Here is a 115,343-nt window from a genome sequence, read left to right on the forward strand (position 1 = left end):
TAACGACAAGGTGTTTGTTAAGCATAGCTGCTAACAAATTTTGCTAATCTCTCACAAAACTATTCATCAGAGTTAGCTTCAGCATTTTGATACGCTTGTAGGAGCCTAGCATGATCGAGAGTAAATCCTACTTGCATCGCTATCTGTGCAAATAAATCAATCTCAGATTGTTGCCAATCACGGGGTTCGGAACATTGGTGTGCAATTAACAAGCCAAATAGCTGCTCATCTTTGATAATTGGTGCTACTAAATTTGCTTTCACACCAAAAGATTCGAGCAGGTTAATGTGACAATCAGCCAAACTAGACTCATAAATGTTGTTGATTGCGACAACGCGACCAGACTGATACTTTTCTACATAGCCTTGAGTGAAACAGGGGTCATGGATTTTAGACCGCAAAACTTTGGGATAACCTGGAAGCACTGATTCAGCAATAATAATTCCAAACCAATTAGCGTAAAAGCTATAAACTAACACTCGGTCAGTATTTAGTGCTTTGCGAACCTCTTCCACTGTGGTTTTGATGACATCCTCTTCCTTGAGAGATTGGCGAATTTTGCAGATAATATCCACCAATAAATGACTTCGCATACTTTCAGCTTCGATTCGTTGCAGCAGTCTTGCATGGTCGAGAGCAAATCCTACTTGCATCGCTATCTGGGCAAATAAATCAATCTCAGATTGTTGCCAATCACGGGGTTTGGAGCACTGATGTGCAATTAACAAGCCAAATAGCTGCTTATCTTTAATAATGGGGGCTACTAAATTTGCTTTCACAGCAAAGGATTCGAGCAGTTTAATGTGACAATCAGCTAAACCGACTTCATAAATGTTGTTTATGGCTAGAACGCGACCAGACTGATACTGTTCTACATAGCCTTGACCAAAACATGGGTCTCGGATTTCAGCTTGCAAAACTTTTGGGTAGGTGAGAACAACTGATTCGGCAATCACAATTCCAGACCAATCAGCGTTAAAACTATAAACCAGTATTCGGTCAGTACTCAGTACTTTACGAACCTCTTCTACGGTGGTTTTCAGAACATCCTCTTCGTTGAGCGATTGGCGAATGCTGCCAATCGTATCCGCCAGCAACCGACTTTGCACACCTTCAGCATCGATTCGTTGCAGGAGTCTTGCATGGTCGAGAGCAAATCCCACTTGTATGGCTATCTGGGCAAATAAATCAATCTCAGGCTTTTGCCAATCACGGGGTCTGGAGCATTGATGTGCAATTAACAAGCCAAATAATTGTTCATCTTTGAGAATGGGGGCAACCAGATTTGCTTTCACGGCAAAGGATTCGAGCAGGCTAATGTGACAATCTGTCAAATCAGCTTCATGAATGTTATTTGTGGCTTGAACGCGACCAGACTGATACTTTTCTATATAGCCCTGAGTGAAACATGGGTCTTGAATTTCAGCTCGCAAAACTTTTGGATAACCTGGAACCACTGATTCGGCAATTACAGTTCCAACCCAATTAGCGTTAAAGCTATAAACCAGCACTCGGTCAGTACTCAGTACTTTGCGAACTTCTTCTACGGTGGTTTTGAGGACATCCTCTTCGTTGATCGATTGGCGAATGCTGCGGGTAGTTTTTATAAATACCTGAGCTCGATCTGCCTTTGAATCTACCTGTTCTAGAAGCTTGGCGTAGTCAAGAGCAAATCCCACTTGCATGGCTATGTGAGCGAATAAATTAATCTCAGACTGCTGCCAAAAGCGAAGTCTAGAACACTGATGTGCAATTAATAAACCAAATAGCTGCTTGCCTTTGAGAATCGGCGCTATTAAATTAGATTTGACAGCAAATTGCTCTAACAGCTCAATATCACCATCACTGAGATTGGCTTGATAGATATCATCAATAGCACGGATGCAACCATTCTGATATTTTTCTATATATCCTGCCTCAAACCCAGTGTTAGAGACTAGAATCCCTAACATTTTCGGTAAACCAGGTGCTACTGATTCGGCAATAAAGGTTCCATTACAGTTGGAGTTGAAGCAAAAGATGGTTACGCGATCGATGCTTAAAGCTTTACGAATTTCTTCTGAGGTAGTTTTGAGAACATCTTCTTCATTGAATGATTCTCGAACCCAGCGGGTAATTTTTATCGATAGCTGGGAGTAATCAGCTTCGGCTTCTTTTTGTTGTAGCAAACCCGAAAGCATCTCTGTAAATAAGTTTATGTTGCTCTCTAACATCACTAATTCATCTTGGCTAGCCATGAAAGATTGAGTAAACTCACTGTCTGGACGTAGCTTATTTTTGATAATATTAGAAGTTGTAGCAGCCTTGTGGATCCGACTAATAAATCGATTCATCACAAAAACAGCGATCGCACCTGCTAAAATTGCTGTCACTCCCATACTAGTTAACAAGAGTGACAATTGTCTTTGTAGAGCAAGTTCTGTTTCTGTTGAACTTTTTGCACTTTCTTGTCTTACTTGCGGAATTTGTGTATTAATTAAATTAGTGCCATAGTTGTAAGTAGCTGTTCCAATTGCAACTACAGGAAGCACACTGATACTTAGTGCCCAAACTATTGCTTTAGTCTTTAAACTCCATTTTTGTTGCCAGAGTCTCTGTTGGCGATTTCGTCTTGCTTGGTTTTGAGAAAAAGACTGACTCATAAATGAAACCTGGATTGCTGCAATTGAGAATCAAGTAAATAACCTCACCACCAAATTCTATACAAACCTTATTAAACAAAAACTAGCTTTGAGGAGTATTTTGAGGCACTAATCTTCTAGGTCATGTTTCATAATGTTTTTATTTGCTTTCAACTCGAAAAAATTGGGTTTGATAATAGGCTTGTTAACAATCAAATGGCGATCGCTTGGTTAGAATGTCTTATTTTCTCATTAGGAGTTCTGGTTTTCTAACAAGACAGCCAAACAATCTTTATTTTTTAACGACAGTTTTATAGACTTCCACAGTTACTCTTACCCGTAGTATAGGACTCATATTTGATTTCTGAAATACACGTAGGGTGCGTTAGCCTTTGGCGTAACGCACCAGTTAACGATTTAGGTGCGTTAGGCTACGCCATAACACAACGCCAGTCCGCTCAAGTCGGGAAACCCGCCCACGCGGCTGGCTCCCCTACAGATACTTAGATTTTTTCATAAATCAAATCGGATTCCTATATCATCTTTGCTTGATTATCTAGTATTTTTCAAGTAGATGAGATGAAGAGTGCTGTTAGCGGATAGCTAAGGTTTAGCCCGTCCTGGGTTGCAAGATCGCCCACAAGGGGCCTTGCTCAAACCCAAGTACATAAGTAAGTACTGAGTAATTCTTAATTCACTCGCTTGCCGAGGCACTCACTACTCAGCACTGAGTAGGGTAAAAAATCCAGGATTTAAAATCAGACACAAAGAGTTTCTCCTGCCCTCTGCCCTCTGCCCCCTGCCTCCTGCCTCCTGCCCCCTGCCCCCTGCCTCCATAGCCTAATCTGCAATTAACTCTACTGCATCTCGTCCATCAGAATTTTGTAAGTAAACTTTGACAATTTCTTCTTTAGCTGTAGGCAACTTCTTGCCAATAAAATCTGGATGAATTGGTAATTCTCGATGACCTCTGTCTACTAACACAGCTAAACGAATCACCTCTGGCCTACCGTAATCGTTGACTGCGTTCAAAGCAGCGCGAATCGTCCGTCCTTTGAAAATCACATCATCCACGAGTACAACCGTTTTCCCGGTAAGGTCAAAAGGAATTTCGCTTTTCGTTGGAGTCCGCAATCCAATTTTGTCAAGGTCATCTCGATAAAATGTAATGTCCAAAGCACCGACTGAGACTGTTACATCTTCGAGCGTCTCAATTTGACGCGCCAATAATTCGGCTAATAACGCACCTCTGGTATAAATACCAAGAAGCACCAGTTGAGACAAATCACGTGTCCTTTCGACAATTTGAGAGGCAAGGCGAGTCAAGGTACGACGGATTTCTTCAGATGAGAGAATTTCAACTACTTTGGCAGACATAGCGAGTCATAAGTTAGGAGTGAGAAGTTAAGAGTTAGGAGTTTTTATTCTTAACTCCTGTACAGACAAGGGTTAATCGCGTCTCTAACTTTATATAGCGGTTTGCAGTTGAGTCCAATACAGACCTAACCCCCAACCCCTTCCCTAGCAGGGAAGGGGAGTAAGATTCAAAGCCTCTCTCCTCTTAGGAGAGAGGAATGGAAGTGAGGTCAAAACTGTACTGCACTCAAACGAGAACCGCCATATTTACAATTACCTATTTGCGAGCATTAAGAATATAGCGATCGCTATCCCTAACCATAGCAAAAAACAATATCGAGTCAGCTGTAAAGCATTCTGAATAGAACTTGCAGTAATGGCATAAATAGCATCTCCTAGTAGTGGTTTGTATTTAGCTACCCCCCGATACCAATTTTTACCCCCCATCTGCACACCCAAAAAAGCCGCATAGGCGCACTCACTCCAGCCAGAATTGGGACTAGGATCGTTAATTGCATCCCGACGACAAATTTGCCAAATATGTATCGGTTTACCAGATAGCAGCGCCAGAGTCACAACTGTTAACCGACAAGGTAGCCAAGTCAAGCAATCTTCTAACCGCGCACAGAACCATCCTAAATAAGTATAGGGTGCTTCCCGATAGCCCACCATTGAATCGAGGGTACTGCTAGCTTTATATGCTAAAGCCAAGGGAGTTGGCCCCACAACTGGGATAAAGACACCAACAATTGCATAAAAAAGTGGAGCCATTACCCCATCGGTGGCATTTTCTGCAACCGTTTCTAAAACGGCTCGGGAAATTTCTGCTTGTGAGAGGTTTTGGGTATCTCGACCAACGTAATTACTTAAAATCTTCCGAGCCTTCTTTAAATCTCCGAGTGTTAAAGGTTGTAAAACAGCCTCTGCTGCTGCTCGCAGACTTCTGCCAGCAAAACAACTAGCCAAAAGAATGCTATCTATTGCAATTCCTAAGAGTGGATGAACCCATCTGGCAATTTGAATAATCAAAAAGCCAACAAGACCGCTACCAATTATTAAGATAATACCTAGTACAATTCCAGCTAGGCGTTGTGTTAGAGAATTTTGACACAAGTGGAGAAAAAATTTGGTTAGGCGAGAAATTATCCACCCCATAACTTGCACTGGATGAGGCCAATCCCAAGGATCGCCAATTAAGTAATCTAAAAATGTTGCAATTATTAAGATATAGATATTATTAGTCATAAGTTACAAGTCAAGGGTTAAAAGTCAAGAGTCAATATTTCGACTATTGACTGGAGGCGGAGCGTCTTTGGCTCCGCTCTTGACTAAACCACAAAACTAGCTTCTTCTCCAAGGGAAGCTTGCCGACTCCGAGCATCGTAATAAAGGTCTGCCAGAGTAATACTATACAAAGCTTCTTTGAGCTTTTGGTTGACTCTCTGCCAGAGGCTAAACGTTACCCAGTCTTCAGCTTGTGTAGGTGCTGAGGTCTGATGAGGTAAATGGCTAGTCTCGCCAACAGCTTCTAAAATTTGTCCTATAGATATCTGTGCAGGCTCTCTGGCCAATTGGTATCCGCCAATGCTACCACGAATTGATTTAACTATTGACGCACGACGCATTTCTATTAGTAGTTTTTCGAGGTAAGGAGCTGGAATATCTTGGCGTTTAGCGATCGCTCTCACAGATACAGGCCCATATCTTGGTTGTAAACTTAAATCTAGCAACGCCTTCACACTATAGTGTCCTCTGGTAGTTAATTTCATTTTGGCAAGTTTTGTTGTTTGTTCTTTGTTTTCGTTGGCACTGCATCTCCCTGAAAAGAAATTCTGATGGTCGGCTTCTGACTCTTAGACTTCTTTAGTTTGTGATTTGTAAATAACCAATGACTAATTACCAATGACCAATGATTAAGGATCAGTTTTGCTTATCATTCTGTGACTCAGTTCTCATCCTTAAGAAATAGACAACCTTTAGAGCGTTAGTTTAGAAAACTTAAAACTTATATAGTCTAGCAGTAATTCACAAACTATATATATAGTTATCAGCATTGCCAGCATTCTCTAAAATAAATTGTCTTGGCAATATTGTTAATGGCATAACAATTGTGCAACTGAGTGTAATATACTTGGCTAGGTTGAGATAAAAACTAAAGGATTACGTTCCTGTTAGCTCAACCTCAGCTAAAATAAAATCGATTCAAACACTTCAAACATTCATTTTCGACCTAAGTTGATGCCTAAACAGAAAAAAATTGAACCCTTACTCGGTGAAGAACTGCTCAAAAAAGTCAAAGAGCTAGAGAACGAGAGCAAAGAAGATAAAGCCAAGAAATGCGGCTACTATACCGTTACCAAAAATGGTATAGAGCGTGTCAATATGATGAAGTTCTTAAATGCCCTAATTGATGCTGAAGGCATTCAGTTAGACAGTACACCTAGTGCTAATGGGCGTGGTGGACGTAGTGCTAGCTATAGAATTAGCGTGCAATCGAATGGTAACTTACTTATAGGTTCAGCTTATACAAAACAGATGAATCTTAAACCAGGAGATGAGTTTGCGATCACTTTAGGCAAAAAGCACATTCGTCTGAGACAGGTAGATCCAGAAGATCGCGAAGATGGTGAAGCCATAGAAGCCACGGCTTAATAAATATAAATGGTCATTAGTCAATTGTCATTTGTCCTTTGTGAAAACCAATGACCAATGACCAATGACCAATGACTAATGACCAATGACTAATGACTAATATGCTAAATAGTGGCGAAGTGCCTTGCGCGTAACTGCTAAATTACAGGTTAATGTAATTTGCTCTTTTTCTAATAAACCCAAAATGCGATCGGGTTTGTCTCGTGCTACCACTGGTAATTGATGTAAACCTCGAAGACTCATCCGGTCTAAAGCCTCAGATAAAAGTTCATCTTGCCATGCATAGAGAATTTCAGTAGTACAAATGTCTATGAGGGTTTGACTGGATAAATTATCTGGAATTTCAGTTAGGGGATTTGGGTATGTTTGCCAAATAGCAAGGGCACGGTTAATATCTTCCAAAGAAAGTATACCAACTAATTGCTCTGCTTGATCAAATACTAAAGCACTACGAACGCGATCGCGGGTCATTTCCACAGCGGCATCTAATACTCCCAAAGTTGCAGGTAACTTTTTGGGACAGGGATACATGGCATCTTCTACCAAAATTTGCTGCACAATTTCTGCTTGTTCATCTTTCAATTCCGAAAGACCAATTTGTTGTAAATTAGAGTTAGAGTTAAAAGTCGGTTTAATCCTTTCTACTAGCCAAACACTCAAACCCACAGCTGCCATCAACGGTAAAACAATTCGATAGTCGCGGGTTAATTCAAACAGCATTAAAATAGCCGTTAACGGCGCTCTCACACTAGCAGCCAGTACTGCTGCCATTCCCACCATTGCGTAAGCTGGGGGAGCCGCCATTTGATCGCAAATTGTCGGGAATGCTACAGCCAACATTTTGGCATAAGCCGATCCAAAAGAAGCACCTAAAAACATTGCTGGTGCGAACAAACCACCGATGAAACCACTACCTGCACTAATTGCAGTCATCAATAACTTCACCACCAACAACATCACCAATAAGTAGAGTGGAAACTCTACATCTTGAAGCATTGCTTCTACAGTTTCATAACCGACGCCCAGAATTTGCGGGAACTGCAAAGCAACAGCGCCAATTATCACACCGCCAATAATTGGATGAATCGGCTGAGGAATTCGTCCGAAAAATGCAAAACCTGGAACCTTCCCAGCAAAGCAGGCTTTTGCTCCCCGAATTGATTGAGTATAAGCCAGAGAAACTAGGCTGGCCCCTAAACCCAAACCAAGATAAAGAGGTAATTCCAAAGGACTGCGAACCTGGTAAACAGGTAAATCAAAAGCAGGTTGGGCCCCCAAACCAATTTGGGCAATTAATGCTGCTACCACCGCCGCTAGCAGCACCACACTGACAGCAGAAGTAGCAAAAGATGTAGCTCCCATCACTACCTCTAAAGCAAAAAATACTCCAGCGATGGGAGCATTAAATCCCGCCGCAAGTCCAGCCGCCGCGCCAGCACCCAACAGCAAACGCTGTCTTTCTTGAGATACCTTGAGGATCACAGACAACAACATCCCAAAATTTGCGCCAATTTCGACACTCGGCCCCTCTGGTCCCAAAGAAGCACCGCTCCCTAAAGAAACAGATGCAGCCAGCATTTTGGTAACTGGTCGTAGTGGTCGCCTAATCTCTGTTCCCTGAGAGGCGGCGATCAGAGATGAAAGTCCAGGGCCAAAATCTTGAGTGCGCCAACGCATCAAGCCAACAATTAATCCGCCAAGGGTGGGAACGCAAGCTAAAGTCCAAGCACCCCAGGCGCCAATTTGACCCATTAAATTTTCCAGCATCAGCTGGTGAACCAACTGGATTAAATAGTGAAAGGTGACTATACCCATACCAGTACCACCGCCAATAAGCATGGCTAAAAACAGCACAACTGTTTCTGGGGATGGTTGAAAACGATTAATTAGGTGAGCTAAACGAGCGGAAGGTGTAGGAAAGGCAGGTTGTTCCGTTACCTTCCTCAGTTGAGTGGGAGGCAAGAGAGTCATTGAGAGGCAGGGTAAATGTAAGAAAAAATTTAAATTTTTATCTGTTACTTATCATTGTGAGCCATTATTTAGCAACCGGACAAGTAGACTTTATTTGCTTAACTTCCAAAGCTTTCGCTAAAAATGTCATTGTGCAAAATTTGTGTGGGGAGAATGGTTAAATGAGAGAGAATTATTATTTAAGGGTTAGCGATGCCTAAGTTGGGTGTAGCTGTGGCTAGTGGGGCGGGAGCTACGCCCAACGCTATTTTTTCTAGAGACAACAAAGTTTTTTCGGCTGGGTGGACGCACCCGTAAACATTAACCATGAGTCATCCTTGCTTAAATCTAGCTATACTCGTGTTGCGACCATTGAGCCATCCTTGGTAGTAATAGAATGTATGTATGGTTGATGCCCGATCTTAGACCATACATTGATCCCAATTCAATATAGCTATTGTTATAGAGCGAGTAAATGGACTAGGCGGACGAGGTAAATGAATATACACACTTTTGATAATCATTATGTTACTTGCCCAATTTGCCAAAGAAATGCCACGCCAAAACCAGTTAAAACGCGCATGGGCTTGTTTTGCTGTCCCTATTGCCAGGAAAGGCTAGTAGTTTGCCAAAGTGGTCATTATGTCCGCGATCCGTTTACTTGGAGACAATTGATGATGTCTTCGTCCCTACGTCGTCAAAGCCGACCTTTAGCGAGGATTCTCAGAGATTTTGTCTTACTCAAGCGTCCTATGGTAGCTTTGGCTGTAGGAAGTGCCATTTTCTTTGGTGCGATCGCTTTGACCCAAGAAAAGACAAGCTATGATAGCCAAATTCTTCCCACAACAGAGAAAGTTAATGACGCAGGAAACAAATCTCAGTAAATGGATTACTTTTGTATAAATCCTAAATTCCTAAATTTGGAACTTACAGCAGGGCGATCGCGAGAATCTTGGCTCTAGACTTTGGATCGCAATTTCTCTGCATCCTCATACCAATAGTTACCCCGACATTACCGAATAATCAAACACATACCAGAGGTATTTATATATCAGATAGTTTAGATTTTGGTGGCATCAAGCTGCCTCCCCAAAATATTGAAGCCGAAGAAGCAGTCTTGGCTGGCATCCTGTTAGACCCTGAAGTGATAGGAAGGGTCGTAGTGGTGCTTCTTCAGATACCCTCGAACCAACTAAATGACCAATAAAAGCACCAACTATTCCACCAAGCAATCCTCCCAAAAATGAGTAGAAAAATAACTTGAGAGTTACTTGAATATTTTGACTATACAGTAGATAAATTATTGCCCAGAGCAATCCTATGATTGCTGAGATTACTACTGGTACTATTATATAAAAAACTATCCCTTTCATCACTTTTTTTGCGGTCTTAGCTATGGGTAAATATATAAGGTTCGCTAAGGGCGAACAATCAGCCTTAGTGTTATAGCCCTCACAATTCTAATGCGCGAATTAATAATGTACGAATTTTGAAGTGATTTGACTATTGCTATTTGGGCATGAAAAAATAAGTACTACTAGCGTACTCTCTCTCAAAGAACCTTCTAATAATGTCCATCCCAAACCTGATACTTTAATAAAGTATCGACTTAAATAAAATACCAATAATTAGACCAACTATTCCAGCAATCAAACCGGCACAAAAGAAGTAGAAAAACAATTCAAAACTTGCTTGAATATTTTGGGTATATCTGAAATAAAATATTGCCCAAATGGCTCCAAGCATTCCTAAAATTACTGTTGGAATCGTTACGATTGCTATAACACTTTGAGTTTCCATTTATATATATATAGTATTATGAGCCGTAAAAGTTTCTAGTTAAACACATAACATAAAAGACCGGAATTCGGCAAGAAATCAAAAAATATGCACGAATAGGAACTATAAACACGTACTTATCCAGAACGGATTATGAATAAAATCTGATGAAAATCAATCCTCCTAAAACTGCTCCCACAATAATGCCTATAATCCAGAAAATTGAAATCCAAACAAGCCAGCTGGCGCTTTCAGAGCTAAAAATGAAATCACCTGGAAATTCCTTAGATACCGTCGAACCAACTAAATGACCAATAAAAGCACCAACTATTCCACCAAGCAATCCTCCTAAAAATGAGTAGAAAAATAACTTGAGAGTTACTTGAATATTTTGGCTATACAGTAGATAAATTATTGCCCAGAGCGATCCTATGATTGCTGAGATTACTACTGGTACTACTATATAAAAAATTATCCCTCTCATCACTTTTTCGCGGTCTTAGCTATGGGTAAACATATAAAGTTCAGACTTAATAGTAACATGACAAAAAATATCGCCATAAAACGGGAGCATCCCAATTTTGCAAAAAGAGGGGAAAAAATCCAGATTATTAGCGAACAACAAAACCCTGTAGAATATATCTGGTTGCAAGCAAAAAGTTTAATTCGAGAATTTTATTTTTTCTGCCATTCTTTTTCCATCGTCAAGGGATTATTTGAATTGTTGATTCCTTGTCAAATTTTTGACTTTCCTAAACTTCATGAATATGGTGTTTTCTGATGAATCATTTAGGATTGCTATATTGTTTCTTTATGCTTATCTAATTATCATTATATTAATTTGAAAATCGGGACACCACAGCATCTACAATTTACTGTCTGGCAATACTTGGGGTGAAAAGATTGCCTGTAACGACTCATAGTAAGCGAGAAAATAAGCAGTCTGTTCTGGTTCCAAACGAGAGCAGATTTCAGTACCGAGTAAGTGAATTAATTATTGCCGCACCAATTCCCAGCGCACCTTTAATCGAGGAGACAACATAACACACAGCGGAAATAGCTCTTGTTGTATGGCACTAATATTGTTCTCCAAAACACAGACCTATAGATATACCTGGAACATCTCTATATCACGGACACTTGAAATGTTAATGTTAGCGTCATTTAAACGACTCAAGCATAGAGAAATCAATCTCATCAGGCAAACCGCAAAATTACGCAGTTTATCATTTATTCAAACTGAGTTGCAGGTTTTTTACACTTTTTGGAAGAAGGCGATCGCCACACGATTATCATTTATCTTTTAGGCGATAATCTGATTTTTTCCTGGTCGCTTATTTTGTGGCAGTAAAAATTACTACAAAAATGTCAAATAATTCCGAATATATTAAGTATTAATTTTCATAAGATAAAATAAAACTTCAGATAAATTACTTAATTTGTTGTAGTTTTAAAAGTAGTTTTGTTTAAGGCAAAAAAACTATGTTCAACAAAATATTAGCAACAAGTGTCGTAACAGTCGGATTAATGATGACTGTTTCAATTTCTGCGGCTCAAGCCAACCCTAAAGCAATGACCTGGAAAGTGTTCGGAAAACCTTTAGTGGTTAACTCCAAAACCTATGTTTTGTTCGGTTCGGATAATGAACAACCCGATGGTACTAATCCTTATGAAGGCGACACTAATATCAACGAATATCGTTCACTTCTCTGTATTAAAAAGACAAATGCTTTAGCACCAGTAGGTCTGCCTCCGTCGTCGATAACACCTGGCGGTGCGACTAAGAACTCTTGGTCTGGCGGTACAGTATTGGTGATTCCCAATATCCAAGGAAAGCAATTAACGTCTCAAGCAGTTGCAGACAATATATGCAATCAGGTAGGACAAATTGTTCGTGGTGTCTCTGGATATCGGATGGCAGAATTCCATGATGGTACTGGTATTTACGCTGGATGGAGTTTCTGGGCGCAAGCTTATGGTGATATAAACGGTTTAGCACGGTGTTCGCGCTATTGGGTTAACATTAACGATCAACCTGCGACTCCTTGGTAAGGTGAGTATTTGTAAACGCAGGAGACAGGAGGGACAAGGGGACAAAGAGATAAACAAAACTCAGCACTGACTCAACCCTAGCTATCCGCTAACAGAATTCTTTTGCCCCATGCCCCATACCCCATATTTATAGCCGATTAGTATCTTTTGTAACTAACTTCCAACCTTCAGCTTGGTCAATTAGCTTCATCGACTCTAGTTGAAGATTGTTGAAAGCAGATGCATGAAGTAGGAAGTAGGGTTGACCGTTGTAGTGCCAATAATATTCTAGTTCACCAACAGAAGCAGGAATGATGGTGCGATCGCTATAATAATCCAACGAGGGACGATGGTAGGGAAAAGATGTGTAAATCTTCCTTGTCGCTGGATTTGCTCGTACAATCATGGCGGCGACTGGTTTAACTGGATAGGCTTCAGATAATTCCCAAACCCAGTAGTTAGATTTCATTAACAGCAGCAGCGAAATATAACTTCCCCAAAACAAAATCTTCAGAAATTGTCCGTCACCTCGTTCTGCCAAAATAGCTGCTAAGGTCATAGTTAAAGCTACGGCGGCAAAAATCAGTTGTAAGTCTGTTTTTGGTGTTGTACCCGAACTGAAATAAATGCTACCAGCAGAAGCAGCCACAGCAAGTATTGCTAAACCAGCGACCCAAGCACGGGGATAAGATGAGAGTAAAGGCGAATTTTCTGTATCTGATAACTGGATACCAAAGGCTAAAGCTAAACTAGGGTAAATCGGGAATAGATACCAGGGAACTTTGGTAATCATGAAGGAAATTACCAGCAGATAAACCCCACTCCATGCCATTACTAATTTTGCCCAGCTAAGGTTGCGATTTTCCCAGGTTAAACGGACAGTTTGTGGTAAGAACAATAACCACGGCCATGTGTATTTGAGAAGTTCAATCACATAGTACCAAGGTGGTTCAGAATTACTTTCTACAACTGAACCAATTCGGCCTAGTGATGGGTTTGCAATACCAATTTGGGCGAAAGTATAACCATAGTGAATTAGTTGGGCACCATACCAACCAGCTACAGGTAGAATGCCAATTAAGATTGCTATCCAGAGATAGTAACAAGTGAGCAGTCGTGGCGTATCCCAAAACAGAAATACAAGTGCGATCGCACCGAGTAATACGCCTAGCAGCCCTTGAGTTAAACAAATAAACCCAAAGCTGATGCCAACACCAAGACAATAACGTAAATCCCGGCGCGATCGCAACACACACAACATCATCACCATCAAAAAACTTACCATCGCCCCATCCAACATTGCCAGCCGCCCATGACGCACTACAGGTAGCATTGTTAGATAAATCAAGGCGCTATAAATAGCAGCCCAACGTTGGCGAAATATCTCTCGAGCAATGCAATACAGTAAAGGTACAGATGTTGCTGTTAAAATTGCTCCAGGTAAGCGCGTTGTCAACTCATTTTCGCCTCCTAGAGAATAAGCCCAAGCTATTAGCAAATGCATCAAAGGCGGCTTGTCATGATATGGTTCGCCTCCTAACGTTGGGTAAAGCCAAGGCATTGAACCTGATGGGGCGTGCCAAATTTCACGAGCAACCTGTGCCACAGTACCTTCATCCCAATCTCGCAGCGGCAACCCTCCCAGATTGATGCTAAACAGTAATACTGCTGCCAACAGCAATACTATTAGCCATACCCAATCAATCCATTTTCCAACCGTGCGATGCTGTTTTTCCAGATGACTCCAAATAAAGCTTCCTTCTTGCATATTCTCTGGTAATCATTTTACTTGCTGGTTTGATTACATAGAGACATCTAGCGAATCTCCAATGTTGCCACCCAGTAACAACGTATGTTTTTAACAATTGCTAGTTTCCAAGATTAACTCAATTTTTTCTAATTAGCGCTATTTTTTGAAAAAATTATATTGGTTATTTAAATAACATTTAGTCCAAAAAATGATAAAAATAATACAAGCGATCGATAATTTATTACCTGTTAGATAGTCCGTAAATAAACTTGTACTTTATTTTGTATGTGATGCTTGGTTTCAATTTTATCTACTTAGTTTTTATCTAGTTAATTTCAAAAAATTAGTAAGCGATCGCTACACTAATTCAATAGTGTACTGAATAATTTAATGAACTATATAATATTTTTAAGAAAGTTTTTACAAAAATAATAATTATTTATTGCTTACAAAGCTATTTAATCATTAATAATCAAAAATCCTTGTTGAATAAAATTATCTAAATCAGAAAATTTTATATTTTAAATTTAATTAAGTAGATATTGAATTACAATATCTATGATATACAATTTTTTAAGCACTTTTGATAACAATAAACAGCTAAAAAATTATTGGAGATTGTCAATGAATTTACCTGTAGTTGTAGATATTACTCTTGGCTTAGTTTTTATTTACTTGATTTTGAGCTTGCTAGCTTCGGAAATCCAGGAACTAATTGCCACATTATTACAATGGAGAGCTAAACATTTAAGAACTTCGATTGAATTACTTTTATCAGGTGGTAGTGAAAGTGAAAAATCAGATATTATTAATGCAATCCAGTTGGTACAGAAACTTTATAACGATCCTTTGGTTAATACATTGAATCACCAAGCCAAGGGTAAACTAGAAAAGCATTTCCAGGAAATTACCAAAAACCCTGATAAACTAGTACTAGAAAAACAAAGCGGCCCTTCCTATCTTCCTTCTGAAACATTTGCAACTACTTTATTAGATACCTTAAAAATTTCCCAGCTAATTAATCATGTTAAGCATCCTAGTGAAGAAGGAAAAACCAACTTGCACATGATATTAGCCTCATATAAAGAACTTAAAAAAGGTATAAACGAGCCAACGAGTGCAAGTTACACAAAAATTAAAGAAATTTATGGAGAAATTGACCAAAAATTTATAGATTTTGTTAATAATGAGTTACCTGATGAAGTCCCTAATAATTTAATCAAGAGCCTTTGTGTAATTGCTCAACGTACCAGAATAAAAGTTGGCGATCTCACAGAGGAAGCGGATCAATTTAAAAATGAAGTAGAAACATGGTTTGATCGCTCTATGGATCGAGCAAGCGGTGTCTATAAGCGCAATGCCAAAGGAGTTGCTATTTTAATTGGAATATCAGTTGCCTTTTTAACCAATACTGATACATTTCACTTGGTTAAAAGACTATCAGAGGATTCGGTTATCCGCTCTACCATTACTCAAAGTGCAAGTCAACGAATCGATTATATCAATGATGAAGCAGCCAGAAGAGATATTGAGAAACTATTAGGAAATGCTTCTATACCGATTGGATGGCAAAATATTAATCAACAGTTTGAATTATTAGATACGACGAAATCGAATAGAGTTTATATCAGAATTTCACAGGTTTTTAAATTAATTTGTGGTTGGATAGTGAGTGGTTTTGCTATTGCTATGGGTGCACCTTTCTGGTTTGACATCCTCAATAAATTTATCAATGTGCGGAATGCAGGACCAAAACCTGCTGCTTATACTAAGGATCAACCATCTCAAAAATAGCGTTTCAATTAAATCAAAAAATAAAAATAACTTGGAGTTTTAATTCTTTATTCTGAAGAGTAATGTCAATTTGCCTGATAAATTCTCGAAAGTAAAATCGCCGTTCTGTTTCCGACAAATCTAACCAAAATTGTGGTAGAGAAACAGCTTGAGCAACAGAACGCAAGTTAACTGGGGGAAGAGTTGCTAGCTTTGCTTCGAGTGCAGAAATTTCTGTGCGGAGTTTGTAAGCCCTTAACTTTGCTGTTTCGGCATCTAAAATTCCAGTTTCAATTAAAGCGGGTAACTGAGCAAGTATTTCTTGCTGACGAGCGATCGCTTGTCCTAAACTATTCTTGACTGCATCCAACTGGGGAAAATTCATTCCTGCTACCGCCAGAGGTAAATCACGGCAAACCGTTTCAATTGTATGTTCTAAAACCTCTTGGTAGGAAACAGCCTTACACTTAGGGCTTTGGGGACAGCTAGTAGAACGTAAATAAAGATACTCTTTATCTTGGTTGCGTTGGGTAACACGGGTAACTGTTAGATGTGACTGACACTCAGCACAGACAACCAACCCAGCTAAAGAACGCGGTGCGCTAGCAGTTCGGGATGGTAAACGGCTGTTACGGCGTAAAAGTCGGTCAACTTGAGCTGCTTCTTCCTTAGAAATTATCGGAATATGGGTATTGGAGATAATTTCACCATTTTGATAGGCTGTATTGCCGCGATAGACTGGATTAGTCAGCCAGCGTCTTCCTGTGGTGACAGAGATTTTCTTGCCGTATTTTTTCGCCAAGTAACGCACTGAACCCCGCAAGGAACCATAAAGTAAAAAATGTTCAAAAAAATCTTTGACTACTGGTGAAGTACTGCGGTCAATGGTATATTTTCCCTTACCTCTGCGATAGCCGTAGGGAACTTTGCCGGGTGGCGGTGCAACCTCAAGACGATTACGGGCGTGTCCTTGGCGGATGCGACGACTACGTTGCTGTCGTTGGATTGCGTGTAGCAAATTCAGCAAGTCAGCGCCCAGAGGGTAATTTTCGGAAGTGTAGGGTTGTTCAGTGGCGATTACTGCGATTCCCATGACTTCAAGTTGATTGAGGCGCTCGCTAATTTCCTCTACAGTATCTCCCAATTCTTCCAACCGACGAATCAGGAGATAATCTGCTGGTTCAGTTTGGCAATCAGTAAATAATTGTTGTAATTGCGATCGTTCAGAAGAGTCTGGCTTGCCCAAATCTTCATAAACCCGATCCACCTCCCATCCCCAATCGGCTCGATCGGGAGAAGATTCTAATAGCGGATCGGTGTAAGAGTAAGCAATTATTTTCAAAGGTTTAGCGCAGCATCACAAAGAAATGATATCAGTTGTAACTACTAGCTTGACGACAAAACATTAAGTCATACTGTCCGCCACAGGTCGGCGGAAATAAACATACCATTCAAAACAGCCAGAAAGCCCAAAATTAAAACATGAGTGACTTTTGACTTTTGACTTTTGACTTCCGCCTTGCGGTACTAGTCCAGAATTCAAAGAAACCTTTAATTTTTGACTCTATCAAAGATCAATTCACAATTTACTTAGGGTTGCTATAAATACATTTTTTGCAATTTATTTATTCCAATCAGATGTTAGTTCAATAGTGCGAGCGCGTATTTTTAAATCAAAACCTTCTCGACGACAAATAATGTCATAGTAAACTACAGATTTAATAGATTGCCAAAAAGGCATCAATATTATGCCATTGATTAAATTTAAAATCATTAGTAGTAATGCACTGATAAACATTTTATTTTCATTAGCCCAATCTCCAGATAACAATAGGGAGATTAGTTGTATTAAAAGGTTGAATCCTCTACTATAAATCAACCATCCTAAAATTTGTATAGGTAAAGTAATTACAAATGATATGAATATAATGGCAATAATTCGCCATGTTAAACCCTTGCTTAATTCTCTACTTCTCTTAATTGCACCAATGAAGTTAGTATCATCTTCTATTGCTAGAGGTAAATCAGTAATGAAGAAACGCGAGTAAAACCACAGAGGGCTGAAATAAATACCTATAGCTGTTGGAATAATGATGATTCTAAATATAATATTGTCAAAGGGATTTGCTTGATTGATTGGTTGAGATATGGCACTAAAAATTCTTGGTAATATTACATATATTATTCCCGCAGTTATTGAAATTCCAATGTAAAAAATAAAAAATTGTAATAAACATATTAATATAACTAGAATTGCAGTTATGAGAAACTGCCAAAATCTTTTTTTAATCTGAATTTTGGCAACTTTTGAGCTTTCAGGCTGACCACTAATTTCACTAAACGCTAAACGGGAAATTAAACCAGCGAACGCATAAAATTTTGCCCATCCATAAATCGGGACTATTAGCCATAAATGGGCAAATAATGACAAGCGAGAAAATTTTTTGAAATTTGAACGATATAGATAGCTAGCAAGGCTAACAATATTACCAATATTAAACTGCTGCGTAAGATTTGGAAGCATAGGAATTAGGGACTAGGGATTAGAAACTAAAAGGATGTTTTAAAAGTTGGAACCAGTCAAAAATCATGCAAGTCGTCTGACCATAATACAATACGGTTCAGTTAAGGCTAAAAAGCTTATTAGTGATGTTAAATCTCGGAGCTTCGACTCGTTGTCCAGTACCTATGTGTTTTGGCTTTTTGGAAGGAAACTTGCAGGTATAGCTATCTCAATCGCTTTTAGCAAATCGCTACTTTGTATCGTTGGAGACAATAGTTAAAAATCTTTCAGATGTACCACAGTCAATTTCCAGGCTTGGAAATAATCCTTAATTTACCTGACTTTGCGGCTTAACTGAACCGTATTGCCTTTTAGAGGTATGGCAAAGCGTCAGAAGCCTTACTAAGTTAAATCACTGCAACCTAGTTATTGTAGTTACAATTTTTAGTCATTTACGGTACAAGGATTAACAGCGCTTCACAATTAGCAGTAGTTGGTTCGTAATAACCTCTAACAAAAATAAAACCAATTAGCCCGGTATAACAATATCATTTTTGCGTTTCAGTTGGTAATATGATTGATTGTCTGTAAAAAGACACTTATACAGTTGATGGGTTAAACACAGAGGAAAAAAGTAATTGATTCAGCCTTTATTTATATTTATTATCTATAAGTGGTGACACCCACGAAATAAAGTCAAGTTTGCGATCGTCAAAAGCCGGGGATTCTACTGTTATGGCAAAACTCACTCTTCCGAAGCTGGAACGTCACTTATTTGCGGCGGCTGATATTTTACGCGGCAAAATGGACGCTTCTGAATATAAGGAATTTATCTTTGGGATGTTGTTTTTAAAGCGGGCTGCTGATGTGTTTGAGGTGCGCTATCAGCAAATTGTTAAGGAATTTATGGGTAAAGGGGAGAGTGAAGAAGCCGCTAAGGAAAGGGCCAACAACCCTAACCGCTACGTTCCAACTAATACAGAAGCTTATACGTTATTTGTACCACCACAATCTCGTTGGAGTACTATAGTTAACACCTTTCATCAACAAATAGGTAATAAACTTAATACTGCCTTACACAGTCTTGCTGATGCTAATCTGGCGGTGTTGCAGAATGTTTTTGAGCATATTGATTTTAATCGGCAGGTGGGTGGCAAAAGTACGTTAAGCGATTTGCAATTACGTCAAATGATAGAACATTTTGACAAGCGATCGCTACGGAATGAAGATTTAGAATTTCCCGATTTATTGGGTGCAGCCTATGAGTATTTAATTTATTTTTTTGCTGACTCTGCTGGTAAAAAGGGCGGTGAATTTTATACTCCCCGTGGAGTGGTGAAGTTAATGGTGCGAATTGTCAACCCCCAAGAAAGGATGGAGGTTTATGACCCCTGTGTGGGTTCGGGGGGAATGTTAATTTTATCTAAGCAGCACATAGAAGAACACGGTGGAAATTCCCGCGATTTGAGACTCTACGGACAAGACAATAATGGGGGAGTTTGGGCTATCTGCAAGATGAATTTATTACTGCATGGAATCCCCAATGCTGTGCTTCAGAACGATGATACCTTGATGGTGCCGATTAAAGAGGGGGGAAATTTAAAGCATTATGACCGAATACTGAGTAATCCACCGTTTTCGCAAAACTACAGCCGGGGTAATAAAGATAACCCGATGGAGTTTCTTGACAGATTCCGCGTTTTTTGCCCTACAAGTGGAAAAGCTGATTTGATGTTTGCCCAGCACATGCTAGCGGTGTTAAAGCAAGATGGGATTATGGCGACAGTTATGCCTCACGGGGTACTATTTCGCGGTGGAGAAGAAAAGAAAATCCGCCAGTTATTTATTGAAGAGGATAATTTAGAGGCGGTGATTGGCTTACCACCACAATTATTTTATGGGACAGGGATTCCGGCGTGTATTTTGGTGATGCGTCCCAGAGGTGCCAAACCAAAAGCGACTCAAGGTAAGGTGTTATTTATCAACGCTGATGCGGAATTTCAGGCTGGACGCGCTCAAAATTCATTGCGTCCTGAACATATAGAAAAAATTGTCTCGGCTTATGAAGATTTTACAACCAATGCTGATTATCCTGGGATTGCTGGTTATGCGGCGGTAGTAACGCAACAACAATTGGCTGACTACGAATACAACTGCAATATTCGCCGCTATGCTGATAATACCCCACCGCCAGAACCTCAAGATGTGCGATCGCATCTTTTGGGCGGTGTACCCAAGTCTGAGGTGGATGCAAAGCAAGAATTGTTTACTAGTCACGGTTTTGACCCGATGACTTTGTTGCAACGGCGCTAGGGGTAAACGTGGAAAAACGATTGTACCCCCACCCCGCCAAAGCTACGCTTTGTTTCCCTTCTCCGCAGGCATACGGTGTACACACAAATGCGATCGCAAAAGCAGCAAATGCGAACGCCAAAGTAACAAATGCGATCGCAAAAGCAGCAAATGCGATCGCCAAAGCAGCAAATGCGTTCGCCAAAGCAACAAATGCGATCGCCAAAGTAACAAATGCGAACGCCAAAGCAACAAATGCGAACGCCAAAGCAACAAATGAGTTCGCAAAAGTAACAAATGCGATCGCCAAAGCAACAAATGCGTTCGCAAAAGTAACAAATGTGTTCGCAAAAGTAACAAATGTGTTCGCAAAAGTAACAAATGCGTAGGCGTAGCCCGCTGCAGGCATCATTGTTATTGCAATACTGCAAATCTTTGGTGATAAGGTTTTTCGCGTCAGTTTTACCCCACCCTAACCCTCACGCCACATGCTTAAAGTCGGCAGAGCCGCCCAACGCAGTGGCTCCCCTTAGAAAGGGGAGGGAACTGTATTTCTGGTTTCCCCCCTTTCTAAGGGGGGATTAAGGGGGGTAATTTGACTTGTGTATACACCGTAGGCAAGCGGTAAGAGGTTGGGGGTGGGGTTCTTGAAGTTAAATAAGCAATCAAGTAGACATGATATAACAAGCTGATACGAATTAATAAATATGGAAGAATATTTAGATTTTCAGCCAACGTTAACGGAACGCGCCCAAATTAAGCAGCGCATTGAAACAGATGCCGGGATTGGACAACAGGAGGAGAAACTACGGCAAGTTACTCTCAATTGGTGGCAGCAACATCAACAGCGTTTAATTGATTTGCCTAAAAACAAGCAGTTGATGAAGCTACGGGCAGAATTTTTACAGACCTTTGAAGCGGCGGTGCGTCCCATTGGTTTGTTAGATAGGTTTAAGACTATGGGAGTCATTGCTAGCTGGTGGGAAGATGCTTATGAGGTTTCTGCTGATTTGAAACGTTTAGCGAATTTGGGTTTTAAAGGTTTGATTGATTCTTGGGTGGATACAATTCGGGATGCTTTGGAAGATACGGAAAGTAAGCAATCTGGTAATAAGTTTGACGCTTTGAGTCACAAAATTGTCCCGGCGCTGGTTCCGCAGTATTTGCAACAGTTGGAAGATGCTGAGGCGGAAGTTGCGACGTTGGAACAGGAGAAAGAAGCCTTTGAACAAGGGGAGGAAGGGGAAGCGTCGGAAGAGGGGGAAGCTGTTAATTTTGTCAAGCAATTAGAAGAACAACTGAAGGAATTGAAATATTCAATTAAGGATGGTCAAAAACGGCTGAAGGAATTGCTGGGAACTGACCGTAAGAAGGGGTCGATTAAGTACGAGAAAAAGCAGGGTAATGATGCGACTGTTTTAGAAGAGGAATTGGGTAATCTGCAATCAATGGTGATTCCAAAAGAGCAGGAAATTGCTGAGATTGAGGTGCAGTTACAACCCTACAAGGAGATTTTGGAAAGGTTGAAGGAAGCACGTAAGTCTGTGCGGGAGTTGAAAGGGTTGCTTGTAAAAGAGTTGGAAGCAGCGAGTGCAGGTTTGAGTGAGGAGAAAGCGCAGGGGTTGGTGTTGGATTTGTTTAAGGCGGATTTGTTGATGCAGTTGGAGAGATATGTGAGTGAACACCGTCAGATGGTGATTGCTGCGGTAGAGAATTGGTGGGATAAGTATAAGGTGACGTTGGGGGAAATTGAGAAGGAGGAGGAGGAGGTTAATCAAAAGTTGAGTGAGTTGTTGAAAGGGTTGGGATATGCGTAAGGCTCAGGAATCTCAACATTACTGGAAAGAAGTGGCAATAGGCTCTGTTGCTGATGTCGAGGTTGGAGGCACACCCAGCACCGCAGTCCCAAGCTTTTGGGGCGGAAATATTCCTTGGATGTCTTCAGGAGAAGTAAACCAATATCGTATTAGTAATGTACAAGGCCGCATCACAGAATCAGGTTTACGCTCTTCCAATGCAAAATTTATTAACCCACCAGCAGTTGCACTTGCTTTAGCAGGGCAAGGCAAGACAAGAGGAACTGTTGCCTTAACCCTCATTTCATTATGTACAAACCAGTCTGTAGCTCTCATAAAAGGGCGTGATGAGTTGCTCGATACAGTGTTTCTTTTCCACGCTCTTGATGCTCGTTATGACGAACTTCGTACCAGATCCGCAGGAGGAGGTCGTGCTGGATTATCAAAGTCAATTATTGAAGCTATTCCAATAGCGTTACCTGAGTTAATTGAACAGCAAAAAATTGTTGAAATTCTCGACGCGATTGATAAAGCGATCGCACTCACCGACACCCACATCTCAAAACTCAAAAAAGCTAAAGCCGGACTGCTGCACGACCTCCTGACACGCGGTATTGACGAGCATGGCGAACTGAGAGATTATACACGTAACCCTGAATTGTTTAAGCGATCGGCACTGCGTAAAATTCCGAAATATTGGAGTGTTGAGTTAGTTGGTGAAGTATTTGATATGCAGCTTGGCAAGATGCTGAGTAAAGCTTCAAAAAAAGGACACAACCCTTATCCTTATTTGGCAAACCGTCATATCCAGTGGGAAAGGATTGATATAACAAATCTTGAATGGATGGATTTCAACAGTCAGGAACGCGAAAAGTTTGTATTATTATCAGGCGATTTATTGGTTTGTGAAGGTGGAGAATCAGGGAGAACTGCTATATGGAAAGGGGAGCTAGAAAATTGTTATTTCCAGAAAGCAATACATAGATTACGACCTAAAGATTATCGTATTATTCCTGAGTATATGCTCAGATTTATGCGTTGGGCTTATGACTATGCATTGCTTACAGAGCTAACTTCAAAAACTAGTATTACTCATTTAACAAGTGAAAAATTTGCAATTCTGCCAATTTCGTTACCTCCTACAGAAGAACAGCAAAGAATTATCCAAGTTTTTGAAAGGCACGAAGAACGAATTATCAATAAAGAAACACGATTAGAAAAACTCAAACTATTAAAAAAAGGCTTAATGTCAGACCTCTTAACCGGACGAGTGCGCGTCAAAATTTAATCAAAAAAGCAGAAAACTGACAAGAATATAAAACAATACAGTTCAGTTAAGCATTTCTTTCTTCTCTTCCTTTGCGTTCTTTGCGTCCTTGGCGGTTCGTTAAAAAAATTGACTTTGACAAAGAGTTAAAGTCTTTCAATTCCCTAAACTGATTGTTGAAGTTCTTTCTACCGGAACTGAAGCCTACGACCGAGGTGCTAAATTTGCCCAATATCGCCGTCTAGAAAGTTTGCAGGAATACGTACTAATTAATTCCGAAAGCATTGGTGTAGAAATCTTCCGCCTCAACGATCGCAGCAAATGGGAACTAACTTCTTATACCAACGGTGACGAAATTGAGTTAGTTTGTATTGAGTTTAAATTTCCTATAGAACTGCTGTACGAAGACGTAGAATTTCCGCCACAGGGGGCGCAAAATGACGGGACTTGAATACACATATACAGAATTACCCACAATAGAACAACTCCAAAAAATGCAACAACTTCCCGGCGGTTTGGGCTGGGAACATATCGAAGCAAACTATTTAGCAGCAATCCCCGAACAACGGGACGATTACCACGAAGTTCTCCTAATTCCCCGACTCCAGCGCCAACTCCGAGAAATCAACCTCGACGACAACGGACAACCCTGGCTAGACCAACGCCGCATCAACCAAGCCATCAGCCAACTGCAAAACCTCGGCTCCGGTAAACTGATGGAGAAAAACGAAACCCTGACAAAACTCCTCCTCACAGGCGTGAAAGTTGAAGGACTCACAGGAAAACAAATTACCATCAACCTGATAGACTTCGACCACCCCGAACGTAACGACTTCCTCGCCATCAGCCAATTCCGCATCGACCCACCGGGAGTAAAAGGCCCGAATGGTCACTATCGCCCCGATATCATTTTATTTGTCAACGGTATCCCCCTTGTCGTCATCGAATGCAAAGCCCCAGGTGCAGATATGCTCAAATCTGGGATTCAAGACTTGCTCAAATACTCCAACCAACGCCACAGCCCGCTACCAGAAGGAATTGAGCGCCTTTTTCACTACAACCAATTGATGATTTCTTGCACCTCCGGGCGGGCTGTTGTGGGTACGGTAGGGAGTCAACCCAAGCATTATCTGGAATGGAAAGACACCAGCCCTTTTGATTCCAACTTAATCGCCCAGGTTTTAGAGATCACAAACCCTACCCTTCCCGAAGAGGAATTAATCTCAAGTGCATCTAATTACTTATTACCTGAAGACAAGTCTGATAGATGTTGTCCTACAGCGTTTAGATCCCCCCTAACCCCCCTTAAAAAGGGGGGAACCGGAATCAAAGTCCCCCTTTTTAAGGGGGATTTAGGGGGATCTAACGACGTTTTGTATCCTGTACAAAAATCCGGGGAGACTTTAACAGCAGTCAAAAGCGGCGAAAAGTTAGAAGATTTAATTGATACATCCAAACTTAACCGCCGCCAGCAACTCATCGCCGGAATGCTTCACCCCGCCAACTTGCTGGATATCCTGCGCCACTACATTCTGTTTACAACCAAACACAACCGTCGAATCAAAATAGTCCCGCGCTATCAACAATTTCGTGGCGTATCCAAAGCCGTTGACCGCTTGCTACACAGTAAAACTAAAACACAACACGGTAGCGAAGACCAGCGTGGCGGTATTATCTGGCACTACCAAGGCTCTGGTAAAAGCTTGGATATGGTGTTTATCCTCCGCAAACTGCGGACAATTCCCCAACTTCAACAGTTTAAAGCTGTCATCGTTACCGATCGCACAGATTTAGAAGAACAACTTCAACAAACAGCAACCCTTTCTGGTCAAACTCTGCAAGTAGCAACAAGCATCAAAGATTTAGCGAAGAAACTGCGACAAACAGGGCCGGGTATTGTTTTTGGAATGGTTCAGAAATTCAACAAAATTAATCAACGCAAAGACCTCTCCCACCCAGCCTCCCTCTCCTACGAGGAGAGGGAGGAGCATGAAAATCAAGATTTAAAGCCTCTCTCCGCTTCGGGGAGAGGTTTGGAGAGGGGTCTTAATATCGAAGAATACGCTGATATTGATAAGCTAAACAATGCTCTCAATCCCTCGGAAAACATTTTACTATTAATTGACGAAGCTCACCGTTCCCACAGCAACACCCTTCACGCTTACCTTTCCAAAGCCTTACCCAATTGCGCCAAAATTGGTTTTACAGGAACTCCCATCATCTCAGCAAAGAAAAAGAAAACAAAAGATATCTTTGCTAATGACGAAAATCCTTATATTGATATCTACAGTATCCGCGATTCCCAAAAAGATAATGTCACCGTTCCCATTTTCTACGAAGGGCTGGAAACAATGGGAGCAGTCAAAGGAGCCAACACCCTAGACCAACTTTTTGAGGTGCTATTTCAAGACTATACCGCAGAAGAACGCGCAGCAATTAAATCCAAATACGTTGGTAAGAAAAACGTCCTCAACTCCAAAGAACTGATGAAGGACAAGGCTAGGCATATCTTACGGCACTATGTCACCCGGATCATGCAGGGTAAATTTAAAGCTCAGGTAGCAGCAAGCGATCGCCAAGCTTGCGTTTTGTACCAGCAATATCTTACCGCAGCCAAAGACGAACTGATTCAAGAATTAGAATCAAATGCCGTTATTCTGCAAAGTCTGAAATTAGAATCAGCACCTCCCGAATACCGCACCCTTGTACAAGCTTATCCTTACCTCGATACCATCAAGCGTTTAGAATTTGCGGCGATTATCTCCGCTAACAGCAAACAAGACCCGCAAGCCTGGAAACAATGGACGGATGAAAATAACCATACCATCTACAAAAACCGTTTCTGGAAAAGCTTAGATGAAGATGGTTTAGCTTTTTTAATTGTGAATAATAAACTCTTGGTGGGCTTCGACGCACCTTTAGAACAAGTGCTATATGTAGACCGCAGCTTAGTAGAACATGATTTATTACAAGCGATCGCTCGTACCAATCGCACCGCCGAAGGTAAAGACTACGGTTTAATTGTAGACTATTACGGTATCGACATCGCCGCCGCCATGAGTGTCTACGACCAAGAAGATGTTGCTGGTGCTTGGTTTGATATCCAAGAAGAACTACCCAAACTAGATGAAGCTTACCACCGGGTAATGAACTTTTGGCAAGAACGCAACTTAAATATTTACGATGACAAAGAAGCTTGTGTAAATATCCTAAATCATGATGAGCGAGCGCGTGCAGAATTCTATCAACTGCTGCGGGAATTTCTGCAAGCAATGGATGCCTTTTTACCTCGTCCCCAAGCTTTGCGCTACCTGAAGGATGCGAAAAAATTGGGAGAATTAAAGAAATTAGTCGATGATATTTTCCGAGATGAACGCCCAGAAGATGCTAAAGAAAAAGTTCAAGCGCTGATAGACCAACACATTCAATCTCAGGGGATTAACCTGAAAGTTTCACCAGTAAATATCCTTGACTTAGACTTTGAGCAACGGGTACAACAAAGACGTTCCGTGCAAACTCGTGCGGCCCAAATGGAACACGCCATCCGTTACCACATCCGCACCCACCTAGACGATGACCCAGTTTATTATCGCAACCTCAGCGACAAACTAGAAGAAATTTTACAACGTTTGGGTGCAGATTGGAATGCGATCGCTACAGAATTTTTAAACCTAGCGCAAAAAGTCCGAGCCGAACAAACCGAAGTCAGCGAAAATCAACCATCAGCCCGAATTCGCCCTTTCTTCAATGCTCTCATAGATACCCTGGAGTCATCAACACCCGAAATTGCCACCCAACTACAAACCTTTACCACCGAACTGGTAAACTTTATCTACAACCAAAGTTATGTAATTGGTTTCTGGAACGACTTGGTAGCCAGAGAAAACCTCTGCAAAAATATCTGGCTGAAATTAGAAGATTTAAATGTCTTCCCAGATAGTAAACTGGATGGTTTAGCAGACCAAATCACCCAATTAGCTGAACGACACGATGCAAATCGAGGGCGATGAAAACCATTAATGTTGGAGAACTTTCTTTTGAACTGCGCGAAAGTCCCCGTCGTCGCACAGTTGAAATTACCATCGAACGCGACGGTCAACTAATCATCACAACACCACCTCAAGTCCCTGTAGAAAAACTAGGACAAATTATCGAACAACGCCGCTTCTGGATTTACAGCAAACTTCTCAAAAAAGAAGCGATAAAACCGCCATCTGCACAAAAAACTTATTTACCTGGCGAAGGCTTCCACTATTTAGGACGCAGCTATCGCCTCAAATTAGTAGACACCGCAGACAACCCCCTGAGACTTTACCAAGGACGCTTTGAACTTTTGCGATCGCATCAAGACCAAGGTCGAGATTTATTTATTCAGTGGTATCGCGGTCATATTCAACAGTATTTAGAATCAATCATTACATCTCTTACTAACAGAATCAGCAAAGCACCGACTTCGATGCAAGTCCGCGAACTCAGTAATCGTTGGGGTTCATGTAATCCAAAAGGTGATATTTATTTCCACTGGCGGGTTGCTTTGCTTCCTACTTCCATGATTGAATATGTAGTCGTTCATGAAATGGTTCACTTAGTTCAACCCAACCACAATAGAGATTTCTGGGACAGGGTAGAGCGAATCTTACCTGACTGCGTGGATAGAAAAGAGTGGTTGGCGAAAAATGGCGCAACTTTCAGTTTATAAACAAATGGAGAATAACGGATTTGAACCGATGGCCTCTGCGGTGCGATCGCAGCACTCTACCAACTGAGCTAATTCCCCTTAATCGGTGCTAAGTCAAGAGTAATATCACTCATTAACTCAATACATTATCACCATATAGTATTCTAACATTCAGTTACCGATGGTTGAGGCTGTTTTTGGGAATAAATCTTCTGCACCCGTTCGAGTTCCAACTCACTGAGATAATCAACAGTCCAGTTACAGCAGCGCTGGAGCATGTGGAATGGGTAAGTATTCGCTACACCAACAACTTGCATTTGCGATCGCTTCGCCGCTTCGATACCTGCTGGAGTATCTTCAATTGCTAGACACTCCTGTGGTTGAAGATTCAATTCGGGATATTCTTTATTCAGGCGTTTTACTGCCAGTAGATAACCATCAGGTTCTGGTTTACTGGTGGTGATGTCATCACCCGCGACGATAATTTTAAAATGTTGGGCTAGTTTAGCGCGATTGAGTACCAATTCTATTTCTTTGCGAATAGCGCCACTGACTAATCCTAGTTTTAGATGACGCGATCGCACCTGAAATATTAAGTCTTCTATACCTGGATATAAAGGCAGTTTCTCTATTTTTTTTAGTTCCACCACATAGGCTTGGGCTTTGCGGTACAGCAACTGAGTTAAATAGTTTTCGTCATTTACTCTACCACGATTAGCGAGTAGTTGCTGAAAACAAGCGCGATCGCTGCGTCCTAAAGAAGCTTGACGCTCACTCACTTTTTGGGGTTGGAGATTTTCTTCAATGAGAATCTCATCGATCAGTTGCAGGTGGATTGGCTCATCGTTAATGATGACACCATTAAAATCAAAGAGAACTGCCTTTAAACTCATGCCTTTATGCCAAACGCTGGAGAACCAAGTCCCTCCAAATCATTATTATCTACTGATGTGGCAGTATACTGGCGGACATTTTTAGTTGCTATTGGTTTAATGCCGCTAGTTACCTGATTTATCCACCATACATCCTGCGATCGCACTGCTTCAAATCCGGCTGCACCCATATTCGCATCAATACTGCTAGCAGCATATTCACGAATATATGGCTCCTCAAAAAGGTCATTGAGCCATTCTAACTGACGCAGAGTCTTCTGATTCCCATCTAGAATTAACACTTGCCCTCCAGTTACCAGCAACCGGAAGCTTTCTTTTAGAATTGCTAGGGACACCGCATCTGGTATTTCGTGAAATAGCAAAGAAGCTGTCACCAAGTCAAATGTTGCATCCCTCAAACCAGTTTTTTCAGCATTCCCCTGTCGCCAGACTATATCTAAACCAGCAGTTCTAGCTTTATCTTCTGCCCTTACCAGCATATACGGTGATAAGTCCAAACCAATAACTTCCGCTTGGGGGAAAGCTTGCTTTAACATTAAAGTAGTGGAACCTGTGCCACAGCCTAAGTCAAGTATGCGTCGTGGTTTCACCTTGACGGCATCAACTAAAGCTTGACGAACAATACTTTCATTAGGCGGTAGAACGTATTGAGTAATCGGATCGTAAGTAACTGCTGCATCGTAAGTCAGATATCCGCCAATAATACCGTGAAAGTTTTGATTACTGTAGTACCACGGAATTATCACATCATCTCGTCGATAGCGATCGCACTCTTTCTCCCAGTCAATACTATCAGCGTAACGCCGTAATCCGTCTTCATCAATTAAAAGACGTACTACAGGGGATAAAAAACGTTCCCAGATTGTATCTTGACGCACTGCCATATTGTGTCAGAACTTTAAGGAGCTATTTAAACAAAGTGATTTTCTTTACAAATTTTAATACATTTGGGAAGCATCTGCTTTCTTCCTGTGGTGATATGTTGACGATTTTAATTTATTGTATTATTAATGTAGTATATAAATGTAACTCCTAAAAGTAGTTCTTCAGCTTCACGAAAATTCAGAGAGCCAAATCAAAGACAATACAACATTTATATTGCTACAACTAACTAAGTAATGGGTTATAAGTCATACCGATAATTATCACTACCATATACTCAATCGAAAATCTCAAATTTAAAATCCAAAATAGAAAAAATTATGCCCTACGAAAAATTAGAAATTACCACACCAGCACCCGTCTTATCTTGGGCAAATCACTCTTTGGGGTCAGAAGAAACCAAGATGGCCAAGAATGTGGCATCATTACCATTTGTATTTAAGCACGTGGCATTAATGCCAGATGTTCACTTAGGAAAAGGTGCCTTAGTGGGTTCTGTAATTGCAACTAAAGAGGCAATTATTCCAGCTGCTGTCGGTGTGGATATTGGTTGCGGTATGAGCGCGATCAAAACATCATTTACTGCTGAACAACTAGAAGGTAAACTAAAGAAAATCCGCCTGGATATTGAAGCAGCAATTCCGACTGGATTCAACGAAAATAAAGACGTTGAAAAATCCGTCAGCAATTGGCAACACTGGGATGATTTTAAAGACTTGCATCGCGGTGTGCAAGACCTACAAAGTAAAGCAATGAAACAAATGGGTTCTCTCGGTGGAGGAAATCACTTTATTGAAGTGTGCCTCGATACAGAGAATCAAGTTTGGTTGATGCTGCATTCTGGTTCGCGTAACATCGGTAATAAACTAGCCCAGTGTCATATTCACACAGCTAGAGAATTAGCAAAGATGGCAGGTAATAAATTACCTGACCCTGATTTGGCTCACTTTGTCGCTGGTACGCCAGAATTCCAAGCATACTGGCACGATTTGCAATGGTCACAAAACTATGCGCGTGTCAACCGCGATGTGATGATGGCGCGTTTTAAACATATTGTCGAGAAGCATTTAGCAGGTGGGAAAGCAACTAAACCTTTATTGCAGGTTAATTGTCATCACAATTACGCCGAAAAAGAAGTGCATTTTGACGAGGATGTATACGTTACTCGTAAGGGTGCAGTCCGCGCCCAGACTGAAGACTATGGGATTATTCCTGGTTCGATGGGGGCAAAGTCTTTCATCGTTAAGGGTAAAGGTAATGCCCACAGCTTCTGTTCTTGTTCCCACGGTGCAGGGCGTTTGCTGTCTAGAAATAAGGCAAAAAATGTCTACACACTTGATGATTTGATTGAGCAAACTAATGGTGTTGAATGCCGCAAAGATGAGGGCGTATTAGATGAGATTCCTGGTGCTTATAAGCCGATAGAACAAGTTATGGAAAATCAAGCAGATTTGGTTGAAGTTGTAGCAACGCTTAAGCAAGTTCTTTGTGTTAAGGGATAAATTTTTCGGGTGGGTAATGCCCACCTTTTTAGTTTTTTAAACGCAGAGGCACGCTGAGGTAAGCGCAGAGGTACGCTGAGGAATAAATGATTGTTTTAAGTGAATCGACTGAACAAATAGAGGCATCTGCTAGCGCTAGCGAAAATAAATTAATGGCAGAATTAAAAGAAGAGTATCGTCAAAAAATTGAAGCAGAAGCAATCGAACAAGGAGCTTGGTACGAAAATCTGACTTTTTTTGTAACTGGTCGAAAGGCTTGAAGCAAACTCTAACTTTCTATTATATTTAGCCAATTCATCAAATCAGCCTCACTGGCAAAATCTAGTAATACTTCACCCAAGTTTTCTAACTGAGCCAAGGACAACTCTTGCAACCGAGATTGTAACTGAGAGTTAATTGAACCGAGCCGACGAGTTAATAGACGCATAACTAACCTTAGTTCGGATTGTCTTCCTTGTTCAATGCCTTGTTCAATACCTTGTTCTCTCCCTTCTTGAAGTCCTTCTTGGAGGATTTCTTGATAAATGGCAGACTCTCTCATATCTTCTCTCCTCAAAAACTGACGAATTATTTCTGGCTCAAATACTAACCCTGCTAAAAGTTGGGTACATACCGAGATACTCTGCTTGGTGGCTGCTTCTTCAATCATACTCACCTGAACTGCTACCTGTTGAAGTAAGTTTTGAGGAGAATCTGTTCGCGCCAAAGTTGCCAAAGGTAATAAACCAGGAGATAACAGTAAGGGTTCTGGATCTTGTTCCCAAATTCGGATGATGCGGTAACGGTGGGTAGTATTGCGGGCAGTAAATTGATCTATAAAGACAGCTTCTGAAGTTGTGGGTTTAAGAAAAATCACTACCTGCTCGATATCACAATTATATTGTCGATATAGCCGCACCCAATAGTCCAACATCCGCAGTGGCAAGGGTGGAGTCGATGCTGGTAAAGTTTGAAACTCTAAATGCAGTATTTGATTGGCAGTTTGCAAAAAAGTTACAGAATCGGCACGGATTGGTTCTTGGTTTAATTCTGTTTTGAGAATCTGGATATCCGTTGCCTCAGATGCGAGTAAGTAGCGGATAAAATCTTCTGGATACTGCTCAACCAAATATTTCAGGGTGTTGTCGTATGTCACTTTGATATCAGTTTGGACATAAACTCATGTAGATAGGTGATATCGCTACATAGTTTGTCCATAAAAAATTTAGATGCAGGTATTGTTTATTGTTAGCGCTACTCTACGAGAAACTGCTGCTCGCCGATCGCGCTAACATTTAAATTTGGCGTTTTTGCTAAACTACAGTGTCAAAGAATGAGCATTTGTCTCAATCAACTTAGCTAAATCTTGCAAGAACGCCGCAGCATGGGCACCATAAATAATCCGATGGTCAGAAGTAATATTGACTTGCATTTGTTGCCGCACGCCAAATAAACCGTCGGGTGTTGCTACCACTTGCGGACGGGATGCCCCGATCGCTAAAATTGAACCTTGTCCAGGCGGTAAAATTGCATCAAATTTATCTACGCCAAACATCCCCAAATTCGACAGGGTAAAAGTACCACTGTTGTATTCTTGGGGTTGTAATTGTTTTGCCCTGGCACGTTCTACCAAAGACTTCCAAGTACGCGACAGAGAATATATATCCACTGCGTCTGCATTTTGCAGCACAGGTGTAATCAATCCGCCATCATCCATCGCTACTGCTACGGAAATGTTGATATCAGAATGATAGACAATACCCTGGTCTGAGTAGCTAGCATTTAACAATGGGTGTTTTTGCAATGTTACCGCTACTGCTTTCGCCAGTAGCGCTGTCATTGTCACGCCTTTGGATTTAATTTGTTTATAAAGTTTGTCTAATCCGTCAGTAGTAATTGTATAACCGACACGGAAGACGGGCACGGATATGGTGGCTACCATGTTCCGCACTACGGCATTTTGGAAGGTAGTTAGAGGAACGGTTTGACCAGGAACAGCCGCTACCGCTGGCGTGGGTGCTGGTGTCCGAGGTGCTGGGGGTGCAACTGGGGCGCTGGTTGGTACAGGTGCTGGTGGGGCAACTGGGGCAGTGGCGGGTTGTTTGCCCTTATTAGACAATGCTTCTACATCCTCGGCGACAATGCGACCGTGGGGGCCACTACCTTGGAGTGTAGTTAAATCAACTTTGAGTTCTTTGGCTAACTTGCGGGCACGGGGTGAAACTACAAGCCTTCCTTCTTTGTGGTTAGAACCGTTTTGAGACGCTAAGGCAGGTGTGGCGGCTGAGGCTGTGGCGGCAACTGGTTCAGGGGAAGAGGTAGGAGTAGCAGCTGCGCCGCCAGAATTGGCAAGAGATTTGGCAGTTTCAATTTCAGCTTCAGTTTCGGCGATGAAGGCGATCGCAGATCCTACCGGGGCAGTTTCACCAGCTTCAACTATGATATGGGCAAGAAATCCCTCATAAAAGGTTTCTACATCCATATCTGCCTTATCTGACTCTACAACCACCACTGTTTCGCCTTTTTCCACTTTGTCCCCTGGTGATTTCACCCAAGAGACGATTTTGCCTTCCGTCATGGTGGAACTCAGCGCCGGCATAAATACTTCGTGAATGCTCATAGGGTGGTTTGGAAATCAATGGTTTATGGACTTTAACAGCTTTTGTCAGATCGAATTGTATCTTGATGGGAGAGTTTTAGACTGTTTATATTTTAGGTTGAGGATTGGGGATTGGGCATTGGGCACTTGTACTGAGCGAACGCGAGTGCGTCTCGTAGAGAAGCCGTAAAGCCTGCGGCATAGCTTCGCTTAGGGCACAGCCTCTCCAAGAGTTGTATTGGGCTTGGGGCATTGGGAACTAATAACTGTTGACAAATGACAAATGACAAATGACAAATGACAAATGACAAATGACAAATAACTTAGGAACCTAAATATAGCTTAGAGGTCTATAATACAGAGCTATCCTCTATGGTTAGCCAATATCTCGATCTCGTTTTAGTCATTGACTTGCAAAAACCACCACGAGTTTCTCACAGATTAAATGGGATTGCTATTTAATATTCCTCATAACCACTACTTAAAATACAAGAGCTTCTCACGGATAGAGGATATAGGATGTAGTTCAATCTAGAATTCAAAACTGGTAATAAACCTATTTGAAATTCCTGTTTACTTTTATGTCGGCAAAGCTGAAATTCTTTTTGATTGTGATATTAAGTATCTCTGCCACGGCTGGTGCTGGAGTTTATATTATTCAGCACCAGCAATCTGCACCGATTGTTGAGACTAGTGATGAGCAAACCCAGCAGATGGGAGCAATACACCAGTCTCAGGAAGTTGCAGCATTCTCAGAGCGTTCCGATTATCAAACTATACCTTTAGAAAAGCTCAACTCATCTCTCCAAGGCAGTAATCCTACTACCCTCGCCCTGAATGCCTTTGAGGATATAGCAGTGGGAGGAACGCGAAAGATAGATGTAGTTTATCCGCAACCAAATCAGGCGTTAGTAACGATTACGCAAATCAAACGGGGTGATAATTCAGTTGGTACAGTTAAATATCGAGCAGAGATGACAACCTTTGGGCGATCGCTTTTTATTAGCTCACCTCCAGTGTGGGAAATTGTTTGGGCTGGCTCTCAGACAGAATGTTGGTCTGGGAGCCGTCACACTAAGTTAAATCCCATCTGTCATTAGTCATTGGTCATTGGTCATTGGTCACAAAATAAATGACAAAGGACAAAGGACAAATGACAAATGACTAATTTAAATGTCGCCGCGAATTTCTTCTACAACGCCATCGCGCAGAACGATTTCGACTTGCATTTTGCTAATCAGGTTATCACCAGTTTCTACCCGGAAAAAACCTTCCATTTGGAATTGATTGACTTCCTGATCTTGCTGGAGAAATTGCACTTGCTGGAGGTTTTGCAGCAACTGATTTTTCTGCTCTAAAAATTCACTTTTCTTTTGATTGACTTGGAGTTGGATATTGTCAATTTGTTGGAGGGTCTGGGGGCCAGGTGGTTGCAGACTCTGCTTTTGAATTGCCGCGATCGCTCTTTGTCCTTCAACGTCTAGCTGTTGCAGTTGCTGATCGAGTTGATTGATCTGGGTTTGTAGCTGCTGTTGTACTTCCTCTTTCCAGAGGGGAGTAACAATAACTTTGACGTTGACGACGCGTTTGAGAAGCAAATTAGATTTGGAGACATCCATAAATATTTCACGTTCACTCTTTACAGTTAGCAGGTGGAATCATCAGGCAAACATGCCGTCAATAATATCGCGATAGCGTTCCGTGACGATGTGTCGTCGAACTTTCAGTGTTTGTGTCATCAAACCATTTTCGATTGAAAACGGTTCCAGAATGAGTTTAAACGTTCCGATGCGGTCATCCGGTCGATAACCTGGACGATTTTGCACTTCCCGATTTAATTCTTGCCGAAATAAATCCTGGATCATTCTACTCTCGAAGTCAATTTTTTGACTATCTGAGGAAGTCACCCGATCGTTGGGCGTATCTAGCGTTAGATTCTGACTTGCTGCCCATTTTTCTAAGGCTTCGACATTAGGGACAATTAAGGCTCCCAGGGTGCGCCGATCTTGACCAATGAGCATAATTTGATCGATGTATGGCGATCGCAAACACGCATCTTCGATCGGCTGTGGCTCGATGTTTTCCCCGTTAGTCAATACAATCGTATCCTTGGCCCTGCCAGTCAGCACTAAATCATCTTGTGGTGTCAGCCAACCCAAATCGCCACTATCAAACCAACCTTCAGCGTCAATTGCTTTCGCTGTCGCTTCAAGATTTTGGTAATAGCCTTGCATAATCTGCGGGCCCCTCAACAATACTAAGCCTCGCTTTTCTATTGGTAAAGGCGCTTTTGTTTCAGGCTCGACGATTTTAGCTTCTGTTGCCGGAAGTGGTTGCCCTGATGCGCCAATCAAATTTCGCCAAGGACGCCGCACATGGGTAACAGGAGAAGTTTCTGTCAAGCCATAGCCTTGCAAAATCTGCACACCAATAATTTCAAAGAAATTATCTATGTGTCTGGGAAGCGCACCACCACCGCTAATCATCTGCTTAACTTCTCCTCCTGTGGCTTCCCGAACTTTGGCGTAAACCAGTCGTTCTCCCAAGGCATGAAGGGGTAATAAAGCTGATGTTTGTATCCTAGCTGTTAATCGTTCGCTACCTGAAGCATGAAGATTATTTAAGCTCAACCCTTGAGCAACTCGCCGCGCTTTGATATATTTTTCGCTAATGCCCAATAAAAAGTTAATTAGGCGTTGCTTATTCGCTGGTTGTTCGCGGAACTGCTTTTGCACTCCTTCATAAATCGATTCCCACAGGCGGGGTACACCCACCATGTAGTTAGGTTTAAATTGTCTCAAATCCCCTTTTACTGAGCGTAAATTAGTATAAACTTGGGTGCAACCTTGAGATAGTAGGTAATATTCAACAGTTCGTTCGTAACTGTGCCACGAAGGTAGGATACTGAGAACGATATCGCCAGCATTTGGTTGCAATACTGTCCCAAAGGTTGTTACTTGGTGCATCAAATTGTTATAAGACAGCATTACACCCTTGGGTTTACCTGTAGTGCCAGAGGTATAAATTAGGGTTGCCAAAGCGTCACGATTTTGTTTAACTGGCACAAAATTATGATTTTTCCCTATTTCAAGCAACTGTGTAAAGTTCAGCACCTTTAGGGTTTTGTTTGTTGGTGGTGCTTCATCAGAAAGTAAGATTACCACTTGAATTGGTAAATCTTTGAGGCGGTCTTGTAGTTTTTTAAGTGTTTTTAAATCTTCAACGACGATCGCTGTACTGCCGCTATTAGTGATAATAAACAGCAATTCTTCTTTTTCGGCTTGGGAACTACGCACCGCATCAACGCCTCCAGCAGTCATTATGCCTTGATCGGCAATAAACCACCGAGGACTATTGTCAGCAATTAGGGAAATGCGATCGCCTACCTTTACTCCCAACACTTGTAACCCAGCAGCAAATAGTTGCATTTGCTCTGCCAGCTGGGTATAAGTAATCACTACTTCTGGTAAGAAGTGAGGATTGCGGAGAGCGACAACATCACCAAATCGTTGAGCTGCCAAAGGCCAAATTTCTGGTAGCGATTCCACATTTGTGTAATCTACCAACCGCTTTAATGCCTGCCGTTCTCGCTCACTGATGTTAGATAAAAAAGAAGACACGGTTTGGGTTTTTGACATAACACCTTACCTAAATATTTTTAACCGATCGTTTTCCAGCTTATTTTGTTATTAGGCTACAATAACCGTCCTTATTATCCACATTCCCTCCTGTGTATGATAATTCCAGGAATTCCACGTTTATATTTACAAAAGTTTATGTTAAAGTTAATTTACATAGACTGCAAGCAATGATTGGGTTTGCATCTAAGAACAGCGATGTCTACGACGGGCTACGCCTACGCCTATTTTTCACAGGAGATGATTACCTATGAATTTCATAGACGCCATACTGCTAACGCTTCTCAATATTGCTGCTTGCATGGTGTTACCTAAGCTTTTAGCTATCCTTCTGGCTGATAAAACCAAACTTACTGAAACGTTAGTGAATGGTTCCAAATTACAAGCAGCCAAAATTCAACTTACCAGTTTTCCTTATTGTACAGCTTACCAATTGACAGGTAGCCAATACTGCAAATTCAGTCCTGATTTTTGTGCTAACTGTTCTCCAAATTGATCGATTATTCGCCAGGAAAAATTCCTTGGTACTTTCGACAACCAGTAATTCAATTAACTCTTCAACACATTCATTCTAATTTTGACAGTTTGAAATCCCCAACTTCTTCAAGAGGTCAGGGATATTTTTGTTCGTAACTCCTGCAAGGATTACTAAATTGGGATAAAAGTAGCAAAGCTGTCACTAGCCGCCACGCGACGGCTGAAACGTTTACTCAGAGTTGATTACATCAAAAATTTTGGAATTTTTACGCCACATCAAGCTCCAATTGCTTGCTCATATCCGCGGCAATGCCGTACAGCACGCCCTTGATGTCCACGTCGATCATCCGGTTCCATTCGTCAATCTTGAAGCGCTCAACGACCGGTCATTTGCTCCAGCTTTTCGGGATACCGAGCTCCTTGCACCGCGATCTTGGAGGCCGCATCATCGATGTCATGCAGATCGTCGGGCGTGAGTTCGACTGAGACTGCCCCGATGTTTTCGTCCAAGCGATGCAGCTTCGTGGTGCCTGGGATCGGAACAATCCACGGCTTCTGGGCAAGCAGCCAGGCGATCGCGATCTGAGCAGGTGTCGCCTGCTTCCGTTCTGCGATGCTGCCAAGCAGATTAATCAAGGCTTGATTCGCCTTGAGAGCCTCTGGTGTAAAGCGAGGCAGGGTGCTGCGGAAGTCGGAGCTGTCGAAAGTCGCTTTTTCGTCGATCTTACCAGTGAGAAAGCCCTTACCCAGGGGGCTGTACGGGACAAAGCCGATTCCGAGTTCCTCAAGGGTCGGTATCACTTCTTTCTCAGGAGTCCTCGTCCACAGCGAGTATTCGCTCTGGAGAGCAGTGACCGGCTGAACGGCGTGCGCGCGACGGATCGTTTGCACTCCTGCTTCAGAGAGTCCAAAGTGCTTAACCTTACCTGCCTGAATCAGTTCCTTCACCGCTCCTGCCACATCTTCGATCGGCACATTCGGGTCAACCCGGTGCTGATAGAGCAGGTCGATTGTCTCGACCTTGAGTCGCTTGAGTGAACCCTCCACGGCTTCCTTAATATGCTCCGGTCGGCTATTCAGTCCTGGTGAACCCTTCATCCCACGGGGATCGAAATTAGGACTCACGTCGAACCCGAATTTGGTGGCGATGACCACTTGCCCGCGGAAGGGAGCGAGGGCTTCGCCCACAAGCTCTTCGTTGGTGAACGGGCCGTAGACCTCGGCGGTGTCAAAGAATGTAACGCCGCGATCGACGGCGGCTTGAAGGAGAGCAGTCATCTCCTGCGTGTCTTTGGGTGGGCCATAGGAAAAGCTCATTCCCATGCAGCCCAGCCCGATCGCCGATACTTCTAGATTGCTATTTCCAAGTTTGCGTTTTTGCATGATTTCTCCTGTAAGGGCAGTGAAAAGCCCTGTTATAGTTCGTTGTTAAATTGCTGTCTGAGCCAAATTAAACGGGAGTGCAGTGGTCTTAGGTATTGCGTTTTGCAGTGCCTAGCATTTTCACCACTTCCGGATTGCGCTGGTCGAAGAAGAGGCTTTGCTTCATATCCAGCGTCACAATGGCATCCATATCTTCATCGCTTAATTCAAAATCGAAGATGTCGAAGTTTTCGATGATTCTTTCTTTGCGAACCGATTTTGGAATCACTACGACTCCTCTTTGGGTTAGCCAACGCAGAATGACCTGAGCAACAGTTTTCTTGCACTTTTGGGCGATCGCAAGCAGCAGTTCATTCTCGAAAATGTTGTTCTTGCCTTCAGCAAACGGTCCCCAGGATTCAATCTGAACCTTGTTCTCCTGTAAAAACTTCTGGGTTTCAATTTGCTGATGGAAGGGATGGGTTTCGATTTGATTGACCGCAGGAACCACTTTGTTATGAACCATCAGATCCATCAAGCGATCGGGTTGGAAGTTACTCACACCGATGGCTCTAATCCGACCTTCCCGATACAATTCTTCCATCGCTCGCCAAGAGCCATAGACATCGCCATAGGGTTGATGAATCAGATAGAGATCCAGATAATCCAGTTGCAATCTCTTGAGCGATCGTTCAAACGCCTTCTTTGTGCTTTCGTAGCCCGCATCCTGAATCCAAAGCTTCGTGGTGACAAAAATCTCTTCTCTTGCCACACCACTTTTTTCAATGGCTTTGCCAACGGCTTCTTCGTTTTCATAAGCAGCGGCTGTATCAATCAAACGATAGCCAGCACGTATGGCTTCATATACGCTTCTTTCACACTCCTCAAGGTCAGTTACCTGGTAGACACCGAACCCTAAAATGGGCATCTCGACACCGTTATTCAATACAACCTTTTGCATCGTTTCCCTCCAAGATTTTCGAGTTTGCATTGTTTTTCTCCGTTGAAGTGGAACTGAGATTGTTTGTTGTCGATCGATCCCGCTGTTGTCAGTCGCCTTCGCTGCGATCCCTGCTCGTAGTAGGGTCGCCGATGTGGGACGCGGCGCTCTCGTGACTCCGGCGAGGCCAGATATAGAAGACGTTGAGGAGGATGAAGAGCAGCAGCGCCAGCCAGGGCACGACCAGCGCGACTACGGCGGTGATCGCGTAAGCGATCGGACCAATGAGGAACTGCCGTTCGATCTGCCGTGCCTTTTTCGCCGTCAGGTGGGTGTCGAGCAGCCGATACCCGCGAGCTGCGTACCGCCACATAGAGGTGACGAAGATACCGATTACAGTATGGATCCCACCGTAGAATGCAGCAGCAACTGGCTCGTCCGTTCCGCGGTGAAACGCTTCGGCGAGTACGGCGGTTGGGAACGGCAGGAATGCGATGAGCATCAGGAGGAGGACGTTAAGCAGCAACAGCGTTCCATCCACGCGGACAATGTGCTGGAACATGCCGTGGTGGTTGATCCAGATTGTGCCGATCGCCAGGAAGCTCACCACGTAGGCGAGGTAGGACGGCCAGAGATGGAGGAGTTCTGCCCCGAGCGCCGTATTGGGTGGCGGCACTTTGATTTCGAGCACCAGCAGGGTGATGGCGATCGCGAAAACACCGTCGCTAAATGCCTCCAAGCGGGTGGTATCCACGCTCACCTCCTCCCAAGCGGTCATGTTTGTGCGTTTGCATTGGACTCCTTCGAGGATTCACATCGGTTATTCAGATTTGAGTGATGCCATATCGATCGAGAAGCGGTATTTCACATCGGACTTGAGCAACCGTTCGTAAGCTTCGTTGACCTTCTGAATCGGGATGACTTCGACATCGGCGGTAATGTTATGTTCCCCGCAAAAGTCGAGCATTTCCTGAGTTTCGGCAATACCACCGATATTCGAGCCAGAGAGATTGTGGCGACCCATGATCAGGCTGAATGCCGCGATTTCTAGAGGCTTTGGGGATGCACCAACTAGGGTGAGGTTGCCGTCAGGACGGAGCAGATTGAGATAGGCGTTAATGTCGTGATTGGCAGAGACGGTATCGAGGATGAAGTCGAAGCTACCCGTGTGTTTCTGCATCTCGTCGGGATTACGCGAGACGACGACTTCATCAGCACCGAGACGAAGCGCGTCTTCTTTCTTGCCGGGTGAAGTGGTGAAGACCACGACATCGGCACCGAGCGCATGAGCAAACTTCACGCCCATGTGCCCTAATCCGCCAAGACCGACCACGCCCACTTTCTTGCCTTTGGTCACGCCGTGGTAGTACAGGGGCGAGTAGGTTGTGATGCCAGCACAAAGGAGTGGCGCGACTCCAGCAAGATCGAGATTCGAGGGAACGCGCAGCACGAAGCGTTGATCGACGACGATGCGATCGCAATAGCCGCCATAAGTAACCCCGCCAAGGTGCTTGTCCGGGGAATTGTAGGTGTAGGTCAGGTTCGAGCAGAACTGCTCAAGATCCGCTTTGCACTCTTGGCACGTGCCGTCCGAGTCCACAAGGCAGCCGACTCCCGCGAGGTCACCTGGCTTAAACCGAGTCACTGCCGAGCCGACTTGGGTGACACGACCAACGATTTCATGACCGGGAACAATCGGGTAGACCGTGTTGCTCCACTCGTTTCGCACTGCATGGAGATCGGAGTGGCAGATGCCGCAGAAGAGGATTTCGATCTGTACGTCGTGTTCGGTTAAATCGCGTCGCTCGATCGTATCGGAAGCCAGCGGTGAGGTCGCACTAGCAGCGGAATAAGCTTTCGCGTTGTACATAATAATATTGATGCTCCTATTTGTTTACTTTTGCTACCTGGTATTGTTCGTCGCTGACCTGTTCCATCCAGTCCACAGTTTTGCCGTCGAGCTGTTCCTGAATGGCGATATGCGTCATAGCCGTGGTTGCAGTGGCACCATGCCAATGCTTCTCACCCGGCGAGAACCAAATCACGTCACCCGGTCGTATTTCCTCCCTTGGATCACCCCATCGCTGCACCCAGCCGCAACCTGCCGTAACGATCAGGGTCTGCCCCAACGGATGGGTGTGCCATGCTGTCCGAGCGCCAGGCTCGAACGTGACACTGGCACCAGCAGTGCGTGCTGGATCGTGCGCCTCGAACAGGGGGTCAATGCGTACAGTGCCAGTAAAATACTCGGCCGACCCTTTGGCGGAAGGCTGTGAGCCACTTCTTTTGATGTCCATTTGCTTAATTCCTTCACTTGATGCCATTTGGGTTGCTAGCTCAATCATAGAGATTGAGTACTTATGCCTGCTCTATCTGTAGGGATGGATTTTTTTAAGTAACAAGGTTAGCCTTGATCACATTTTGGTTGTCAGTAGGCGAGTCTCTTACCCAATAAAAACTGAGTTTTCTCTTAAACAAAAATCCAGAATGCTTACAAGAAGCCGGAATCATTTTTAATTGCTTTGCTTCATTCTAAGGATTCTAAAGGGCAAGCAATATGACGATCGTCTAAGATCGTTGTACAATTCTGCAAACTTAGAAATGAACGCTGTCAAATCGAGTGAAAAGTCCGATCTCGTCCTTGTATAGCAATTATGACACTCATCGAAAACTGAGCTTGTTGTTAACTACTGCTAGCAAGTCTGGCAGGACTGATTTCCTTTACGACCCAAATTTCTCCATTGCTAAACAAACCCCAATATGGATTTAATGAACGACCCGCAGGCAAAGCGCGAGGCTTCCAGAGCGCAAGCGAACACAGACGAACTGACTGAGCGCATCTCACAGGCTATCCGTAATGATGGAACGATTGAGTCACTGAAAGGATTGCACCTCAACCGCTCCTCCTCGCCTTCAGAATGCGTTCATGGTGTCTCTGTCCCTGCCTTTTGCGTAATTGCTCAGGGCAGCAAAGAAGTCCTTCTGGGCAACAACCGCTATCAGTACGACCCGATGCATTATCTCCTTGCTACGGTCGAACTGCCGATTGTCAGCCAAATTCTTGAAGCGTCCAAGGAGCAACCATACCTTAGCCTTCGCCTCGATCTCGACCCCACCCTTGTCGGTTCAGTGATGATCGAGGCTGGGCATTCCTCATCGCACAGCCGTGCTGATGTGAAAGCAATTGACGTAAGTCCGTTGGATGCAAATCTGTTGGACGCTGTGCTGCGGCTCGTCAGGCTTCTAGATTCCCCTGCTGAAGCTCATGTTCTTGCACCACTGATTAAGCGGGAAATCATTTACCGACTCCTGATAGGAGAACAAGGTAGCCGGCTCCGTCAGATTGCAGTTCTGGGAGGCTACACCCACCACATCGCTAAAGCCGTCGCGCGACTTCATAAAGACTTTAAGGAGCCGCTTCGGATTGAAAACATCGCCCGAGATTTTGGAATGAGTGTCTCAGGCTTCCATCATCACTTCAAGTCTGTCACTGCAATGAGTCCCTTGCAGTTCCAGAAGCAACTGCGGCTTCAGGAGGCTCGCCGTCTGATGCTGGGGGAAAACCTTGACGCTACCAGTGCTGCCTACCGAGTGGGTTATGACGATGCCTCGCACTTCAACCGGGAGTACAAACGGCTTTTTGGTGCACCACCGATGCGCGATGTGGAGCGGCTGCGAGAAGCTGCTAGGGAGACTGCTTAGTTCAATAATGTATCTCCTCAATAGGCCCTAATTTTGCCATAAATTGCTAAAACCTAGACACAAAAAGCTTTTCCAAACTATCTTGTCGAAAATTACGAGTATCTCGGCTCAATACCCAATAACAGTCTTGGTAGCTCAATCAGCCACTTTTTTTTGAAATGTTCTCTAGATAAGCTTTTCAGCCTTTACGTGGCGGCTGGTGATAGCTTCGCTTAACTAATGACTTTTGACTAATGACAACCCTCGCAAGTAAATATACAACTTAAATGCGTAACAGTTTAACTTGAATTTTTCAGATTTTGGTAGATATACAGCGAAGAAATTGTATTTAAATCTACTTCTTTAGGCTCAAATTTATCCTCATTAGTATTTTTAAATAGGACTGTAAATGCACCAGCACCTAACCTATCTTGAGGAAATATCCGATAACAAGGCATCGTAGTTAAATGCGATTGATATTTGGCTAAATTACTAACTTCTATCGCTTTAAAATAGGAAAACCGTTCCAAAAACCATTCGCAAACTTGCTCATTTTCTTCAGGAGAATATGTGCAAGTCATATAAGCAAGATAGCCTTGCGGTAAAACAATTTTAGCAGAGTTAGCTATAATACGCTTTTGCCGATTTGCACTCTTATTAATAGCAGTTGGGTGAAAACATCCAGGTGCTTTTTCACCTTTAGCAAGTAACGATTGTCCAGTACACGGAGCATCTACTATTACTAGATTGCTAGAGCCAGGAAACATTTCGACAAATATGCTCGAATCTCGATTAACCACTGCACTAGGGCTAACCTGGCAACGCTTCAAATTAGAAATTAGCATTCCCAGACGTTTGCCAATTACTTCATTACTGATGAGCAATTCAGGTTTTAAAGCTTTCCAAGCGAAGATACTTTTCCCTCCTGGTGCGGCACACATATCAAAAACTAAACGCACTGACTGAGGAATAGCTAACAAAGTAGTAGCTGCAAACACCGAAGAAAAATCTAAACAATAGAAATATCCTTTTTCATGCAAGGGATGCTTACCAGGTTTTTCTCCCAGACATAAGCGGTCTATAAATTGTGGTTGCCAAGAAGTTGGTGTTTCCACTGCCAAAGATGAAATATCTGGCTTTTCTTGACACCAAAGAATACTAGGTGAAAAAGGCTGAGGATTCATTAAAGCCTCAATAAATTTTTCTTGTTCATCTAGATTAATGAACAAACGCCGCGAGACTTTAAGTAATAAATTAGAAGGTTTTTCCATGTAAATTATGAATTATGAATTAATAGAAGTACGTTGTATCTAAATCAAAATCAAACTGTTACACAAGAACAATGTAATTAAGGCTTTTGGCTTCATACTCAAAATATAATGACCGCCATTGGGATCGCAATGGCCAAGCTACCCCACTGCACCGGAGAAGGTCATGTTCTTAGATAGTTTTCCGCAAAAATTACGCAAAGAAGCACACTTATGGAGGGATGAAGGATTAATTAGTTCTTCGCAGTATGAGCAGATAGCAGAACGTTATCAATTTAAAAACCTGGAAGCTGCTGCACGCGATCGCAATAAAGCGATCGCAATCGCAATCGGCAGCATCCTTTTATGCTTAGGCATAATTACCTTTGTATCAGGAAACTGGCAGGGAGGATCGCGAGAAATCAAAATTATTCTGATGATGAGTTTGTTTTTTGCGATCGCGATCGCTGGTTTTTACACCTGGAGACCACCTGAAGGAAAGAAGCCAGAACGAAGCAAACGCCTACTAGGAGAGGGATTGCTAATTTTAAGCGCCTTCATCTTCGGTGCAAATTTACTGTTGATGGCCCAGATGTTCAATATCATCGGTTCAGTTTCCCAACTGTTTCTCGCCTGGGGATTCGGTGTTGTGGTCATGGCCTTCAGTTTGTCCTTAAATTCTTTAGGAATTTTATCAATTGTCCTTGTGGAAATCGGCTACTGGACTGGACTAGAAGACTTATGGTACGCAACAGGAGAGTTAACTTGGTCGCGGCTAGTAGTACAGCATCTGCCTTTATTGGCATGGCTGGTATTTGTACCCTTAGCCTACTTCTGTCGATCCCGTTGGATTTTTGGTCTAGCAGCCTTTGTTTTTGCTAGTTCCTTACAAGCCAACCTTAATCCTCTGCCACTGTTGAATTATGCTGATATAGCCCCTTGGGTGGCATCTTTTGCTTTTGCACTCCCACCTGCATTATTCTGGAGTTATGATGATTTACTGTTTCCAACCATAAATTACAGGTTGTTTCAATATCTAGCCCGTAATTTAGCGTTAGTAAGCTTCGGCGTTGTCTTTTACGTTCTGTCTTTTCGTTGGGTCTGGGAATCTCCAGATTATAGTTATAATCAGCCAACGAATTTGACAAACTTATTCGAGTCTCTGCCAATTATCGATTTGGGGATTCTCAGCGGCTTGGCGGTATTACAATGGTTGTTTCTACTGCGCCAAAGAAATAACCCTCCGCGCCGCGAAGTGATTTTCACAACTGCTGTCATTAGTACATTTCTTGTCTTTATTGCAATAGTACCTTTTTGGCATCAAACTATCAGCCGGATTGATGAACTTGGCATTTTTATTTTCAATGTACTTCTTGCAACATTAGCCTGGGGACTAATTCAAGAAGGATTGAAATTAAGCAACAGAAGTTCCTTTTGGGGCGGTATGCTGTTAGTAACACTGCAAATTATCAGTCGCGTGCAGGAGTACGACACCGATTTACTTTTTAAGTCGCTAGTCTATGTCCTGTGCGGTTCTGCTTTAATTAGCGCTGGACTCTGGTTTGAACGCCGCCTACCTGGTGGTAGCTCTACAAGTAAAAAGTAGTGCAAATTCAAAATTCAGAAATCTGCCCATCATCAAAATCTCTGTGCGTCAAAATTTTTAAAGTTTCTCTGCGTCAGTCCTAATCTCGTTACTTTTAACCTCCTCAAGACCTCTGCTTTTTAGGACTACGCTCATGACTAATACCTCTTCTGAATCTAAGAATAAACCCTTGTCTCCCGAAGCCGAATTTTCCAATAAGGTGACTTTTCGGGATTACTTGATTGCTACTGAACAAAAATCGAATAAGCCCTTACCTTTTTGGCGGTTACTTGCTCCGCTGGCGCTGCAAACAGGGCTAATTATGGCAGTACCAGCCCAAGCAGTTTATACAGATGTCACAGGTAAGACGGTGATTTTACAAACCGTACCTGTAGACCCTAACAATGCGATCGAAGGTAACACCTTAGCCTTAGATTACAACATATCCCGTACCTCAAATTTGAGCAGACTACCTGGCTGGCAAACATTAGTCAGCAGAGGTCGTGGAAGTGGCAGAAGATTGCCTGAAGGAACCAATATTTACGTGACTTTGCAAGAGCAATTCTCTACTGGTCGCGGTGTTCCAAGAGCTTGGAGACCGTTACGAGTAAGTAGCGATCGCCCCACAACTCTTAGAGCTAATCAAGTAGCCTTAAAAGGTGTTTATCAGGATGGTTCTGTTAACTACGGTTTAGAAACATATTACATCCCAGAAAACCAACGGCAGCAGATTCGGAACGACTTACAAGCCCAACGCGCTCGCAGAGGACAAGTACCACCCATTGTGGTAAAAGCGAAAGTAGATCCCCAAGGTAAAGCAGTGCCACTTAGTATGTGGGTGCGCGATCGCAACTATCGTTTTTAAGCTGTTAGGTAAAGCGTGTAAACATGCAAGGTTTGTCTCTAAAGTTCTGAGCGCTGGAAGTCAGCGCTCAGAATTTTCTGTTTGTTATTTGTATTTACGAATGACAAATAAAGAAATTGATTTTAATACTTGAAATTGAGTTAACCCTCTTAGTATTGAGTTAACTCTAAGTTATGGTTGCACTTAAATAACTATCAACTTTTCATGTACAATCACCTGAGTCGAGAGTTACAAAGCATCCAGAATTTTATAACCTGCAAATTAGGTTGTTATGCGATCGTTAAAATATAAAGAATACGTAAATAACACTACTTTTATATAAATTTTTCAACAAAAACATGAAAACAATGTAAAGATTTTTATTAAATTAGAGAAATCTAAGTAAATTTTCGCTATGTAAGTACTATCAGGTTATAATTTGGTTTCTATTTTCAAATATCGAATAAAAGATTATCAAACAGAATACATGCGTCAGTCGCCAGAATTCAGAATTGAATTCTGTGCGACTGATGGATGAATAAACGGGTTTAAAACCCCCTCCAAATCGTAGATTTGGTGGTCAACAAGACCTGCGCCGATCTGAAATCCCCGACTGTAAGCGTTGCCTTAGCGAGTCCACGTTCGCGCTAGCGTCTCGTAGAGAGCGTCTTGATTCTGACCGGAGGCGGAGCGTCTCCGGCTCCGCTCCTGAATTCTGACTTCTGAATTCTTCTTCAATTTTTGTCATTAACAATCTTAGAGGATGTTTGAAAAGTCGCAAAGTATGCTGTAAACCCCTCTCCAAACCTCTCCCCGATAGGTCGAGAGGCTTTGAAAGTCCCATTCCCTTGTAGGGAAGGGGGTTAGGTTTGGGAGGTTTTGGTGTTAGCAATAATACTTTTCAAACATCCTCTTAGAGGTTGTTCAGATTCTGACAAAAAATTCGTTAATTAATGCTTGTTAAGTCTACAACTTTCTAGTTCTGACTCTGTGAATTTTTGATCGAATAAAGCCCGAGCTTCAGAGTTATCTGTGAATTCTGACTTAAAGAATTCTTATTCAAAGAGCAAGACTTTCAGGGATTAAAACTTTATCGCACTCAATTGAGGAAAGTTATATTATGCCCAGGCTAATTGTTTCTTTACCCGCACTCATAGGCACCTCTGGTTCCGATCTAGTGGTGGGCCAAGAGGATAATGCATTCCCAGCAATTGGAATTGAGGTTCAAAAAAATGGAGTCATTAATACTCAAGCAGGCAAGGACACTATCAAGGGTAGTGCCACAGGTGGTGACGACTTTGACAATGCAGGCATTGGCACAGGCATTGCTAACAGTGGCATCATCAATGCAGGGATAGGAGATGATACGATCTCTGGCACAGGCACTGGTGGTTATGAGTATCGATCCTATGTAGCTGGTATAGGTATCTCCAACACTCAGGGTGGCTACATTAATGGAGGAGATGGAAAAGATTCGATCTTCGGTTTGGGGACATCCGGTGGTACAGGCATCCAAAACAGTAAGGATAGCCGTATTGATGGAGGAAAGGGGGACGACTCTATCTTCGGAACTGGAATTGGAAAATTTAACGGGTTTGCTATAGGAATCTCTAACACTGAGAGCAGCGATATTAATGGAGGAGAAGGGAACGATTCTATCTCCGGAACTGGAACTGGTGGAACTGCTTTCAATGGAGGAGATGGTACAGGCATCTTCAACAGTGGTGGCAGCGAGATTAATGGAGGAAACGGAAACGATTTTATTACTGGTATCGGCGAGGGCAGTGATGCAGAAGCAGATCCGTCCAGAAGTTACTATCCGGGTAAGGGTACAGGCATCTCCAACGGTCAGGGTAGCACGATCAGTGGAGGGAAGGGAAACGACTTCCTCTCTGGCACAGGCACAGGCGGTGCAGGACTCTCCGATAACCCTTTTGACACGATCGCACCTAGTATAGGTATAGGTATTGTTAACAGTGGCACGATCAGTTTAGGCGATGGCAACGATAGCATCATCGGTACTGGCATTAATAAAGGCATAGGTATTGATAATACTAATGGCATTATCTATGGAGGAGTAGGAAATGATACCCTTACTGGGTATGGCACTAACACTGGCATCCAAGGTGGCACAATTGATGGCGAAGACGGTAACGATTACTTCAAAGCCCGTCGAATTGATGCTAGCGGTAATGCCGTTTCCAACCAAGGGGGCGCGATCGCCAATGTCTTGATTAAGGGTGGAGCTGGAGCCGACATATTTGATGTTGGTTACGGTAATGCCACCATTGATGGCGGATCTGGATCGGACAAGCTAATTCTGCCTGGTTTCAAAAGTAATTACATTATTCTAGGCAACTCTAACAATTACACTATTAAACGTGATGAGTTCACCCTTAATGTCTTGAATGTTGAGCAAATCGCCTTTTTTGGCGCTTCCTCTACATTAGGCTCTGCTTTGATTTCCTAATCGGATAAGGGAGAGCCATCTAGAACACAAAACCTTTAATAGGTATACAGACGAATGGCACTAAGAAAAGTGTAAATCCTTAATCTGGCTGACTTTTAGGTGTAAGGGTGTAAGGGTTGTACGGTCAGGAATTCAAAACAAAATAATACTTACAAATCAACTACTTTTTCTACATCCCCACTGCCAGAATAAGCAAAGGTTTCACCTTTTCTGCGTGACATTCGTCTTTTTCTCCTCTTTTTTAATTAGCGATCGCACTACAAATTTACTAGTATTGAGCAACACACTGCTAAGGCACAATCAGCACTGGGCAAGGTGAAAGGTTAATCACACGAGTGGTAACACTATCATCCGCTCCCTCTTCAGTCAAGCCTAGCCCCCGACAGCCCATGATAATTAAATCTGCCCCGATTTCATCAGCAACATCGCAGATCGTAAAAGCTGGTTTGCCTCGCCTTTCCAGGGTTTCAGATTGAATTCCTTGCCCAGAAAATAAAGATTGGGCATTTTCCAACAGTTTAGCAACTACCTCTGGCGACACCATCGGATCGTCTGCACTAGCCGCATCTGGAGGCGGTTCTTCTACCACAGACAGCAGCACTAAGCGACTGCTGTATTTTTTAACTACGTTGGTTACAACATCAGCAGCTTCCCGCGTTTCCCGGCTTTGATCGATAGGAAATAATACTGTCTTAAATATATCTGTCACTTGGGTACCCCTGACTCCGGTAAAATCTTGATGGTTCTACTTTCAAAACAATAACAAAAAGGCAATCAGGAGAGTTTGGTGTGTCCAAAAAAAGTTTAGCAAGTTTATCTTCGGCTGATATCTCTGGGAAACGTGCCTTAGTGCGGGTTGACTTTAATGTGCCGGTGGACGATCGAGGCAACATTACCGACGATACTCGGATTCGCGCCGCTCTACCAACCATCCAAGATTTGACGCAGAAGGGAGCTAAGGTCATTCTCGCCAGCCATTTTGGCCGTCCCAAGGGTGTGGATGACAAATTACGCCTAACTCCCGTTGCCAAGCGTCTGTCTGAGTTACTGGGGCAAGAAGTGATTAAAACTGATGATTCCATTGGCGATGAAGTTGCAGCGAAAGTTGGCGCCCTGCAAAATGGCCAAGTGCTGTTACTCGAAAATGTGCGTTTTTACCCAGAAGAAGAGAAAAATGACCCAGAATTTGCGAAAAAATTGGCAGCTAATGCTGATTTTTATGTAAATGATGCTTTTGGTACTGCACACCGCGCCCATGCTTCTACTGAAGGCGTGACCAAATTCCTCAGCCCTTCTGTGGCTGGATATTTGGTTGAGAAGGAATTAGAATATCTGCAAAACGCCATTGAAAATCCCCAACGTCCTTTGGCAGCAATTATTGGTGGTTCCAAAGTTTCCAGTAAAATTGGTGTAATTGAAACGTTGCTGGAGAAGTGCGACAAGCTGATTATCGGTGGTGGGATGATTTTCACCTTCTACAAAGCCCGTGGTTTGAATGTTGGTAAGTCGTTGGTGGAAGAAGACAAGCTAGAACTAGCGAAATCTTTGGAAGCTAAGGCTAAAGAACGGGGCGTTACCTTCTTGTTACCCACGGATATCGTATCAGCAGATAAGTTTGCTCCCGATGCTAATGCGACAACTGTCAGCATTGAGAACATCCCCAATGATGGTATGGGTTTAGATATTGGCCCAGACTCAGTAAAAGTTTTCCAAGACGCCCTTGCAGATACCAAAACGGTAATTTGGAACGGGCCGATGGGTGTGTTTGAGTTTGATAAGTTTGCCGCAGGTACGGAAGCGATCGCTCATACCCTCGCCGAAATTAGCAAAACTGGCACAACTACCATCATTGGCGGCGGTGACTCAGTAGCGGCTGTGGAAAAGGTTGGTTTAGCCGACCAAATGAGCCACATCTCCACCGGCGGCGGCGCTAGCTTGGAGTTACTTGAAGGCAAGGTATTGCCTGGAATTGCAGCTTTAGATGATGCGTAAGAAAATTAGCTCTTAAGCTACTGAAAAAAATCTGGTAGTTTTTGACAATTGTGGTAAGGGTGCGGTATACCGTACCCTTACTATATTTATTAGCATTTTTGGCAACCATACTACCAAAATTGGGGAGGTGAAAGTGTAATGGCAAGAATTGAAGAAATTTCAGTCAAAAACTATAGGGTTTTGCAAAATATTACTTTAAAAGATATCAAACCTTTTTCCGTTTTTCTTGGACCTAATGGTAGTGGTAAGACTACTTTTTTTGATGTGATAGGTTTTCTTTCAGATTGCCTTACTACTAATGTTCGCAAAGCCTTAGAAAAGCGAGGAAGATTTCAAGAAGTTATCTCGCGTGATTGTCAAGGTCAAGAAATTGAAATTGTAATTAAGTATCGTGAAAATAATCAATCTCCTAAAATCACCTATACAGTTGCTATTGCTTTACAAAATGGAGCGCCAATTGTTTCAAGAGAAACTCTCAAATGGAAGCGCGGTTCTCGTGGAAAACCATTTGATTTTCTTAAGTTTGAAAATGGTGGAGGTGAAGTAATTAGTGGTGAAAATCCAGAAATTAATGACAAAAGAATTCACTATCAAATGGATGATCCCAGTTCCCTTGCTATTAAAACTATAGGTCAATTATCAGATAACCCACGCATTGCTAGTTTGCGCCGTTTTATTGAGGAATGGTTTCTCTCTTATTTTATACCAGATCAAGCTCGTCAGCTAGCGACTGCTGGTGCAATGGAACATCTCTCTCGTGAAGGAGACAATATTGCCAATGTAGTTCAATACCTTGCTGATGAACATCAAGAAACTTTATCCAAAATTTTGAAGTTATTAGCTAGCCGTGTTCCCCAGTTAGAAAAAGTGGAGTCAGAGCCAACAATTGATGGCAGACTGGCTCTTTTATTTAAAGATGCACCTTTTAGTAAACCATTTTTAGCAAGGTTTTCTTCAGATGGTACACTAAAGTTACTAGCATATTTGATATTATTAAATGACCCTAATCCTCCTCAGTTACTTTGCATTGAAGAACCAGAGAATGGACTGCACCATCAACTTCTTGATTCTTTGAGTGAGGAAGCTCAGGCTTACTCGCAACGCTCACAAGTATTTGTTTCTACCCACTCCACATTTTTTGTTAACACAATAAAAGATGCTAAACAACTCTGGATTTTTCAACGTGATGATAATGGTTATGCAACTGTTATAAGGGCTGATCAAATCCCTGATACTAAATATTTTATAGAATCCCAAGCAGGTTTAGGTGATCTTTGGTCTGAGGGATATTTTAGAGAATTACCTTAGTGGTAGCAATTATGCATATAGAGTTTTTAGTAGAAGAACCTTCAACTGAAGTTGCTTTAAATTTTATTGTCCCTAAAATCATAGGTGATACTCATACGCTGAAAATTCATAACTTTCAAAATAAAGATAGACTTTTAAAAAGACTGCCTGAGCGGATGAAAGCTTATGCTAACTTTGTGCCTGATGACTGGCGGATCGTGATTATAGTAGATGAAGATAGATGTGATTGCCAAGAATTAAAGAGGAAACTTTGTGATGCTAGCAGTGTTGTGACTAAACACAAAGGAAATATTGTTCTCCATAGAATTGCTGTAGAAGAACTGGAGTCATGGTTTATAGGTGATGTCACAGCAATTAGGGCTGAATATGAAAAGATTCCTGTTTCTTTATCCCAGCAAGCTAAATTTCGGAATCCAGACAATATCAAAGGTGGTACATGGGAGCAACTAGATAAGATCCTAAAAAAATATGGATATGAGACAGGCTTACAAAAAATCGACTTTGCTGAGAAAGTTTCTCCGCACATGGATGTAGAAAACAATCTCTCTAGAAGTTTTCAGATTTTTCGAGATGGACTAAGAAGTATCGTCAAATAAAATTTATTAATCAGATACTTGCTTGCAGTAACTTACATAAAATAAAGAAAAAACTGTGGAAACTAAATGGCTGGAATGGGCACAAAAGTTACAAGCGATCGCTCAAAATGGTCTAACCTATTCTGAAAACCCTTTTGATATCGAACGTTACAAACAATTACGAGCGATCGCCACGGAAATCATGGCGAATTACTCAAATGTAGAACACAGCTATGTCCTCGATTTATTTAGTCGTGAACTAGGATATGCAACTCCCAAAGTTGATGTGCGAGGAGCAATTTTTCGTGATGATACTATATTGTTAGTCAAGGAACGAGTAGACGGCTGTTGGACTTTACCTGGTGGATGGGCTGATGTTGGTGAGTCGCCTAGTGAGGTAGTTGTGAAAGAAGTATATGAAGAATCTGGATACCAAGCACGCGCTATCAAACTCCTAGCAGTCTATGACAGAAACAAACAGGGACATCCACCATTACCATTTTATGTCTACAAACTGTTTTTTCACTGTGAACTTATTGGTGGTTCTCCATCATCAAGTATTGAAACTGAAGAAGTAGGTTTTTTCCCTGAAGGTGCGTTACCAGAACTTTCTCTCGGACGTGTGACACCAGTACAAATAAATCGACTTTTTCAACATTATCGCCAACCAGATTTACCGACAGACTTTGATTAGTAGCCCTTCAATATTTAATATACTTGACCAACTTTTTTAGGTAAGATACTACTACACAAATGTCCTATCAGCACTAATGAACTATATAGTTTACTCCGATAGGTTGCTACCAAAATAAATGCATAGCAATGACTCAAATTACTCAACAACAACAGCCAATCCAGCACCACCCAAGACTCGGAATTGAAGTCCTGCGCGGTTGCAATCTTAACTGCCTCACAAATCTAGAGTCGCGTGAATTAAAAGAATCACTTTGGAAACATGGCGTTGTAGTCGTCAGACAGCAACAGCTTACCGCACAACAATTAAAAGAATTTGCCGAGCAGACTTTTGGCGATTTTATGTTTGGCGGCCCTCCGAAAACATTAGATCCTGATATTAGTCCAGACTTACAAAGCCAATATGTCTATATATTGGGCAATCCTAAGGGACTAATTCCCGATCCAGTCGGGAAATATGCATGGGAATGGCATCATGATAAAGATGGTCTCCCCAGTACAGAGGGACTAGATATGAACGCACTATATGTTGTGATGCTTTATGGAATACAAGTACCAGAAGGTGTAGATGGGCAACCTCACACTACCGAGTTCCTTGATATGGTAGAAGCTTACAATAATTTAGCTCCTCAACATCAGCAGCAATTAGAACAGATGTCGATGTATCACTCGCCACCAATGTTTTCTAAAAAACCCAATGTAGAGACTGATGTACCGAGGAAACTGCATCCCATTGTGTCCACTCACAAAGTCACTGGTAAAAAGGGATTATATTTAGGTTCAGACACTGCGATCGCAGTTGGTATGGAAGATCGACCAGAAGAAGCAAAACGTTTCTGGGAAGATTTGTTTGCGACTGTTCTAGACTGCACGCCAGTCTACTCCCATGTTTGGCAGCCAGGAGATATTATTTTTTGGGACAACTCACAGGTGATGCACAGAGGTAGACCCTACGATCCAACGAAGCACCAGCGAATTGCGTTGCGTTTAGGTGTAGTAGAGACAGGTTAAAAGACACTACTACAATGTCTAAGCTAGTAATGAAAAGTTTGTAGTAAGCATTTTAATACTTAGAAAATTAAGAACTAAAGTCCTTATTATAAACTTGCTTACCTATCAATTTAAACTTGACAGACTACTAGCTAGACTTTAGAGGTTGTTTGAAAAGTATTTCACCTGGCTCCCCTTAAAAAAGTGGGAACGGGAATCAAAGTCCCCCAATATATCGGGGGATTTAGGGAGATAGAGAACTTTTTATACCGACAATACGACTTTTCAAACATCCTCTAAGCACAACCATTTCGCCATTGATAAAGCTTGTATATTTCCTCAGATAGATTAAAGGGTAATTCCTTGATTATTTCATCAATCTTTTGTCGAGTTAAACCTGGATTATAGCCATCCAAATAATCAGGATTTAGAGATACTAACCAATCGAAAATATATTCAAGTCCATCTGAGAGTTCAAACATACAACTAATCTAAAAAAATATATCGTTTTTTACTTACATAATTATGAGTTATATTTTCGATATATCTCTTTTTCAAGTTCCAGCTTTTGTTCATCTATTCTTATTATCATATCATCCGCTTCTCCGTAATAGCTTGGTATAATTTGATATAAATTAAATTCACAACACTCTGCAATTACAGATATCATACTAGTCAGGCTTTTATAGACTCTTAATGGATTATCAAGAAAAACGTAATCAATAAAATAGACTGGGGATGGCTCAAGATCACCAACTACATATAGTATTTTCTTATTCTCAAATGAGGCAATAGGAAACCATTTCTGATCCCAGCCTTTGTAATCATCAAATGGCTTATTCATCATGATTGATTGCTCAAGCTGCCATAAAGCATGAGAATTTGAAAATGAATATTGTAAAGAACAGAATGAAATAGGTGAATTATTGAGAAATTGTTCTGGAAATAGAAATTCGACTGGTAGATAATTATTGTTATAACCAAGGTCGGCTATTCCATTTCGCCATTGGTAAAGTTCATAGACTTCATTAGATAATTTGAATGGCAAATCTTTGACAATCTCATCAATTTGCTGACGAGTTAAGCCCGGATTGTAACAGTCAAAAAAATCCAGATTGGTAGATTCTAGCCAACTCCAAATATATTCAAGCTTGTCTGTAAGTTTAGACATGCGACTAATCTTATTTAGTGGTTAAGGAAGTAAGTATTTTGTAGCATTTCGTCTAATATAACCAGAATTTTTATTATCGATAGGACTAGTCAATACACCGAATTTTCCTAATAAAGGGTCTCCTGCTACTAAGAGGATCTCTGAAAAGTACTAGGGTGTTGTCTCAAGAGTTGGTATTGGTGTAGGTTCAGGTGCGGAGATTTTTGTAGGCGTGGGTGTAGGTGTTGGCGTTGGCGTGGGAGCTGGTGTTGGCGTGGATGTTACCGTGGGCGTTGCTGTTGGAAATGGGAGAGGAGTGGGATTTTCCGCTGTAATAGTGAGTTGATAATCTACTGGTTTCGTTGCTGTAGAAACTACGACAAACTCATAAAATCCATTTTCTGGTAATTTAGTTGACAAACTACGCTTGGTAGAATCTTCTAAAAATCGAATTTTTCCAGAAGGTGAATAGACTGATAACAAAACTTGAGAATTTGCTTCTAGCTTCAAGTCTAGAGATTGTTCTTTGGCAAGTCCAGCAATAAATACTTTACCGCCACCAGGTTGGAGAGTACCGTTGACTGTTTTGCCAGTAGCTCCCGGATCGAAGACAAGTTTCTGGAAAGCGCTACCAGCATGGATTGCACTGAGTTGATCGCTAACAAATCCGTACCAAACTTGTCCAATTGGCTGACCTTTGAAATTTTTACCCTGTTGCTCAGGAAATACACTGAAGAAAGCCGCATCTCCCAAATCATACAAAGAACGACTACCAACGTTGATTTTGTTGACTTCCACTTTCCAGCGATCGCCTTCAGCAGTTGTGTAAGTTCCCAGTTTTTGCCGTGCATTATTACTCAATGGTGCAAGCTTTTCTAGCAATTGGGAAGCTGTTTTATCCCATTCTGCACGCAAACTTTCATCTTCAGGGCCATTACTGAGAGTACGTCCCCGTAAACTGGAATTTCTGTCCCAAAAAACTTGATTCACCAAGTTCACGTAGAAGTTAGAGTCAATACCCAACTGTTGACGGCGATCGCTTAATTTTTCTTTGCGTTCTCGTTCTGCTGGCGAATATTGCGCTAGAGGATCGGTTGGTTGTTCGCTAGTTGGAGTAGGGCTACCTGTAGGATTAGGTTGGACTTCCCCGACATCTCGCCTGCCATTCAATCCCCACCAAATTAATCCCACACTACCAACTACTAGCGCCGCCACCAGGAAAGTTTTTGTTGGTGTCCACCAAGAGGAAGGCGGGGGAGATGAGGAATACGAGGGGGATGGGGAAGGTGGGGGAGGTGGGGAGACAGCGACGGTGGCGGATGTGGGTTGTGGTGGAGTGGGATATTGAGTTGGGGGATAGTTAGCCGAGGGCGGGTTGAGGGCTTGGAGTACTTGACGGGCTGATTGATAGCGATCGCTTGGTCTAGGAGATAGCATTTTATCTAATACCTGTGCCAAATTTTGACTCAGATTAACTTCCCGTCGCCATTGCCAACTGAGAGTATAAGTATCAATTAATTCTTGGGGTTGTTTTCCTGTCAGTAAAACCAACATTGTTGCTGCTAAAGCATACAAGTCGCTGTGGGGAGATACTAACCCTGTTTGCATCTGTTCTGGGGGTGCAAATCCGATTTTACCTAATAAGGTTGGTGCTGGCGGAGGTGCAACCATACCGGGTTGGTAATATTCGGAAGCTACGGTTGCTACTACTTGTTTGACACCGCCAAAATCAATTAAAACTGGCAGTTTGTCAACAGTGCGAAGCATTAAATTATCTGGGGAAATATCTCGATGAATTACTCCTAGAGAGTGAATGTATTCCAACACTGGCAAAATTGAAAGGACAAGAAAGCGTATTTCCGTCTCTGTAAAGCGCAGACCCTGTTGTATCCGGGCATTTAACAAATAATTGTAAGTTTCCCCTTCTACATAATCTTGCACCAAAAACAGATATTCTTTGCCCCCTAAATTTAGCCGTAGCAGTTCCCGAAAGCGGGGAATTTGAGGATGTTGCAGTTTATAAAGAACACTCGCTTCTCTTTCAAAAAGTTCTTCAGCTTTTTGGACAACGTAAGCGGTTTGAACTTGGGGTGAAAATTCTTTTAAAACACAAAGTTCGCGGAAACGGTTGACATCTTCAGCTAAATAAGTGCGTCCGAAGCCACCTTGGCCAATTTGACGCACGATCGCATAACGATCGCCTAAAGTCAGTCCCGGTTGTATACTATAACTATTTGTCATTTGTCGTTTGTCATTTGTTACTCTTCCCCAGTTCCCAGTTCCCAGTCCCCAGTCCCCTTATTTGCCAGATTGTACTTTACTGACTCGATCGGCTGCGATCGCATACCAAATTTGACCAAAAGTCTGTTGATTGAGTTTCTTACGCTGCTGACCGGGAAACAACCGATCGAATTTTTCATTTGTGTCTTTAGTCAATTGATCAATTGTATAGTTCCCAAACTGCCCCGATCGCGCTTGTCGTCTCCATGTATCGTAATCTTTTTGACTATAGTTCCCCAATTTCTGACGAGCTGCTGTACTCAGGTTAGCCTGTTCTAATTTATTCAATAAATCATCAGCGATACCAGACCATTCATCTCTTAAACCAGCGTCTTCAGGTTTAGATGTCAGGCTACGTCCTTTTAATTCTGGTTTTTTTGTATAAAATAAATCATCTACTGTGCGAATAAAAAATCCTTCAGTAATTTCTAGCTCTTGACGACGACTGATAATTTTCTGGAGGTCGCTATTTTTTCCTTTGTCGCTGCCTGGTTTTCCAGTTGGAAAGTGTGGGATTTGCGGTAATGAAGGTAATGGAATTGATGGGATAGTGATTGAAGTTACGGCCCGAATGGCTGCATTTCCCGCCGCTAAAGTTAATCCAACTAAAGCCGTTCCCCCTAAACTCATCATAAAAGGGCGAATCCAAACAGGGAAAGATGCCGGTTTAGCAATCGCTTGCGTTTGCCTCTGGAATCTACTCATAACAGCACTGGCGCGTTGTCTTCCTGGAGCAACTACCATTGTTTTAATCTTGGTGGTAATATAATTACCTGGAGATTTAGTTGCATTTGGCGATGGTAAATCTCTGAGGATTTGCTCGGCTCGTTGGTAGCGATCGCTCGGTCTATAAGCCAGCATTTTTTTTAACACCGTTTCCAGTTGGGGACTAACTTGGATTTGTTTCCCCCACCCCCAAATTCCCTGATAGCTGTCGTATAATTTTTGTGGTTCTTCACCTGTGAGCAACACTAATGTTGTCACCGCCAAAGAGTATAAATCACTACTAAAAAATGCTTTTCCCTGCCGTAGCTGTTCTTCTGGAGCGTAGCCTTTTTTACCCAGCAAAGTGTTATTTTCAGCCAACTTGGTACGCCAAAAACCTTGAGAAGCTGGTAATTGTTTAACGCCACCAAAATCAATTAGCACTGGCAAATTATCAGAACGCCGCCAGATTAGATTATCGGGAGAGATATCACGGTGAATTACATCTTGTGAGTGGATGTATGATAAAACAGGTAAAATTTGTTGCAGGAGGGTGATTACTTCCTCTTCACTAAAGGTTTTTCCTTGACTTTCACGCTGTTCTAATAACTGGTAGTAATTGTCACCATCTACATAATCTTGCACTAAAAAGAAAAAATCTTTAGTGCCTATCTTCACTTGTAGCGAGGCGTGAAAACGGGGAATCTGTGGATGCTGGAGTTTTTTCAGGACATTTGCTTCTCGCTCAAATAACTCTTTAGCTTTTTGTAAATCTTGATGTTCTTGTACTTGGGGTGCAAATTCCTTCAGCACACAGGTTTGATGGGATTTATTGATATCTTCCCCCAAATAGGTGCGTCCAAAGCCGCCCTGTCCTAGATGACGGATAATTTGATAGCGATTATCCACAACCTGTCCCACAGCAAGAGGTAATGGTTCACCACAATGGGTACAAAAGCGGTTACTACCATTATTTGTGTGTTGTTTACTGCAATAGAGCTGCATGGTGCTGAAGGATAAATTAAGGTTTTATTGAATGACTACAACGCGCATACCCTCATTTTCGGATATTCTACGAATTACGAATTACGAATTATTTTAACGGTATTAGGTTCTACTTCAGGATAAATAAGCAAGCGTCATGAACGGCAAATCAAGACAGCAGGAAGTAATTAAAGCATTTGAAGATTTTTTGTCTACCCCTCTAGAAACCATACTGCAACGACATCTCAACACTCAAGCTTCGGCAGCTTTGAGTTTATTTTACGATGTGGCGGCGAATGTACCAGCCTACAAGGCGTTTTTAGCAGAAAGGGAAATTAATCCCGCGACTATTCAAACCTTGGAAGAGTTTCAGAAATTACCAGCGATCGCTAAACAAAATTATATACTGCGTTATCCTCTAACTGACTTGTGCCGTAACGGACAACTCCAAGAGTGCGACATGATAGCTGCTTCATCAGGTTCTAGTGGTAAACCGACATTTTGGCCTCGTTTTTTCACAGATGAACTCCAAATCGCCACACGCTTTGAACAGATTTTTCACGATAGTTTCTATACAGACACCAGACGTACCCTAGCAGTGATTTGTTTCACTTTAGGCACTTGGGTAGGTGGGATGTTTACCACTAATTGCTGTCGTTATCTTGCTAGCAAAGGTTATCTGATCACTGTAATTACTCCTGGTAACAACAAAGAAGAAATCTTGCGAGTTGTGCAGGAACTAGGCTCAGGTTTTGAGCAAGTGGTGTTATTAGGATACCCGCCATTTTTAAAAGATGTGATTGATACTGGTATCGCTCGTGGTGTGGAGTGGCAGCAATATCAGATTAAATTAGTAATGGCGGGAGAAGTATTTAGTGAAGAATGGCGAAGTTTAGTTGGCGAAAGAGTTGGTTCGCGAAATCCTTGCTATGATTTTGCATCACTTTACGGCACTGCTGATGCCGGAGTTTTGGGTAATGAAACACCGTTAAGTATCTGTATTCGCCGTTTTTTGGCGATAAATCCCGATGCAGCGAGAACTTTATTTGGGGAATCGCGTTTACCCACGCTAGTACAATACGATCCTTTCACTCGCTTTTTTGAAGTTCACGATGGCGGATTGCTGTTTTCTGGAGATAACGGTATTCCCTTAGTCCGTTATGACATTTTGGATACTGGCGGGATAATTAGTTATGATGCCATGCTGCAATTTTTAGCTGAATGGGGATTTAACCCGCTCGAAAATCTGCGTTCTGATACTCAAGAATCACCAAGAGGTATTCATCAGCTACCTTTTGTTTATGTCTTCGGTCGTTCTAATTTTACAGTTTCCTACTTTGGGGCAAATATCTATCCAGAAAATGTGACGGTGGGATTAGAACAACCAGTAATTCAAGAATGGGTGACGGGTAAATTTGTGTTGCAGGTAATAGAAGACGCAGATAAGAATCGATTTTTATTTGTAGTTGTGGAATTAGCACTAGGGGTAGAGGGTAGTGAAGCTCAAAGAGAAGCGATCGCATCTTCCATTCTTTCACAATTGTTACGTCTCAATAGCGAGTTTGCTAATTATGTTCCGGTAGAATATCAAACACCACAAGTTACATTAGCGCCAATGGGCGATTTTGAATATTTCCCCATTGGTGTGAAACATCGTTATACCCGTCAATAGGGAATGCAACAATAAATAGTTTTCAATTATAGCAGAGGACTGGGTTAAAAGTGAAGTATAAAAGCTAGTTGCTTCCATCATCTCCAGTGATTGCGGCATAATAAAAACTAAACCTTAAAATCCTGAAGTAGGCAATGAATACTACCGATAATTCTCCGATGGATGATGGATCATCAGCAGATTTGATTTCTGTCGCAGAGTTACAGCAACAGCTTAATGACTTACTCCAGCAACTATCTCCAGAACGATTACAGGTGCTGACTGATTTTGCTGCTTATTTGGCAAATGCTGAAAGCGAAGCTGCAACCCAAGAACTTTTGGCAATTCCTGGATTGTTAGAGCGAATTAAGCAAAATCAAGTAACGCCTAAAGCCCAATACACCGCCTGGAGAACTCTTCGCTCTGATGTATGAAGTTATTCTTCATCCCGATGTCCAGGAAGTTTATGTCAATGCTGACAAAGCCCTTGCTAAGAAAATTGCCCGATGTTTGCAGCAGCTAGAACAAACTCCTCGATCGCACCCCAACATTAAAGCCCTGAAGGGAGATTATACAGGCTACTATCGCTACCGAATCGGGGATTACAGAGTCATTTATTCTATAGACGATGAAGTTGTGCAGGTACTTGTTGTGGCGATCGCTCATCGCAGTGAGGTATATGAACTATAAAGGCGATCGTTTAATCAATTCATCGCGGCGATCAAAAAAGCAATCGCATTTCCGTCCTGTTTACAATATCTGTTTTACTAGGGGCGATCGCATTCCCTGGATTGCGGAAATATCGGACGCGATAGATTTACGAGATGCTTACGAGATGCAATGAATCACGTCTTTACAAGGGATTGCTACTTCCACATTTCGCTGATGTTTTGGCTGAAGGAAGTATTTTTCTTCCCTACTCTCCATCTTTCACTTTCTCTTGTTGATGCCAAACTTGATAAAAAGCTGGGTAGGCCATACTTTGGGCGCACTTCCAGATAACTTTGTAGCAATTATCAAATCGCTTAAAGTCATTTTTGTAAGTTTCAGGTAATAAGTAATCCTTCAACATGGTGACAACACTCGGCATTTGTTCCTTTAACATAATTTTTTCTAAGCTTTCTGCCGCTTGCCTTCGGGTATCATCATTCAGTTGTGATTTGCCAATTAACAGCACCAAAGCATCAATCACTTTTTGGTTGCCAGAGCCAATTTGCCCTAAACTTAATACGGCTAGCCATCGGGTAAAATCATCCAGTTGTGGTTTGCCGATTAACTCAACCAAAGTATCAATTGCTTTTTGGTTGCCAGAACCAATTTGCCCTAAGCTTACTGCCGCTTGCCATCGGGTATCATTATCCAGTTGTGGTTTGTCGATTAACTCCACCAAAGAATCAATCGCTTTTTGATTACCAGAGCCAATTTTCTCTAAGTTAGATGCCGCTTGGCTTCGGATAGAATCATCTAGTTGTGGTTTGCCAATTAACTCCACCAAAGCATCAATCGCTTTTTGGCTGCCAGAGCCAATTTGCCATAAGCTATATGCCGCTAGCCATCGGGTAGAATTATCCAGTTGTAATTTGCCAATTAACTCCACCAAAGAATCAATCGCTTTTTGATTGCCAGAGCCAATTTTCTCTAAGCTAGATGCCGCTTGGCTTCGGATAGAATTATCCAGTTGTGGTTTGCCGATTAACTCCACCAAAGCATCAATCGCTTTTTGGTTGCCAGAGCCAATTTGCCTTAAACTATATGCCGCTTGTCCTCGGATAGAATTATCCAGTTGTGGTTTGTTGATTAACTCTACTAAAGCATCAATCGCTTTTTGGTTGCCAGGGTCAATTTGTCCTAAGATATATGCCACTAGCCTTCGGATATCATCATCCAGTTGTAGTTTGCCGATTAACTCCAGCAAAGCATCAATCGCTTTTTGGTTGCCAAAGCCAATTTGCCCTAAGCTAGATACCGCTTGCCATCGGGTAGAATTATTCAGTTGTGGTTTGTTGATTAACTCTACTAAAGCATCAATCGCTTTTTGATTGCCAGGGTCAATTTGTCCTAAGCTATATGCCCCTAGCTTTCGGATATCATCATCAAGTTGTAGTTTGTCGATTAACTCTACCAAAGTATCAATCGCTTTTTGGTTGCCAGAGCCAATTTGCCCTAAGCTAGATGCCGCTTCCCCTCGGGTAAAATCATCAAGTTGTGGTTTGCCGATTAACTCTACCAAAGTATCAATCGCTTTTTGGTTGCCAGAGCCAATTTTCCCTAAGCTAAATGCCGCTTCCCATCGGGTATCATCATCCAGTTGTGGATTGCCGATTAACTCCACCAAAGCAGCGATCGCTTTTATGCGATTTGTCTGAGATAGTGCTGTCTTTGCTCCTTTTGCGATTGGTTCGAGAAATTTTACCCACTTGTTTTGTTCAACCTTAAACTCACCAAAGCCCCATTTAACGATTTCCGCCACAATAGCATCTGCGTTGCAAGAATTTTTCCACTCATCAACCGCCGCAGCAGCAAGAAAATAAGCGCGAAATTCGTAAAATCCCCTTCTGACTCTATTAATAGCTCTGTATTCTCCGCACCCATCATCAAATTCCATCAACGCCTGAATAAACTCTTCCTTCTCTTTCGTCCCCAGATCCTCACGTCCCAACCACAGCAAAATCACTTGTTTCCACTGCGGGGCAAAAATGCGATAAATGCCTAGCGCGGGGTTGTCAGGAATATGATTTAGAAACTCGTGCCAATCTTCAATCGCCAACGCTGCAAAATATTCCTCAAATGTGGGATGGTAGAAAGCGTAAACTTTTTCTTTCGTTGCTGATTCCACAGCCAGTCCAACTTCATTAAGCCATCCCAACTTTAACGCTAACCAAAATAAAGAATTTTCCTGTTTTGGATCGCCTAATTCCTCACGCACCAACTTATGACGTAGCCGAAACCGTGACGTTTCTTGATCAATTGCCCGTTTTGCCAAACGTCCCAACGCTGCGTTTAATTCCTCTTGCTGCTGTTCGGTGGTAGGGAAGGGCTTTTCTTTCCACTTGTAAATCTCTTCCACAAACTGCTGATAAAGTCCGGCTTTAGTTTCCGGTAAACCTCCATCGGAACCTTGCCAAGTGCTACACAACAGCGCTAACCGCAAAGGATTTTTAACTAAATCTTGGATGCGCTGACGTTCAGCTTTATCCAGTTCTTTACATAGTTTTTCCCCTTTGTCTGCATCCTTGTTGTGAAACCAACGCCCAATAAACTCTTGCATTTGTTGCGGATATTCAAAATTGAGTAACCGATACGTCTCGAAATTTTCTAAAGCGTTGGCGTTTGCTTCCCAAACATTCACCCGACAAGCCAGCACAACCCGCGCATCTTCCACCCATCCTGTCAACTGCTGCGAAATCTCAGTTAATGGTTGGGCTGAAGACATTTCATCTGCTGCATCCAACAACAACCACACACAATTATTCTTGAATAAATTTACGAAAGCGTTTTTCTGTTCTTCTGTTACACGCCGCACTTTTAAAGCATTCTTCAGCCAATCTTGCAGCAGATATTTTTCTACACTCTTTCCTTGCAAGTCTGCTAAAGAAATCCAAATTGGTAAACGCAGATTTTTGTCTAATGTCCAAAAAGCTATAGTTTGCAACTGAGTAGTTTTTCCCGCACCCGGTTCCCCAATTAAAGCGATGCGGTGTCCTTTAGTTTTACCAACACCATCACGGATAATTTTCTCTAAAAAAGCCTCATGTTCAAATCGCTGCTTCTCTTCATAACTCGGTTCGTAAAGTTGCGAACCTTGTTCTGGGGAAATATCCTCGTTGCACTTCTTCGGTTTGTTACGCTCCACCAATGCTAAAGGGACATGAATTGCCTCTAGCTCAAATTTCATGTCATCATCACCAAAGAAGAACTGATTTGTGGTGAGACGCTTGTGCTTTGCCAGCATGGTGTAGCAGATTTCTTGCCAATCGAAGCTATTATCTGTTGTTTCTACCTGGGATGTTTCTTCTAAATTTGTCTTTTGGTATTCCTTCCACTTCTGCTTAACCACCTCCAGATTATCTTTTATCGTCGCTGTCTGATGTTTTAGCGTCAGGGTAAATTTCCAATAACCTTGATTCTTGTTAGCTCGTTCATCTTCTCGCACTCCCAAATTTTTTAACCAGTCAAGTGCAGTTTGAAGCTCTTGTAATTCTCTTTCCTTCTGAGAAACGCTAAATTCTCCTTTCTGTCGGGGAAGTTTTAAACTTTTACCAGCATCTTTAATCTGTTTGAGTAAATATTCTTTCTTTGTACCAACTTCAGTTGTTTTGGTTCTCTTTCCTCTTGTCTGTTCGCTTTTATATCCGGTAATTTGCAGCTTATCAGCATTCCAGACAACGCAAAGTGGAAGTTTTAACTCACACTCCTGCTTTTGTGACAGTTGCAGCAATGCTTCTACCAGACTGAGTACATTTTCTAAAACTGATTCATCTCCACGAATATTTCTTGACATCAGTCAAATATAAAGAAAATTGAAATAATTTGTAATTACCCAAACAAACAAGCTTCCCCAAGCCGCAAAAGCTGACGATACAAGCATTATAGACGCTGCGTGGGGGATGTGTCTGGGGAAATACCCAAAAAAATAATTACCTTGTAAGCCGAAAAACAAGGTAAATTCAGATGTCAGCTAAAAAACGTGGTAAAAGTGCAAGAAAAAGAGCGATCGCTTTCTTGCTAACTCTGCAAACAATATTAATTGGCATAAATGCCAAAAACCGTATTCAGCAAGGAGACTCACCAATCGAGGTTTTAATCTGGATGATTAACCAGTGTATTCCAGTCCTGAAACAAGCCACCAGTTTCCAAGAAAAACAGAAAAAGAGCTTGTTACCCAGACATCGCCCTTTTAAGAATCAATAATTTCATATCAGTCCTTTGTAGGGACGGCGATTTATCACGTCTTTCTCTAGATTTATCGCGTCTCTCTAATAGGTGTATTTCAAAATTAAAATATGAGTTTTATATGTGAGTTCAGAACACAAGTCCATTCATTCAGAACACAAGTCCATTCATTCCCAACACCAGTTCATTCGTTCCTAATACAAGCCTATTGGTTCACAACACAAGTTTATTCGTTCCCAACACCAGTTCATCCTCAACCATTTGTTGTCGATCGTCGTGTAATTACTGACCAAGCAATTCAATCTTATTATAAAAAACACCTTTTTGTGTAAGCTTTACTGAACCACTACATTGTTCCATTGAGACACTTTAGAAAGATAAGTTTAGTAAAAGGTGTGCATTGATGCCACGCAAAAAAAGAAGTTCTACCGTGCTAGAAAAAACCGAACAGAGAGTGATTGGATTTAAATCAATTGATTCTAGCCTCGACTTTGGTGATTCCATCAGTGTAAATCATTTAACCCAGTTAACCGGGCAGTTTCGCAACCAGATTGACCAATATAATATGATGTTAACTGCCCTTGACACAGCAAAGGCAGAAATAGAAACCCTTGAAAAGACCATTCGCGAAACTTCAGAACGCTTAGTCAGTGGTGTGGTGTTGAAGTATGGCAAAGACAGCCAGGAATACGAAATGACAGGCGGAGTACGCAAAAGCGATGCCTGCGGCGGGCTACGCCTACGCATTCGTAAAGCCACTATCACCCGGTTAAAATCGACCGCAGACTTAAAAGCGGCTTCTACACAGACGGCATAATGAGCAACAAGTAGGCATCATTCACGGTGAATGATGCCCATGTTTAACGTAGGCATAGCCCGCCGCAGGTATCGCACGATCGCAGTTTTATTCCTCAATCAACTCAAAATTAACTCGTTCGTAAATATCACGCAAGGCAATTTGAAAATCGATAGAATCTGAAACTAAAACTGCCTCTTCACCTTCATATTCCTTAAAAATCCATTGCCATTCTGCTTGTTTAGTAAATTGTTCCACAGCAAAAGTATACTGGTCAATCATAATATATTCCTGAAAACCAGGAATTGAACGATAATATTTAAACTTATCCGTTTTATCATAATTTTTAGTTGAATTTGATAAAACTTCAACAATTAATAAGGGATTAGTAATAGTTGTTGTACCTGTTCCCTCATAAATAGGCTTACCTTTAATGACTATAATATCAGGATAAGTATAAAGACGATAACGAGGTATTGATAATTTCACATCCCCTATGTAAATCTCATATTCTTGTCCTTGCACCGTCAGGGGAAATTTTTTATAAAAATTACCTGCAACTTTATTGTGGTTAGTTGTTCCCCCTGTCACAGGTATAATTTCTCCGTCTCTGTATTCATTTTTATATTCTGCCTTTTCTTCTAATTCCAAATATTCTTCTGGGGTGTAGTAGCGCTTTTCTGTTTGTAAAACCATATTAATTGACTCATAAAATAGGGGAATGGCTATGTTATCAATAGCGTAACGTACCCGAAAGATAGCGAAAATAAATATTTTTGTTATACAAATACGATTGCAGACAATGTAACAATAGCGATCGCAAGCCAATACTTTTAGCCATACCCACCAGTGAACCCCCCTACCAATATCTCTGCACAAACTCAGAATCGCAAAGCCGATCACATTCGCATCTGCTTAGAAGAAGACGTTCAGTGCGAGCGAATCACCAATGGACTGGAACGTTATCGTTTCACCCATTGTTGCTTACCCGAACTCAACCACAACGATATTGATATCAGTACAACTTTTCTGGGAAAAAACCTTGACGCACCCTTGTTAATTTCTTCCATGACTGGCGGAACAGAACAAGCCGCAATCATTAACCAACGTTTGGCCCAAGTCGCACAACACTACAAAATTGCAATGGGTGTCGGTTCCCAGCGAGTAGCGGTAGAAAAACCCCAAGTGGCTGATACTTTTGCTGTCCGCAAGTATGCCCCTGACATTCTACTACTTGCAAACTTGGGGGCTGTGCAACTTAACTACAAGTACGGCTTAGATGAATGTTTGCGCGTAGTTGATATTTTAGAAGCTGATGCTTTGATTTTACACATTAACCCTTTACAAGAGTGCATTCAACCCAAAGGTGATACTAATTTTCGGGGTTTACTTGACAAAATTTCTACGTTATGCATGAAATTGCCAGTACCAGTGATTGCGAAAGAAGTTGGTAACGGCATTTCAGCAGCGATCGCCGAGAAACTGATCGCGGCTGGGGTAGCAGCAATTGATGTCGCGGGTGCAGGCGGTACTTCTTGGGCAAAAGTAGAAAGCGAACGGGCAGAAAATCCTTTACAACGTCGCTTAGGGAAGACGTTTGCAGATTGGGGTTTACCGACGGCAGAGTGCATTACAACTATTAGAGCGATCGCCAAAGATGTGCCCTTAATTGCTTCGGGAGGTTTGCGTCATGGATTGGATGTTGCAGCAGCGATCGCCTTGGGAGCAGATATAGCTGGTTTAGCAATGCCTTTCTTGCAAGCAGCAGCAACATCAGAGACAGCAGTTGCCGAGCTCGCTGAGGTATTAATCGCTGAAATTACCACAGTATTATTTTGTACTGGCAACACCACCTTGTATCAGTTAAAGCACTCTGGCAGTTTACAGCGCATAGAATAAATTAAGTAGGTCATTAGTCATTAGTCATTTGTCCTTTGTCAATGCCCCATACTTCGACACCGCTCAGTACAAGTGCCCAATTCCCAATTCCCAATTCCCAATTCCCAATAACTAATGCGTAATTTTATCAAACAAACTTTTGCTAGCTTAGTTGGCACCTTATTAGGACTAATTATTTTCGCTGGTCTAGGAACCACTGGACTATTCTTGCTAATATTGGCTGCTAGCTCCTCTAAAGATAATGGGCCTTATGTGAAAGATAAGTCAGTGTTGGTTTTTGACTTGTCGATGAAAATTACTGATGGCGAACCTAGTTCAGGCGAACTGTTTCAAAACACAATATCAGGTGTGGATGAAGATAGAATGGCACTCCGCAAAGTTGTGGAAACTTTGGAAAAGGCGCGGCGCGATCCGCGAATTGTTGGGATCTACTTGGATGCAACAAGCACAAGCCAAGTTGGTAACGTCGGCTATGCCTCTTTAAAAGAAATTCGGAAAGCACTAGAGGAGTTTCGCGCTGCGGGGAAAAAGATTGTCGCTTATGGCAGTGATTGGAGTGAAAAGGAATATTACATTAGTTCAGTGGCAGATTCCATTGTCCTTAATCCTCTGGGGATGATGGAAGTCAACGGTTTGAGTTCACAACCAATGTTTTTAGCGGGAGCATTGCAGAAGTATGGCATTGGCGTTCAAGTCGTGCGAGTCGGGAAATTTAAGGGAGCCGTTGAACCATTTATTCTCAACAAGTTGAGTCCAGAAAACCGCGAACAAACTCAGAAATTGTTGGATGATGTTTGGGGAGAGTGGCGCACTGCTGTCGGCGCAAGTCGGAAAATTGAACCCGATAAATTGCAAGCGATCGCAGATAATCAATCTTTACTAGAAGCCACACAAGCCAAAACTAGAGGTTTAGTCGATCGAGTACAATACCCCGATGAAGTTGTCGCTGACCTGAAAAAGTTGACAAATAGCGATAAAGAAGACAAAACATTCCGACAAATTAGCCTGAATAGCTACGCACAAGTTTCTGGTAAATCTCTGGGTGTAGAACGTAACTCCAAAAATCAAATAGCCGTTGTTTATGCTGAGGGCGAGATTGTCGATGGTAAAGGAGAAGATGGGCAAGTAGGAGGCGATCGCTTTGCGAAAATCTTCAACAAGCTGCGACAAGATAAAGATGTGAAGGCTGTTGTATTACGAATTAATAGTCCTGGTGGTAGCGCTACCGCAGCCGAAGTCATGCAACGAGAAGTGAAATTAACTCGTGAGGTAAAACCAGTTGTAGTGTCAATGGGTGATGTCGCCGCCTCTGGTGGTTATTGGATTGCTAGCGACTCTAATCGCATTTTTGCAGAACCAAATACCATTACAGGCTCCATAGGGGTGTTTGGGATCTTATTCAATGGGGAAAAGCTGGCCAGTAATAATGGTATTACTTGGGATTCAGTGAAAACTGGACGCTATGCTGATAGTCAAACAGTTTCGCGTCCGAAATCGCCTCAAGAGTTGGAAATTTATCAGCGTAGTGTTAACCGAATTTATAATATGTTTCTAGATAAAGTTTCTCAAGGTCGGAAACTTTCAGAACAAAAAGTCGCAGAAATTGCCCAAGGAAGGGTTTGGTCGGGTGAGGCGGCCAAAGAAATTGGTTTGGTGGATGAAATTGGTGGTTTGGATATTGCGATCGCTTATGCTGCCAAGCAGGCGAAACTAGGAGAAGACTGGGAAGTACAAGAATATCCTCGCACTAGCAGCTTCGGAGAACGCTTTTTTGGGCGGGCAACACAAGAGGCGCGGACTGCTTTAGGGATTGAGGGGACGCAACTCAAACAATCGAATCCTCTCGCCGCTGAATTTCAGAAATTGCAACAGGAAGTAGAGATTCTGCAAAAAATGAACGATCCGCAGGGGGTTTACGCCCGTTTGCCTTTTAACTTGAAGATTGAGTAATTTTTTGTAGGGGCAATTCATGAATTGCCCCTACATTTTGTACTTGATACGATTAATTTTTCTCTAGAGACAATGTTAGAACCAGTGCTTTGGATACGTTCTTTCTGCTGCTAAATTATTAAAGATCACAGCGCATAGCACTAGAATCATCGATCCCTCAAAGGCAGGTGTTAGCAGAAATTGCCAGTTCGGTTTCGTCATCATAACGACTAATGCAACAGCACCCGAAGGTGGGTGTACAGTTCCGGTAAACTGCATAATTGCGATCGCACTAGAAACAGCCATTCCCATTGCCAAGGGAGAGGAACCGAGAAAATGCAGAATTATCAGACTCACTATAGCAGCTAAAAGATTACCCCCAATGACATTACGAGGTTGAGCCAAAGGACTGTCAGGGACACCAAAGATCAAAACACTTGTAGCACCAAAAGGAGCCATCAGCAAAGGAGAATTAGTTTTGATAGCAAGGTAGGACGTAGCTGCGATCGCTAAAAAACTACCGATCCAACTCCAAAAAACATGCCGATGATGAGGTCTTTCTATTGGACAGGTTAGCGGACACGAGCGCCATCTACCAAAGGTTTTAAACCAATAATTTTGCCACTTCAACCGAACTTTTTTACTATCGATCATGAATCAACCACTCGATACTTATGGCTCCTTGAATTGACTGAGCAAAGCTTTGCTTAAGTTACAATAACATGACATTTATGAAAAAAATATCTAAAAAGTATCTAAATACACAGATTTTTTTGTTTTATTGAAGTTTTGCCTAAATAGGCTAATTTGAATAACGAGGCGGATGAGTTGGCCTTACCAAGGTCGTAATCAGGAGAACGCTTTTTTTTGGGGGGGGTAACACAAGAAGCGCGGACTGCTTTCGGAATTGAGGGGGCGCAACTCAAACAATCCAATCCAATCCCCTCGCCGCTGAATTTCAGAAATTGCAACAGGAAGTAGAGATTCTGCAAAAGATGAACGATCCAAAGGGGGTTTATGCCCGCTTGCTTTTCAATTTGAAGATTGAGTAGATATTTTTTTGAGCATCAGTGGGCAACAACTCACCGAATACTACGTCAAACTAGTTTTGAGGATTTGTAGTAAGGATTTTAGTCCTTGTTTTCTCAGGACTAAAGTCCTTGCTACGAAATTGTTTGCACATCAATTTCGAGACAGACTACTATAGCGATACACATGAGTTGGAATCTTCAGCCATAAACCAGCTGACATTTGCTGCCCGGATGTGTAAAGTAGTTGAGAGTAAACTACAATTTCCAACCATTGACAGAATTTTAGATTTGGAATTTTGCTGAAGCAGCCTGGTTAAACAGTGGCTCAAGTATGGAAAAATCTAAAATTTTTTATCTAAACCAAGTGTATTTACACACTTACCTAATTTAAAGTCTAAAATACAAAATTGAGTAAAACATCTATCTATGGCTAGAAAAACACAACGTCTTCTGCTGCTAATTGTCTCCTGTAGTATAACTGGTGTAATTTTAGGAGGTACTGCTGGTTGGGCAGAAAGTAGTCTCTGCTTGGAAGATAGTAAGGTTACAAGTGAGTGCCTAACCCAAGATCCATTCCAAAAAACTATCCAAGGAATGAGCACTGGATTGTTAGCTGGGGCTGGGGCAGCTTTTGGTGCAGTCTGGCAGTTACGGAATGAGGATTGAGCTTACAGCAAGAGTTAGGAGTTTTTACGTCAAATCATTTTTTGCGATCGCATCCTTGATTCTCTCAAACGGTTCTTGGATTATCAATTGCATTGTTGGTGGGTTATGGAGAATAATCACAAATAAAGCAGCTTTGACATCTTCGTGCGAGAGAATAAAGATAAAATATGGCGATCGCAATCGATTTTGGTACTAGCAACACAGTCATTGCTCGTTGGAACCCCGTAACCCAGCAGCCAGAAACCCTGAATCTACCAGGTTTATCAATTAAACAAAGTCTCAATCCGCCACTGATTCCCAGCTTGGTTTATGTTGAAGACGCAAGCCAGAATCAAGTCTTAGTGGGGCAACAAGTACGCGATCGCGGTTTTGACCTCAAAGGCGAAACGCGATTTTTCCGCAGTTTCAAGCGCGGTATTGGTGCAGATATTCAAGGTTTCTTACCCGAACTAGATGGGCAAATTGTCACCTTTGAACAAGTAGGGCAATGGTTCCTCACCAAAGTAATTGAAGAACTAGCGCCCTTGCAAGGTGGGTTAGATTCTCTCGTCTTAACCGTACCCGTAGACAGTTTTGAAGCCTATCGTCATTGGTTGGGAAAAGTTTGTCAATCCCTTCCCGTCGAACAAGTGCGAATGCTAGATGAACCCACAGCCGCAGCCTTGGGTTATGGCTTGGCAGATCAAGAAATTCTCTTGGTGATTGACTTTGGTGGCGGTACTTTAGATTTATCCCTTGTGCGATTGGATCGAGATGTCCAAGCAACCACCAAACCACTCGGATTTATCCTCAAGTGGGGTAATAAGTCTCTGGCTGAAGATTCAAAACAAAAAGTTAAAACTGCCCGTGTACTGGCGAAAGCTGGCCAAAATCTGGGCGGTACTGATATTGATAACTGGTTAGTAGATTACTTTGCCAAAACTCAAGAGTTGGTGGTAAGTCCCTTGACAACAAGATTGGCAGAACGGGTAAAAATTCAGCTATCAACTCAAAATCAAGCTAGTGAAGTTTATTTTGATGATGAGACATTTGAAAGTTATGAACTGGAACTAAACCGCGATACTTTTGATAATATCCTCAAAGAACACGCCTTTTTTGAGTTATTGGATGAGTCGATGACAACACTGTTGCAGCAAGCAAGACGCCAAGGAATTGAACTTCCTGATATTAATGCAGTTTTGTTAGTTGGTGGAACAGTGCAATTGCCAGCAGTGCAGACATGGATTAAACAGTATTTTGAGCCAGAAAAAATCCGTTGCGAACGTCCCTTTGAAGCGATCGCTCAAGGTGCATTACAGCTAGCACAAGGGATACAAATCAAAGACTTTCTGTACCATAGTTATGGTATCCGCTACTGGGATCGCCGCAACCAGCGTCATAAATGGCATTCTTTAATTAAAGCTGGACAGGCATATCCAATGATACAGCCAGTAGAATTAGTCTTAGGCGCTTCTTTAGAAAATCAGCCCAGCATTGAACTAATTATGGGAGAATTGGGAGCAGATACGGGTAGTACTGAAGTCTATTTTGATGGCGATCGCTTAATTACTCGCCGTATGGACAATAGTGAAACCAGCGTCAAACCCCTCAACGATCGAGAAGGCGCGAAGACAATTGCCCAATTGACACCAACCGGATATCCTGGAAGCGATCGCATCAAAATTCTCTTTCAAGTTGATGAACAACGCTTTTTACGAATCACCGTTGAAGACTTGTTAACGAATGACACACTTTTGGAGAATCAACTTGTGGCACAGTTGAGTTAGATATGGGGCATTTAACTTACCTAAAATTTACGCACTGAAGCCTGAAACCCCGATCCCCCCTAACCCCCCTTAAAAAGCAGGGCTGTTTCATATCATGTCCGAATAATTAGTTATGATTCCCACAGTCATTGCACCCCACACGCCAGGTGCTCCACTTGGGGAGAAGTTGGAGCGCTGGCTGAGAGCGATCCAAATTTCGGGTAAGACCTCAAGACAGCACTGGCTCCCCTTAATCCCCTCTCCGCAAGCTCTTAGGGGAGACAAAGCTACGCTTTGGCGGGGTGGGGTTCTTGAGATTTAATAAGTAATCAAGCGGACATTATATCACTCCCTAAAAGGCGTAAAATGACAAGTGTCGAGGAGATAAAAAATCATGGGTGCAAATCTGATTGAACAACTGCGACAAGTTAAAGACTTTCGGACAAACGACGGGTAAAGACACCAACTCTGGCTGGTGTTGCTATTGGTTTATCTCCGAAATTGAAATCTCTACACGCTTATGATTTTGGAGAAAATCGATGTCAATTTATGTAGATAATCTCTCTTACCAAGTTTCGGAAGATGTTAATAATAATTACTGTTAAATTTATCTCTCATTTTTACAATATAAATTCCTCAGTAAATACAGCACCCTTATAACTGACTTCAACCTTGAATTGTTTATCCAGTGCTTCACTAAATTCTAACTGAATAGCATTATCAGTTTGCCTCGCACTGACTTGCTGACTTATAGAATCAGGGGTATTGGGACTAAGAGTAATTTTCAAGTTCAAGCCAGAAGGTAAATATTCTTCCTGAGGAGGAAGAATTTGTACAAGCACACCTTGTTCTCCATTTTCTTCTTTTTTTAGATTGACAATTAAAGCTAAGGGTTTATTTTGCAGCAATAGGCCAAAATCAAATAATTTAGTCTGCGAAATAGGAAAATTATTTGACTCCTTCCGACTTCTAACATAACCCCAAGTTAAGTTATTTGAAATTCTACTCCCAATAACATCTGTAGTTTGCCAACCTTCTTCAAATACCCTATCCCACCATTTACCCAGATTGACTAATGCTTTACCTACTTGAGTTTTTACCTGAGTGAGATTTTCTATAACTGTGTTATTACTTGTTACTACTACAGGTAATTTAATCACAGATGGTTCTAAAAAACGAGTGTATAGCAAGAGATTATTTAATTCCGTGTCAAATAAAGACAGGGGTAATTGATAACTACCATCTAGCTGAGATTTTAAATCTGGTGTTTGAGAATATTTAAATAGTTCATCATAACGTAAAAAGCCATGAATATTTAATTGTTCTTCTTCTTCTAATACCTCCAGCAGGACATAGAAATGAGCAACTGTTTTGGCTGAGGTAACAAGTTTTGCTGGTACAATGACAAAATCATCAATCAGATTATCTACAGTAATTAAGCAGAGGCGAAATTCACCTACACTGAGATAACAGACATCATCAATTGCATTAGCACTCTTGTCTGGTTTAATTTTGATATTTGGATTTCGTTCTTTCAGACACTTTTCAAAACCAAGTTGTGCTAGTGCATTTAAATATATTTTCCATGCGCCGAAGCTGAACTGGCTAAAATGATTCTCACTGATTACTCGCGCTTCGTCAAAATATTCTGGTTCTAGCCAAACAATTTTTGGTGACAAGTTTATTCTCATATTTTGTGTACCAATTGTATAAATGTATGAGTTTACCATATTTCCTCCCTGATGAGTTTTATGATCCAATAGCGTATGTACATTTGATAGTAAATTATTAATGGAAGCTGTTTAATATTACTTATTAAGGTAGATGCGGATTATTTGAGCAAATAAGCTGTTTTTTATCTGTTTTTTACTAGCAGCTAATTCTGCTTTTGCTTCTTTAAATGTTTTTTCATAGGCAAATTCTCTAATTTCAGCAGCAATATTTTTTAGATAATCAGGTTCATGAGAAATTCTAGTTAACTGATATTTATTAACTGATTGTAAAAGGTTATATAGAAAAATCTTTTCGGTTCGATACTGCACAATTTCCAAAAAATTTTCTAGTTGAAAAATTCGTCTAGCTTTACTCCATTCGATTTCCCAAAGTTTACCAATTTCAGTCAAAGACTTATTTTCTTGGTAATAAAGTCGTAAACCTTCCGAAAATCGTTGAGCAAAGTTCTTATAACCTCTACTTTTTTGCAAATCTTCAACGCGCTGCTGAATTACTTCTGCTATTATTTTATATAACACTTGTTCAAACAAATTTTGACAGATTTCTTGGAATTTGTCTAATTCCACATCCTCCGGGTCGCAGTCTTTATGATAAGGTAATTCTGGGTTGTCAAAATAATCATTTGTTGAATTATCGTAGACTTCTGTAGGTACAGTTTTAGTACTGCCCGTTTTTCTATAAAGCCAGTCTTGTCGCAAGATTTCTGCGATGCGTTTAAAATGATATATTAATTTTTTTGGAGAAAAATTAATATTTATGTGCTGCAACAAATGCAACATTTCTTGCAGTTGGCTTGGTGTTGGTTCAGAACAGCGTCCTTTTTTGCATGTTTTTAGTCTATCTGCTTGGTAAACTGTTTGAAAAGCTTTTAAAATTTCATAGTCTTCTGTTAAAAGAAGCCCAGACAGAGAACGAGGAACAGATTTACATAATAGCCCCCAATCACTGGGAGTGGCTAACCCAAACTCCCACAAAAATGACTTGATTTCTTGATTCTGGCGGGTGAGTCTGGTAGTCCAATTATCTAAGCTTTCTTTAGAACCTAAGTTGGGATTAAATCTCCGCAAAATGTCAACGCTAAAAAATTCTCCGCCTTTTGCGATCGCTCGAGTTGTATTATCATGATGGTTTAAGATATGTTGAGTTTTACCCTCACTATCTAAAACTACTAGTGCTATCCCATCGTCGTTTAAAACGAAGCGAAGTAAATCGGTGTACCTGAAAAGGTTTTCTGCACTGACATTGTAGATGTGAGGGATAGTTTTGCAGGTGATGAGAATTCTGTGTGAAACATAGCAGCGCAAACAAAGCCCTGCAAAAGCGCGTTGGGAAATGTCGTCTTTTGAACGAAACATTTCCCACAGAACTGATTGAACTTGCTTATTTTCTTCTGTCGATAGGGTGGGTTTGTTGCTTAGGTGAGTAAATTGTATTTTAAAAAACTCCTTTGCCCTACCGATTTCTCGGTGTTTTTTTAGCTGAACGTCTTCCCCTATAGGAAGTATCTGCATTTGCCAATATTTTGACGGTGACACCATAGTAATTTTAATTACCTCAAGTCTCTTGAAAACATAACATTCACAGCAAAACTTTAGCACCAGAGACGATTTTTGATTAATCTTCTGGGGGCTATATCATATATAGGTTTGATTTTTTTAGTTTATACACTTTTGGGAGTTCTGAATCATAGCAATTCTATATGATTTGTGAAAATTGAGAGCAAAGCGTCGTGTGACTGTCGTGCGGTAATCATCGAAGTTTGATAAAAAATGTGAGGCTCTTGCGTCCCGTTATACTGTTTTAGCTTAATCGCGTTTCTACCGAATGTTATTTATATATTTTTGTGAAATTGCGTTATGTATAAAATAAACACAATTTACTATAAGCTTTGATATATAAGGGTTAAAGATTTTTTTTATTGAAAGTAAATTTATATTTGCCTCACACAAGTGTATAGGTTGATTAGACTTGAACTTATATAAAAGCAGAAGCAGGATAAACAAGTAAATACCTTCTGAGCAATATCAATATCATTTATTGCTTGTTTTCTCCTTGTTTCTATTACTTGTTCTTAACTATTTATCAATCATAAAGGTTCAGAAAGTATGAAACGTTTCGTTGCCGCCGCTTTACTTATTCTGCCATTTGCTATTACGTCCTAATCAACACAGGTATCCCCAGCGAATGTAATTGAGAAAACTCCTGTGCAAACGCAGATATCTGGAAGAGAAAGAGCTTTGAAAACTTCCACAAGTGTGCCTTATTAGCAAGTCAGTAATGATTTTCTGACTAAAGCTGGAATTGTTTTTTTGGTTGACATTGAGACACCTTACTTTTAGCTTTACAAGCATTGACCAACTATGAAGAATAAAAACAGAATTGTCAAAGACACAATCTCCTTGATTGTAACTCTTGGTATTACTGCGGTTGGCATGAGCGCGGCTAATGCTCGTCCTGTAGAGATAAACGCAGAAGAAGGAGCGAATGCTGTTTCTACTAATGTAGCAAACGACACGCAAAAACCGCATCAATCAAAAACGTGCTCACGAGTAGCGAATGCTGTTGACAGTCGTGCTAAGGAATACGAACCTGAAAATTGCTACCCACGCTGTATAAGACGCAATCGATATACTGGTGAGTGCATAGAGAGGTCTGAGTGCTTACACCAAGAGCAAGACTTGTCGAAAATTAAGTTACTTATACACTCCAAGCCACCTATTAATAAGATTTTACGCAACTAAGTAATATCCTTATTTAGGTTAGGTTTCTCTAGCGATCCTGGCAAGAAGATTTGCCTCTGCCAGGATTTATCAATCCCTTTAGCCTATAAAAATAGAGGCTCTATTTAGGCACTCTTTTTCTTATTGAACTCTTAAATTTCACTATCAAAATCCAGCTGTTTTAAGACAGGAGCGATTATTTCATTAGATATTCTCACTAAATAAAGCGTTTCCTTTTTGTCAAATTCGGCTATCTTTTCCCTTTGACAAACTATATATTGATCTTTACTTTCATCTACTAAGTCTTCCAATGTACACAAAATCTCGTCTATCCATTGAACCAATTTATCTTTATTATGAGATGCAGATGGCTCTCGAACGTCAATCAGATGTTTGATCATCTTTAATGTTTTGTAAAACCAAGATTTAGCCTCTGAATTGCGTTTTTGATTATAAAAGAAGTAACCCAGTTTTATCAAAATTTCCACCATATCTAAGTGCTCTCCTAGTAGTTTCTTTATGATATCTAAGGCATTGAGATAATGTTCTTCAGCCTTTTCATAACATTTCTTGTCATCATAGAGCTTAGCTAAGGCACTCAAAATAGTAGCTGCACCTAAATGGTTGTCTCCATGTAATTCTTTATTCAGCGTCAACGCTTTAAGATAAAAACCTTCAGCCTCGTTATAGTCTTTCTTTGCAAGGTAATTCATAGCTAAATTATTGTAAATTTCGGCTAAAATAGGTGACTTCTCATCTTCTGGGAGGTCTTGAGTCATCTGCAACGCTTTTTCATATAGCTCTTGAGCCTTAGCAAAGCACTTTTGCACACGATACCAAAATGCTAAGCGGCTTAAACTTATTACAATATCTGAGTTTTTTTCTAGATATTTCTGTCTGATTTTTAGTGCGCTCTCAAGCAGGGGCTTCGCTCTCCAATAGCGCTTTTGCAAGGAGTAGAGATAACCCAAATTAGCCTGACTTTGGGCTACATCAAGAGCGTTTTGTTTATCAGAAAGCTTCTGTTTTAGGAGTTTTTTTCCAATCTTTAAAGCTTCGCGATATAAAGATTTAGCATCCTTATCGCGTTTTAGCAAGAAGTATAAATATGCCAGGGCATTTTGACTTTTAACTACTTGACTTTTAACTACGTCAGAATACACCTCTTTCAAGCGTTCTTCAGTGATTGAAAGGCATTTTTTGTACCAATCTTCTGCTTCAGAATACAATCCCTGACCTTCATTAAATCTTCCCAGACCAATGAAAGGTTGGATTATATCCTCATCATTCAGATATTTCTTCAAAGCATCTTCGGTTGCCTCTTTTATATGCGGAATGGTGAGTTCAATTTCTGAGATTTTTTTAATAGTAAGTCTCTGGGGAATTTCTCTAGCTACTTCTGCTATCGCTTGACAAAAATTGTGCTTGTACTCTTCTTTTACCTCTATCTTTAGTGATTCCAGCTTATCTTTAAAAAATTCTCGAATCAGTGGATGCAGTTGATAAGCCTTTGGAGCACTATTCTGAGCACTTTTTAATTCCTTAATTAAACTTAATTTCACTAGAGTATGTCTGGCTTCCATTAAACTCTTTGATTCTTTAACTTTTCCTGCGCTTTCTACTAATAACCAGGGAATAGGAGAGGAGGAAAACAAACTTAGTAGACACCCTAAAAATTGTTGATTTTCATCCAAACGTTTCCAACTTAACTCAAAAGCATCAACAACATTTTTATCAGCGGTCATCGCCGGATCTTCCTTCCCTAGCAAAGCTGGATTGTTCAGAGGCTTATTATCTTTTACTTTTAAACTGCCTAGTATTTCTGTTATTTTTAAACTTTTTTCTGTATCCAAATAGCGTCCTACTAACTCCAACCCTAAAGGCAAATTACCTAGCCACTCACAAAGTTCTTTAGCAATTCCTAACTCCGCTTTTACTCTTTCATCTCCCACTAGCGACTTCAACATATCCAACCCTGCTTCTTGGGACAGCTCATGCAAGTCCAGCGGTACAGTAGGTGAACCTAACTTGTCCCGTGTGGTGATTAGCACCTTAAAGCGTGGATCCTTGGGGGGCGGTAGATAATGTTTGAATATTTCCCGAAAATTCGTCTGCGTAACATTATCCACCACTAAAAGCACATCGCCTTCTGGCCAGTGCTTCCAACAATATTTAATCTGACTCTTTTGACTCTTTAAATCCGAATAATCTAGTGGTAGCTGCAAGTTTAAATCGACTTTAGCAAAGCTTAGCACTTCTTCAAATCCCAGATTAGGGTCTTCCTGGTTTTCGTCTTCCTCCACGTGAACCCAGCAAATCCCACCTCGATAGCAGCTCTGCTCCTTCAAATGACGGTTGGCATATTGAATTGCTAGTTCTGTTTTGCCAACTCCACCCATACCAGTAATAGCAACTATATTTTTATCTTGTAAATGCTGATGTAGTTTTTCCAGTTCCTCCTCCCGTCCACAGAAATATTTATCGCTACTACTATTGGGAATATTTTCTGGGATCTTTAATGTTGCTTGTTGCTGTTCATCAGTTTCAATAGAATTTAGTTTTTTCTCACGCTCACCGATTTTTTGCTCGATTTCTTCAATCTCTCCTTTTAATTTGCCTTGCTCACGTGGGTCATTTTCAAAGCGTAGCTTATCTTCTAGCTTCTTGAGCAAGTTGTAATCTTCTTTTTGCTGTTCCTTGTGGTGCTGACGCAGGTTCAATCCTTACCTCCTTCGTAGCTTAGTCACCAATTGCTGCCAAGCTGACTTAATGTTGAACTCGCTTCCCAATTCCAACTCTCCTTCGTATTCCACAAGCATAGGAATAATGGGCAGCGTGACTTTTAATTTGTGTCTAGCATTCATTTCCGGGTCTTTAATAATTTTAGCAATAGCTGCCTGAGAAGGAGGTAAAGAAGGCAGCCGCTCCTCTAGAACTGCCAGCATCTGCTGCATTTCTGGTTCCGAAACCATATTGTTATCTAGTGCTTGTAGTAAGTTTTCAGTCAGAACTAATTGCGTCTGATTGAGTTGTTGAGTAATAGAGCCAATAATAGCTTTTTCGGAAGCGTTGTAGCGTTCCAAGAGCGCTTGACGCATTTGGTGCTGATTTTTATAAATTGCAATCTGCCCTTTTAGCAAAACGTTTATTTTGTCATCCATTTGCTGTAATTGCCTTTCCACATACAGCAATTGGGTTGGCTGATAGTCTATTAATTCCTGCTTTAGCTCGTCATACTCCTGCTGATAGTGAGTAACAGACTCTCGCTGCCGCTCAATTTCTCTTTCACACCTACCTATAGCGCGAGGGTCACTTTCATAGCGCAGCACATCCTCGTATTGCTTAAGTAGTTTCTGGTCTTCAGTAATATTATTTTCTAAATCTTGTAATCTCTTCTCGTAAAAACCAAGTGATTTCATAGGTTTCATTTCCTAGTTCCTAGAATAAACACTGAATCTATGTTGAGATACTGGTAAAATTAAAATCCTTAACTGCAAAAATTTATTGAGTTTTGATTATTAATAGAAGCAACCTGATAAATCTGCAATTTCCACTGCTTTAGAGGAAATTGACGTTGCAACCTTTGCCTAGCTGTCAAAAGGAAAATTTACAATTATTATTATGATAATTGGCAAAAGCCAAGTATGACCTAGATTTTCACAAGCAATTAAGCTTACCACCAATTACCTCCTGAAGAAAAGACCACACTGTGGTCAACAGGTATGGCACGGGTAGTTCACTTTTGAGTGCCGATACCTTTACACAAAGTGCGATCGCTTTTACTCACATTGCGATTAGTTTTCAGATAATCTCGCGCCCAGTCGCAACCATACGCTAGTACCTTATTTAAATCGACAACTCGATCCAAATTCCACAGAATCACTGTCTTGTCGTCACTCGCTGAGGCGAGCTTTTTGCCGTCAGGACTGAAAGCAACTCTCCAAACTTTATTGCTATGCCCATTGAGAGTAGCCAGTAAAACAGGTAACTTGCCTGTCTCCATCGTCCACAGTTTGATGGTTTTGTCTGCACTCGCTGAAGCTAGAATCTTACCATCAGGGCTGAAAGCCACTCCAAAGACTACAGATTTATGTCCCTTAAGAGTGGTTAGCAAAGTGCCGTCGCGCTTCCAGAGTTTGACCGTCTTATCTTCACTAGCTGAAGCGATTGTATTGCCATCAGGACTAAAAGCTACTCCCCAAATCCCAGCTGAGTGCCCCTTAAGAGTCGTAAGTTCAGTGCCGTCTCGCTTCCAGAGCTTGACTGTCATGTCTCCACTCGCTGAGGCGATTGTATTGCCGTCAGGGCTTATTGCAACATCCCAAATCGGCTCTTGATGCCCCTTAAGAGTATTCAGTAAGGTGCCGTTTTTGTTCCACAGTTTGACCGTTGTGTCCTCACCCGCCGAGGCGATAGTGTTCCCGTCGGGGCTAAAAGCAACTCCCCAAATCTTATTTTTGTGTCCTTTAAGAGTATTCAGTGTACCGTTTTTGTTCCACAGTTTGACCGTTGTGTCCAAGCCCACCGACGCCATAGTGTTGCTGTCAGGACTGAAAGCTACTCGGTAAACTGCTGCTTTACGATCAAGCGTAACGGGTAACGTGCTATCCTGAGTCCAGAGTTTGACGGTTCCATCATCACTCGCCGAAGCAACCGTCTTACCATCAGGGCTGATGGCAACTCCGATAACCGCAGCGCTATGACCTTGAAGGGTAGTTACCAATTCACTGTCTAGTTTCCAGAATTTGATTGTTTCATCTGCACTTGCCGAGGCTAAAATCTTGCTGTCAGGGCTAAAAGTGACTTTCCAAACCCTATTGCTATGTCCATTAAGCGTAGTCAATAAGGTGCCATCTTTGTTCCAGAGCTTGACAGTGTTGTCCCAACTTGCGGAAGCTATAGTATTACCGTCAGGGCTTATTGCAACGCTCGAAACGCCAGCTTGATGACCCTCTAAAGTTTTCAGCAACTTGCCCTCCTTATTCCAGAGCTTGACAGTTTTGTCTCCACTCGCCGAGATAATTGTGTTTCCATCGGGGCTTATTGCAACATCCCAAACTGTATCTTTATGCCGAGCGATCGTGGTCAAGAACGTGCCGTCCCGCTTCCATAGTTTGACGGTCTTGTCTGCACTAGCCGAGGCGATAGTATTCCCGTCGGGGCTAAAAGCAACTGCATTAACCGAATTTTCATGTCCCTTGAGGGTAGTCAATAAGACAGGTATCTTATTATGCGACACTCTCCAAAGTTTGACCGTCCAATCATCACTCGCGGAAGCGAGCGTTTGACCGTCAGGGCTGAAAGCAACTCCCGAAACGCGAGCTTGATGCCCCTCTAGAGTTTTCAGCAACGTGCCGTCGCGCTTCCAGAGTTTGATCGTGTTATCTTCACTCGCGGAAGCTAGAGTTTGACCGTCGGGGCTAATTGCAACATCTGAAACCCCAGCATGATGCCCTTTCAGAGTTTTCAGCAACGTGCCGTCACGCTTCCAAAGTTTGACGGTTTTATCGTTACTCGTCGAGGCGAGCATATTACCATCTGGGCTGAAAACTGCGCTCTTAACTTCACCTTTATGTCCTTCCAAACGATTATACTCAACCGCCCCATAAACTGCCCGCCGCAGCACCAATTCAACCTGATGCTGGGTGTCCGCGTCTACCCCTACTAACTTTTGCAGTTTTCGTCTCGCCGTAATTGCTTCTCTAAGCGCGTCCAACTTTTGATTTGAAGCAAACAGCGCTGCTGAGGATTCACTAATCGCTTTGATTTCACTTTTTGCTGAATTCTGCCATTGCTGCCAAGCTGCACCAGCTAGCATGGAAGTTACCACCAAACCAGCAGTTAGACCCAAAATAGTGAATTGATTTCTGCGCTTTTTTTCCCTTTCTTGCTTATTTTGCTTTTCTGCACTAGCTTGAATAAACTCTTTTTCTTGGAGTGTTAGTTCATCTGTGCGTTCGATGTACCATTTGAGTGCAACACTTAACGGCTTTTCTTGCAATAATCTCCCAGAGTCGTACTGATGATCTTGCCATTCTCGGACATTTGGTTTTAATCTTTCTTGCCAAGTACGAAACTCCCGGTTATCTTGAATCCACTGGCGAAAAGTTCCCCATTCCCTAATTAACGCTTCGTGAATTATCTCTACCGTCTCTTCCTTGTTTTCGCTAGTCTCATCACAACCAGTCACCAGCAAACGCGCATCAGCTAATTGTTGCACCAAATCCCAATTTGCTTCTCCTACCTCTTTTCGAGTCGCCACACGTCGGGTATCCTCCGTACCTTCCCCAGGACACACTAACTGAATAAATATTTTTTCCGCCCGTTTTCTATCAACCTCACTCAGCTTATCTAACACCGTATCGGCGTAGTTAGCCAAAGCCTTCTCTAAACCACCAATTTCTTGATAAGCTTCGTGGGTGAGAAACCATTTTCTCGGTTTCTGCCAAAGCTGCATCAGGGTAAACTCAAGTAAAGGTAAACGTTCCGATTCATTACCCAAATCTCTGATTAAAGTGTCAGTTAACCCTTCCTCAAGTACAATCTTCATTTTTTGTGCTGGTTTTTCAACCGACCTACGCAACTCCTCCCGGTTCATGGGGCCAAGATTATAAATTCCTAGCTGCAAAGCATCGCTAAAAGGACGGTAAGATAAAGCATAGCCATAAAAATCTGCCCGCAGCGTCAGAACCAAGGTAAATCTAAGAGCGTGGTTGATAGCGTAGATTAATGCATTTAAAAAAGGCTGGCGTTCCTCTGGCGGTGCGAGGGTGTAGAGTTCTTCAAATTGGTCGGCGATAAGTACTAAATGTTTACCACCCCACCCCCCATCCTCCTCCCCGCAAGCAGGGAGGGGGTTAAAGGTAGAAGGTAAGCTATTGTTGGAAGTCTCTAAAAGATGAAAAGAACCCTCTCCCTCCTCGCTTGCTCTTAGGGGGTTAGGGGGTGGGGTAATTCCGTGTGAGGTGATAATATCATTTCTAAACTGGGCTAACTTTGTCTCATCATGCCGCAAGTCTACCTCTAAAACCATTTGGTCTAATCTGCGTTGTATATCTGTTGAATTTTCTCCTTGTAGTGGTGCTGGGGAATGACAATGATGATTTAATGCTATGGCTAAATTCCCAAGAGGATTATTCCCCGGACGAAAAGAAATAATCTCCACATTCCCAACTTTTCGTAAACGAGGAACCAACCCCGCAAACACCACAGAGGACTTCCCACTCCCAGATGCACCAACCACAGGAACCAAAGATTTACTTTGAACTGCTGCTACCAACTTATCAACAAACTTCTCTCGACCGAAGAAAAAATCTGTCTCTTCTTCCCCAAACGCTGACAAACCCTGATAAGGACAGTCAGGTAACTTACCAGATAATCCACCCAAATCTTCCCAACTAGGAGGAAGTTCTAATGTATTCTTGCAAATAATCGGTAACCAACTCACTCCTGATAGGGGCTTTTCTCCTTCAGACTTTCCTGTCAGTTCTTGTAATTTACCCCTTGCTTTAAAAACAGCAGTAAATAAAGAATCTCCACCAGCGTAAGAAGAAAGAAAAAAGTTGAGAAACTTGTGCGCGATTTTATCCGGTACTGGTTCCCGCCAAACTATGACGTAAGGTAAATTTAAATCTGCCAATCGTTGTGCTAAACCCAAACCATCACAGGAATTAAAAATGGCTAATTTTAAACCTTTACTAATTGCTGATTTTAAAGTTTGCGGAATTTCTTCTAAATCTAAACTTTCATTGGGATTCAGGTCAATTATACCTTTTTTACCATGCTCTTGAGATTCGCTGTGTCCCGCAAAAAACAAAATATCACAAGGCTCGTCCCAAAGTTTTTGAAGTGACTCACGCTTTGGTTCTTTCAAAGAAATAATTTCTGCGCCTCGCTTTTCTAGCTGTATAATTAATTTTTCATCGGTTTCTGTATCTAGGTCTTTACTATCTCCAAAAATACTGATAATTTTAATTCTTCGGAAAATTTCAAACTTTAATTTATTTGTATATACAGGCGTTTTTTGCAGGTAATCTTTAAAAGAAAGCGCTACTTCCGAGGAAGAATGTTGCCCAAATAAATAACATTCCTGCCAAGGTATGCGATGTAGAATATTCTTTGTAGCTTCTGATGTAACTCCGTGCGTATTGACAATTAAACGAATATCAATATTACTATTTGAGGTAATTGCTGGTTCTAAATGTAACTTAATTGGCAGTAGCCATTGATTTAGTTTTTCACGTAAAGACTTAGCATATTCAGAACAGATATCTGCGGATACATTTGTAACTTGGTTACTTTTAAAACCTCTGCTGTCAGGTTGAACTAACAAGTTATAGATTTTTTTCCAACGTTCATAGCTATTTGGAATTTCTTCGGCTGGAGGTAATTGGGTTTCTAATTGCGTAACATCACTTTGAGTAGAAAAAGCATCTATCTGAAGTTTGATTTTACTAAATCCCTGCTCAAAATCACCATCGCCAAATTGCAAATTTACCCATACTTCCATAAACCACCACTTGAAATTAATTTACCAAGGTGTCTTAATTAGTTATTAATAATCCCACAAAATTTAGGAAGCGAAAGTGTCATAAGTAACGCTTAAGTTTTCGTTACCACAGCTTTAGCTGTCGTTATAATTGCTCAAGTTGTTATTATCAAGGTTCAATGCTAGACCAGAAAATATTTCCTCAACAGCGATGTCTACGACGGGCTATGCCTACGTGCTCAGAATTATCCAGCCGAGTTATTTTTATTTGCCCATCTTTAACCATCCAAAAACTTGGTTGACGGTTAGTGCAAGTTCAATTTCTGGTAATACAGGCAAAAAATCTTCTCCCTGGAGTAGCACTGGCTGCTGCTCTGGTAGAAATACCAAAATACTTACATCGTCAGGGTCAAGAAACCATCCCAGACGACTACCATACTTCAGACAGTGAAGAATGTTTCCAATTACTTTGTTGGGTTTTTGTTCTGGTGAGAGAATCTCAATCGTCCAGTCTGGTGGAAGTTCAAAATTATCAGGTACTCGATCGTCAACGGTGAACGGTATGCGTCTCCACTGAAATACAGCTATATCAGGTACAATTGAGCGCTCCTCAAAGCCACACCGTAATTCGGGAAACCCATAGGCAATCTTCTGATTCTCTGTAACTTCATTGATAACAGCACAGAGTTTACCTTGTAAGCGGCTGTGTCTCCCTTTTGGCATTGGCTTTTGAATAATCTCTCCGTTAAGATATTCACTCGCAGGCTTTGTTTCTGGGAGCTTCAGAAACTCTTCCAATGTGAGAGGTTGAGTAATTATGACGCTCATTGCTCCTGAATCCCTCAAAAATGTGTTTTTAGTCTAGCAATATGTATATAGCAATCCTAAATGAGATTGTGAAAATTTTTGTTATGGTCGTCCTTGGTCATAAGTCATTTGTCCTTTGTAATCATAAATGACTAATGACTAATGACTAATGACAGCCAACTCCAAAAATATTTCACAAATGATTTAGGACTGCGATAGACAGGTGCTTAACTTTGCGAACGCACCCGTCTATACATCAAAGGAAAAATTGCAGATATTGATTACGAATTACCGATTATTTCCGCACCACTACTAAAGTTCCTGTTGAAGCCCAGTTGTAAAGATTACGAGCTTGCTTAACAGGTAAATTTACGCAACCGTGACTGACTGGAGTCCCAAAACGGTTATGCCAATAAGCGCCGTGAATGGCATACCCTCTGTAGAAATACATTGTGTAAGGAACGTCAGGAATGTTGTAGCCTCTGCCTCGCATCCGGTGAGTACGATACTTAGAATTAATCCGAAATCTACCTATGGGTGTGGGAGTTGATCGCTTACCTCCAGAAATGCGGTATGAATGAACAAGTTTATTACCTTCCCATGCACGTAAACGTTGCTCTGACAAATCAATTTCAATCCAGCGAGGTTGGCTAATATTATTAGATAGAGTGATGGTGTTATCATCGACTGACGTGGCTGCTGCTGTAGTCGAATTGGGTATACCTGTTAGCGGTGATGACCAAGAGAATAAAGTCACCACCATCAGCGCTACACCTGTACAAAAAGTTCCTGAAGAACGAATCCCACCACGGCGAATCCAAGTTTGCATTATGCCTCATCTTCTAAACTACGCAAAATCATCAAGTGAAGTAATTTTCTGGAAAACTACAAATTTCCAGATCGACTACTTGCTTTCTGTGGAGGATTTACGCAATTCATCCGCTAATGCAATTTGTCATTTGTCATTTGTCATTTGTCCTTGGTTAAACGATCAGTCCTAACTCAATACACTTGGGTTAAAGATTTTTGGTACTGATTTTAGACCTGTAGAGACACGAAATTGGACTAAGCTTCTCTACGAGACGCTATCGCGAACGCCCTGCTGCGCTAAGGTTTCTCTACCAAGGATTTTGGGCTTAATTGAACTGAACAGTATTGAGTTCTAACTAGTGACTAATGACTAATGACTAATTACAAAGGACAATTTTGACAAAAATCTGTCATTTAAATGCCTAAATGCAAACTTTCCCCGAATTCATATTTGCATTTTTAATTTCATATAGTAATTGTCAGGATTTCCGCTTATTTTTCGGGCAACTTGTTAAATGCCCTTTTCTATATTTTATTTCAAATTCAGTAATTCCGACTCCGAAGATTCCCAGCAATATTTTATGCTGGGAATCACTTAATTGTCTTGATTTGTTGTTATTTATAATTTTACCTAAATTGCTTTTTAGCTGCTTCAATTATCATTTATGAATGACTATTGGTGTCCCTACCGATGCCCACTCAAATAGCCATTTTGCATGTTTAGGTGCGATATTCACACAGCCGTGGCTCACTGGAGTACCAAATCTCTTATGCCAGTAAGCTCCGTGAATAGCGTAATTACCTTGGTAAAACATTGCATAAGGAACGTTGGGAACATTATAGTTTTCTCCCTGCATCCGCGTAGTTTTAAACTTGGATTGAACCTTAAAAGTACCGACAAGAGTAGGAGTAGCTTTTTTGCCAGAGGAAATAGCACTTCCATAAACAACTTTGTCACCTTGCCAAGCTATTAATCTTTGCTTTGAAAGATCAATTTGAATCCAGCGCTGATTTGATTGTTGTAATGTCTGGATTTTTTGTGCAATCACTTGATTTTTGGAATTCGCCCAAACTTCACTGGTTCCAGTAGTAGTAAAAACACTTAAGGAGAGTGCTGTACCAGTGAGGATTATTTGTAAGCGACGCACCCAGTCAGGAGAAATTTGTCTTTTCATTTTAGATACACTCACACTCAAATCATGGGGTCTAGAGAAACCTATCGGTTTTCACCTTTATTTCCCTATCTATTACTTTAATAGACGTGAATTTTGATGATTTGATTCTAAGTTAACCTAACTGTTGCATTAGGTTTTTTGCCTGAGTTGCGATCGCTGACCAATTTTCCTCTATGACAAGCTTTTGGGGAAATAATTCTCCGCTCAAACCGACAGCGATCGCTCCAGCTTGCAAAAATTCTTTGGCATTTTCTAGAGTCACGCCGCCAGTAGGAATTAAAGGAATCTCACCCAGCGGCCCTTGCAAACTTTTGATATAGTTAGTTCCTCCCACTGCCTGCACGGGAAACACTTTTACACAACTAGCACCCTGACTCCAGGCGGTAACAATTTCTGTAGGAGTCAGCGCTCCTGGTATGATAGGCACATTTTTTTCTTGTGCTGCTTGAATCATTGCCGAATCGACGTGGGGTGTGAAGAGGAATTGCGCCCCAGATGCGATCGCATCTTGTAGCTGCTGCAAATTGAATAGCGTACCAGTGCCAATAATACAGGCCGGTAATTCCGAACGTAGTTGACTGATTAATTCCCCAGCGCGATCGCTATTCCAAGTAATCTCAATTAGCTGCATTCCCCCAGATGCTACAGCCATTGCCATTTGTTGTCCCACTTCGATTTGAGGAGCACGGATAACTGCGATCGCTCGGTGTTTTTCCAACTGTGATAACCAAATTTGATTAGGCATTTTGACTAGGGATTGGGGACTGGGAGTAGGAATTGGGACTAGAGAATAGTTTTCAATCTAGTAAATACCTAATTTTTAATACTAATGCCCAATGCCCTATTCCCAATCCCCTTAAAACTTGCTTCTTACATCAAGCTATGAGATATTACATAAAATAACGGTAAATCTATCGTATTTACGTATTTTAAAATTAAATGCCTGAGCATTTGAGTCTAAAGGAGTAGTTAAAATGACAATTGCACGACAAAACATAGCAGCATCCTTACCAATCACCATTCACGATTCTGAAAGGGCCGATATAACTAACTTATGGAAGCTTGTGCGACTGGGTGCAAATGACTTTTGGTGGCGCACTAAGGCATATACAACGATTCTGGGCGTTATGCTGCTAACCTTAGTAAGTCTGATTTTTCTAAGTATGCATTGGTATTACCGCAGACTGTTCCCATTTCTCAGCCATCAAGTCATTGGTAGCGATCGTGAGCAATTAAAAATTAAAAACTAGACATGAAGTTGCAAAAGAATAGGCGATCGTCTCAATCGCCTGATTTTGCTTCCTTTACATTACTTTAGAGACAGTCTCTAAAAACTCAGCTTAATTCTTCTAGTAGAGGAGAGAGCTAATTAAAAATGCATATACTGCAATTACCAAGCAATAGTTTGTATAAGCCCCTAGTTAAAGACCTACTAGGAGCTTTTTTTTAATTGACTATCTACCTCAAATGGGTCATTTGGCAGTGGTTAGACAGCTGAAGATATTGGCAAATCCTAATAAAACGGCTGTCACACCTACCCATAGCCGACTTGTCTAACCAGAATGGTAGCTGCAATATGTTAAAAAATCTAGTAGCAATTAAACTATTCCTAATGGATATTCATAATTAATTCTGATGGTAGATTAAGTTAGAAACGAAGATCGTTAATATATATTTGTAAGTCAAAAACGTTTACCAACTTAACGACAATGAATATTCTTGCTTGGATTGTTTTAGGTCTAATTGCTGGTGCGATCGCAAAAGCTATCTACCCTGGTCATCAAGGTGGCGGAATTTTAGGAACAATTGTGCTAGGAATCATCGGTGCTTTTGTTGGCGGTAGTTTAGGTGTATTTTTCAGTACGGGAACTTTATCTCTAGCAGCTCCTAGTCTCAGCATTCCAGGTATTGCGGTAGCAGTTCTTGGTGCAATTGTCGCAGTTTTCTTGTGGAATTTATTAACCAACCGCAGTGCTGTATAAAAAATCGCAGTGAATCAATCACAAAGATTTAGCAGATTCATTTAACTATTTTTAACTGTGAATTAAATTAAAAAAATAGCGCCGCCATAATTAAACTATAGGTAGGCGTTATTTTTTTGATTATTTGGCAATAAATATCAAAATTAGCCTGAGTAGGGTGTTTAAAATTAAGAAAATCCACTTAATTTAGCACAGGTATTGCTAAAAATTCTATAAGAAGATTAGCGATCGCTAAGTGTAAATTTTTCTTAAAGTCTTAGTTAACTCTAAGAATTCCTATGCCAGCTTCTCTTTCAATGTAATCTGCTAAGTTGATAAAATCTTCACGCGGGTAGCATCTTCCGCCAACTAGATCAAAAGCTAATCTACTGGCAGGATTTTCTGGGTTTTCGAGTATATGTATACCCCAGTAGTAAAGTAAGTCGCTAGCGCGAATACAAACTTCTCCTGGATCAATACAATGAAACTTCTTATCTTTTTTGCTAATTTCTTTATAAGCATTAGAATAGACTTCTTTTAAAAGCCTTAAACGCTTAATGCCAGGATCTTTAAAATTGTTAACTAGTACAAATAAATGAGCTACATTATTGATTTCACGTATTTCTCTGACAGTTTCTTGAATAACTTTGCCATGTTTGCTTATTCCCAGTGGATTAAAGGTTGTTGGGATAATACAATAATCTAATCGCTCAACTAGCTTTTTTGGATTACGTTCTAGTGCTGGTGAGCAATCGCAAATTACTATTTGACAGTCACGGGCAGAATCTTCATCCCAATCCTTTCCATCAAAAACTTGAATAGTTGTACCTACCCCTTTAGGATTGGGAACAAAAATCCCATCACCTACTAATTTTTGCAGATTTTGTTCTGGGTCTAAGTCCACAAGTGCTACATTAAATCCTTGCAGCGCTAATGCTCCTGCTAAATGACCTGCTACAGTTGTTTTTCCTACTCCACCTTTACAGGTAAAAACTCCAAAATAAACTTTTTTTGACGTAGTTTCTTCGGGAGTTTCAGGATTACCTCTGCCCCCAATGACGGAATCACCATCAATCCCAACCAGCTTATTTTCATGGGCAATCCCACAGCGAATTTTAGTATCTTTACCCCAGGTTCTCATTAATGCCAATGCTGGGCCGCCAAATCCTTTTGTGGTTATGAACCAACCAAAATTAAATTTTTTGCCTTCGTCAGAATCTAAAAAGTCAGCAAACTTTAAAAGCTGCGGCGTTGTGACGTTACCTTTTAGCCATTTAACCTGAACAACACCAACTAAGTTTCCTTTTTTAACTACTAGATCATAGCCAGGTTGGTTGGTCTTTGCAGTTTCAACAGTCCAATCTGCTTTATGGATCAGTTTTGCTACGTGCTGCTCAAAGTGGGTAAAATCCTGGATAAATTGTGGCTCTAATGGTGATGACATAAACAGTTTTAAGTGTTTTGGTTCAATGTGGTAGTATGTAACACAGTATACTCTACACAAATAAACCTTGACCGTATAGTTGATTTATAGACATAACATTGAATCACTATCCCTCGCCTTTCAAAGAAATGCACCATACCCTGACGTAAATTAACAGCAAAGCTACGTCTGATTTAAAAAAGTATAAATACGCTAAAACCTACAGCTTTCATGAAATTTTCAATAAATTGCATTGGTCGCTGTACACAAACCGATAATGTTCAGTTAAGCTGTAAGCGCTATGATTGAGCTTTATTGAACGTCTTATGCATTGGTTGTTATCTGGACCGTTGAGTATAGAGAAATTGACGGTTAACATTGCAGGATTGCCTGCATCGTTACAAGGTAAGAAGCTGGTGCAGTTGTCAGATTTTCATTACGATGGTTTGCGGCTGTCGGAAGATATGCTTTCAAAAGCGATCGCAGCTACTAATGAAGCTGAACCAGATTTAATTTTATTAACTGGTGACTACGTAACTGACGAACCGACGCCAATTCACCAACTGGTACTTCGACTCAAAAATCTGCAAAGTCGCAGTGGTATCTATGCTATTCTTGGCAATCACGATATTTATTACAAACAGGCAAAAGCCGAAGTTACAGAAGCCCTTACTAGCATTGGAATTCACGTCCTTTGGAACGAAATTGCCTATCCACTAGGAAAAGAATTGCCACTTGTTGGACTAGCTGATTATTGGTCACGGGAATTCCACCCCGCATCAGTTATGAACCAGCTAAACTCCGACACACCCTGCATCGTTTTATCCCATAACCCAGATACTGCGGAGATATTACAAGCATGGCGAGTTGATTTACAATTATCTGGTCATACTCACGGTGGTCAAATAGTGATTCCCGGAATTGGCCCTGCTGCGTTGTTTTACGAAAAGCTTGTAGAAAAAATACCGAGAAAAGTGCGGCGTCGATTCCCATTTTTGGAAGTAAATGTTTCTGTAGTCAAACATTGGGAATGGGTGCAGGGTTTCCATCGGCTAAATAAAAATCAGCTATATGTCAATCGTGGTTTAGGAACTTACCTCCCAGGACGCTTATTTTGCCGCCCAGAAGTTACTATAATCACCCTACAAGGTGAGTAGGTAATTCCAAATTCAAACTAAAAAAGCGCAATTACAGCAGGTATTCTGGCTAATCAGAACCTGCTTACTTTCATCACATAATTTAAATCAATCAATAAATTAATTGTATCTGAAATAGATGACATAAATTATTGCATTTTATCAAGTTACATTTTGATTTTTGGTAAGCTATAAGCGCTGGTATGAGGAGTATCGGTTGACTTATGCATTGGTTGTTTACAGGACATTTAAGAGTAGATAAAATAACGGTTAAGATTGCGGAACTTCCTGCATCTTTACAAGGTACAACGTTAGTGCAGTTGTCAGATTTTCACTATGATGGTTTGCGGCTGTCGGAAGAGATGTTAGAAAAAGCGATCGCACTTACTAATAAAGCTGAACCAGATTTAATTCTATTAACTGGTGATTACGTAACTGACGATCCTACACCAATTCACCAATTGGTGCTTCGACTCAAACATCTGCAAAGTCGCTATGGTATCTACGCCGTACTTGGGAACCACGATATCTATTACAGCCACTCCAAAGCAGAAGTTACACAGGCGTTAACTAGCATTGGGGTGCATGTACTTTGGAATGAAATCGCCTATCCATTAGGAAAAGAATTACCATTGGTAGGACTAGCTGATTATTGGTCACGAGAATTTTACCCCGCACCAGTCATGAATCAACTAGACTCGCTTACACCGCGCATCGTTTTATCTCATAACCCAGATACAGCCAAGATATTGCAACAATGGCGCGTAGATTTGCAACTATCTGGTCATACCCACGGTGGTCACATCGTCATTCCGGGCATTGGCCCTGTAGTACTTTATTATAAAAAGCTCCTCAAACAAATTCCCAAAAAATTGCGGCGTTGGGTAACATTTTTCTTAGGAGACTGCTCGAAAGTAGTCCGATATTGGGAATGGGCGCAAGGGTTTCACAAGGTAAAAGAAAATCAACTATATGTTAATCGTGGTTTAGGAACTTATAAACCAGGACGTTTATTTTGTCCGCCTGAAGTGACTGTAATTACTTTAATTCGTCATTAGTCATTAGTCATTGGTCATTGGTCTAAATAAATAACAAAGGACAAAGGACAAATGACAAATGACAGCCTTCACTGGTCAAAGTGCAATTTAAATACATAAACTCAAAGTAGAAACCGCCTGAAGCTACGATGGATAAATCTCAATAGCTTGGGGCGGTTCCTTGAAGATTGGAGAATTCAGAAATGACTAACTTAAAATTTGGTGGACAGTATTCGCGTAGGCGTAAGCCCGTCGCAGACATCGCTCTACTCAGAATTGCACATCCTTACATTCCAACTAGGCAGGCATTTTCTGGCTGTGCGTTCTAAAACCTCCAAAACAACTCATTGAACTCAAGGCAAAAACACATTCAATGGATGCCACAACCATGCATAGCGATCGCGAGAACATTAGAGCAGGAGGCACAGGCTCTAACTTGAAAGTTTTTGTTTAACTTTTAACCTGTTTGTACCTTGGTCTTAATCTAGCATTGTGTTTATTTAGCTACAAGACACCTTTACTAAACTTGAGTACCATTAATTTATCGCAACAATTCAGAAATATTACTTAAAAATTGTCCCACTTGATAATGTTGGCATTCACGCCAACATTACCAAGTGGGCTGAAAGTTCAGAAGCCATTATTGACCAGAACCGCCTGTGGTAGAAGAATCGCTATTAGATGTACTGTTTGACTGGTCTATTCCTTGAGGTGTAGTACTTTTAGATGTGTCACTTTTCGTACTAGGAGCAACAGTATTAGTAGAACTATCGTTCTGCGAAGTCGGAGTATTAGTAGTTGAACTCGTCGCCGGACTTTGTGTCGCTTTAGGAGTTGGTTGGGTTACAGAAGGTGCTTTTTCTGCCGCAGGCTGCTGGGGTGGAATAGTAATGTTAATATTCGGTTGGCGAGGTGGAGACGGAGGTGTAACCTGCTGTTGGGGAACAGGAACAGCAACAGGTACAGGTACTTCCCTAGTTCTTTCAATTATCGTCGTTGGTGGTTGAGGAGATGCACTGGGCGTTGGACTACTCTTACTCGGTACAGGAACCACAACCGGCACAGCATTGTTAACTGCTGCGTTATTCTGCTGGTTGAAGTACCAGACCCCACCTATAACCAAACCAAGCAGTGAAGTAATGATAATACCCAATAGCAAACCACCACTAGCATTGTTTTCATCACGCTGGGCTAAATCTGCTTGCTGGTATGTACGCTCAACATTTCGACCTTGTACGTAACCGTTAGTGTAAGAGTTGGGATTAGCTGTGCTGTTGTTGACTGTTTCACTGGTTCGTGTCAAATGGCTGTGATTATTACCATTAGTATCAGTGTAAGATTCTTGTCTTACTTCACTGTTTTTGGTTTCGCGTTCATTGGGAATAGACATAGCCGTTGATTTAACTCCTCAGATAAGATATTGACAAACTAAAGCTGTGTAAAAACAAGAGGTTTTAATGAACTGAAAAATATATGTTGCTGATAAATATTCAGTTTTATTTGCTACTCAACTGTTGGTGATCTCAGAATAACCTCTGAGATCAAACAACTGGCTCTATCTCCAGGGAGTTAATACTTAATCTTTAGGAAGTTAATACTTAATCCAGAGAAAGAGTATCCCAAAGATAGATGTTATTAAACTGTCAGATGATGGTTTGATAAAAAATCTAGCAATTTACTAAAATCTAGGATTTACGCATTGACAATAAATATCAAATATGAGAAAGGGTTAAAAACCACATCTGTCGTCAGGGCACAGCATTGCTCATTGGTGTCAACTTAACGCTAAACCCGCTTGGTGAAAACATTTTGCCCTCACCCCCAGCCCCTCTCCCAAGAGAGAGGGGAGCTAGACATTCAATTCCCCTTCTCCTTTGGGAGAAGGGGTTAGGGGATGAGGGCGTGAGGGATTTACAAAACGCCTGTCTGATATAGTTTTCGGCTGAAGTTGACACGTATGAGCATTGCTGTGCCCCTACAGCATGGTCTATTTCCGATCGCAGGATAATTAAAAAAAGCCTGAAACAATCTATTTTCGTTAATTCACATCACGATGCATTTGTACAGTGCGTAAGTCCTAAAATCATCTAAATTTTTAATTTGTCGTTAAATATCGCAGCGCCAAAGCTTGGTTGTCATATCTCGACTACCACTAACCAAAGTTTTGCCATCAGGACTAAAAGCGACAGAGTTAACCCAATCTGAATGGTTATCCAAAGTGTAAAGATTTTGTCCTGTCTTAACATCCCATAGCTTCACAGTATGATCTGCACTACCACTAGCAAGATGCTGACCATCGGGGCTAAAAGCTACAGACCAAACATAATTATGATGTCCCGCAAGTGTGTTAATTAGCTTACCTGTACTGATGTTCCATAACTTGATAGTTTGGTCATAACTGCTACTAGCTAAAATTTGCCCATCAGGGCTAATGGCGACACAAGTCACCCAACCTGAATGTCCGTTGAGAGTTTGTAGCAATTTCCTACTTTTAAAATTCCACAGCTTAATGGTATTGTCTGCACTACCACTGATTAATATCTGCTGCTTTGGGCAAATTGCAAGGGAGTAAACCAAGTAAGAATGACCTTTGAGGACGTGCAGCAATTCTCCCATCTCTATATGGGAAATCTTGATAGTGGTGTCTGTACCACCACTCAGGACAGTCTGACCATCTGGACTAATGATTACAGAAAAAACTGGGGTTGAATGTACTTTGAGCGTGTTGAGTAATTTACCTGTAGACACTTGCCAAATCATCATGCTGCTGTCATCACTGCCACTAACCAGAGTTTGGCTATCTGGGCTGTAGGCTAGGCATCTTACCCATTTTTTATGACTAGTGAGAGTATGTAGTAATTTACCTGTGTCGAGATGCCAAATCTTGATTGAATTATCACTACTTCCACTAGCCAAAGTTTGCCCATCTGGACTGATTGCAGTTGTAAAAACCCAGTTTAGATGAGTCAGGGTGTGTACACATTTCCACGGTGAAGGTTGAGGTTGTGGTTGTGGTTCAGGTGGCGTTGACGATGGCGATGGAGGTTTGGGTGGTGGCGGCTTTGGCGATGGCGATGTAGGTTTGGGTGGTGCTTTTTTCTGTTTCAGTTCCAGTTCACTGGCATTTTTGAAATCTGACTTGGCTCTATTTTCATATCCTAGTTTCGAGCAAGCTAGCCCTCGGTATTTATAGGCTTCAAAGTAGTTGGGGTTGAGACGAATCGCTTGGGTAAAGTCTTCAATTGCTTCAGTATATTTTCCTCTTTGAGCTTTCTCCATGCCCAGTTTGTAGAAACTTTCAGCATTGGATGCAGTGAAATCAATTTTGGTAGAAGTGGAAGCAGATTGATTTGTCTGGCTTGGCTGATAAGACTTTAATCTTGCATAAGCTTGATTGATTTCTTTTATTTTTTCTTGTGCTTCTAGCTTTTGCTGCGGTTCAAGAAAACAATCTGGATGCCAAGTCTTAGCCATCTGGCGGTAAGCTTGCTTGACCTGATCGGCAGATGCATCTGGTTTTAATCCAAGGATATCGTAAACATGATTTATATCAAGGCGATCGCTCATACTAAGAAATCAGCAGCAAATCTTACTACACTTAGTATTCCCAAGTATCAGTAGTATCTAACTCCAGGTCTGATATCGCCGTCTGAAGTGTCTTAAACTATCTTCGCTCCTTATCTCCAACGCCGATTTAGCCGCAGTAAACTTTTTATCCTCTGACAAAATCTTTCTATTAGAGGTCTAGGTTTTGATACATATCTAGGTGAGCGTGATGTCCGTGCAGCGCCCGGATTTTTTAACTCTTCTTCTATTTGTGCAGCTTTATTTAAATCGGAAGCGGCTCTATATTCGTATCCCAGTTGAGAGCAAACTAGCCCACGATATTTATATGCATCAATATAGTGAGGATTGAGACGAATTGCGTGGGTAAAATCTGCGATCGCATCCTCATATCTGCCTTGTGTAGCATTTTCTACTCCTGAAGTGTAGAAAGTTTCTGCATCCCAACGATTGACAGATATTTTTGGGGGATTTTTAGGCGAAGATGAAGATGGATTTTCAGGAATGGGAGGCTCAGATGGATTTTCAGATTTGAGCCTGTTGTAAGCTGCGTTGATTGATTTAATTTTTTCCTCAGCTTCCTGTTTTTGCCTTTGATCGACAAAGCGATCGGGATGCCAAATTTTCACTAGTTTACGGTAAGTTCGCTTCACCTGTGCTTGAGATGCACCGGGTTTCAGCCCAAGAATTTCATAAGCATCATTAATATCGAAGCGATCGTCGCGCATACTGAAAAAATCGGCAATTAGATAAATCTATGTTAACTATTCCCCTAAATTCTCTCCAAACACCCCATTCTGGCTATCACTGGGATGGTAGTAGTCGCCGCTTCTTTGAAGGTTGGTATTACCGCGTCACACTACCGGAAATTGGGCAAACATTCGCCTTTATGTACTCTATTGAAGACCCCATCGGCGGTAAACCTTACAGTGGCGGTGCAGCCCAAATTCTCGGCCCGGATGATGAGTACCTTTCCCGTACTTTTCCTGATGTCAACAAATTTTGGGGTAGTCGGGATGTTTTAGGTTTAGGTCATTGGGGTAAAAATAATTTGCAAGTTTCTCCCCTATACTTACTCCCAGCAGAGTTTGAGTTTCATGTCCAAGAAGGATATCAAGCTACAGCCACCTTGAATCAGGGAATAATTCGCGATCGCGCCACCAATAATTATTGCCGTTGGCAGTATGAAATTCAACCAGTATACGGTTGGGGCAATCAAAATGCCATTCAGCAATCAACCGCAGGTTGGCTGTCATTCTTGCAGATTTTTGAACCGGGATGGCAAATTTTGATGGCTCACGGTTTAGCCAGTGGGAAGATTGACTGGAATGGCAAAATCTACGAATTCACTAACGCCCCAGCTTACGGTGAGAAAAATTGGGGTGGTGCTTTTCCTCAGAAATGGTTTTGGATAAATTGTAATTGCTTCGAGGGCGAAACCGACTTAGCATTAACTGCTGGCGGTGGACGGCGGGGTGTACTGTGGTGGATGGAATCTGTAGCGATGATTGGACTGCATTATCAAGGCAAGTTTTATGAATTTGTTCCCTGGAATTCACAAGTAGAGTGGGAAATTCAGCCTTGGGGTAGGTGGCAAATGAAAGCTAGCAACTCTAGTTATGAAATTGAATTAATAGGAACCACAGATTTATCTGGTACACCTCTACGTGCGCCGACAGCAGAAGGTTTAAGATACTGTTGCCGGGACACCATGCAAGGAAAACTAAATTTAGAGTTACGAGAATTAAATGGGAGAAAATCTAAAATAATTATAAAAGCAAAAAGTTTTCTTTGTGGTTTAGAAGTAGGCGGCGGCTCTTGGGATAATTGTTGGCAGTCTCCCTAAAACTACTGCTATAATTATATATGCTTCGCAGTTGGGGTTGTAGCTCAGTTGGATAGAGCGGACGCCTCCTAAGCGTCAGGTCGTGCGTTCAAGTCGCACCAGTCCCGTTATCTTCAGACAATTAATATAGCTATAGCAATTCACAGGGTAACAGCATCGCTGTGCCCCTACCAGGGGTATGCCAGTTCGCCCAAGTAGGGAAATCCGCCCATGTCACCTGCTCCTCTTACTTTTCACGTCATGTGGAAAAGCCCACGAAGAACCTAACCCCCTAGTCCCCTTCCCGCATCAGGAAGGGGGAAAATTCAAAGTCTCTCTCCTTCTAGGAGAGAGATTTAGAGAGAGGTTTCCATATGACGTGAAAAGTTAGACTGGCTCCTATATTCCGTGCAATTGAGAACTACTAGATAAAGTGGTTAGAACCCTTTGATGAATCATCCGATATCGGTTAGGATAATCCATCAATTACATCAATTAGAGGAAAAACTCCAGGCACGCTTAATCGCGCTGTTACACGAAAACCAACCAAATTTATATTTGGGCAGAATTTGGGCAGATTCTTTAGAAGTTTGCTACTCTACTATCAATTGTTTTTTCTTATATCCAGAGAAAATTGTGCACTAAGTAAATTAAGTTATTGAGCCTTGAATAAGCTACTCTTTACAAATAAATCTTTTCGTTTTATGGCTTTTGCCCTACCAATAATTACGTGGTGGGGATACAAAGAAGTACAAAACCAATTTGTGCAGCCGCAAGCAGTTGTAGTGTTAGGTGGTTCAACGAGACATTTAGAGCGAGAAAAATTTACAGCAAGATTTGTTCGCGAGCATCCAAATATACCGATTTGGATTACAGGCGGCAGTCCACGTACATTCACCCAAAGAGTGTTTACCAAAGCTGGTGTTGATCCTCAACGTTTACACTTGGATTATGAAGCAGTAGATACAGTTACTAATTTTACTACTTTGGTAGATGATTTGCAAGCTCGCGGCATTAAGAGCGTTTATTTGATTACTTCAGATTTCCACATGCGTCGGGCTTGTGTCATCGGCGAAATTATTTTGGGTAGTCGGGGTATTTATTTAAAACCAGTGCCAGTTCCGTCAGAAAAACCCCCTGAATCTATCGAAAAATCTATTCGTGATGGAGCTAGAGCGATAATTTGGTTAGCAACTGGTTACACTGGTGTGGATGCCGCTAAAAATAAACGGTAAATAAAACTAATTTTGGATTTTGAATTGGTCAAAATCCAAATGACTAATGACAGCCGTCACTAGTCACTTATATGGTTCGGGAAAAAACGCCCCAAATTTCCTCACAATTTGATACCCTAGCTTAAACAGATTTGAGTAAAGTTAAAGCGTGGAAATTCAACTTGGGCGGGGAAAAACAGCTCGCAGAGCTTACGGAATAGATGAAATTGCTCTAGCCCCTGGTAACAGAACACTAGACCCTAGTTTGGCAGATACTAAGTGGCGTATTGGCAATATTGAGCGAGAAATCCCGATAATTGCTAGTGCTATGGATAGTGTAGTAGATGTTCGTATGGCTGTACGTTTGTCACAGTTAGGAGCATTAGGTGTCCTCAACTTAGAGGGTATTCAAACTCGCTATGCCAACCCAGAGCCAATATTAGATCGGATTACCTCTGTGGGGAAAGATGAATTTGTTGCCCTAATGCAAGAACTCTATGCCGAACCAATAAAACCGGAATTAATTGAACAACGTATTCAGGAAATTAAACAACAAGGTGGCATTGCCGCAGTGAGTGCGACTCCAGCCGGTGCAAGTAAATATGGTGAGGTAGTGGCAAAAGCGGGAGCAGATTTATTTTTTGTCCAGGCTACGGTAGTTTCTACTGCACATTTGTCACCAGAGTCTTTAGTACCACTTGATTTAGCAGAATTTTGCCGTTCCATGCCCATCCCCGTGGTATTGGGTAATTGCGTGACTTACGAAGTCACGTTGAATTTGTTGAAAGCTGGGGCGGCTGGGGTACTGGTGGGAATTGGGCCTGGTGCGGCTTGTACTTCTCGTGGGGTGTTGGGTGTAGGTGTGCCACAAGCGACTGCGATCGCAGATTGTGCCGCAGCACGAGATGATTACTACAACGAAACTGGCAACTATATTCCCATTATTGCTGATGGCGGTTTAATCACCGGTGGCGATATTTGCAAATGCATCGCCTGTGGTGCTGATGGTGTGATGATTGGCTCCCCCTTTGCCAGAGCCGCAGAAGCCCCTGGACGAGGTTATCATTGGGGTATGGCGACTCCTAGCCCAGTCTTGCCCCGTGGTACTCGCATTCGCGTAGCCACCACTGGTAGCCTCGAGCAAATACTCATTGGCCCAGCAGGGCTAGATGATGGCACTCACAATCTTTTAGGAGCCTTAAAGACTAGTATGGGCACTTTGGGAGTGAAAAATATTAAAGAAATGCAGCAGGTGGAAGTTGTGATTGCACCTTCTTTATTAACCGAGGGTAAAGTTTACCAAAAAGCTCAACAATTAGGTATGGGGAAATAGAATTGGGGACTGGGGACTGGGGACTGGGAAAGATTTATTTTAATCCTAATCCCTAATCATTCAATAAATTTTTCTGGCCCCCTAAACAATTGCTGGAAAAATCCGATATGTCGCTTACAATAGAGATAGCGGAGACGCATGTTTCCGTTCACTCCTCACACCACACTCCGCCCGGACTACTGTTCGGGCGGTTCCTTATGTTTGTAAATAAAATAAGAGAGCTTCTTTGCAAATGTACATCCTCCCACTCCCAAGCTGAGGTTTTTGCTATGGTAGAATTTTCACCAAGTTCAGATATTATTGGCGAAGGTTTTAGGCATGTCAACAGCCGCACAAGTTACCGATTCTAGTTTCAAGCAAGAAGTACTCGACAGCGATGTACCCGTTTTAGTTGACTTTTGGGCACCCTGGTGCGGACCATGCCGTATGGTAGCTCCTGTTGTCGATGAAATCTCCGAACAGTACAAAGGTCAAATAAAGGTCGTAAAAGTCAACACAGATGAAAATCCGAATGTTGCTAGTCAGTACGGCATCCGCAGCATTCCCACATTAATGATTTTTAAGGGTGGACAAAAAGTGGATATGGTGGTCGGCGCTGTGCCTAAAACTACATTAGCTTCCACTCTCGAAAAGCATCTTTGAAACTCAATCGGCAATAAAATCCTCTTGAGTTATCCATTTTGTTCTAACTTTAAGTTAATTTTCATAAACCAGTTTGAGAGATACGAATTTCCTGTCTTTCAAACTTGTTTACTTTTGTATACAGTTTCAGAATATTTTTAGGAGTTTTCTACCTCAAAAACAACTGCCTAATTCCCGCACTACCAATTTCTAGGGCTAACGCCGTTAACAAAAAACCCAAAGGCTGAGTCACGTACATTAGTTTTCTACGAGAGGCTGTGCGTAGCTTGTTTAAGAGAAAGGGTATGCTCAGTATTCAAAATTCAAAATTAATATCAATTCTTTTTTCAAATTGGTATAACTTGCTTCTCTGTAGAAGTATGCGTTTAGATGAATTATTCCTACGTGAATAAAGCTCAACCTCACATATAGGAATCTAATTTAATTCTTGAACTTACTTTTTTAAGCAGGAAACAGGGAACAGAAAAGAAGTGGATATATTTGTACTGAGTTTTTTCGCAAATCAAATAGGAGTCCGATAAAATTGGTATAACAATCTCATAAATAAATTTAGTTACTCTGTAATACAGAAATATTCATATCAGGCGGCTTTTATCAGGGTTTGATCGCAACTCATGGCAATATTATTCAGTTTGCTATAACCCAGAGGAAGATTAAGAGCAGCAATAAAACCAGTCTGTTAAAGAAAAGGAACCCTGATGGATTTCTAATTAAGTTCCACAGATTTGGAAGTAGCGATATATTTTGATAATCTATCTTCCATAAATCAACTATTCGTTGTTGAATCTATGAAGTCTTATTTAGCCGCCGCTATTCAATTGACCAGTGTGCCCGATTTACACAAAAATTTGGCACAGGCAGAAGAATTAATAGAACTTGCCGTGCGTCAAGGTGCTGAATTGGTAGGTTTGCCAGAAAACTTTTCCTATATGGGAGAAGAAAAAGATAAACTCGCACAAGGTGATGCGATCGCTCTTGAAAGTGAAAAATTTCTCAAAAAAATGGCTCAACGCTTTCAAATTACCATCTTGGGCGGCAGCTTTCCACTTCCTGTAGATAATACAGGCAAAGTTTATAACACTACTCTACTCATCGACCCCAGCGGTCAAGAGCTTGCCCGCTACTACAAAGTACACCTCTTTGATGTTAATGTCCCTGACGGCAACACCTATCGCGAATCCAGCACAGTTGTGGCTGGTACGCAACTGCCCCCCGTATATTTTTCAGAAAAGCTCGGTAATTTAGGGCTTTCAATTTGTTATGATGTCCGATTCCCAGAACTGTATCGTCATCTGGCAGATAAGGGAGCCGATGTTATCTTTATTCCCGCCGCTTTTACCGCTTTTACAGGTAAAGACCACTGGCAAGTACTACTACAAGCCAGAGCCATCGAAAATACCGCCTACGTCATTGCTCCCGCTCAAACAGGGAATAACTACGCCCGTCGTCTAACCCACGGTCACGCCGTCATTATTGACCCTTGGGGTGTAATTTTAGCCGATGCTGAAGAAAAACCGGGAATTGCGATCGCAGAAATCAAGCCCACTAGGCTAGAACAAGTCCGGCGTCAAATGCCCTCTTTACAACATCGGATGTTCTAAGGACTGGGGACTGGAGAACAAGCAAGGGAGCAGGGGGACAAGGGGGAGAAAGGGGAATTATTGAACAAGTCTCTCCCTTGTCTCTTCTCGATGCCCAATGACGGCAGTTGCTCCACTTGGGGGAAACCCCAAGACCGCACTGCCTCCCCAATGCCCCATTCCCAATTCCCACACCTGAATGAATAAAACAAAAAACCGGGTAAACACCCGGTTTCTGACAACATTAAAATACTAAGTTTTTAAGGAGCATAGCAGCACTATGCCCCTATTTATTTGTTGTCAAAATTAAACTTTAGCAGCAGCTTTGGTAATAACGTTGAGTTCACCTTTAGCATACTTAGCAGCAAAATCTTCCAAAGAAATTTGCTTAATCTTGCTTGCGTTGCCAGCAGTGCCAAATTGCTGATAGCGTTCAGCACAAACCTTCTGCATATATGTAATAGAAGGCTTAAGGAAGTGACGGGGGTCAAACTCCTCTGGTTTTTTAGCTAAAGCTTCACGTACAGCAGCAGTAATTGCCAAACGGTTATCAGTGTCAATGTTTACCTTACGTACACCACTCTTAATACCTTTTTGGATTTCTTCTACAGGTACACCGTAGGTTTCAGGAATTGCACCACCATACTGGTTAATCAGTGCAAGCAAATCTTCAGGTACAGAAGAAGAACCGTGCATTACCAAGTGGGTGTTAGGCAGACGGCGGTGAATTTCTTCAATGCGGCTGATTGCCAAAATTTCACCAGTCGGCTTGCGGGTAAACTTGTAAGCACCGTGGCTTGTGCCAATGGCAACAGCCAAAGCATCTACTTGGGTTGCTTCTACAAAGTCAACAGCTTCATCGGGGTCGGTTAATAGTTGAGAGTGGTCGAGTGTACCTTCAAACCCGTGACCATCTTCAGCTTCGCCAGCACCAGTTTCTAGAGAACCCAAACAACCGAGTTCACCTTCAACGCTGACACCCAGAGCATGAGCTACGTTTACAACTTCGCGGGTAACACTGACGTTGTATTCAAAACTAGCGGGAGTTTTAGCATCAGCTTCTAAAGAACCATCCATCATCACGCTGGTGAAGTTGTTCTTAATTGCTGAGTAGCAGGTAGCAGGCGCATTACCATGATCTTGGTGCATGACAATGGGAATGTGAGGATAGGTTTCTACTGCCGCCAAAATTAGGTGGCGTAGAAAGTTTTCTCCTGCATAATTACGAGCGCCGCGTGAAGCTTGTAAAATTACGGGGCTATCTGTCTCGACAGCAGCCTTCAGAATCGCCTGAATCTGCTCTAAATTGTTAACGTTGAAAGCTGGGATGCCGTAACCGTTTTCAGCTGCGTGATCCAACAGCAGCCGCAGTGGTACAAGCGCCATAGATAGTCCTCCTAATGTGGTTGTCAGCTAGTCGGTCTGAGAGAAGCGTAATCATTACGCTAAATCTTAAGAGTTTTTTCAACTTATAGGAAATTATAACTAGTGTCGTGTATCTATGTTGAAAAACTTTACGCCATTGTTACTATCAATATGTTCTATACTGCTGTACTATCCGCTATAGTTGCTCTGTATTGCTGTACATTTAGTTACCCTACAGCTAGTAGCTCTGGTAGCCCAGTATCCAAAATGATTATATCTAAGCGATCGCTTCAACTTAAACCCACTAACTTCTGACAAATGCTATGAGGGTGTTTTACCCTGCCTATTGCATTTTGGATGAAATTATGCATAGTTTACATAATCAGTGCAACTTTAGTATAAAGAGGCGATCGTGCTGACAATTAACAAGGTGCGTTAGCCAAAGCATAACGCACCCTACAAGATCAAGCGATCGCACTAAAAACCATAAATATGGTTATTTAATTTCATAATACCAGACGAGTGATCTGTCTTTTTGTTGGATAGAAGCACGAGCTTCAAAAGGATCGTTTGAGACAGCTTTATCTAATCGATCATAGGTTTTGTCCCAAACTTGTTTTGCTGGCTCATTTCCGTCTTGATTGACATTTCCAAGTCCAACTTTTCTACTTCCTATAGTAGGATATATGGCTACTAATTGGACATTTTTATCAGATTGAATTCGATAGTTAGATGCAATAGAAAAACTATTAGTAATAGGATTACCGTCAAATTGTTGTCCAACTGCGCTATTTGCCTCAATATCACCAAGAGGCCACTTTGATGAGTCATTGTAAGCGCCTACACGCTTAAGAGTGTTTCCAGTTTTGTTAGCCACCAGAACAGTATATTTCCGGTCAAATCTGATACCATTTACCATTTGGTCGAAAGTTTTATTTCCATCAATGCCAACACTTATGGCTGACTGAGCATGAGCATTACTATGAAAACCACCAAAGGTAATGCCTACAGCCAACAATAAAGCAACAAAAATTCTAGTTAGAGATTTCATGAAGTTAGTATCTTCGACTTGTACACTTTTAAGACGATCTCAGTCATCAATTTTGGAATTTTTCGAGTTAGAAGCATTTTTTCTCTAAAATAAATCCACCCGATCAAACCAGACTCAAGCACGAGAATTCTTCCGCACCATCCCTTGTAACCGTGTCAAAGTCTCCTTAACCTCGTCACGAGCCGGGTAAAACAACTGTTGACTCAAAGCAATGCGATAAGCTGCGATCGCCCCGGAAGTATCGCCCAACCCTTCCAAGGCTCTCCCTTGCCAATAATCAGTCGTAGCCGAGTTAAACGACTTTAGTTCCTGACTTCGCACACAAGCCTCTTCCCACCACCGCCGACTTAGGGCATTATCACCGAGGCTTCGGTAACTGTCTCCCAGCCACACCGCAGCAGGTACAGATTGCAGATAACCCCCCGCTACTGGCAAAAACTTCCATCCTGTTGCCAAAGTTGCCACCGCTTCTTGATGTTTAACCGCCAAAGCCAACACCCGCCCATAGCTAAACCAAGCGTCAGCTAACTCAGGTTGCAGTTCTATTCCTTTTGCAGAAACACTACACCCTCGGTCAATTTCTTGAAAGCTTTCCACCAGAACCCGCCCCACCGTCGCCCAAACACTCCACCGTTCAGGAAAACGCTCAAGCATCTCTTCTAGTAGGGGTTGTAATTCTTCTAGTCGCCGAGCAACGGGCAAAATCTTACACAACGCCTGATAGATTTCACAATCGTTGGGATACAAATTATAAGCTTTGAGCATCATCTGGGCCGCAGTCTGATATTCCCCTGTATGGAACAAGCATTGCCCATAGTAATACCAACCGCTAGGATGATTGGGGTGTTGCTCTGCAAACTCTGCTAACACCCCTACCCCTTGCGCCCAATTTCCCCGATAAAGGTGATAATACGCTAGTGATTTGTAAGCTTCAGCTGCGTGAGGAGCCTGTTGAAGCATAGAACCAATCAACTTTTTAGTCTGCTTTCCTTCTTTACCGGATACTAATTTTATCCCACAACGCCGATCTAACTGTCGTTGGAGTACACCGAAATCATCGGGAGCTAGAGCGATCGCTCTATTTAAATTCTCCCTAGCTGCTTGGAAATCCCCCACCGCCATCAGTGCATCATAGCTGTGAATCAAGGCGACAATATCATCTGGGTTGAGTGACAAAACCTGTGAAAAGGCTCGTAAAGCCCCAATCGGATTTTCTCTCTTTTTCTCCACCTGTCCCAATGCCAACCAGTGAACAATTTTGTCAGGTTCTAAGTCAGTCGCAGCATTAAAATCTGCGATCGCTTTATGACTATCACCTTTACAAACAGCAATCAATCCACTTATATGGTGCTGAGTCCCTTGATTACACGATAATGCTAAGGCACTTGCATATACCTCTATAGCCTCTGCCTCTCGTTTCATCATTTGCAAGATTTTTCCCAGTTGCAGCCGCACACTAATCAATTGAGGCTGTCGCTCAATTACTTGGCGATATTCTGCGATCGCCTGCTGCCAGTTTCCCATGCCGGACAACAAATCAGCCAATTCCAAGCGTTTCTTCCATCCTTGGGGATACTTCTGGACGTACTTACTTAAGGTTTTTAGCTTCTGGTCTTGTCTATTTGGCTTTTCGTCTAAAACTAGATGAACATTCATGTCCACCCCAGAGGGCTGGGGGAGCTGTACCAAGTATGTTGCAAGTTTTCCAGACATGTAACGGTTACTTTATAATTAATTTCTTCGATGCTTCTTGTTGTCATTGGCACTTCCCAGTCAGATATCACCCTTTGCTCGGGTTTAGATTCCACCATCGGAACCACCAATCTTAAGCGGGGTGGGACAGAATTTAGGGAAGTGTCATCTTCCCCTGCCAGATATTTGCTTAACTGCTTTTGCAGAATAGTTCGCGCCTGTTGAACTCGTTTGTAAACGTTGTCTTCTGAGAGAGCGAGTTCTTTGGCAATGTCTCTGTAAGACTTTTCTTGGCAGTAGCGAAGGATAAAAGATTGGCGCAGTCTCGTAGGTAAGGACTCAATTTTGTGGTGGAGATATGCCCTTAGTTCGTGACTAAATATCTCTGACTCAGGAGACTCAAGTCTGGAAGCAACTGCTGCATAATCTGCAAATTGAATATCCTCGAAGTTTTTGATCCTTTGCGCCTCTCGCTTGCGTTCTCGATGCAAATCCATGCAGAGGTTCTGGATGAGTCGGCTTAACCAAGCTCTGGGCTTGGTGATTCTACTTCCATAGTCTGGCCATTGATTCCAGGCTTTGAGCATTGCCCGACTGAACAAATCTTCGGCATCATGACGATTACCTCCCATCCACTGTAAGCAGCGACTGTAAAGATAATCTCGATACTGCTCCCATAACTGCCAAAAGTAAGTATAATTGCTCCCAGACAAATCCTGTAATCGTATTTCCTTTATCGGTAAGTTCTTAGTTTTCAGACCTACTAAGGAAATAAAAGCTTTTTGCTCCAAATTTGCCCGCATCTGTTACTTCCAGTTGAAAAGCTCAATTCAGTTATTCACCTTTAACTCGCACTTAACTAACCGTAGAATCACTGAAATAACTGACAACTTCGTTAATTTTGCTTAAACTGTAATCTTTTTTTTATCTTCAGCAAAAAGCGATCGCTCATCCGAAAATTTTTTGTTCCCCTGAGCGATCGTATTCACAAATTTCCTCATCATAAAACTCGCCTCTGCTTTCATCTCAAAACCTTCAGCGAGTATTCCTTAAACTTTTATCGCAAATAAAGGGTTTAAGACCCCTCTCTTACAAAGTCAGAGCGGAGGAAACCTCCGCTCTGACTTTGCGCTACGTCTACACGTAGCTGGGAGGCGGAGTGGCTCCGACTCCGCTCCGTTTCAGTCGGGGCTTAAATCCCCCGGAGTTGCTCCTCTTGGGGAGACCCCAAGACCGCACTCCTCTTCGTCTGAAACTGTCTTAAATTTTGAATTTTGAATTTTGAATTTTGAATTGTTAAATGGGTCGCCCGGGATTCGAACCCGGAACTAATCGGTTAAAAGCCGAGTACTCTACCGTTGAGTTAGCGACCCTTTCGCTGCATTTCGCAACTTTGCCATCATAGCATAAATATCTGTAGATTTGTAAAGGAGTTTAGAAAAAATTGGCAGTAAACTTTACAGATGCTGTGTGGCTAGCTCCTGGTGCTAACACAGTCAGGTTATCACCAGTATTGAGAGAGTTACGGGTGGCACTCCACGGTTCTAGACAGTAGAATTCTTTGCCTTTGACTGTCCAAAATACCAGCCAGGTAGAGAAATCATCGTAATCCAAGGTGAGTTTTAACTTGCGGCTACGATCTATCGCAGTGGCCGATTGACTCGTTAGCTGTTCAAAGGCAAAATCAATTTCATCACGGCTAAAGTCAAAATTGCCATCAAAAGAGTGAAATTCCTTAGTTTGATTGTCTTGATACTGCTTAGAAGGAATTTCAATCTCTAACTGAGTTTTATCACCACACAAAAAGTAGGGATGGAAACCAGCCGAAAAGGGCATTGGTGTGGATGACAAATTTTTATACTGCTGCCGGACTTCTAGGGTATTACCTTGAAGTTCGTAGGTGAAAGCCAGCTGAAAATCAAAAGGATAAACAGCCTTGGTTTGCTCATTGCTATTCAGAACGACAGTGAGGCTAGCTTGATCTTTAGTTTTTTGTTCTGTTACTGACCACGGCAATTCACGAGCAAAACCGTGTTGCTTGAGAGTATATTTTTGACCGTTGTGAGTGTAAGTATTATCTGGTAGATTGCCACAAATAGGAAACAAAATTGGATTTCCACCTCTGACACTCAACTCAGGATGAGTAAAGCGTTCAGTATCCAGGTAGAAAATTTCTTGCCCTTGAATGCGCCAACGGGTGATGATCCCACCGCGTTCGGGTACGACTTCCAATTGAGAACCAATGGCTTCGTCCGAAAGAATGTAGGTCTTGTACTGTTGCTGTTGAACTGCAATGCTAAACACAAATTTTAGTCCTGGGTAAGGTGGAGTGCTGAGTCCTGAGTCCTGAGTAAAAGAAAAAATACTCAGCACTCAGCACTCATAACTCAGCACTGTTTATTCGTCTTCTGCAAACACAAAACGATATAACTCGCTGGGGTCTGGTTCGGGGCTGCTTTCGGCGAATTTAACTGCTTCGTCGATTACATCCTGAATTTTACGGTCAATGGCTTTGATTTCTCCCTCATCCGCCAGATTTTGCTCTACCAAATAAGCTGCCAACTTTTTAATTGGGTCACGGGCGAACCAAAATTCTTTCTCCGCCTTGCTTCGCATTTCATCTGGGTCAGCCAAGGAGTGACCCCGGAAGCGGTAGGTAAGCGCCTCAATTAATGTTGGGCCTTCACCTGCACGGGCACGGGCTACAGCTTCTTGGGCCACGGCTCGAACTGCTAGTACATCCATACCATCTACTTCCACGCCCACCATGTTAAACACACTGGCTTTTTTATAAATCTCTGGCTGGGAAGTGGCTCGTTCGTGAGACATCCCAATGGCCCACTTATTATTTTCGACCACAAACAGAATTGGCAGTTTCCATAGGGCTGCCATATTTAGTGTCTCGAAAAACTGACCGTTATTAGCTGCACCGTCGCCAAAAAAGCAAGCTGTCACTTGGTCAGCATTTTTATCTCCCAGCACTTCGCGGCGGTATTTGGTTTGAAAAGCCGCCCCAGCTGCTACAGGAATTCCCTCAGCCACAAAAGCATAGCCACCTAGCAAGCGATGTTCGGCAGAAAACATGTGCATGGAACCACCGCGCCCTTTGCTGCAACCTGTGGCTTTACCAAATAATTCTGCCATTACCTCTTTTGCTGGTACACCCGCACTCAGAGCATGAACGTGGTCGCGGTAGGTACTACAAACGAAATCTTCACCTGGTCGCATTGACTGCACAATACCACTGCAAACGGCTTCTTGACCGTTGTACAAATGGACAAAACCAAACATCTTGCCCCTGTAGTACATTTCAGCGCACTTGTCTTCAAACAAGCGCCCTAAAACCATGTCCTCATATAACCGTAATCCTTCTTCCTTAGTAATTTGCGTAGTAGCAGGATTAAAAGTGGGTAAAGTACGCTCTTGAACCATTATTTTTGAGTATCCCTGTTGTACAACTTAAAGTTATGGTCTTAAATAAGTTGGTCTGATAACACCTCAGCTTTTAACAGGCTAGCGTTTGTAAGACCCAACAATCAAACTTTATTTATGCACCAAAAAAGGGTCTTAGGGAATAGCTGAATTTTTAATTTTTGATTTTTAACTTTTCAGCTCGTTCCCCGTGAGGATTTGACTCTAAGGGCAATATCTGCCGCTTTAGGTTTTCTCTCTCACCGAAACAGTTCTGAGTGCCGTTAGCGGTAGCGGGGCATTTAGTCCGTAACGAATACTAAGTAAAAAGTAAAATGACTAGACTTAGGCATCAAATCAGTTCCAAGTAGTGAGTAATTACTACTTTTTACTCATTACTTCTTACTCAGCACTCAACACTCACCACTCAGCACTCCTAAATATTCCCCTTCACAGACTAGCAATCAAAATAGACCGGTTTCTGCATATCCATTAACAATTTAAAAAAAAGGAGGCAAAAATCTATAATACCCAAATAGGT

General features: G+C 41.7%; 97 protein-coding genes, 3 tRNA genes and 2 pseudogenes. 49 read left to right on the forward strand and 53 right to left on the reverse strand.

Translation table 11 applies throughout. The annotated features are described in order from the left end of the window. Positions 1–59 precede the first annotated feature (59 nt). Positions 60–2,642 (reverse strand): GAF domain-containing protein, encoded by a 2,583-nt coding sequence (locus V7K41_RS08755; RefSeq protein ID WP_334847286.1) that lies wholly within the window; start codon positions 2,640–2,642, stop codon positions 60–62. Between the two features lie 336 nt (positions 2,643–2,978). Between V7K41_RS08755 and V7K41_RS08760 the strand changes: the two genes are divergently transcribed. Continuing rightward, positions 2,979–3,128 (forward strand): hypothetical protein, encoded by a 150-nt coding sequence (locus V7K41_RS08760; RefSeq protein ID WP_334847287.1) that lies wholly within the window; start codon positions 2,979–2,981, stop codon positions 3,126–3,128. Between the two features lie 333 nt (positions 3,129–3,461). On the opposite strand, the gene pyrR is transcribed toward V7K41_RS08760, so the two are convergent. From pyrR to V7K41_RS08775, 3 genes are all read right to left on the reverse strand, one after another. Then, positions 3,462–3,998, reverse strand: a complete 537-nt coding sequence (pyrR, locus tag V7K41_RS08765; RefSeq protein WP_334847289.1) for a bifunctional pyr operon transcriptional regulator/uracil phosphoribosyltransferase PyrR — start codon at positions 3,996–3,998, stop codon at positions 3,462–3,464. Positions 3,999–4,250: 252 nt separating this feature from the next. After that, positions 4,251–5,222 (reverse strand): adenosylcobinamide-phosphate synthase CbiB, encoded by a 972-nt coding sequence (gene cbiB, locus V7K41_RS08770; protein WP_334847290.1) that lies wholly within the window; start codon positions 5,220–5,222, stop codon positions 4,251–4,253. An 83-nt stretch (positions 5,223–5,305) separates the two neighbouring features. After that, positions 5,306–5,746 carry an Rrf2 family transcriptional regulator gene (locus V7K41_RS08775; RefSeq protein ID WP_334847292.1) on the reverse strand — a complete coding sequence of 147 codons (441 nt, stop codon included), beginning with the start codon at positions 5,744–5,746 and terminating at the stop codon, positions 5,306–5,308. A gap of 469 nt (positions 5,747–6,215) precedes the next feature. On the opposite strand from V7K41_RS08775, the gene V7K41_RS08780 reads away from it, so the two are divergent. Beyond that, positions 6,216–6,629: an AbrB family transcriptional regulator gene (locus V7K41_RS08780; protein ID WP_334847294.1), complete on the forward strand. Its 414-nt coding sequence runs from the start codon at positions 6,216–6,218 to the stop codon at positions 6,627–6,629. Between the two features lie 96 nt (positions 6,630–6,725). Here V7K41_RS08780 and V7K41_RS08785 read toward each other — a convergent pair whose 3' ends face one another. After that, complete coding sequence (locus V7K41_RS08785) at positions 6,726–8,600, reverse strand: chloride channel protein (protein WP_334847296.1); 1,875 nt, start codon at positions 8,598–8,600, stop codon at positions 6,726–6,728. A gap of 179 nt (positions 8,601–8,779) precedes the next feature. Beyond that, positions 8,780–8,908, reverse strand: coding sequence for a hypothetical protein (locus V7K41_RS08790; protein WP_334847298.1), 129 nt, complete (start codon positions 8,906–8,908; stop codon positions 8,780–8,782). 168 nt (positions 8,909–9,076) lie between these two features. Between V7K41_RS08790 and V7K41_RS08795 the strand changes: the two genes are divergently transcribed. After that, entirely contained in the window at positions 9,077–9,463 is a 387-nt protein-coding gene (locus V7K41_RS08795) for a hypothetical protein (protein WP_334847299.1), read from the forward strand. 164 nt (positions 9,464–9,627) lie between these two features. After that, positions 9,628–9,738 (forward strand): annotated as a pseudogene (locus tag V7K41_RS08800) (DnaB-like helicase N-terminal domain-containing protein); the annotation flags it as partial. Positions 9,739–10,172: 434 nt separating this feature from the next. Here V7K41_RS08800 and V7K41_RS08805 read toward each other — a convergent pair. Beyond that, positions 10,173–10,379, reverse strand: a complete 207-nt coding sequence (locus V7K41_RS08805) for a hypothetical protein (RefSeq protein ID WP_334847301.1) — start codon at positions 10,377–10,379, stop codon at positions 10,173–10,175. 130 nt (positions 10,380–10,509) lie between these two features. Beyond that, a complete protein-coding gene (locus tag V7K41_RS08810; protein ID WP_334847303.1) occupies positions 10,510–10,842 on the reverse strand; it encodes a hypothetical protein in 333 nt (110 codons plus the stop codon). Between the two features lie 135 nt (positions 10,843–10,977). Between V7K41_RS08810 and V7K41_RS08815 the strand changes: the two are divergent. Further along, positions 10,978–11,139 (forward strand): annotated as a pseudogene (locus tag V7K41_RS08815) (IS630 family transposase); the annotation flags it as partial. A gap of 701 nt (positions 11,140–11,840) precedes the next feature. Beyond that, complete coding sequence (locus V7K41_RS08820; RefSeq protein WP_334847305.1) at positions 11,841–12,410, forward strand: hypothetical protein; 570 nt, start codon at positions 11,841–11,843, stop codon at positions 12,408–12,410. Positions 12,411–12,537: 127 nt separating this feature from the next. Here the strand turns inward: V7K41_RS08820 and V7K41_RS08825 are convergent, their stop codons facing one another. Then, entirely contained in the window at positions 12,538–14,157 is a 1,620-nt protein-coding gene (locus V7K41_RS08825; protein ID WP_334847307.1) for an ArnT family glycosyltransferase, read from the reverse strand. Positions 14,158–14,763: 606 nt separating this feature from the next. Here V7K41_RS08825 and V7K41_RS08830 point away from each other — a divergent pair. Then, on the forward strand, positions 14,764–15,933 hold the full coding sequence (locus V7K41_RS08830) for a hypothetical protein (RefSeq protein WP_334847309.1): 1,170 nt from the start codon (positions 14,764–14,766) through the stop codon (positions 15,931–15,933). 13 nt (positions 15,934–15,946) lie between these two features. On the opposite strand, the gene V7K41_RS08835 is transcribed toward V7K41_RS08830, so the two are convergent. Together V7K41_RS08835 and V7K41_RS08840 are read right to left on the reverse strand one after the other, a co-directional pair. Next, positions 15,947–17,254 (reverse strand): recombinase family protein, encoded by a 1,308-nt coding sequence (locus V7K41_RS08835; RefSeq protein WP_334847311.1) that lies wholly within the window; start codon positions 17,252–17,254, stop codon positions 15,947–15,949. 279 nt (positions 17,255–17,533) lie between these two features. Further along, positions 17,534–18,436: a hypothetical protein gene (locus V7K41_RS08840; RefSeq protein ID WP_334847312.1), complete on the reverse strand. Its 903-nt coding sequence runs from the start codon at positions 18,434–18,436 to the stop codon at positions 17,534–17,536. Positions 18,437–19,150: 714 nt separating this feature from the next. On the opposite strand from V7K41_RS08840, the gene V7K41_RS08845 reads away from it, so the two are divergent. The 7 genes from V7K41_RS08845 to V7K41_RS08875 all read left to right on the forward strand — a co-directional run bounded on the left by V7K41_RS08845 (position 19,151) and on the right by V7K41_RS08875 (position 28,469). Beyond that, positions 19,151–20,728, forward strand: coding sequence for a type I restriction-modification system subunit M (locus V7K41_RS08845; protein WP_334847314.1), 1,578 nt, complete (start codon positions 19,151–19,153; stop codon positions 20,726–20,728). Between the two features lie 8 nt (positions 20,729–20,736). Further along, the gene (locus tag V7K41_RS08850; RefSeq protein WP_334847316.1) at positions 20,737–21,096 is read left to right on the forward strand and encodes a hypothetical protein; all 360 of its coding nucleotides are present in this window, start codon (positions 20,737–20,739) and stop codon (positions 21,094–21,096) included. A gap of 318 nt (positions 21,097–21,414) precedes the next feature. Next, positions 21,415–22,524 (forward strand): hypothetical protein, encoded by a 1,110-nt coding sequence (locus V7K41_RS08855; RefSeq protein ID WP_334847318.1) that lies wholly within the window; start codon positions 21,415–21,417, stop codon positions 22,522–22,524. Then, positions 22,517–23,791, forward strand: a complete 1,275-nt coding sequence (locus V7K41_RS08860; RefSeq protein ID WP_334847320.1) for a restriction endonuclease subunit S — start codon at positions 22,517–22,519, stop codon at positions 23,789–23,791. The genes V7K41_RS08855 and V7K41_RS08860 overlap by 8 nt, the downstream gene beginning before the upstream one ends. A gap of 148 nt (positions 23,792–23,939) precedes the next feature. Next, complete coding sequence (locus tag V7K41_RS08865; RefSeq protein ID WP_334847502.1) at positions 23,940–24,221, forward strand: Uma2 family endonuclease; 282 nt, start codon at positions 23,940–23,942, stop codon at positions 24,219–24,221. Further along, positions 24,208–27,780 (forward strand): type I restriction endonuclease subunit R, encoded by a 3,573-nt coding sequence (locus tag V7K41_RS08870; protein WP_334847322.1) that lies wholly within the window; start codon positions 24,208–24,210, stop codon positions 27,778–27,780. The genes V7K41_RS08865 and V7K41_RS08870 overlap by 14 nt, the downstream gene beginning before the upstream one ends. After that, on the forward strand, positions 27,777–28,469 hold the full coding sequence (locus tag V7K41_RS08875) for a M48 family metallopeptidase (protein ID WP_334847323.1): 693 nt from the start codon (positions 27,777–27,779) through the stop codon (positions 28,467–28,469). The genes V7K41_RS08870 and V7K41_RS08875 overlap by 4 nt, the downstream gene beginning before the upstream one ends. 5 nt (positions 28,470–28,474) lie before the next feature. Here V7K41_RS08875 and V7K41_RS08880 read toward each other — a convergent pair. The 3 genes from V7K41_RS08880 to V7K41_RS08890 form a co-directional block, all read right to left on the reverse strand. After that, positions 28,475–28,547 (reverse strand) — tRNA-Ala (locus tag V7K41_RS08880). Positions 28,548–28,612: 65 nt separating this feature from the next. Then, positions 28,613–29,341 (reverse strand): HAD family hydrolase, encoded by a 729-nt coding sequence (locus tag V7K41_RS08885; protein WP_334847325.1) that lies wholly within the window; start codon positions 29,339–29,341, stop codon positions 28,613–28,615. Further along, on the reverse strand, positions 29,338–30,225 hold the full coding sequence (locus V7K41_RS08890; protein ID WP_334847327.1) for a class I SAM-dependent methyltransferase: 888 nt from the start codon (positions 30,223–30,225) through the stop codon (positions 29,338–29,340). Before V7K41_RS08890 ends, V7K41_RS08885 begins: the two co-directional genes overlap by 4 nt. A gap of 318 nt (positions 30,226–30,543) precedes the next feature. Here V7K41_RS08890 and V7K41_RS08895 point away from each other — a divergent pair, with 318 nt between their 5' ends. Together V7K41_RS08895 and V7K41_RS08900 are read left to right on the forward strand one after the other, a co-directional pair. Next, positions 30,544–31,725, forward strand: a complete 1,182-nt coding sequence (locus V7K41_RS08895; RefSeq protein WP_334847329.1) for an RtcB family protein — start codon at positions 30,544–30,546, stop codon at positions 31,723–31,725. An 86-nt stretch (positions 31,726–31,811) separates the two neighbouring features. Continuing rightward, positions 31,812–31,985, forward strand: coding sequence for a hypothetical protein (locus tag V7K41_RS08900; RefSeq protein ID WP_334847331.1), 174 nt, complete (start codon positions 31,812–31,814; stop codon positions 31,983–31,985). Between the two features lie 8 nt (positions 31,986–31,993). On the opposite strand, the gene V7K41_RS08905 is transcribed toward V7K41_RS08900, so the two are convergent. Continuing rightward, positions 31,994–32,860 carry an Rpn family recombination-promoting nuclease/putative transposase gene (locus V7K41_RS08905; RefSeq protein ID WP_334847333.1) on the reverse strand — a complete coding sequence of 289 codons (867 nt, stop codon included), beginning with the start codon at positions 32,858–32,860 and terminating at the stop codon, positions 31,994–31,996. A 162-nt stretch (positions 32,861–33,022) separates the two neighbouring features. Continuing rightward, positions 33,023–34,324: a dihydrolipoamide acetyltransferase family protein gene (locus V7K41_RS08910; protein WP_334847334.1), complete on the reverse strand. Its 1,302-nt coding sequence runs from the start codon at positions 34,322–34,324 to the stop codon at positions 33,023–33,025. A gap of 560 nt (positions 34,325–34,884) precedes the next feature. Between V7K41_RS08910 and V7K41_RS08915 the strand changes: the two genes are divergently transcribed. Further along, on the forward strand, positions 34,885–35,403 hold the full coding sequence (locus tag V7K41_RS08915; RefSeq protein WP_334847336.1) for a hypothetical protein: 519 nt from the start codon (positions 34,885–34,887) through the stop codon (positions 35,401–35,403). A gap of 69 nt (positions 35,404–35,472) precedes the next feature. Here the strand turns inward: V7K41_RS08915 and V7K41_RS08920 are convergent, their stop codons facing one another. Both V7K41_RS08920 and V7K41_RS08925 read right to left on the reverse strand, forming a co-directional pair. Beyond that, the gene (locus V7K41_RS08920) at positions 35,473–35,922 is read right to left on the reverse strand and encodes a YlqD family protein (protein ID WP_069072569.1); all 450 of its coding nucleotides are present in this window, start codon (positions 35,920–35,922) and stop codon (positions 35,473–35,475) included. Positions 35,923–35,964: 42 nt separating this feature from the next. Beyond that, positions 35,965–37,941, reverse strand: a complete 1,977-nt coding sequence (locus tag V7K41_RS08925; protein ID WP_334847338.1) for an AMP-dependent synthetase/ligase — start codon at positions 37,939–37,941, stop codon at positions 35,965–35,967. A gap of 250 nt (positions 37,942–38,191) precedes the next feature. Here V7K41_RS08925 and V7K41_RS08930 point away from each other — a divergent pair, with 250 nt between their 5' ends. Continuing rightward, on the forward strand, positions 38,192–38,437 hold the full coding sequence (locus tag V7K41_RS08930; protein WP_334847341.1) for a hypothetical protein: 246 nt from the start codon (positions 38,192–38,194) through the stop codon (positions 38,435–38,437). Between the two features lie 356 nt (positions 38,438–38,793). Here V7K41_RS08930 and V7K41_RS08940 read toward each other — a convergent pair whose 3' ends face one another. The 5 genes from V7K41_RS08940 to V7K41_RS08960 form a co-directional block, all read right to left on the reverse strand. Beyond that, positions 38,794–39,801: an aldo/keto reductase gene (locus tag V7K41_RS08940; RefSeq protein WP_334847343.1), complete on the reverse strand. Its 1,008-nt coding sequence runs from the start codon at positions 39,799–39,801 to the stop codon at positions 38,794–38,796. Positions 39,802–39,889: 88 nt separating this feature from the next. After that, positions 39,890–40,741 (reverse strand): aldo/keto reductase, encoded by an 852-nt coding sequence (locus V7K41_RS08945; protein ID WP_334847345.1) that lies wholly within the window; start codon positions 40,739–40,741, stop codon positions 39,890–39,892. A gap of 88 nt (positions 40,742–40,829) precedes the next feature. Further along, positions 40,830–41,474 (reverse strand): TMEM175 family protein, encoded by a 645-nt coding sequence (locus V7K41_RS08950; RefSeq protein WP_334847346.1) that lies wholly within the window; start codon positions 41,472–41,474, stop codon positions 40,830–40,832. Positions 41,475–41,540: 66 nt separating this feature from the next. After that, complete coding sequence (locus V7K41_RS08955; RefSeq protein WP_334847348.1) at positions 41,541–42,590, reverse strand: NAD(P)-dependent alcohol dehydrogenase; 1,050 nt, start codon at positions 42,588–42,590, stop codon at positions 41,541–41,543. Positions 42,591–42,606: 16 nt separating this feature from the next. Beyond that, the gene (locus tag V7K41_RS08960; RefSeq protein ID WP_334847349.1) at positions 42,607–43,044 is read right to left on the reverse strand and encodes a (R)-mandelonitrile lyase; all 438 of its coding nucleotides are present in this window, start codon (positions 43,042–43,044) and stop codon (positions 42,607–42,609) included. Positions 43,045–43,480: 436 nt separating this feature from the next. Between V7K41_RS08960 and V7K41_RS08965 the strand changes: the two genes are divergently transcribed. Continuing rightward, positions 43,481–44,422: an AraC family transcriptional regulator gene (locus V7K41_RS08965; protein ID WP_334847350.1), complete on the forward strand. Its 942-nt coding sequence runs from the start codon at positions 43,481–43,483 to the stop codon at positions 44,420–44,422. Positions 44,423–44,700: 278 nt separating this feature from the next. Here the strand turns inward: V7K41_RS08965 and V7K41_RS08970 are convergent, their stop codons facing one another. Next, the gene (locus tag V7K41_RS08970) at positions 44,701–45,672 is read right to left on the reverse strand and encodes an RsmB/NOP family class I SAM-dependent RNA methyltransferase (RefSeq protein ID WP_334847352.1); all 972 of its coding nucleotides are present in this window, start codon (positions 45,670–45,672) and stop codon (positions 44,701–44,703) included. 163 nt (positions 45,673–45,835) lie between these two features. On the opposite strand from V7K41_RS08970, the gene V7K41_RS08975 reads away from it, so the two are divergent. The 3 genes from V7K41_RS08975 to V7K41_RS08985 all read left to right on the forward strand — a co-directional run bounded on the left by V7K41_RS08975 (position 45,836) and on the right by V7K41_RS08985 (position 50,547). Next, complete coding sequence (locus V7K41_RS08975; protein ID WP_334847354.1) at positions 45,836–47,254, forward strand: DUF2157 domain-containing protein; 1,419 nt, start codon at positions 45,836–45,838, stop codon at positions 47,252–47,254. Positions 47,255–47,387: 133 nt separating this feature from the next. Further along, positions 47,388–48,098, forward strand: coding sequence for a GDYXXLXY domain-containing protein (locus V7K41_RS08980; protein WP_334847356.1), 711 nt, complete (start codon positions 47,388–47,390; stop codon positions 48,096–48,098). Positions 48,099–49,197: 1,099 nt separating this feature from the next. Beyond that, a complete protein-coding gene (locus V7K41_RS08985; RefSeq protein ID WP_334847358.1) occupies positions 49,198–50,547 on the forward strand; it encodes a beta strand repeat-containing protein in 1,350 nt (449 codons plus the stop codon). Between the two features lie 289 nt (positions 50,548–50,836). Here V7K41_RS08985 and V7K41_RS08990 read toward each other — a convergent pair whose 3' ends face one another. Beyond that, the gene (locus V7K41_RS08990; RefSeq protein WP_334847503.1) at positions 50,837–51,247 is read right to left on the reverse strand and encodes a universal stress protein; all 411 of its coding nucleotides are present in this window, start codon (positions 51,245–51,247) and stop codon (positions 50,837–50,839) included. A gap of 89 nt (positions 51,248–51,336) precedes the next feature. On the opposite strand from V7K41_RS08990, the gene V7K41_RS08995 reads away from it, so the two are divergent. From V7K41_RS08995 to V7K41_RS09015, 5 genes are all read left to right on the forward strand, one after another. Then, entirely contained in the window at positions 51,337–52,539 is a 1,203-nt protein-coding gene (locus V7K41_RS08995) for a phosphoglycerate kinase (RefSeq protein ID WP_334847360.1), read from the forward strand. Positions 52,540–52,677: 138 nt separating this feature from the next. Then, complete coding sequence (locus V7K41_RS09000) at positions 52,678–53,847, forward strand: AAA family ATPase (protein ID WP_334847362.1); 1,170 nt, start codon at positions 52,678–52,680, stop codon at positions 53,845–53,847. An 11-nt stretch (positions 53,848–53,858) separates the two neighbouring features. Next, entirely contained in the window at positions 53,859–54,443 is a 585-nt protein-coding gene (locus tag V7K41_RS09005) for a DUF4276 family protein (protein WP_334847364.1), read from the forward strand. 55 nt (positions 54,444–54,498) lie between these two features. Next, entirely contained in the window at positions 54,499–55,116 is a 618-nt protein-coding gene (locus tag V7K41_RS09010; protein WP_334847365.1) for an NUDIX hydrolase, read from the forward strand. Positions 55,117–55,244: 128 nt separating this feature from the next. Continuing rightward, positions 55,245–56,126, forward strand: a complete 882-nt coding sequence (locus tag V7K41_RS09015; RefSeq protein ID WP_334847367.1) for a TauD/TfdA dioxygenase family protein — start codon at positions 55,245–55,247, stop codon at positions 56,124–56,126. Positions 56,127–56,401: 275 nt separating this feature from the next. Here the strand turns inward: V7K41_RS09015 and V7K41_RS09020 are convergent, their stop codons facing one another. The 4 genes from V7K41_RS09020 to V7K41_RS09035 form a co-directional block, all read right to left on the reverse strand. Beyond that, positions 56,402–56,587 (reverse strand): hypothetical protein, encoded by a 186-nt coding sequence (locus tag V7K41_RS09020; protein WP_334847368.1) that lies wholly within the window; start codon positions 56,585–56,587, stop codon positions 56,402–56,404. 41 nt (positions 56,588–56,628) lie between these two features. Continuing rightward, entirely contained in the window at positions 56,629–57,276 is a 648-nt protein-coding gene (locus V7K41_RS09025) for an SMI1/KNR4 family protein (RefSeq protein WP_334847369.1), read from the reverse strand. A gap of 150 nt (positions 57,277–57,426) precedes the next feature. Next, positions 57,427–59,496 carry a serine/threonine-protein kinase gene (locus V7K41_RS09030; protein WP_334847371.1) on the reverse strand — a complete coding sequence of 690 codons (2,070 nt, stop codon included), beginning with the start codon at positions 59,494–59,496 and terminating at the stop codon, positions 57,427–57,429. Positions 59,497–59,553: 57 nt separating this feature from the next. Next, on the reverse strand, positions 59,554–61,245 hold the full coding sequence (locus V7K41_RS09035) for a serine/threonine-protein kinase (protein WP_334847373.1): 1,692 nt from the start codon (positions 61,243–61,245) through the stop codon (positions 59,554–59,556). Between the two features lie 136 nt (positions 61,246–61,381). On the opposite strand from V7K41_RS09035, the gene V7K41_RS09040 reads away from it, so the two are divergent. The 4 genes from V7K41_RS09040 to V7K41_RS09055 all read left to right on the forward strand — a co-directional run bounded on the left by V7K41_RS09040 (position 61,382) and on the right by V7K41_RS09055 (position 63,719). Further along, a complete protein-coding gene (locus V7K41_RS09040) occupies positions 61,382–62,896 on the forward strand; it encodes a phenylacetate--CoA ligase family protein (protein WP_334847375.1) in 1,515 nt (504 codons plus the stop codon). A gap of 134 nt (positions 62,897–63,030) precedes the next feature. Then, complete coding sequence (locus V7K41_RS09045; protein WP_334847376.1) at positions 63,031–63,309, forward strand: hypothetical protein; 279 nt, start codon at positions 63,031–63,033, stop codon at positions 63,307–63,309. Next, a complete protein-coding gene (locus V7K41_RS09050) occupies positions 63,302–63,565 on the forward strand; it encodes a type II toxin-antitoxin system RelE family toxin (RefSeq protein WP_334847377.1) in 264 nt (87 codons plus the stop codon). Before V7K41_RS09045 ends, V7K41_RS09050 begins: the two co-directional genes overlap by 8 nt. Then, complete coding sequence (locus tag V7K41_RS09055; protein WP_334847379.1) at positions 63,555–63,719, forward strand: hypothetical protein; 165 nt, start codon at positions 63,555–63,557, stop codon at positions 63,717–63,719. Before V7K41_RS09050 ends, V7K41_RS09055 begins: the two co-directional genes overlap by 11 nt. A 72-nt stretch (positions 63,720–63,791) precedes the next feature. Here the strand turns inward: V7K41_RS09055 and V7K41_RS09060 are convergent, their stop codons facing one another. Continuing rightward, positions 63,792–67,376, reverse strand: a complete 3,585-nt coding sequence (locus V7K41_RS09060) for a HEAT repeat domain-containing protein (protein WP_334847381.1) — start codon at positions 67,374–67,376, stop codon at positions 63,792–63,794. Between the two features lie 170 nt (positions 67,377–67,546). On the opposite strand from V7K41_RS09060, the gene V7K41_RS09065 reads away from it, so the two are divergent. Both V7K41_RS09065 and V7K41_RS09070 read left to right on the forward strand, forming a co-directional pair. Beyond that, positions 67,547–67,786, forward strand: coding sequence for a hypothetical protein (locus V7K41_RS09065; protein WP_334847383.1), 240 nt, complete (start codon positions 67,547–67,549; stop codon positions 67,784–67,786). A 385-nt stretch (positions 67,787–68,171) separates the two neighbouring features. After that, on the forward strand, positions 68,172–68,585 hold the full coding sequence (locus V7K41_RS09070; RefSeq protein ID WP_334847385.1) for a hypothetical protein: 414 nt from the start codon (positions 68,172–68,174) through the stop codon (positions 68,583–68,585). 87 nt (positions 68,586–68,672) lie between these two features. Here V7K41_RS09070 and V7K41_RS09075 read toward each other — a convergent pair whose 3' ends face one another. Beyond that, complete coding sequence (locus V7K41_RS09075; protein ID WP_334847387.1) at positions 68,673–69,260, reverse strand: Uma2 family endonuclease; 588 nt, start codon at positions 69,258–69,260, stop codon at positions 68,673–68,675. Positions 69,261–69,413: 153 nt separating this feature from the next. Between V7K41_RS09075 and fni the strand changes: the two genes are divergently transcribed. Continuing rightward, positions 69,414–70,463 (forward strand): type 2 isopentenyl-diphosphate Delta-isomerase, encoded by a 1,050-nt coding sequence (gene fni, locus V7K41_RS09080; protein WP_334847389.1) that lies wholly within the window; start codon positions 69,414–69,416, stop codon positions 70,461–70,463. A gap of 114 nt (positions 70,464–70,577) precedes the next feature. Continuing rightward, positions 70,578–72,413: a signal peptide peptidase SppA gene (gene sppA / locus V7K41_RS09085; protein ID WP_334847391.1), complete on the forward strand. Its 1,836-nt coding sequence runs from the start codon at positions 70,578–70,580 to the stop codon at positions 72,411–72,413. 75 nt (positions 72,414–72,488) lie between these two features. Here the strand turns inward: sppA and V7K41_RS09090 are convergent, their stop codons facing one another. Then, positions 72,489–73,046 (reverse strand): HPP family protein, encoded by a 558-nt coding sequence (locus V7K41_RS09090; RefSeq protein WP_334847393.1) that lies wholly within the window; start codon positions 73,044–73,046, stop codon positions 72,489–72,491. 803 nt (positions 73,047–73,849) lie between these two features. Between V7K41_RS09090 and V7K41_RS09095 the strand changes: the two genes are divergently transcribed. Continuing rightward, the gene (locus V7K41_RS09095) at positions 73,850–74,089 is read left to right on the forward strand and encodes a hypothetical protein (RefSeq protein ID WP_104909601.1); all 240 of its coding nucleotides are present in this window, start codon (positions 73,850–73,852) and stop codon (positions 74,087–74,089) included. Between the two features lie 24 nt (positions 74,090–74,113). On the opposite strand, the gene V7K41_RS09100 is transcribed toward V7K41_RS09095, so the two are convergent. Further along, the gene (locus tag V7K41_RS09100; RefSeq protein ID WP_334847395.1) at positions 74,114–74,269 is read right to left on the reverse strand and encodes a hypothetical protein; all 156 of its coding nucleotides are present in this window, start codon (positions 74,267–74,269) and stop codon (positions 74,114–74,116) included. Between V7K41_RS09100 and V7K41_RS09105 the strand changes: the two genes are divergently transcribed. Beyond that, positions 74,257–75,855, forward strand: coding sequence for an Hsp70 family protein (locus V7K41_RS09105; protein WP_334847397.1), 1,599 nt, complete (start codon positions 74,257–74,259; stop codon positions 75,853–75,855). The two genes, V7K41_RS09100 and V7K41_RS09105, sit on opposite strands and share 13 nt — an antisense overlap. A 599-nt stretch (positions 75,856–76,454) precedes the next feature. On the opposite strand, the gene V7K41_RS09110 is transcribed toward V7K41_RS09105, so the two are convergent. Together V7K41_RS09110 and V7K41_RS09115 are read right to left on the reverse strand one after the other, a co-directional pair. After that, positions 76,455–77,525, reverse strand: a complete 1,071-nt coding sequence (locus tag V7K41_RS09110) for a DUF1822 family protein (protein WP_334847398.1) — start codon at positions 77,523–77,525, stop codon at positions 76,455–76,457. Between the two features lie 117 nt (positions 77,526–77,642). After that, positions 77,643–79,106 carry a hypothetical protein gene (locus V7K41_RS09115; protein WP_334847399.1) on the reverse strand — a complete coding sequence of 488 codons (1,464 nt, stop codon included), beginning with the start codon at positions 79,104–79,106 and terminating at the stop codon, positions 77,643–77,645. 822 nt (positions 79,107–79,928) lie between these two features. Here V7K41_RS09115 and V7K41_RS09120 point away from each other — a divergent pair. Further along, entirely contained in the window at positions 79,929–80,309 is a 381-nt protein-coding gene (locus tag V7K41_RS09120; protein ID WP_334847401.1) for a hypothetical protein, read from the forward strand. Positions 80,310–80,440: 131 nt separating this feature from the next. On the opposite strand, the gene V7K41_RS09125 is transcribed toward V7K41_RS09120, so the two are convergent. The 7 genes from V7K41_RS09125 to V7K41_RS09155 all read right to left on the reverse strand — a co-directional run bounded on the left by V7K41_RS09125 (position 80,441) and on the right by V7K41_RS09155 (position 92,313). After that, positions 80,441–83,008, reverse strand: coding sequence for a tetratricopeptide repeat protein (locus V7K41_RS09125; RefSeq protein ID WP_334847403.1), 2,568 nt, complete (start codon positions 83,006–83,008; stop codon positions 80,441–80,443). A gap of 3 nt (positions 83,009–83,011) precedes the next feature. Beyond that, a complete protein-coding gene (locus V7K41_RS09130) occupies positions 83,012–83,707 on the reverse strand; it encodes a hypothetical protein (RefSeq protein WP_334847405.1) in 696 nt (231 codons plus the stop codon). Between the two features lie 317 nt (positions 83,708–84,024). Beyond that, positions 84,025–88,797 carry an nSTAND1 domain-containing NTPase gene (locus V7K41_RS09135; protein ID WP_334847407.1) on the reverse strand — a complete coding sequence of 1,591 codons (4,773 nt, stop codon included), beginning with the start codon at positions 88,795–88,797 and terminating at the stop codon, positions 84,025–84,027. 243 nt (positions 88,798–89,040) lie between these two features. Continuing rightward, on the reverse strand, positions 89,041–89,604 hold the full coding sequence (locus tag V7K41_RS09140) for a Uma2 family endonuclease (RefSeq protein ID WP_334847408.1): 564 nt from the start codon (positions 89,602–89,604) through the stop codon (positions 89,041–89,043). Between the two features lie 274 nt (positions 89,605–89,878). Next, positions 89,879–90,412: a L,D-transpeptidase gene (locus V7K41_RS09145; RefSeq protein ID WP_334847409.1), complete on the reverse strand. Its 534-nt coding sequence runs from the start codon at positions 90,410–90,412 to the stop codon at positions 89,879–89,881. Positions 90,413–91,052: 640 nt separating this feature from the next. Continuing rightward, entirely contained in the window at positions 91,053–91,568 is a 516-nt protein-coding gene (locus V7K41_RS09150) for a L,D-transpeptidase (RefSeq protein ID WP_334847411.1), read from the reverse strand. A gap of 112 nt (positions 91,569–91,680) precedes the next feature. Continuing rightward, positions 91,681–92,313 (reverse strand): bifunctional 4-hydroxy-2-oxoglutarate aldolase/2-dehydro-3-deoxy-phosphogluconate aldolase, encoded by a 633-nt coding sequence (locus tag V7K41_RS09155; protein WP_334847412.1) that lies wholly within the window; start codon positions 92,311–92,313, stop codon positions 91,681–91,683. A gap of 229 nt (positions 92,314–92,542) precedes the next feature. On the opposite strand from V7K41_RS09155, the gene V7K41_RS09160 reads away from it, so the two are divergent. Both V7K41_RS09160 and V7K41_RS09165 read left to right on the forward strand, forming a co-directional pair. Beyond that, on the forward strand, positions 92,543–92,818 hold the full coding sequence (locus V7K41_RS09160) for a hypothetical protein (RefSeq protein ID WP_334847414.1): 276 nt from the start codon (positions 92,543–92,545) through the stop codon (positions 92,816–92,818). A gap of 459 nt (positions 92,819–93,277) precedes the next feature. Next, the gene (locus tag V7K41_RS09165) at positions 93,278–93,550 is read left to right on the forward strand and encodes a GlsB/YeaQ/YmgE family stress response membrane protein (RefSeq protein WP_094348080.1); all 273 of its coding nucleotides are present in this window, start codon (positions 93,278–93,280) and stop codon (positions 93,548–93,550) included. Positions 93,551–93,806: 256 nt separating this feature from the next. On the opposite strand, the gene V7K41_RS09170 is transcribed toward V7K41_RS09165, so the two are convergent. Then, positions 93,807–94,973, reverse strand: a complete 1,167-nt coding sequence (locus V7K41_RS09170; RefSeq protein ID WP_334847416.1) for a nucleotide-binding protein — start codon at positions 94,971–94,973, stop codon at positions 93,807–93,809. Positions 94,974–95,278: 305 nt separating this feature from the next. Here V7K41_RS09170 and V7K41_RS09175 point away from each other — a divergent pair, with 305 nt between their 5' ends. From V7K41_RS09175 to V7K41_RS09185, 3 genes are all read left to right on the forward strand, one after another. Beyond that, positions 95,279–96,109 (forward strand): metallophosphoesterase, encoded by an 831-nt coding sequence (locus V7K41_RS09175; RefSeq protein WP_334847418.1) that lies wholly within the window; start codon positions 95,279–95,281, stop codon positions 96,107–96,109. 203 nt (positions 96,110–96,312) lie between these two features. Next, the gene (locus V7K41_RS09180; RefSeq protein ID WP_334847420.1) at positions 96,313–97,146 is read left to right on the forward strand and encodes a metallophosphoesterase; all 834 of its coding nucleotides are present in this window, start codon (positions 96,313–96,315) and stop codon (positions 97,144–97,146) included. Positions 97,147–97,328: 182 nt separating this feature from the next. Next, a complete protein-coding gene (locus V7K41_RS09185; RefSeq protein ID WP_334847422.1) occupies positions 97,329–97,454 on the forward strand; it encodes a hypothetical protein in 126 nt (41 codons plus the stop codon). A 311-nt stretch (positions 97,455–97,765) separates the two neighbouring features. On the opposite strand, the gene V7K41_RS09190 is transcribed toward V7K41_RS09185, so the two are convergent. The 3 genes from V7K41_RS09190 to V7K41_RS09200 form a co-directional block, all read right to left on the reverse strand. Continuing rightward, positions 97,766–98,515, reverse strand: a complete 750-nt coding sequence (locus tag V7K41_RS09190; RefSeq protein WP_334847424.1) for a hypothetical protein — start codon at positions 98,513–98,515, stop codon at positions 97,766–97,768. Positions 98,516–99,231: 716 nt separating this feature from the next. After that, positions 99,232–100,692 (reverse strand): DnaJ domain-containing protein, encoded by a 1,461-nt coding sequence (locus tag V7K41_RS09195; protein WP_334847425.1) that lies wholly within the window; start codon positions 100,690–100,692, stop codon positions 99,232–99,234. 110 nt (positions 100,693–100,802) lie between these two features. Next, positions 100,803–101,417 carry a DnaJ domain-containing protein gene (locus tag V7K41_RS09200; RefSeq protein ID WP_334847427.1) on the reverse strand — a complete coding sequence of 205 codons (615 nt, stop codon included), beginning with the start codon at positions 101,415–101,417 and terminating at the stop codon, positions 100,803–100,805. Positions 101,418–101,446: 29 nt separating this feature from the next. On the opposite strand from V7K41_RS09200, the gene V7K41_RS09205 reads away from it, so the two are divergent. From V7K41_RS09205 to V7K41_RS09235, 6 genes are all read left to right on the forward strand, one after another. Further along, positions 101,447–102,535 carry a tocopherol cyclase family protein gene (locus V7K41_RS09205; protein WP_334847429.1) on the forward strand — a complete coding sequence of 363 codons (1,089 nt, stop codon included), beginning with the start codon at positions 101,447–101,449 and terminating at the stop codon, positions 102,533–102,535. Between the two features lie 33 nt (positions 102,536–102,568). Beyond that, positions 102,569–102,642: transfer RNA gene (locus tag V7K41_RS09210), tRNA-Arg, on the forward strand. Between the two features lie 576 nt (positions 102,643–103,218). Continuing rightward, positions 103,219–103,749 (forward strand): YdcF family protein, encoded by a 531-nt coding sequence (locus V7K41_RS09215; protein WP_334847431.1) that lies wholly within the window; start codon positions 103,219–103,221, stop codon positions 103,747–103,749. 148 nt (positions 103,750–103,897) lie between these two features. Further along, a complete protein-coding gene (locus V7K41_RS09220; RefSeq protein WP_334847433.1) occupies positions 103,898–105,061 on the forward strand; it encodes a GuaB3 family IMP dehydrogenase-related protein in 1,164 nt (387 codons plus the stop codon). Between the two features lie 318 nt (positions 105,062–105,379). Then, positions 105,380–105,703 (forward strand): thioredoxin, encoded by a 324-nt coding sequence (gene trxA, locus V7K41_RS09225; RefSeq protein WP_104909616.1) that lies wholly within the window; start codon positions 105,380–105,382, stop codon positions 105,701–105,703. Positions 105,704–106,491: 788 nt separating this feature from the next. After that, a complete protein-coding gene (locus V7K41_RS09235) occupies positions 106,492–107,304 on the forward strand; it encodes a carbon-nitrogen hydrolase family protein (protein ID WP_334847435.1) in 813 nt (270 codons plus the stop codon). Positions 107,305–107,589: 285 nt separating this feature from the next. Here the strand turns inward: V7K41_RS09235 and fba are convergent, their stop codons facing one another. The 7 genes from fba to pdhA all read right to left on the reverse strand — a co-directional run bounded on the left by fba (position 107,590) and on the right by pdhA (position 114,823). Continuing rightward, a complete protein-coding gene (fba, locus tag V7K41_RS09240) occupies positions 107,590–108,669 on the reverse strand; it encodes a class II fructose-bisphosphate aldolase (protein WP_229500223.1) in 1,080 nt (359 codons plus the stop codon). A gap of 475 nt (positions 108,670–109,144) precedes the next feature. After that, on the reverse strand, positions 109,145–109,699 hold the full coding sequence (locus V7K41_RS09245) for a hypothetical protein (protein WP_334847437.1): 555 nt from the start codon (positions 109,697–109,699) through the stop codon (positions 109,145–109,147). Positions 109,700–109,813: 114 nt separating this feature from the next. Next, on the reverse strand, positions 109,814–111,355 hold the full coding sequence (locus tag V7K41_RS09250) for a tetratricopeptide repeat protein (protein WP_334847439.1): 1,542 nt from the start codon (positions 111,353–111,355) through the stop codon (positions 109,814–109,816). Continuing rightward, positions 111,352–112,194 carry an RNA polymerase sigma factor gene (locus V7K41_RS09255; protein ID WP_334847441.1) on the reverse strand — a complete coding sequence of 281 codons (843 nt, stop codon included), beginning with the start codon at positions 112,192–112,194 and terminating at the stop codon, positions 111,352–111,354. The genes V7K41_RS09250 and V7K41_RS09255 overlap by 4 nt, the downstream gene beginning before the upstream one ends. A gap of 498 nt (positions 112,195–112,692) precedes the next feature. Continuing rightward, positions 112,693–112,764 (reverse strand) — tRNA-Lys (locus V7K41_RS09260). 61 nt (positions 112,765–112,825) lie between these two features. Then, positions 112,826–113,695 carry an aldose epimerase family protein gene (locus V7K41_RS09265; protein WP_334847443.1) on the reverse strand — a complete coding sequence of 290 codons (870 nt, stop codon included), beginning with the start codon at positions 113,693–113,695 and terminating at the stop codon, positions 112,826–112,828. Between the two features lie 93 nt (positions 113,696–113,788). Beyond that, positions 113,789–114,823 carry a pyruvate dehydrogenase (acetyl-transferring) E1 component subunit alpha gene (gene pdhA / locus V7K41_RS09270; RefSeq protein WP_334847445.1) on the reverse strand — a complete coding sequence of 345 codons (1,035 nt, stop codon included), beginning with the start codon at positions 114,821–114,823 and terminating at the stop codon, positions 113,789–113,791. Between the last annotated feature and the right edge of the window lie 520 nt (positions 114,824–115,343).

Source organism: Nostoc sp. (assembly GCF_036917415.1).
Taxonomy (GTDB): Bacteria; Cyanobacteriota; Cyanobacteriia; order Cyanobacteriales; family Nostocaceae; genus Nostoc.

Bases quoted from the DNA above. Each gene is read 5' to 3' on its own strand.
- V7K41_RS08755 (WP_334847286.1), bottom strand. From the start codon at position 2,642: ATGAGTCAGTCTTTTTCTCAAAACCAAGCAAGACGAAATCGCCAACAG.
- pyrR (WP_334847289.1), bottom strand. From the start codon at position 3,998: ATGTCTGCCAAAGTAGTTGAAATTCTCTCATCTGAAGAAATCCGTCGT.
- cbiB (WP_334847290.1), bottom strand. From the start codon at position 5,222: ATGACTAATAATATCTATATCTTAATAATTGCAACATTTTTAGATTAC.
- V7K41_RS08775 (WP_334847292.1), bottom strand. From the start codon at position 5,746: ATGAAATTAACTACCAGAGGACACTATAGTGTGAAGGCGTTGCTAGAT.
- V7K41_RS08780 (WP_334847294.1), top strand. From the start codon at position 6,216: ATGCCTAAACAGAAAAAAATTGAACCCTTACTCGGTGAAGAACTGCTC.
- V7K41_RS08785 (WP_334847296.1), bottom strand. From the start codon at position 8,600: ATGACTCTCTTGCCTCCCACTCAACTGAGGAAGGTAACGGAACAACCT.
- V7K41_RS08790 (WP_334847298.1), bottom strand. From the start codon at position 8,908: ATGGTTAATGTTTACGGGTGCGTCCACCCAGCCGAAAAAACTTTGTTG.
- V7K41_RS08795 (WP_334847299.1), top strand. From the start codon at position 9,077: ATGAATATACACACTTTTGATAATCATTATGTTACTTGCCCAATTTGC.
- V7K41_RS08805 (WP_334847301.1), bottom strand. From the start codon at position 10,379: ATGGAAACTCAAAGTGTTATAGCAATCGTAACGATTCCAACAGTAATT.
- V7K41_RS08810 (WP_334847303.1), bottom strand. From the start codon at position 10,842: ATGAGAGGGATAATTTTTTATATAGTAGTACCAGTAGTAATCTCAGCA.
- V7K41_RS08820 (WP_334847305.1), top strand. From the start codon at position 11,841: ATGTTCAACAAAATATTAGCAACAAGTGTCGTAACAGTCGGATTAATG.
- V7K41_RS08825 (WP_334847307.1), bottom strand. From the start codon at position 14,157: ATGCAAGAAGGAAGCTTTATTTGGAGTCATCTGGAAAAACAGCATCGC.
- V7K41_RS08830 (WP_334847309.1), top strand. From the start codon at position 14,764: ATGAATTTACCTGTAGTTGTAGATATTACTCTTGGCTTAGTTTTTATT.
- V7K41_RS08840 (WP_334847312.1), bottom strand. From the start codon at position 18,436: ATGCTTCCAAATCTTACGCAGCAGTTTAATATTGGTAATATTGTTAGC.
- V7K41_RS08845 (WP_334847314.1), top strand. From the start codon at position 19,151: ATGGCAAAACTCACTCTTCCGAAGCTGGAACGTCACTTATTTGCGGCG.
- V7K41_RS08855 (WP_334847318.1), top strand. From the start codon at position 21,415: ATGGAAGAATATTTAGATTTTCAGCCAACGTTAACGGAACGCGCCCAA.
- V7K41_RS08860 (WP_334847320.1), top strand. From the start codon at position 22,517: ATGCGTAAGGCTCAGGAATCTCAACATTACTGGAAAGAAGTGGCAATA.
- V7K41_RS08870 (WP_334847322.1), top strand. From the start codon at position 24,208: ATGACGGGACTTGAATACACATATACAGAATTACCCACAATAGAACAA.
- V7K41_RS08875 (WP_334847323.1), top strand. From the start codon at position 27,777: ATGAAAACCATTAATGTTGGAGAACTTTCTTTTGAACTGCGCGAAAGT.
- V7K41_RS08885 (WP_334847325.1), bottom strand. From the start codon at position 29,341: ATGAGTTTAAAGGCAGTTCTCTTTGATTTTAATGGTGTCATCATTAAC.
- V7K41_RS08890 (WP_334847327.1), bottom strand. From the start codon at position 30,225: ATGGCAGTGCGTCAAGATACAATCTGGGAACGTTTTTTATCCCCTGTA.
- V7K41_RS08895 (WP_334847329.1), top strand. From the start codon at position 30,544: ATGCCCTACGAAAAATTAGAAATTACCACACCAGCACCCGTCTTATCT.
- V7K41_RS08900 (WP_334847331.1), top strand. From the start codon at position 31,812: ATGATTGTTTTAAGTGAATCGACTGAACAAATAGAGGCATCTGCTAGC.
- V7K41_RS08910 (WP_334847334.1), bottom strand. From the start codon at position 34,324: ATGAGCATTCACGAAGTATTTATGCCGGCGCTGAGTTCCACCATGACG.
- V7K41_RS08915 (WP_334847336.1), top strand. From the start codon at position 34,885: ATGTCGGCAAAGCTGAAATTCTTTTTGATTGTGATATTAAGTATCTCT.
- V7K41_RS08920 (WP_069072569.1), bottom strand. From the start codon at position 35,922: ATGGATGTCTCCAAATCTAATTTGCTTCTCAAACGCGTCGTCAACGTC.
- V7K41_RS08925 (WP_334847338.1), bottom strand. From the start codon at position 37,941: ATGTCAAAAACCCAAACCGTGTCTTCTTTTTTATCTAACATCAGTGAG.
- V7K41_RS08930 (WP_334847341.1), top strand. From the start codon at position 38,192: ATGAATTTCATAGACGCCATACTGCTAACGCTTCTCAATATTGCTGCT.
- V7K41_RS08940 (WP_334847343.1), bottom strand. From the start codon at position 39,801: ATGCAAAAACGCAAACTTGGAAATAGCAATCTAGAAGTATCGGCGATC.
- V7K41_RS08945 (WP_334847345.1), bottom strand. From the start codon at position 40,741: ATGCAAAAGGTTGTATTGAATAACGGTGTCGAGATGCCCATTTTAGGG.
- V7K41_RS08955 (WP_334847348.1), bottom strand. From the start codon at position 42,590: ATGTACAACGCGAAAGCTTATTCCGCTGCTAGTGCGACCTCACCGCTG.
- V7K41_RS08960 (WP_334847349.1), bottom strand. From the start codon at position 43,044: ATGGCATCAAGTGAAGGAATTAAGCAAATGGACATCAAAAGAAGTGGC.
- V7K41_RS08965 (WP_334847350.1), top strand. From the start codon at position 43,481: ATGGATTTAATGAACGACCCGCAGGCAAAGCGCGAGGCTTCCAGAGCG.
- V7K41_RS08970 (WP_334847352.1), bottom strand. From the start codon at position 45,672: ATGGAAAAACCTTCTAATTTATTACTTAAAGTCTCGCGGCGTTTGTTC.
- V7K41_RS08975 (WP_334847354.1), top strand. From the start codon at position 45,836: ATGTTCTTAGATAGTTTTCCGCAAAAATTACGCAAAGAAGCACACTTA.
- V7K41_RS08980 (WP_334847356.1), top strand. From the start codon at position 47,388: ATGACTAATACCTCTTCTGAATCTAAGAATAAACCCTTGTCTCCCGAA.
- V7K41_RS08985 (WP_334847358.1), top strand. From the start codon at position 49,198: ATGCCCAGGCTAATTGTTTCTTTACCCGCACTCATAGGCACCTCTGGT.
- V7K41_RS09000 (WP_334847362.1), top strand. From the start codon at position 52,678: ATGGCAAGAATTGAAGAAATTTCAGTCAAAAACTATAGGGTTTTGCAA.
- V7K41_RS09005 (WP_334847364.1), top strand. From the start codon at position 53,859: ATGCATATAGAGTTTTTAGTAGAAGAACCTTCAACTGAAGTTGCTTTA.
- V7K41_RS09015 (WP_334847367.1), top strand. From the start codon at position 55,245: ATGACTCAAATTACTCAACAACAACAGCCAATCCAGCACCACCCAAGA.
- V7K41_RS09020 (WP_334847368.1), bottom strand. From the start codon at position 56,587: ATGTTTGAACTCTCAGATGGACTTGAATATATTTTCGATTGGTTAGTA.
- V7K41_RS09025 (WP_334847369.1), bottom strand. From the start codon at position 57,276: ATGTCTAAACTTACAGACAAGCTTGAATATATTTGGAGTTGGCTAGAA.
- V7K41_RS09030 (WP_334847371.1), bottom strand. From the start codon at position 59,496: ATGACAAATAGTTATAGTATACAACCGGGACTGACTTTAGGCGATCGT.
- V7K41_RS09035 (WP_334847373.1), bottom strand. From the start codon at position 61,245: ATGCAGCTCTATTGCAGTAAACAACACACAAATAATGGTAGTAACCGC.
- V7K41_RS09040 (WP_334847375.1), top strand. From the start codon at position 61,382: ATGAACGGCAAATCAAGACAGCAGGAAGTAATTAAAGCATTTGAAGAT.
- V7K41_RS09045 (WP_334847376.1), top strand. From the start codon at position 63,031: ATGAATACTACCGATAATTCTCCGATGGATGATGGATCATCAGCAGAT.
- V7K41_RS09050 (WP_334847377.1), top strand. From the start codon at position 63,302: ATGTATGAAGTTATTCTTCATCCCGATGTCCAGGAAGTTTATGTCAAT.
- V7K41_RS09055 (WP_334847379.1), top strand. From the start codon at position 63,555: ATGAACTATAAAGGCGATCGTTTAATCAATTCATCGCGGCGATCAAAA.
- V7K41_RS09060 (WP_334847381.1), bottom strand. From the start codon at position 67,376: ATGTCAAGAAATATTCGTGGAGATGAATCAGTTTTAGAAAATGTACTC.
- V7K41_RS09065 (WP_334847383.1), top strand. From the start codon at position 67,547: ATGTCAGCTAAAAAACGTGGTAAAAGTGCAAGAAAAAGAGCGATCGCT.
- V7K41_RS09070 (WP_334847385.1), top strand. From the start codon at position 68,172: ATGCCACGCAAAAAAAGAAGTTCTACCGTGCTAGAAAAAACCGAACAG.
- V7K41_RS09075 (WP_334847387.1), bottom strand. From the start codon at position 69,260: ATGGTTTTACAAACAGAAAAGCGCTACTACACCCCAGAAGAATATTTG.
- sppA (WP_334847391.1), top strand. From the start codon at position 70,578: ATGCGTAATTTTATCAAACAAACTTTTGCTAGCTTAGTTGGCACCTTA.
- V7K41_RS09090 (WP_334847393.1), bottom strand. From the start codon at position 73,046: ATGATCGATAGTAAAAAAGTTCGGTTGAAGTGGCAAAATTATTGGTTT.
- V7K41_RS09095 (WP_104909601.1), top strand. From the start codon at position 73,850: ATGGCTAGAAAAACACAACGTCTTCTGCTGCTAATTGTCTCCTGTAGT.
- V7K41_RS09105 (WP_334847397.1), top strand. From the start codon at position 74,257: ATGGCGATCGCAATCGATTTTGGTACTAGCAACACAGTCATTGCTCGT.
- V7K41_RS09110 (WP_334847398.1), bottom strand. From the start codon at position 77,525: ATGAGAATAAACTTGTCACCAAAAATTGTTTGGCTAGAACCAGAATAT.
- V7K41_RS09115 (WP_334847399.1), bottom strand. From the start codon at position 79,106: ATGGTGTCACCGTCAAAATATTGGCAAATGCAGATACTTCCTATAGGG.
- V7K41_RS09120 (WP_334847401.1), top strand. From the start codon at position 79,929: ATGAAGAATAAAAACAGAATTGTCAAAGACACAATCTCCTTGATTGTA.
- V7K41_RS09130 (WP_334847405.1), bottom strand. From the start codon at position 83,707: ATGAAATCACTTGGTTTTTACGAGAAGAGATTACAAGATTTAGAAAAT.
- V7K41_RS09135 (WP_334847407.1), bottom strand. From the start codon at position 88,797: ATGGAAGTATGGGTAAATTTGCAATTTGGCGATGGTGATTTTGAGCAG.
- V7K41_RS09140 (WP_334847408.1), bottom strand. From the start codon at position 89,604: ATGAGCGTCATAATTACTCAACCTCTCACATTGGAAGAGTTTCTGAAG.
- V7K41_RS09145 (WP_334847409.1), bottom strand. From the start codon at position 90,412: ATGCAAACTTGGATTCGCCGTGGTGGGATTCGTTCTTCAGGAACTTTT.
- V7K41_RS09150 (WP_334847411.1), bottom strand. From the start codon at position 91,568: ATGAAAAGACAAATTTCTCCTGACTGGGTGCGTCGCTTACAAATAATC.
- V7K41_RS09155 (WP_334847412.1), bottom strand. From the start codon at position 92,313: ATGCCTAATCAAATTTGGTTATCACAGTTGGAAAAACACCGAGCGATC.
- V7K41_RS09160 (WP_334847414.1), top strand. From the start codon at position 92,543: ATGACAATTGCACGACAAAACATAGCAGCATCCTTACCAATCACCATT.
- V7K41_RS09165 (WP_094348080.1), top strand. From the start codon at position 93,278: ATGAATATTCTTGCTTGGATTGTTTTAGGTCTAATTGCTGGTGCGATC.
- V7K41_RS09170 (WP_334847416.1), bottom strand. From the start codon at position 94,973: ATGTCATCACCATTAGAGCCACAATTTATCCAGGATTTTACCCACTTT.
- V7K41_RS09175 (WP_334847418.1), top strand. From the start codon at position 95,279: ATGCATTGGTTGTTATCTGGACCGTTGAGTATAGAGAAATTGACGGTT.
- V7K41_RS09180 (WP_334847420.1), top strand. From the start codon at position 96,313: ATGCATTGGTTGTTTACAGGACATTTAAGAGTAGATAAAATAACGGTT.
- V7K41_RS09185 (WP_334847422.1), top strand. From the start codon at position 97,329: ATGACTAACTTAAAATTTGGTGGACAGTATTCGCGTAGGCGTAAGCCC.
- V7K41_RS09190 (WP_334847424.1), bottom strand. From the start codon at position 98,515: ATGTCTATTCCCAATGAACGCGAAACCAAAAACAGTGAAGTAAGACAA.
- V7K41_RS09195 (WP_334847425.1), bottom strand. From the start codon at position 100,692: ATGAGCGATCGCCTTGATATAAATCATGTTTACGATATCCTTGGATTA.
- V7K41_RS09200 (WP_334847427.1), bottom strand. From the start codon at position 101,417: ATGCGCGACGATCGCTTCGATATTAATGATGCTTATGAAATTCTTGGG.
- V7K41_RS09205 (WP_334847429.1), top strand. From the start codon at position 101,447: ATGTTAACTATTCCCCTAAATTCTCTCCAAACACCCCATTCTGGCTAT.
- V7K41_RS09215 (WP_334847431.1), top strand. From the start codon at position 103,219: ATGGCTTTTGCCCTACCAATAATTACGTGGTGGGGATACAAAGAAGTA.
- trxA (WP_104909616.1), top strand. From the start codon at position 105,380: ATGTCAACAGCCGCACAAGTTACCGATTCTAGTTTCAAGCAAGAAGTA.
- V7K41_RS09235 (WP_334847435.1), top strand. From the start codon at position 106,492: ATGAAGTCTTATTTAGCCGCCGCTATTCAATTGACCAGTGTGCCCGAT.
- fba (WP_229500223.1), bottom strand. From the start codon at position 108,669: ATGGCGCTTGTACCACTGCGGCTGCTGTTGGATCACGCAGCTGAAAAC.
- V7K41_RS09245 (WP_334847437.1), bottom strand. From the start codon at position 109,699: ATGAAATCTCTAACTAGAATTTTTGTTGCTTTATTGTTGGCTGTAGGC.
- V7K41_RS09250 (WP_334847439.1), bottom strand. From the start codon at position 111,355: ATGAATGTTCATCTAGTTTTAGACGAAAAGCCAAATAGACAAGACCAG.
- V7K41_RS09255 (WP_334847441.1), bottom strand. From the start codon at position 112,194: ATGCGGGCAAATTTGGAGCAAAAAGCTTTTATTTCCTTAGTAGGTCTG.
- pdhA (WP_334847445.1), bottom strand. From the start codon at position 114,823: ATGGTTCAAGAGCGTACTTTACCCACTTTTAATCCTGCTACTACGCAA.